This window comes from Roseovarius tolerans (assembly GCF_028885395.1).
In the GTDB taxonomy this organism is placed as follows: Bacteria; Pseudomonadota; Alphaproteobacteria; order Rhodobacterales; family Rhodobacteraceae; genus Roseovarius; species Roseovarius tolerans.
This window is the reverse complement of the sequence record NZ_CP118494.1, coordinates 898,570-1,009,193: the sequence shown is the minus strand read 5'-3', so window position 1 is coordinate 1,009,193 and position 110,624 is coordinate 898,570. Positions and strand designations below refer to the sequence as shown.

At 64.2% G+C, this 110,624-nt stretch carries 121 protein-coding genes and 2 tRNA genes (2 of these 123 only partly in view); 46 read left to right on the top strand and 77 right to left on the bottom strand.

Going from position 1 to position 110,624, the window contains the following annotated elements:
* Window positions 1-845, bottom strand: partial view of an N-formylglutamate amidohydrolase gene (locus tag PVU19_RS04990; RefSeq protein ID WP_050663378.1) — the 5' portion only. It extends 19 nt beyond the left edge of the window; the window shows 845 of its 864 coding nt (coding positions 1-845); it begins with the start codon at window positions 843-845; the stop codon falls past the left edge of the window.
* 146 nt (window positions 846-991) lie between these two features.
* On the opposite strand from PVU19_RS04990, the gene PVU19_RS04985 reads away from it, so the two are divergent.
* From PVU19_RS04985 to PVU19_RS04975, 3 genes are all read left to right on the top strand, one after another.
* Window positions 992-1,066: transfer RNA gene (locus PVU19_RS04985), tRNA-Val, on the top strand.
* A gap of 78 nt (window positions 1,067-1,144) precedes the next feature.
* Entirely contained in the window at window positions 1,145-1,270 is a 126-nt protein-coding gene (gene ykgO / locus PVU19_RS04980) for a type B 50S ribosomal protein L36 (RefSeq protein ID WP_050663377.1), read from the top strand.
* Between the two features lie 158 nt (window positions 1,271-1,428).
* On the top strand, window positions 1,429-2,673 hold the full coding sequence (locus PVU19_RS04975; protein ID WP_420833251.1) for an NAD(P)/FAD-dependent oxidoreductase: 1,245 nt from the start codon (window positions 1,429-1,431) through the stop codon (window positions 2,671-2,673).
* Window positions 2,674-2,741: 68 nt separating this feature from the next.
* On the opposite strand, the gene PVU19_RS04970 is transcribed toward PVU19_RS04975, so the two are convergent.
* The 8 genes from PVU19_RS04970 to PVU19_RS04935 form a co-directional block, all read right to left on the bottom strand.
* Window positions 2,742-3,962, bottom strand: coding sequence for a phenylacetate--CoA ligase family protein (locus PVU19_RS04970; RefSeq protein WP_050663376.1), 1,221 nt, complete (start codon window positions 3,960-3,962; stop codon window positions 2,742-2,744).
* Window positions 3,963-4,004: 42 nt separating this feature from the next.
* The gene (locus tag PVU19_RS04965) at window positions 4,005-4,829 is read right to left on the bottom strand and encodes an ABC transporter ATP-binding protein (protein WP_050663375.1); all 825 of its coding nucleotides are present in this window, start codon (window positions 4,827-4,829) and stop codon (window positions 4,005-4,007) included.
* Window positions 4,830-4,938: 109 nt separating this feature from the next.
* Window positions 4,939-6,225, bottom strand: coding sequence for an ABC transporter substrate-binding protein (locus PVU19_RS04960; protein ID WP_050663374.1), 1,287 nt, complete (start codon window positions 6,223-6,225; stop codon window positions 4,939-4,941).
* Window positions 6,226-6,302: 77 nt separating this feature from the next.
* A complete protein-coding gene (locus PVU19_RS04955) occupies window positions 6,303-7,379 on the bottom strand; it encodes a branched-chain amino acid ABC transporter permease (RefSeq protein ID WP_050663373.1) in 1,077 nt (358 codons plus the stop codon).
* 1 nt (window position 7,380) lies between these two features.
* Window positions 7,381-7,635 (bottom strand): hypothetical protein, encoded by a 255-nt coding sequence (locus PVU19_RS04950; RefSeq protein ID WP_050663372.1) that lies wholly within the window; start codon window positions 7,633-7,635, stop codon window positions 7,381-7,383.
* 84 nt (window positions 7,636-7,719) lie between these two features.
* Window positions 7,720-8,709, bottom strand: a complete 990-nt coding sequence (locus PVU19_RS04945; RefSeq protein WP_050663371.1) for a branched-chain amino acid ABC transporter permease — start codon at window positions 8,707-8,709, stop codon at window positions 7,720-7,722.
* An 83-nt stretch (window positions 8,710-8,792) separates the two neighbouring features.
* Complete coding sequence (locus PVU19_RS04940) at window positions 8,793-9,614, bottom strand: ABC transporter ATP-binding protein (RefSeq protein WP_050663370.1); 822 nt, start codon at window positions 9,612-9,614, stop codon at window positions 8,793-8,795.
* Window positions 9,611-11,554, bottom strand: coding sequence for an AMP-binding protein (locus PVU19_RS04935; protein WP_050663369.1), 1,944 nt, complete (start codon window positions 11,552-11,554; stop codon window positions 9,611-9,613). Before PVU19_RS04935 ends, PVU19_RS04940 begins: the two co-directional genes overlap by 4 nt.
* A gap of 229 nt (window positions 11,555-11,783) precedes the next feature.
* On the opposite strand from PVU19_RS04935, the gene PVU19_RS04930 reads away from it, so the two are divergent.
* Together PVU19_RS04930 and PVU19_RS04925 are read left to right on the top strand one after the other, a co-directional pair.
* A complete protein-coding gene (locus PVU19_RS04930; RefSeq protein WP_050663368.1) occupies window positions 11,784-13,691 on the top strand; it encodes a hybrid sensor histidine kinase/response regulator in 1,908 nt (635 codons plus the stop codon).
* The gene (locus tag PVU19_RS04925) at window positions 13,688-14,389 is read left to right on the top strand and encodes a response regulator transcription factor (protein WP_050663367.1); all 702 of its coding nucleotides are present in this window, start codon (window positions 13,688-13,690) and stop codon (window positions 14,387-14,389) included. Before PVU19_RS04930 ends, PVU19_RS04925 begins: the two co-directional genes overlap by 4 nt.
* Before the next feature lie 88 nt (window positions 14,390-14,477).
* On the opposite strand, the gene PVU19_RS04920 is transcribed toward PVU19_RS04925, so the two are convergent.
* A complete protein-coding gene (locus PVU19_RS04920) occupies window positions 14,478-15,674 on the bottom strand; it encodes a hydantoinase/carbamoylase family amidase (RefSeq protein ID WP_050663366.1) in 1,197 nt (398 codons plus the stop codon).
* A gap of 269 nt (window positions 15,675-15,943) precedes the next feature.
* Here PVU19_RS04920 and PVU19_RS04915 point away from each other — a divergent pair, with 269 nt between their 5' ends.
* Window positions 15,944-16,996, top strand: a complete 1,053-nt coding sequence (locus tag PVU19_RS04915; RefSeq protein ID WP_050663365.1) for a DMT family transporter — start codon at window positions 15,944-15,946, stop codon at window positions 16,994-16,996.
* 53 nt (window positions 16,997-17,049) lie between these two features.
* Here PVU19_RS04915 and PVU19_RS04910 read toward each other — a convergent pair.
* Window positions 17,050-17,124: transfer RNA gene (locus tag PVU19_RS04910), tRNA-Thr, on the bottom strand.
* Window positions 17,125-17,208: 84 nt separating this feature from the next.
* Between PVU19_RS04910 and PVU19_RS04905 the strand changes: the two genes are divergently transcribed.
* The 10 genes from PVU19_RS04905 (at window position 17,209) to PVU19_RS04860 (ending at window position 27,205) form a co-directional block, all read left to right on the top strand.
* Window positions 17,209-17,376, top strand: a complete 168-nt coding sequence (locus PVU19_RS04905) for a hypothetical protein (RefSeq protein WP_162838262.1) — start codon at window positions 17,209-17,211, stop codon at window positions 17,374-17,376.
* 5 nt (window positions 17,377-17,381) lie between these two features.
* Window positions 17,382-18,650: a UDP-N-acetylglucosamine 1-carboxyvinyltransferase gene (gene murA, locus PVU19_RS04900; protein WP_050663364.1), complete on the top strand. Its 1,269-nt coding sequence runs from the start codon at window positions 17,382-17,384 to the stop codon at window positions 18,648-18,650.
* The gene (locus PVU19_RS04895; protein WP_050663363.1) at window positions 18,647-19,117 is read left to right on the top strand and encodes a DUF2948 family protein; all 471 of its coding nucleotides are present in this window, start codon (window positions 18,647-18,649) and stop codon (window positions 19,115-19,117) included. The genes murA and PVU19_RS04895 overlap by 4 nt, the downstream gene beginning before the upstream one ends.
* A gap of 103 nt (window positions 19,118-19,220) precedes the next feature.
* On the top strand, window positions 19,221-20,522 hold the full coding sequence (gene hisD / locus PVU19_RS04890; protein WP_050663362.1) for a histidinol dehydrogenase: 1,302 nt from the start codon (window positions 19,221-19,223) through the stop codon (window positions 20,520-20,522).
* Between the two features lie 141 nt (window positions 20,523-20,663).
* Complete coding sequence (locus PVU19_RS04885) at window positions 20,664-21,710, top strand: rod shape-determining protein (protein WP_050663361.1); 1,047 nt, start codon at window positions 20,664-20,666, stop codon at window positions 21,708-21,710.
* Between the two features lie 33 nt (window positions 21,711-21,743).
* Window positions 21,744-22,661 (top strand): rod shape-determining protein MreC, encoded by a 918-nt coding sequence (gene mreC / locus PVU19_RS04880; RefSeq protein WP_050663360.1) that lies wholly within the window; start codon window positions 21,744-21,746, stop codon window positions 22,659-22,661.
* Window positions 22,654-23,193 (top strand): hypothetical protein, encoded by a 540-nt coding sequence (locus PVU19_RS04875; RefSeq protein WP_050663359.1) that lies wholly within the window; start codon window positions 22,654-22,656, stop codon window positions 23,191-23,193. The genes mreC and PVU19_RS04875 overlap by 8 nt, the downstream gene beginning before the upstream one ends.
* Entirely contained in the window at window positions 23,190-25,133 is a 1,944-nt protein-coding gene (mrdA, locus tag PVU19_RS04870) for a penicillin-binding protein 2 (protein WP_050663358.1), read from the top strand. Before PVU19_RS04875 ends, mrdA begins: the two co-directional genes overlap by 4 nt.
* Window positions 25,130-26,269 (top strand): rod shape-determining protein RodA, encoded by a 1,140-nt coding sequence (gene rodA / locus PVU19_RS04865; RefSeq protein WP_050663357.1) that lies wholly within the window; start codon window positions 25,130-25,132, stop codon window positions 26,267-26,269. The genes mrdA and rodA overlap by 4 nt, the downstream gene beginning before the upstream one ends.
* Window positions 26,270-26,272: 3 nt before the next feature.
* Window positions 26,273-27,205 (top strand): 2-hydroxyacid dehydrogenase, encoded by a 933-nt coding sequence (locus PVU19_RS04860; RefSeq protein WP_050663356.1) that lies wholly within the window; start codon window positions 26,273-26,275, stop codon window positions 27,203-27,205.
* 97 nt (window positions 27,206-27,302) lie between these two features.
* Here the strand turns inward: PVU19_RS04860 and PVU19_RS04855 are convergent, their stop codons facing one another.
* Genes PVU19_RS04855 through pncA form a run of 3 tightly spaced genes read right to left on the bottom strand, consistent with a single transcriptional unit; the run spans window position 27,303 to window position 29,261 of the window.
* The gene (locus PVU19_RS04855) at window positions 27,303-28,088 is read right to left on the bottom strand and encodes an SseB family protein (protein ID WP_050663355.1); all 786 of its coding nucleotides are present in this window, start codon (window positions 28,086-28,088) and stop codon (window positions 27,303-27,305) included.
* Entirely contained in the window at window positions 28,081-28,668 is a 588-nt protein-coding gene (locus PVU19_RS04850) for a uracil-DNA glycosylase family protein (RefSeq protein WP_050663354.1), read from the bottom strand. The genes PVU19_RS04855 and PVU19_RS04850 overlap by 8 nt, the downstream gene beginning before the upstream one ends.
* Window positions 28,665-29,261, bottom strand: a complete 597-nt coding sequence (gene pncA / locus PVU19_RS04845) for a bifunctional nicotinamidase/pyrazinamidase (protein WP_050663353.1) — start codon at window positions 29,259-29,261, stop codon at window positions 28,665-28,667. The genes PVU19_RS04850 and pncA overlap by 4 nt, the downstream gene beginning before the upstream one ends.
* A gap of 161 nt (window positions 29,262-29,422) precedes the next feature.
* On the opposite strand from pncA, the gene PVU19_RS04840 reads away from it, so the two are divergent.
* Both PVU19_RS04840 and trhO read left to right on the top strand, forming a co-directional pair.
* Complete coding sequence (locus PVU19_RS04840; protein ID WP_050663379.1) at window positions 29,423-29,809, top strand: hypothetical protein; 387 nt, start codon at window positions 29,423-29,425, stop codon at window positions 29,807-29,809.
* A 59-nt stretch (window positions 29,810-29,868) separates the two neighbouring features.
* On the top strand, window positions 29,869-30,783 hold the full coding sequence (trhO, locus tag PVU19_RS04835) for an oxygen-dependent tRNA uridine(34) hydroxylase TrhO (protein WP_050663352.1): 915 nt from the start codon (window positions 29,869-29,871) through the stop codon (window positions 30,781-30,783).
* A gap of 73 nt (window positions 30,784-30,856) precedes the next feature.
* Here trhO and PVU19_RS04830 read toward each other — a convergent pair whose 3' ends face one another.
* Entirely contained in the window at window positions 30,857-32,074 is a 1,218-nt protein-coding gene (locus PVU19_RS04830; RefSeq protein WP_050663351.1) for an MFS transporter, read from the bottom strand.
* A gap of 57 nt (window positions 32,075-32,131) precedes the next feature.
* On the bottom strand, window positions 32,132-32,386 hold the full coding sequence (locus PVU19_RS04825; protein WP_050663350.1) for a DUF167 domain-containing protein: 255 nt from the start codon (window positions 32,384-32,386) through the stop codon (window positions 32,132-32,134).
* Window positions 32,387-32,500: 114 nt separating this feature from the next.
* On the opposite strand from PVU19_RS04825, the gene PVU19_RS04820 reads away from it, so the two are divergent.
* Entirely contained in the window at window positions 32,501-33,079 is a 579-nt protein-coding gene (locus PVU19_RS04820) for a nitroreductase family protein (RefSeq protein ID WP_050663349.1), read from the top strand.
* Window positions 33,076-33,783 carry an EI24 domain-containing protein gene (locus tag PVU19_RS04815; protein ID WP_050663348.1) on the top strand — a complete coding sequence of 236 codons (708 nt, stop codon included), beginning with the start codon at window positions 33,076-33,078 and terminating at the stop codon, window positions 33,781-33,783. Before PVU19_RS04820 ends, PVU19_RS04815 begins: the two co-directional genes overlap by 4 nt.
* Here PVU19_RS04815 and PVU19_RS04810 read toward each other — a convergent pair.
* Entirely contained in the window at window positions 33,749-34,033 is a 285-nt protein-coding gene (locus PVU19_RS04810; protein ID WP_050663347.1) for a DUF1467 family protein, read from the bottom strand. The genes PVU19_RS04815 and PVU19_RS04810 overlap by 35 nt on opposite strands.
* Window positions 34,033-34,437 carry a methylmalonyl-CoA epimerase gene (mce, locus tag PVU19_RS04805; protein ID WP_050663346.1) on the bottom strand — a complete coding sequence of 135 codons (405 nt, stop codon included), beginning with the start codon at window positions 34,435-34,437 and terminating at the stop codon, window positions 34,033-34,035. The genes PVU19_RS04810 and mce overlap by 1 nt, the downstream gene beginning before the upstream one ends.
* A gap of 147 nt (window positions 34,438-34,584) precedes the next feature.
* Between mce and PVU19_RS04800 the strand changes: the two genes are divergently transcribed.
* Window positions 34,585-35,286 carry a response regulator gene (locus PVU19_RS04800; protein WP_050663345.1) on the top strand — a complete coding sequence of 234 codons (702 nt, stop codon included), beginning with the start codon at window positions 34,585-34,587 and terminating at the stop codon, window positions 35,284-35,286.
* Window positions 35,287-35,593: 307 nt separating this feature from the next.
* On the opposite strand, the gene PVU19_RS04795 is transcribed toward PVU19_RS04800, so the two are convergent.
* A complete protein-coding gene (locus PVU19_RS04795; RefSeq protein WP_050663301.1) occupies window positions 35,594-36,316 on the bottom strand; it encodes a GNAT family N-acetyltransferase in 723 nt (240 codons plus the stop codon).
* Between the two features lie 8 nt (window positions 36,317-36,324).
* Window positions 36,325-38,352 carry an aspartate--tRNA ligase gene (gene aspS / locus PVU19_RS04790; RefSeq protein WP_050663302.1) on the bottom strand — a complete coding sequence of 676 codons (2,028 nt, stop codon included), beginning with the start codon at window positions 38,350-38,352 and terminating at the stop codon, window positions 36,325-36,327.
* Between the two features lie 239 nt (window positions 38,353-38,591).
* On the opposite strand from aspS, the gene PVU19_RS04785 reads away from it, so the two are divergent.
* Window positions 38,592-39,821: an SAM-dependent methyltransferase gene (locus tag PVU19_RS04785; RefSeq protein ID WP_050663303.1), complete on the top strand. Its 1,230-nt coding sequence runs from the start codon at window positions 38,592-38,594 to the stop codon at window positions 39,819-39,821.
* Window position 39,822: 1 nt separating this feature from the next.
* Here PVU19_RS04785 and PVU19_RS04780 read toward each other — a convergent pair whose 3' ends face one another.
* Window positions 39,823-40,947, bottom strand: a complete 1,125-nt coding sequence (locus tag PVU19_RS04780) for an aminodeoxychorismate synthase component I (protein ID WP_050663304.1) — start codon at window positions 40,945-40,947, stop codon at window positions 39,823-39,825.
* A 162-nt stretch (window positions 40,948-41,109) separates the two neighbouring features.
* Between PVU19_RS04780 and PVU19_RS04775 the strand changes: the two genes are divergently transcribed.
* Entirely contained in the window at window positions 41,110-41,634 is a 525-nt protein-coding gene (locus PVU19_RS04775) for a hypothetical protein (RefSeq protein WP_050663305.1), read from the top strand.
* 110 nt (window positions 41,635-41,744) lie between these two features.
* Window positions 41,745-45,044, top strand: coding sequence for a carbamoyl-phosphate synthase large subunit (carB, locus tag PVU19_RS04770; RefSeq protein WP_050663306.1), 3,300 nt, complete (start codon window positions 41,745-41,747; stop codon window positions 45,042-45,044).
* Between the two features lie 532 nt (window positions 45,045-45,576).
* On the opposite strand, the gene PVU19_RS04765 is transcribed toward carB, so the two are convergent.
* The 13 genes from PVU19_RS04765 to rplO form a co-directional block, all read right to left on the bottom strand.
* A complete protein-coding gene (locus tag PVU19_RS04765; RefSeq protein ID WP_050663307.1) occupies window positions 45,577-47,259 on the bottom strand; it encodes an ABC transporter ATP-binding protein in 1,683 nt (560 codons plus the stop codon).
* Window positions 47,260-47,264: 5 nt separating this feature from the next.
* Window positions 47,265-48,503, bottom strand: a complete 1,239-nt coding sequence (locus tag PVU19_RS04760) for an ABC transporter permease (RefSeq protein WP_050663308.1) — start codon at window positions 48,501-48,503, stop codon at window positions 47,265-47,267.
* Between the two features lie 12 nt (window positions 48,504-48,515).
* Complete coding sequence (locus PVU19_RS04755) at window positions 48,516-49,472, bottom strand: ABC transporter permease (protein ID WP_050663309.1); 957 nt, start codon at window positions 49,470-49,472, stop codon at window positions 48,516-48,518.
* Window positions 49,473-49,676: 204 nt separating this feature from the next.
* Complete coding sequence (locus PVU19_RS04750; RefSeq protein WP_050663310.1) at window positions 49,677-51,287, bottom strand: ABC transporter substrate-binding protein; 1,611 nt, start codon at window positions 51,285-51,287, stop codon at window positions 49,677-49,679.
* Between the two features lie 213 nt (window positions 51,288-51,500).
* Window positions 51,501-52,811: a replication-associated recombination protein A gene (locus PVU19_RS04745; RefSeq protein WP_050663311.1), complete on the bottom strand. Its 1,311-nt coding sequence runs from the start codon at window positions 52,809-52,811 to the stop codon at window positions 51,501-51,503.
* Complete coding sequence (locus tag PVU19_RS04740; RefSeq protein ID WP_050663312.1) at window positions 52,808-53,053, bottom strand: hypothetical protein; 246 nt, start codon at window positions 53,051-53,053, stop codon at window positions 52,808-52,810. The genes PVU19_RS04745 and PVU19_RS04740 overlap by 4 nt, the downstream gene beginning before the upstream one ends.
* Before the next feature lie 163 nt (window positions 53,054-53,216).
* Window positions 53,217-53,636: a 50S ribosomal protein L17 gene (rplQ, locus tag PVU19_RS04735; RefSeq protein ID WP_050663313.1), complete on the bottom strand. Its 420-nt coding sequence runs from the start codon at window positions 53,634-53,636 to the stop codon at window positions 53,217-53,219.
* Between the two features lie 149 nt (window positions 53,637-53,785).
* A complete protein-coding gene (locus PVU19_RS04730) occupies window positions 53,786-54,802 on the bottom strand; it encodes a DNA-directed RNA polymerase subunit alpha (RefSeq protein WP_050663344.1) in 1,017 nt (338 codons plus the stop codon).
* A gap of 114 nt (window positions 54,803-54,916) precedes the next feature.
* Window positions 54,917-55,306, bottom strand: coding sequence for a 30S ribosomal protein S11 (gene rpsK, locus PVU19_RS04725; RefSeq protein WP_050663314.1), 390 nt, complete (start codon window positions 55,304-55,306; stop codon window positions 54,917-54,919).
* Between the two features lie 15 nt (window positions 55,307-55,321).
* On the bottom strand, window positions 55,322-55,690 hold the full coding sequence (rpsM, locus tag PVU19_RS04720) for a 30S ribosomal protein S13 (RefSeq protein ID WP_050663315.1): 369 nt from the start codon (window positions 55,688-55,690) through the stop codon (window positions 55,322-55,324).
* A 199-nt stretch (window positions 55,691-55,889) separates the two neighbouring features.
* Window positions 55,890-56,534 carry an adenylate kinase gene (locus tag PVU19_RS04715; RefSeq protein ID WP_050663316.1) on the bottom strand — a complete coding sequence of 215 codons (645 nt, stop codon included), beginning with the start codon at window positions 56,532-56,534 and terminating at the stop codon, window positions 55,890-55,892.
* Window positions 56,531-57,895 (bottom strand): preprotein translocase subunit SecY, encoded by a 1,365-nt coding sequence (gene secY / locus PVU19_RS04710; RefSeq protein WP_050663317.1) that lies wholly within the window; start codon window positions 57,893-57,895, stop codon window positions 56,531-56,533. Before secY ends, PVU19_RS04715 begins: the two co-directional genes overlap by 4 nt.
* A 112-nt stretch (window positions 57,896-58,007) precedes the next feature.
* On the bottom strand, window positions 58,008-58,481 hold the full coding sequence (rplO, locus tag PVU19_RS04705) for a 50S ribosomal protein L15 (RefSeq protein ID WP_050663318.1): 474 nt from the start codon (window positions 58,479-58,481) through the stop codon (window positions 58,008-58,010).
* A gap of 425 nt (window positions 58,482-58,906) precedes the next feature.
* Between rplO and PVU19_RS04700 the strand changes: the two genes are divergently transcribed.
* Window positions 58,907-59,626 (top strand): vWA domain-containing protein, encoded by a 720-nt coding sequence (locus PVU19_RS04700; RefSeq protein ID WP_050663319.1) that lies wholly within the window; start codon window positions 58,907-58,909, stop codon window positions 59,624-59,626.
* A gap of 19 nt (window positions 59,627-59,645) precedes the next feature.
* Here PVU19_RS04700 and PVU19_RS04695 read toward each other — a convergent pair whose 3' ends face one another.
* From PVU19_RS04695 to rplB, 19 genes are all read right to left on the bottom strand, one after another.
* Window positions 59,646-60,083, bottom strand: a complete 438-nt coding sequence (locus tag PVU19_RS04695) for a GFA family protein (protein ID WP_050663320.1) — start codon at window positions 60,081-60,083, stop codon at window positions 59,646-59,648.
* A gap of 216 nt (window positions 60,084-60,299) precedes the next feature.
* Window positions 60,300-60,488, bottom strand: coding sequence for a 50S ribosomal protein L30 (rpmD, locus tag PVU19_RS04690; RefSeq protein WP_050663321.1), 189 nt, complete (start codon window positions 60,486-60,488; stop codon window positions 60,300-60,302).
* 12 nt (window positions 60,489-60,500) lie between these two features.
* Complete coding sequence (rpsE, locus tag PVU19_RS04685; protein WP_050663322.1) at window positions 60,501-61,070, bottom strand: 30S ribosomal protein S5; 570 nt, start codon at window positions 61,068-61,070, stop codon at window positions 60,501-60,503.
* Between the two features lie 106 nt (window positions 61,071-61,176).
* The gene (rplR, locus tag PVU19_RS04680; protein ID WP_050663323.1) at window positions 61,177-61,536 is read right to left on the bottom strand and encodes a 50S ribosomal protein L18; all 360 of its coding nucleotides are present in this window, start codon (window positions 61,534-61,536) and stop codon (window positions 61,177-61,179) included.
* Between the two features lie 11 nt (window positions 61,537-61,547).
* Window positions 61,548-62,081 (bottom strand): 50S ribosomal protein L6, encoded by a 534-nt coding sequence (gene rplF, locus PVU19_RS04675; RefSeq protein ID WP_050663324.1) that lies wholly within the window; start codon window positions 62,079-62,081, stop codon window positions 61,548-61,550.
* 12 nt (window positions 62,082-62,093) lie between these two features.
* Window positions 62,094-62,486 (bottom strand): 30S ribosomal protein S8, encoded by a 393-nt coding sequence (rpsH, locus tag PVU19_RS04670; RefSeq protein ID WP_050663325.1) that lies wholly within the window; start codon window positions 62,484-62,486, stop codon window positions 62,094-62,096.
* A gap of 13 nt (window positions 62,487-62,499) precedes the next feature.
* On the bottom strand, window positions 62,500-62,805 hold the full coding sequence (gene rpsN, locus PVU19_RS04665) for a 30S ribosomal protein S14 (RefSeq protein WP_050663326.1): 306 nt from the start codon (window positions 62,803-62,805) through the stop codon (window positions 62,500-62,502).
* 19 nt (window positions 62,806-62,824) lie between these two features.
* On the bottom strand, window positions 62,825-63,388 hold the full coding sequence (rplE, locus tag PVU19_RS04660) for a 50S ribosomal protein L5 (RefSeq protein WP_050663327.1): 564 nt from the start codon (window positions 63,386-63,388) through the stop codon (window positions 62,825-62,827).
* Window positions 63,381-63,692, bottom strand: coding sequence for a 50S ribosomal protein L24 (gene rplX, locus PVU19_RS04655; RefSeq protein WP_050663328.1), 312 nt, complete (start codon window positions 63,690-63,692; stop codon window positions 63,381-63,383). Before rplX ends, rplE begins: the two co-directional genes overlap by 8 nt.
* A gap of 1 nt (window position 63,693) precedes the next feature.
* Window positions 63,694-64,062, bottom strand: a complete 369-nt coding sequence (gene rplN, locus PVU19_RS04650) for a 50S ribosomal protein L14 (protein ID WP_050663329.1) — start codon at window positions 64,060-64,062, stop codon at window positions 63,694-63,696.
* A 78-nt stretch (window positions 64,063-64,140) separates the two neighbouring features.
* Window positions 64,141-64,371 (bottom strand): 30S ribosomal protein S17, encoded by a 231-nt coding sequence (gene rpsQ, locus PVU19_RS04645; RefSeq protein ID WP_050663330.1) that lies wholly within the window; start codon window positions 64,369-64,371, stop codon window positions 64,141-64,143.
* A gap of 12 nt (window positions 64,372-64,383) precedes the next feature.
* A complete protein-coding gene (rpmC, locus tag PVU19_RS04640) occupies window positions 64,384-64,584 on the bottom strand; it encodes a 50S ribosomal protein L29 (RefSeq protein ID WP_050663331.1) in 201 nt (66 codons plus the stop codon).
* A gap of 261 nt (window positions 64,585-64,845) precedes the next feature.
* Window positions 64,846-65,052, bottom strand: a complete 207-nt coding sequence (locus PVU19_RS04635) for a cold-shock protein (RefSeq protein WP_050663332.1) — start codon at window positions 65,050-65,052, stop codon at window positions 64,846-64,848.
* Window positions 65,053-65,262: 210 nt separating this feature from the next.
* A complete protein-coding gene (locus PVU19_RS04630) occupies window positions 65,263-65,883 on the bottom strand; it encodes a 2OG-Fe(II) oxygenase family protein (RefSeq protein WP_050663333.1) in 621 nt (206 codons plus the stop codon).
* A gap of 226 nt (window positions 65,884-66,109) precedes the next feature.
* Window positions 66,110-66,523 carry a 50S ribosomal protein L16 gene (rplP, locus tag PVU19_RS04625; RefSeq protein WP_050663334.1) on the bottom strand — a complete coding sequence of 138 codons (414 nt, stop codon included), beginning with the start codon at window positions 66,521-66,523 and terminating at the stop codon, window positions 66,110-66,112.
* Between the two features lie 13 nt (window positions 66,524-66,536).
* Window positions 66,537-67,244 carry a 30S ribosomal protein S3 gene (gene rpsC / locus PVU19_RS04620; protein WP_050663335.1) on the bottom strand — a complete coding sequence of 236 codons (708 nt, stop codon included), beginning with the start codon at window positions 67,242-67,244 and terminating at the stop codon, window positions 66,537-66,539.
* Window positions 67,244-67,624 (bottom strand): 50S ribosomal protein L22, encoded by a 381-nt coding sequence (gene rplV, locus PVU19_RS04615; RefSeq protein WP_050663336.1) that lies wholly within the window; start codon window positions 67,622-67,624, stop codon window positions 67,244-67,246. Before rplV ends, rpsC begins: the two co-directional genes overlap by 1 nt.
* 3 nt (window positions 67,625-67,627) lie before the next feature.
* Window positions 67,628-67,906: a 30S ribosomal protein S19 gene (gene rpsS / locus PVU19_RS04610; protein WP_050663337.1), complete on the bottom strand. Its 279-nt coding sequence runs from the start codon at window positions 67,904-67,906 to the stop codon at window positions 67,628-67,630.
* 3 nt (window positions 67,907-67,909) lie between these two features.
* On the bottom strand, window positions 67,910-68,752 hold the full coding sequence (rplB, locus tag PVU19_RS04605) for a 50S ribosomal protein L2 (protein WP_050663338.1): 843 nt from the start codon (window positions 68,750-68,752) through the stop codon (window positions 67,910-67,912).
* 337 nt (window positions 68,753-69,089) lie between these two features.
* Between rplB and PVU19_RS04600 the strand changes: the two genes are divergently transcribed.
* On the top strand, window positions 69,090-69,437 hold the full coding sequence (locus PVU19_RS04600; RefSeq protein ID WP_050663339.1) for a phasin family protein: 348 nt from the start codon (window positions 69,090-69,092) through the stop codon (window positions 69,435-69,437).
* Window positions 69,438-69,488: 51 nt separating this feature from the next.
* On the opposite strand, the gene PVU19_RS04595 is transcribed toward PVU19_RS04600, so the two are convergent.
* From PVU19_RS04595 to rpsL, 9 genes are all read right to left on the bottom strand, one after another.
* Window positions 69,489-69,878 (bottom strand): hypothetical protein, encoded by a 390-nt coding sequence (locus tag PVU19_RS04595; protein ID WP_152911659.1) that lies wholly within the window; start codon window positions 69,876-69,878, stop codon window positions 69,489-69,491.
* A gap of 164 nt (window positions 69,879-70,042) precedes the next feature.
* A complete protein-coding gene (locus PVU19_RS04590) occupies window positions 70,043-70,339 on the bottom strand; it encodes a 50S ribosomal protein L23 (protein ID WP_050663341.1) in 297 nt (98 codons plus the stop codon).
* The gene (rplD, locus tag PVU19_RS04585) at window positions 70,336-70,953 is read right to left on the bottom strand and encodes a 50S ribosomal protein L4 (RefSeq protein ID WP_050663342.1); all 618 of its coding nucleotides are present in this window, start codon (window positions 70,951-70,953) and stop codon (window positions 70,336-70,338) included. Before rplD ends, PVU19_RS04590 begins: the two co-directional genes overlap by 4 nt.
* The gene (rplC, locus tag PVU19_RS04580) at window positions 70,950-71,792 is read right to left on the bottom strand and encodes a 50S ribosomal protein L3 (protein ID WP_050663343.1); all 843 of its coding nucleotides are present in this window, start codon (window positions 71,790-71,792) and stop codon (window positions 70,950-70,952) included. Before rplC ends, rplD begins: the two co-directional genes overlap by 4 nt.
* Before the next feature lie 12 nt (window positions 71,793-71,804).
* Window positions 71,805-72,113, bottom strand: a complete 309-nt coding sequence (gene rpsJ, locus PVU19_RS04575; RefSeq protein WP_037273464.1) for a 30S ribosomal protein S10 — start codon at window positions 72,111-72,113, stop codon at window positions 71,805-71,807.
* Window positions 72,114-72,218: 105 nt separating this feature from the next.
* Window positions 72,219-73,394, bottom strand: a complete 1,176-nt coding sequence (gene tuf / locus PVU19_RS04570) for an elongation factor Tu (RefSeq protein WP_274789771.1) — start codon at window positions 73,392-73,394, stop codon at window positions 72,219-72,221.
* 85 nt (window positions 73,395-73,479) lie between these two features.
* Window positions 73,480-75,603 (bottom strand): elongation factor G, encoded by a 2,124-nt coding sequence (gene fusA / locus PVU19_RS04565; protein ID WP_050664089.1) that lies wholly within the window; start codon window positions 75,601-75,603, stop codon window positions 73,480-73,482.
* A gap of 21 nt (window positions 75,604-75,624) precedes the next feature.
* Complete coding sequence (gene rpsG / locus PVU19_RS04560) at window positions 75,625-76,095, bottom strand: 30S ribosomal protein S7 (protein WP_050664088.1); 471 nt, start codon at window positions 76,093-76,095, stop codon at window positions 75,625-75,627.
* Between the two features lie 63 nt (window positions 76,096-76,158).
* The gene (rpsL, locus tag PVU19_RS04555; protein WP_008281863.1) at window positions 76,159-76,530 is read right to left on the bottom strand and encodes a 30S ribosomal protein S12; all 372 of its coding nucleotides are present in this window, start codon (window positions 76,528-76,530) and stop codon (window positions 76,159-76,161) included.
* 348 nt (window positions 76,531-76,878) lie between these two features.
* On the opposite strand from rpsL, the gene PVU19_RS04550 reads away from it, so the two are divergent.
* Window positions 76,879-77,697, top strand: coding sequence for a putative rhamnosyl transferase (locus tag PVU19_RS04550; RefSeq protein ID WP_050664087.1), 819 nt, complete (start codon window positions 76,879-76,881; stop codon window positions 77,695-77,697).
* Here PVU19_RS04550 and PVU19_RS04545 read toward each other — a convergent pair.
* The 3 genes from PVU19_RS04545 to PVU19_RS04535 form a co-directional block, all read right to left on the bottom strand.
* Window positions 77,636-78,556, bottom strand: a complete 921-nt coding sequence (locus PVU19_RS04545) for a DMT family transporter (protein WP_050664086.1) — start codon at window positions 78,554-78,556, stop codon at window positions 77,636-77,638. The genes PVU19_RS04550 and PVU19_RS04545 overlap by 62 nt on opposite strands.
* Before the next feature lie 78 nt (window positions 78,557-78,634).
* Window positions 78,635-79,414 (bottom strand): inositol monophosphatase family protein, encoded by a 780-nt coding sequence (locus tag PVU19_RS04540; RefSeq protein WP_050664085.1) that lies wholly within the window; start codon window positions 79,412-79,414, stop codon window positions 78,635-78,637.
* Window positions 79,401-80,747: a TldD/PmbA family protein gene (locus PVU19_RS04535; RefSeq protein WP_050664084.1), complete on the bottom strand. Its 1,347-nt coding sequence runs from the start codon at window positions 80,745-80,747 to the stop codon at window positions 79,401-79,403. The genes PVU19_RS04540 and PVU19_RS04535 overlap by 14 nt, the downstream gene beginning before the upstream one ends.
* A gap of 182 nt (window positions 80,748-80,929) precedes the next feature.
* Here PVU19_RS04535 and PVU19_RS04530 point away from each other — a divergent pair, with 182 nt between their 5' ends.
* Window positions 80,930-81,289, top strand: a complete 360-nt coding sequence (locus PVU19_RS04530; protein ID WP_050664083.1) for a hypothetical protein — start codon at window positions 80,930-80,932, stop codon at window positions 81,287-81,289.
* The gene (locus tag PVU19_RS04525) at window positions 81,219-82,130 is read left to right on the top strand and encodes a YbfB/YjiJ family MFS transporter (RefSeq protein ID WP_235575881.1); all 912 of its coding nucleotides are present in this window, start codon (window positions 81,219-81,221) and stop codon (window positions 82,128-82,130) included. The genes PVU19_RS04530 and PVU19_RS04525 overlap by 71 nt, the downstream gene beginning before the upstream one ends.
* Window positions 82,131-82,155: 25 nt before the next feature.
* On the opposite strand, the gene PVU19_RS04520 is transcribed toward PVU19_RS04525, so the two are convergent.
* Window positions 82,156-83,676, bottom strand: a complete 1,521-nt coding sequence (locus PVU19_RS04520) for a DUF2125 domain-containing protein (RefSeq protein ID WP_050664081.1) — start codon at window positions 83,674-83,676, stop codon at window positions 82,156-82,158.
* Window positions 83,677-83,814: 138 nt separating this feature from the next.
* On the opposite strand from PVU19_RS04520, the gene PVU19_RS04515 reads away from it, so the two are divergent.
* The 4 genes from PVU19_RS04515 (at window position 83,815) to PVU19_RS04500 (ending at window position 87,346) form a co-directional block, all read left to right on the top strand.
* Window positions 83,815-84,564: an SDR family oxidoreductase gene (locus PVU19_RS04515; protein WP_050664080.1), complete on the top strand. Its 750-nt coding sequence runs from the start codon at window positions 83,815-83,817 to the stop codon at window positions 84,562-84,564.
* Complete coding sequence (locus PVU19_RS04510) at window positions 84,561-85,178, top strand: enoyl-CoA hydratase/isomerase family protein (RefSeq protein ID WP_050664079.1); 618 nt, start codon at window positions 84,561-84,563, stop codon at window positions 85,176-85,178. Before PVU19_RS04515 ends, PVU19_RS04510 begins: the two co-directional genes overlap by 4 nt.
* Before the next feature lie 104 nt (window positions 85,179-85,282).
* Entirely contained in the window at window positions 85,283-86,683 is a 1,401-nt protein-coding gene (locus PVU19_RS04505; protein ID WP_050664078.1) for a selenium-binding protein SBP56-related protein, read from the top strand.
* Between the two features lie 81 nt (window positions 86,684-86,764).
* The gene (locus PVU19_RS04500) at window positions 86,765-87,346 is read left to right on the top strand and encodes a hypothetical protein (protein WP_420833268.1); all 582 of its coding nucleotides are present in this window, start codon (window positions 86,765-86,767) and stop codon (window positions 87,344-87,346) included.
* Between the two features lie 6 nt (window positions 87,347-87,352).
* Here the strand turns inward: PVU19_RS04500 and PVU19_RS04495 are convergent, their stop codons facing one another.
* On the bottom strand, window positions 87,353-87,649 hold the full coding sequence (locus PVU19_RS04495) for an HNH endonuclease family protein (RefSeq protein ID WP_082237915.1): 297 nt from the start codon (window positions 87,647-87,649) through the stop codon (window positions 87,353-87,355).
* Between the two features lie 71 nt (window positions 87,650-87,720).
* Here PVU19_RS04495 and PVU19_RS04490 point away from each other — a divergent pair, with 71 nt between their 5' ends.
* From PVU19_RS04490 to PVU19_RS04480, 3 genes are read left to right on the top strand one after another with little or no spacing between them, the layout of a single operon-like run.
* Entirely contained in the window at window positions 87,721-89,064 is a 1,344-nt protein-coding gene (locus PVU19_RS04490) for a mechanosensitive ion channel family protein (protein ID WP_050664075.1), read from the top strand.
* A complete protein-coding gene (locus PVU19_RS04485; RefSeq protein WP_050664074.1) occupies window positions 89,061-89,609 on the top strand; it encodes a hypothetical protein in 549 nt (182 codons plus the stop codon). The genes PVU19_RS04490 and PVU19_RS04485 overlap by 4 nt, the downstream gene beginning before the upstream one ends.
* On the top strand, window positions 89,606-90,781 hold the full coding sequence (locus PVU19_RS04480; RefSeq protein WP_050664073.1) for a TIGR03862 family flavoprotein: 1,176 nt from the start codon (window positions 89,606-89,608) through the stop codon (window positions 90,779-90,781). Before PVU19_RS04485 ends, PVU19_RS04480 begins: the two co-directional genes overlap by 4 nt.
* Here the strand turns inward: PVU19_RS04480 and PVU19_RS04475 are convergent.
* The 4 genes from PVU19_RS04475 to leuS form a co-directional block, all read right to left on the bottom strand.
* Entirely contained in the window at window positions 90,757-91,344 is a 588-nt protein-coding gene (locus tag PVU19_RS04475; RefSeq protein WP_050664072.1) for a glutathione S-transferase family protein, read from the bottom strand. The two genes, PVU19_RS04480 and PVU19_RS04475, sit on opposite strands and share 25 nt — an antisense overlap.
* 424 nt (window positions 91,345-91,768) lie before the next feature.
* Complete coding sequence (gene holA, locus PVU19_RS04470) at window positions 91,769-92,794, bottom strand: DNA polymerase III subunit delta (protein ID WP_050663867.1); 1,026 nt, start codon at window positions 92,792-92,794, stop codon at window positions 91,769-91,771.
* Window positions 92,791-93,282 (bottom strand): LPS assembly lipoprotein LptE, encoded by a 492-nt coding sequence (lptE, locus tag PVU19_RS04465; RefSeq protein ID WP_050663866.1) that lies wholly within the window; start codon window positions 93,280-93,282, stop codon window positions 92,791-92,793. The genes holA and lptE overlap by 4 nt, the downstream gene beginning before the upstream one ends.
* On the bottom strand, window positions 93,269-95,830 hold the full coding sequence (gene leuS / locus PVU19_RS04460) for a leucine--tRNA ligase (protein WP_050663865.1): 2,562 nt from the start codon (window positions 95,828-95,830) through the stop codon (window positions 93,269-93,271). Before leuS ends, lptE begins: the two co-directional genes overlap by 14 nt.
* Before the next feature lie 151 nt (window positions 95,831-95,981).
* Between leuS and PVU19_RS04455 the strand changes: the two genes are divergently transcribed.
* Window positions 95,982-97,226: a glycosyltransferase gene (locus PVU19_RS04455; protein WP_050663864.1), complete on the top strand. Its 1,245-nt coding sequence runs from the start codon at window positions 95,982-95,984 to the stop codon at window positions 97,224-97,226.
* Window positions 97,227-97,592: 366 nt separating this feature from the next.
* On the opposite strand, the gene PVU19_RS04450 is transcribed toward PVU19_RS04455, so the two are convergent.
* Window positions 97,593-98,027 (bottom strand): MerR family transcriptional regulator, encoded by a 435-nt coding sequence (locus tag PVU19_RS04450; RefSeq protein WP_050663870.1) that lies wholly within the window; start codon window positions 98,025-98,027, stop codon window positions 97,593-97,595.
* A 73-nt stretch (window positions 98,028-98,100) separates the two neighbouring features.
* On the opposite strand from PVU19_RS04450, the gene PVU19_RS04445 reads away from it, so the two are divergent.
* Entirely contained in the window at window positions 98,101-98,739 is a 639-nt protein-coding gene (locus PVU19_RS04445) for a cation efflux transmembrane domain-containing protein (RefSeq protein ID WP_050663863.1), read from the top strand.
* Here PVU19_RS04445 and PVU19_RS04440 read toward each other — a convergent pair.
* The gene (locus PVU19_RS04440) at window positions 98,721-99,200 is read right to left on the bottom strand and encodes a DUF3576 domain-containing protein (protein WP_200901876.1); all 480 of its coding nucleotides are present in this window, start codon (window positions 99,198-99,200) and stop codon (window positions 98,721-98,723) included. The two genes, PVU19_RS04445 and PVU19_RS04440, sit on opposite strands and share 19 nt — an antisense overlap.
* 138 nt (window positions 99,201-99,338) lie before the next feature.
* Here PVU19_RS04440 and PVU19_RS04435 point away from each other — a divergent pair, with 138 nt between their 5' ends.
* Window positions 99,339-99,992, top strand: a complete 654-nt coding sequence (locus PVU19_RS04435; RefSeq protein WP_050663861.1) for a YggS family pyridoxal phosphate-dependent enzyme — start codon at window positions 99,339-99,341, stop codon at window positions 99,990-99,992.
* 274 nt (window positions 99,993-100,266) lie between these two features.
* Here PVU19_RS04435 and PVU19_RS04430 read toward each other — a convergent pair whose 3' ends face one another.
* Window positions 100,267-100,761 carry a L,D-transpeptidase family protein gene (locus tag PVU19_RS04430; RefSeq protein WP_050663234.1) on the bottom strand — a complete coding sequence of 165 codons (495 nt, stop codon included), beginning with the start codon at window positions 100,759-100,761 and terminating at the stop codon, window positions 100,267-100,269.
* On the bottom strand, window positions 100,758-100,880 hold the full coding sequence (locus PVU19_RS04425; protein ID WP_274789889.1) for a hypothetical protein: 123 nt from the start codon (window positions 100,878-100,880) through the stop codon (window positions 100,758-100,760). Before PVU19_RS04425 ends, PVU19_RS04430 begins: the two co-directional genes overlap by 4 nt.
* A gap of 254 nt (window positions 100,881-101,134) precedes the next feature.
* On the opposite strand from PVU19_RS04425, the gene PVU19_RS04420 reads away from it, so the two are divergent.
* From PVU19_RS04420 to PVU19_RS04400, 5 genes are all read left to right on the top strand, one after another.
* Window positions 101,135-101,359, top strand: coding sequence for a DUF1127 domain-containing protein (locus PVU19_RS04420; protein ID WP_082237700.1), 225 nt, complete (start codon window positions 101,135-101,137; stop codon window positions 101,357-101,359).
* 275 nt (window positions 101,360-101,634) lie between these two features.
* Window positions 101,635-104,040 carry a ligase-associated DNA damage response DEXH box helicase gene (locus tag PVU19_RS04415; protein WP_050663236.1) on the top strand — a complete coding sequence of 802 codons (2,406 nt, stop codon included), beginning with the start codon at window positions 101,635-101,637 and terminating at the stop codon, window positions 104,038-104,040.
* A 59-nt stretch (window positions 104,041-104,099) separates the two neighbouring features.
* Window positions 104,100-104,777, top strand: coding sequence for a ligase-associated DNA damage response endonuclease PdeM (gene pdeM / locus PVU19_RS04410; RefSeq protein ID WP_050663237.1), 678 nt, complete (start codon window positions 104,100-104,102; stop codon window positions 104,775-104,777).
* Between the two features lie 81 nt (window positions 104,778-104,858).
* A complete protein-coding gene (locus PVU19_RS04405; RefSeq protein WP_050663238.1) occupies window positions 104,859-106,118 on the top strand; it encodes a glycerate kinase type-2 family protein in 1,260 nt (419 codons plus the stop codon).
* Window positions 106,119-106,218: 100 nt separating this feature from the next.
* Window positions 106,219-106,599 carry a hypothetical protein gene (locus tag PVU19_RS04400; RefSeq protein ID WP_050663239.1) on the top strand — a complete coding sequence of 127 codons (381 nt, stop codon included), beginning with the start codon at window positions 106,219-106,221 and terminating at the stop codon, window positions 106,597-106,599.
* An 18-nt stretch (window positions 106,600-106,617) separates the two neighbouring features.
* Here the strand turns inward: PVU19_RS04400 and PVU19_RS04395 are convergent, their stop codons facing one another.
* Entirely contained in the window at window positions 106,618-107,520 is a 903-nt protein-coding gene (locus PVU19_RS04395; RefSeq protein WP_050663240.1) for a DMT family transporter, read from the bottom strand.
* A 42-nt stretch (window positions 107,521-107,562) separates the two neighbouring features.
* Window positions 107,563-108,225, bottom strand: a complete 663-nt coding sequence (locus PVU19_RS04390; RefSeq protein ID WP_050663241.1) for a transglycosylase SLT domain-containing protein — start codon at window positions 108,223-108,225, stop codon at window positions 107,563-107,565.
* Between the two features lie 140 nt (window positions 108,226-108,365).
* On the opposite strand from PVU19_RS04390, the gene PVU19_RS04385 reads away from it, so the two are divergent.
* Window positions 108,366-109,649, top strand: coding sequence for a hypothetical protein (locus PVU19_RS04385; RefSeq protein ID WP_050663242.1), 1,284 nt, complete (start codon window positions 108,366-108,368; stop codon window positions 109,647-109,649).
* A gap of 70 nt (window positions 109,650-109,719) precedes the next feature.
* On the top strand, window positions 109,720-110,624 hold the 5' portion of the coding sequence (locus PVU19_RS04380) for a beta-keto acid cleavage family enzyme (RefSeq protein WP_050663243.1). It continues 7 nt past the right edge of the window; the window shows 905 of its 912 coding nt (coding positions 1-905); its start codon is at window positions 109,720-109,722; the stop codon falls past the right edge of the window.

The following is a 110,624-nucleotide window of genomic DNA, read 5'->3' as shown; positions in this document are numbered from 1 at the left end:
ACCGCATCCGAACGCCCGATATCCGCAATCTCGCGCACCACCTCGCGCATCAACCGCCGAAACGCCTCGAAATTCCCATTCGGCCGGATCAGCCGCTCGTTCATGTAGAGCGCCCGGTCGATCTCGATCTGCACCGCGTGCCGCCCCCGCGTGGGCCGGCCATAAGCCTGCGTGATATAGGCCCCGGCAAACGGCGTGTTGCGCGTCACGACCAGCCCGGCCCGCGTGAACACCTCCTCAATCCGGTCCACCACCACGCCATCGGCGGCAGCCCCGAACCGGTCGCCCAGAACGATCTCGGGACGGCGCACACCGCGCCGCGCGACCGCATCCATCGCCTCATGCGGCATCGAATGGCAATCCACCAGGATCGCCTCGCCGAACATCAGATGCGCCTGATCGAGCTGCCCCTGCAACGCCGTGTGATAGGGCTGCCAATAGGTCTCGATCCGGTGGCGCGCCTCGACCATGCTGAGCTTGCCGGAATAGATCGCCTGCCCGTTCGCCACGACCCGAGGGATCACCCCCAGCCCCGAGGCCACGCGCGGATTGTGCCCCTGTCGGCTCACCCCCTCGATCAGCGCCGGATCAAGCTCATCGGCGCTGCGGTTCAGATCGACATAGGCGCGTGGCGCCCCCGCCCGGATGAACGGCGCCCCCGCACGGGGCGCGCAATCAAACAGCTGATCGACAAACGCATCCTCCGACGAGCGCACCGAATGCTCGTTCAGGGCGGTGCGGCGCAGGAAGGTCCAAGGGTAATCGCGCCCGCTATGCGGCGAGGCGAACACCACCGACGTGGTGCGCCGCTCGGGATGGGTCAGGTGATAGGCGGCCTTCGGCATACGCGCTCCTCTTGAAAGTCATAATAGACCGAAAATGCGTATCTAAAAGCCCTTGATCCCCTCTCCGACTCCTTTTATAGACCAGCGAACCGGCGCGGGCTTCCGCGCCCCTATTTGTTGGGGCGCAAGGTCTGACTGGCATTCATGGGCGATTAGCTCAGCGGTAGAGCACTTCGTTGACATCGAAGGGGTCACAAGTTCGAACCTTGTATCGCCCACCATGAATTCACTGTTTCGCACCCCGCGAAACACCCGTAACCCAAGGCGCTGGCCCGCGCCACGACAGACAGGAGACGACCATGAAGGTTCGTAATTCGCTGCGTTCGCTCAAGAACCGGCACCGCGATTGCCGTGTCGTGCGCCGCAAAGGCCGCGTCTACGTCATCAACAAGTCGCAGCCCCGGTTCAAGGCCCGCCAGGGCTGAACCCGGCACCCGGTGCAACCGCACCCGGCAGAAATCGAAACCCCGCCCCCGACTTGGGCGGGGTTTTTCTTTGGCGCGCCCGCCACATGCCCTTGCCGCGCGCCACGCGCTGCGCTTAGGTGGCGACGATCCTGCGACACATGCATCAGAGGCCGCCCGTGAGCACGCCCCAGAACATCATCGTCATCGGTGCCGGCATCTGCGGCCTCAGCTCCGCCATCTGGCTGCGCCGCGCGGGCCACACGGTCACGCTCGTCGATCGCGAGTATCCCGGCGCGGGCGCGTCGCAGGGCAATGCCGGGCTCCTCGCGCAATGGGCCATCGTGCCGGTCAACACCCCCGATCTGATCCCCACCGCGATCAAGTATCTCAGCAACCCGCGCTCGCCGCTCTTCCTGCAATGGTCCTACCTGCCGCGCCTGCTGCCATGGCTGTGGCAATTCACCCGCAACGCCACCCCCGAGGGCACCCGCCGCATGGTCGAGGGGCTGATCCCCATCGTCGGCGACAGCGTCGATCAGCACCGCGCGCTGGTGCGCGGCACTCCGGCCGAAAAATGGCTCGCCACCAGCGATTTCGCCTATGCCTATCCCAGCCGCGCCGGTTTTGAGGCCGATAGCTACGGGTGGGAGATGAAGCGCGCCGCCGGGCATATCCCCGAGGTGATCGAGGGTGCTGCGGTAAGGGAGGTCGAACCGATGCTCGGCCCCGCCACCCAATGCCTCGCCCTGCTCAAGGACCACGGCCATATCCGCGACCCGCTCGCCTACATGGCCGACCTCGCCAGCGTCCTGCAATCCGAAGGCGGGCAGTACCGCCGCGCCGAGGTGCGCGACATCACCCTCACCGACGGGCGCATCACCGGCGTGGTCACGGATCAAGGCACGCTGCCCTGCGATACGGCTGTTCTTTCGGCCGGCATCTGGTCAAAACCGCTGATGCGCAAACTCGGGCTCAAGGTGCCGCTCGAGGCCGAACGCGGCTACCACCTGCATTTCAAAGCCCCCTCGCAGATGCCGCGCCACCCGCTGATGATCTCCAGCGGCAAATTCGCGGTCAACCCGATGGCGCACGGTCTGCGCTGCGCAGGCACCGTCGAATTGGGCGGCATCACCAAGGGGCCATCCCGCGCGCCGCTCGATCTCATCCGCCGCGTCTCGGCGCAGGTCTTCCCGGATCTCACCTATGACAGCGTCGAGGAATGGATGGGCTTTCGCCCCTCGACCCCGGACAGCCTGCCGCTGATCGGCGAAATCGGCGGCACAGGCGTACACGCCGCTTTTGGCCACCAGCATATCGGCCTGACAGCAGGGCCCAAGACCGGGCGGCTCATCGCCGACATGATCGCCGGACGCCGTCCCAATATCGACCTCGCCCCCTACGACGCCAACCGATTTTGTTGATCCTCGCGCGACGGCCCCGCGATCTTCAAAAGATCGCGGTCCGAAATCTTTTCAAGATTTCGGCACCCTCACTCGTAGCTGCGCAAATCCTCGATCACCTTGCCGTCATTGGGCAAGCTGCCCGGCGGCACCACCTCGATCCGCCCCTTGAGCTTGAGCACCTCGCTCACCGCCCCGGCATAGTGATCGGCCTCGCCGCCCGTGGCCTCGATCCGCACGGTCATCACATCCGCCTCGCCCTCGCGGCTGGCGATCACGCGGGCGCGCGAAATCGTATCGTGTCGCGCCACCAACGCCGCCACCTGTTCAGGGCGCACGAACATGCCCTTGATCTTGGTGGTCTGATCGGCGCGCCCCATCCAGCCCTTGATACGCATGTTGGTGCGCCCGCAGGGGCTTTCCCCCTCCATCACCGCGCTCAGATCGCCGGTGGCGAACCGGATCAGTGGATAATCGGGGTTGAGCGTGGTCACCACCACCTCGCCCACCTCGCCGGGGGCGACCGGATTGCCGGTGCCGGGGGTCACGATCTCGACGATCACGCCCTCGTCCACGATCATCCCCTCCTGCGCGGCGCTCTCATAGGCGATATTGCCCAGATCGGCGGTGGCATAGCATTGCAGGCATTGAATGCCGCGCTCCGCGTATTCCGCGCGCAAAGACGGGAAGAGCGCACCGCCCCCTACCGCCGCCTTGGTGATCTTCAGGGCCAGCGCCATCTCCTCGGCCTTGTCGAGAATGACCTTGAGGTAATCGGGCGTGCCCGCATAGGCGGTGACGCCGACGTCATGCGCGGCGCGCGCCTGCAACTCGGTCTGGCCCGTGCCTGCAGGCAGCACCGCCGCCCCCACCGCCCGCGCGCCGTTCTCGAAAATCATGCCCGCAGGCGTCAGATGGTAGCCAAAGCAGTTCTGCACGATATCGCCACGGCCCACACCACAGGCATGCAGGAACCGGCCGACGCGCCACCAGTCATGGCTCACCCCGCCCGGCTCGTAGATCGGGCCGGGGGATTGAAAAATATGGGCAAAGCCCGAGGCAGGCAGACCGGTCAGCCCGCCAAACGGGGCCGCCGCGCCCTGCGCCCGCCCCAGATCGGACTTGCGCAACACCGGCAGCGCCGAGAGCGCCGCCGCATCGGTGATACGCTGCGGCTCCACCCCGTCCAAAGCCCCGCCATAACCCGGCAAGCCTTGCGCCCGCGCGATCTGCGCGGGCAGGTCACGCGCCAGCGCCTCGGCGCGCTCGGCGGCGCTGCGGGTCTCTTGGGCGTCGAAATAGTCGGTCATGCCATCATCCTCTGGCGTAGGTCTCGGGAAACGCGAACGGGCTCACGCCAGCCAACGCTTGCGGCGGCGATAGCTGCGCACATCGCGAAAGCTCTTGCGCCCCTCGTCCGACATGCCGAGATAGAATTCCTTGACGTCGGGGTTCTCGCGCAGGTCCTTGGCGGGACCGTCCATCACCACCCGGCCCGACTCCAGAATATATCCGTAATGCGCAAACCGCAGCGCGACATTGGTGTTCTGTTCAGCGAGCAGAAAGGTATAGCCCTGCTGCTCGTTGAGCGATTTCACGATGCCGAAAATCTGCTCCACCAGCTGCGGGGCCAGCCCCATCGACGGCTCGTCCAGCAGAATCGTCTCGGGGCGGCTCATCAGCGCGCGCCCGATCGCCACCATCTGCTGCTCCCCGCCCGAGGTATAGCCCGCCTGTGACTTGCGGCGCTCCTTGAGGCGCGGAAAATAGTCGTAGACCATGTTCAGATCGGCATCGATCTCGCCCCGGCTCACGCCCCGCGTATAGGCCCCGGTCAGCAGATTCTCCTCGACGGTCAGATGCTCGAAGCAATGCCGCCCCTCCATCACCTGCACCACGCCCTTTTTCACCAGGTCAGAGGTCAGCAGATCCTGCACCCGCTCGCCGCGATAGTGGATCGTGCCCTTGGTCACCTCGCCGCGCTCGGATTTCAGCAGGTTCGAGATCGCCTTCAGCGTGGTGGTCTTGCCCGCCCCGTTGCCGCCCAGCAGCGCGGTGATCCCACCCTTCGGCACGCTCAGGCTCACGCCCTTGAGCACGAGGATCACGTGATTGTAGATCACCTCGATATTGTTGACCTCGAGAAGGGTCTCGTCACTCGGGCTTGCATCCAGCATCAAAGCTCTCCGTCGCAGACAGACAGGGACCGCCCCGTCTTCATCTTTCCAAAAATACTCAAGTGCCCCGGCCGCGGCATGCACCGCGACCGGGAGGAAATGATCCGGCTCAGCAGCCCGGCTCGATCCCGTTCTCCTCGGCAAACTGCGCCGAATCCTCGGCCACCAGCTTGCCGATGATCTCCTGATCCGACTGGTAATAGTCAGTGATCAGGGTGAACTCACCGGCTTCCGCATCCCACTGCGACACGGCACCAAAGCCGTTGCCACCGTGGTTCTCGCAGGACACCTTGAACTCGGGGCCGAAGTTCGGCAGGCCAAGGGCCGCCATCTTCTCTTCGGTCATCTCCAGGTTCTCCATGCCGTCACGCATCTGGGCTGCATTGATCGCGCTCACGCCGTGCATCTCCTGCGCGGTCTTCACGGCCTCGGCGGCCAGCATCGCGGCATACATGCCCCGGTTATAGAGCACCGAGCCCACCTGGTCGCCCGCACCCGCGGCCTTGCCGGTGTCCACGACATGCTCCTGAATATCCGCGTAAACCGGGTAATCGTCGCCGAGGTTGTGGAAGGTCAGCGCCTTGTAGCCATCGGCCCGATCACCCGCCGGTTTCACGTCATTCTCCGAGCCCGACCACCAGATGCCGATGAACTGATCCATCGGAAAACGGATGTTCACAGCCTCCTGAATCGCGACCTGGTTCATCACGCCCCAGCCCCACATGATCACGTTGTCGGGCTTCTCGCGACGGATTTGCAGCCATTGCGATTTCTGCTCCTGACCGGGATGGTCGACGGGCAGCAGCGTCAGCTCAAAGCCGTGCTTTTCGGCGAGGTTCTCCAGCGTGCGGATCGGCTCCTTGCCATAGGCGGAGTTGTGATAGACCAGCGCGATCTTGCGCCCCGATATATCGCCGCCATTCTCGTTCAGGATATGGGTGATCGCGTGGCTCGCCCCGTCCCAGTAGTTGGCCGGATAGTTGAACACCCACTTGAAGACCTCACCATTCTTGGCCGAGGTGCGCCCGTAGCCCATGGTATGAAGCGGGATGCCATCGGCGGTCGCCTTGGGGATCAGCTGATAGGTGATGCCCGTCGAAAGCGGCTGATAGACCAGCGCGCCGTCGCCCGCGTTCTTGGTGGCCTCGTAGCACTCCACGCCCTTCTCGGTGTTATAGCCGGTCTCGCACTCGACGAGGTTGATCATCTCGCCGCCGATACCGCCGTCGCGCTCGTTGAGCAGGGTAAAGTAATCCTGATACCCGTCCGAGAACGGGATACCGTTCGCGGCATAAGGCCCGGTGCGATAGCTCGTGTCGACGATGGTCAGCTCGGCCAGCGCCGGGCTTGCCGCCATCATGGCGACGGCCGCGGCCGTCATCAGTTTCTGTCTCATCGGTATTATCCTCCCTTGGTTTTTATCCGATGTCTCGTCTTGAACGCGGCCTCCCGCGCCCAATCCCAAAACCCCCCCTAGTGCGGGAAGGGCCAAAGTCTCAGTTTCTCCTTGGCCACGCGCCACAGTTGCGCCAGGCCATGCGGTTCCGCGATCAGGAAGATGATGATCAGCCCCCCCACGATCATGAACTCCAGATGCGCCGCGAGGTCCGTGGGCCAGCCAAGCCCCCCCACCAGCGTGTTCTTCAACAGCACCGGCAACAGCACCAGGAATGCCGCCCCGGCAAAGCTGCCGAAGATCGAGCCGAGCCCGCCGATGATCACCATGAAGAGGACAAGGAACGACTTGTTGATGCCGAACGCCTCGCCCACCTCGACGGCCCCGAGGTAGACCGCAAAGAACAGCGCCCCCGACAGCCCGACGAAAAAGCCCGAGACGGCAAAGGCCGACAGCTTGGCCTTCAGCGGGTTCACCCCGATGATCTCGGCGGCGATATCCATGTCGCGAATGGCCATCCATTTGCGCCCCGCCATGCCGCGCGTCAGGTTGCGCGCAATGATCGCCGAGGCGACGACGAAGACGAGGCAAAAGATATAGGCCGCCCAGGGCGCGGTCTCCGCCCCGGTGACCGGGACACCGAACACGGTCCGCTCAGGCGCGTTGATCTGCCCCGAGGCCGAGTAGTTGTAGAACCAGCCCACCCGGTTGAAGATCCACACCAGAAAGAACTGCGCCGCCAAGGTCGCCACGGCCAGGTAGAACCCCTTGATCCGCAAGCTTGGCAGACCAAAGAGCACGCAAACCCCCGCCGTGATCCCACCCGCAAGGATGACATGGAAAAAGATGCTGACCTCGGGAAACGCGACCATCAGCTTGTAGACCGCATAGGCCCCCACTGCCATGAACCCGCCGGTGCCGAGGCTGACCTGCCCGCAATAGCCCACAAGGATATTGAGCCCAATGGCGGCAATCGAATAGATCAGGAACGGCAGGAAGACCGCGTTCACCCAATAGTCATTGATGACGAAGGGCACCACGGCAAAGGCCAATACAAGAACCACATAATAGCGGTAGCGGTCAAACTTGATCGGAAAGGTCTGGCTGTCGTCGGTATAGGAGGTCTTGAAATCCCCTGCTTCACGGTAAAACATTTCAGAGCACCTCCCCATGAATCTCATCGTCGTCGCGCTTTTCCGCGCGGTTGGCGGGCTTGGCATAGCCCGTCGCCTCGGTGTGGCGCACCAGCCAGAAATAGGCCAGCATGCCCACCCCGCCGCCAAGCGCAGCCAGCACGGCGGCAATCACCATCTGCCCGCTCTGATCGGGCCCTGCGCTGAACGCCAGATACCCGAAGGACCAGAACCCGGCCCAGGCCACCACATTGGCAATCGCAATCAGCTTTTGCATCTCACCGCCTCCCGCATCGAAGGTAGGCCTGGGTGGGCGGGTGTCGTGGCGCGCAGCGACACGCGGTCGCCCGCACGGATCTTGTCAAACGCGCTCAATGATCTTCTCCCCAAACAGGCCCTGCGGCCGGAACACCAGAAAGACGAGCGCCAGCACATAGGCGAACCAGATTTCCGTGGCCCCGCCCAGATAGGGCGCACCAATCAGGAACTCGAACAGCTTTTCACCGACCCCGATGATCAACCCGCCGACAATCGCTCCGGGGATCGAGGTGAACCCGCCCAGCATCAGCACCGGCAACGCCTTGAGCGCGATCAGCGACAGCGAGAACTGCACGCCTGATTTGGTGCCCCACATGATGCCCGCGACCAGCGCCACGAAGCCTGCCAGCGACCAGACCATCACCCAGATGAACTTGAGCGAGATACCCACCGACAGCGCCGCCTGATGGTCGTCCGCCACCGCGCGCATCGCCCGGCCATGCTTGGAGAACTGCGCGAAGAGCACCAGCGCGATCACCAGCAGCGCCGCCACCAGCGTGGCCCAAAGATCGAGATTGTCGATGAAGAAGCCATAGCCGAAGATGTTGTAGGTCACCTCGTCGATGGCGCTGTTGATGCCCTGCGGCAGGCCGACATCCAGTTTCTTGATGTCAGAGCCCCACATCATGTCCCCGAACCCTTCGAGGAAATAGGCCAGACCAATCGTGGCCATGAAGAGGATGATAGGCTCCTGCCCGACAAGATGGCGAAAGATGAACTGATTGACCGCCCAGGCCAGCGCCACCATCACCACCATCGTCAGCAGGATCGCCCCCAGCGCCGGCACGTTCCATCCGAAATAATGCACATCGGTGCCGAAGACCGCATTGATCAGGTGACTGAACGGCACCTGCCCCTCCATGATCCCGACCAGCGTCAAGGCCGCGAAGAGCGCCAGCACGCCCTGCGCGAAATTGAAGATGCCCGAGGCCTTGAAGATCAGCACGAAGCCAAGTGCGACGAGCGCATAAAGCACCCCGGCCATGAGCCCGTTCAGGAACACTTCCATTCCCCAGATAAACTGCTCAGGCATGGCGCAAGCCTCCGTTTTTCGTGTTGTTGCGCGGCACCGACGCAATACCGACGCGATACCGACGTGTTACCGACGTGGAAAAATCAGTCATGCGCCACCCCCAGATAGGCGTCGATCACCGCCTGATTCTGACGCACCTCGTCGGGCGAGCCGTCGCCGATCTTCTTGCCGTAATCCATCACGACCACCCGGTCGCTGAGGTCCATGACCACGCCCATGTCATGCTCGATGAGGGCAATGGTGGTCCCGAATTCGTCATTCACATCAAGGATAAAGCGGCTCATGTCCTCCTTCTCCTCGACGTTCATCCCCGCCATCGGCTCATCCAGCAGCAGGATCGACGGCTCGGCGGCCAGCGCCCGCGCCAGCTCCACCCGCTTCTTGAGACCGTAAGGCAACCGCCCCACCGGGGTCTTGCGGATATGCTGGATCTCCAGAAAATCTATTATCTTTTCAACGACCTCACGGTTCTCGACCTCTTCGCGTTCGGCCTTCCCCTTCCAGATCGCCTGTGACAGCAGCCCCGCACTCATCTGCCGGATGCGACCCGTCATCACGTTGTCGAGCACCGTCATCCCCTCAAACAGCGCGATATTCTGAAAGGTCCGCGCGATGCCCTGCTGCGCCACTTCGTAGGGCTTCATCGTCGGACGCTTGGCCCCCTTGTACCAGACCTCACCCTCCTGCGGATGGTAAAAGCCGCTGATCACGTTGAGCATCGAGGATTTGCCAGCTCCGTTGGGCCCGATAATGGCCCGGATCTCGCCCTCGCGGATGTCGAAACTGATATCTTGGATCGCCACCACCCCACCGAAGCGAAGCGTGATGTTTCTCATTTCCATCACCACCGCACCGATCTTGCGACCGTCCTCAGTGGTGTATCCGTCAGGTGTCATATCGTTCATTCCGCCGCCACCTTTGCTGTCTCGACCGGCAACACTGCCGCATCGCGGATCTGGAGCGTCGCGCTGATGCTGCCCTTGCGGCCATCCTCATATGTGACCTCGGTCGTGGTATAAATCTCACTCGAGCCATCATAGAGCGCGCCCAGAAGATCCTCGAATTTCTCGGAAATCACGCCCCGGCGGACCTTGCGGGTGCGGGTCATCTCGCCGTCATCGGCATCGAGTTCCTTGTGCAGCACGAGGAAGCGGTGCACCTGGCAATGGCTCAGCATCGGATCATCGGCGAGGCTGCGATTGACCTCCTCCACATGGCTCTGGATCATGTCGAGCACACGCGGATTTCCGGCCAGTTCCTGATAGGAGGCATAGCCGATATTGTTGCGCTCCGCCCAGTTGCCGACCGCCGTCAGGTCGATATTTATGAAGGCGCTGCACTGTTCGCGCTGATGCCCGAACACCACGGCCTCAAGGATGTTGGGATAGAACTTGAGCTTGTTCTCGACGTATTTCGGCGCGAACATCTGCCCGTCCGCCATCTTGCCGACATCCTTGGCACGGTCGATGATCCGCAGGTGGCCAGAGCCGTCCTCGAAAAAGCCCGCATCGCCAGTGGCGACCCAACCCTCTGAATCCTTGGTCTTTTTGGTGCTTTCCTCGTTCTTGTAATAATACTCGAACGTTCCGGGCCCGCGATAGAACACTTCGCCGGTGTCGCTGATGCGGATCTCCACGCCCGGTGCGGGCACGCCCACGGTATCGGATCGAACCTCGCCATCGGGTTGCAGCGTGATGAACACCGATGCCTCGGTCTGGCCGTAAAGCTGCTTGAGATTGATACCGAGCGAGCGGTAGAAATCGAAGATTTCCGGCCCGATCGCCTCACCCGCCGTATAGCCGACCCGCACCCGGCCAAGCCCGAGCGTATCCTTGAGCGGGCCATAGATGAAGAGGTTGCCGAGCGCATATTTCAGCCGGTCCATCCCGCCCACGGGCTTGCCATCAAGGATCGCCGGGCCCACCCGGCGCGCATGCGCCATGAAGCGATCGAACAGCCATTTCTTGAGCTTTCCCGCATCCTCCATCCGGATCATCACGTTGGTCAGCTGGGTCTCGAACACGCGCGGTGGGGCAAAGTAATAGGTCGGCCCGATCTCGCGCAGGTCGGTCTGCATGGTCTCGGGGCTCTCGGGGCAGTTGACGCAGAAGCCGCACCAATAGGCCTGCCCGATGGAAAAGATGAAATCGCCGACCCAGGCCATCGGCAGATAGGCCAGCACCTCTTCGTCGCGGGTCAGCTTGTCGAACTCCGACGAGGATTTCGACGCCTCGATGATGTTGCGATTGCTCAGCACCACGCCTTTGGGCTTGCCGGTGGTGCCCGAGGTATAGAGCATCACGCAGACGCTGTCATAGGTCAGCTTTTCGCGCCGCGCCTTGAGGTCCTCGATCCATTCGTAATAGGCCGCGCGGCCCTGTTCCTGGATGTCGATATAGCGGTGCAGCTTGTGATGGTCGTATTTGCGCAGGCCCCGAGGGTCCACATAGATCATGTGCTCAAGCTGATGCAGCCCCTCCTGCACCTCGATCAGCTTGTCGACCTGCTCCTGATCCTGCACGATCGCAAAGCGCGCGCCGCAATGGTCCATCACATAGGCCATCTCATCGGCGGCGGCATCCTGATAGAGCGGCACGGGGATCGCCCCCACCGATTGCGCGGCAACCATGGACCAGTAGAAATGCGGCCGGTTGCGGCCGATGATGGCGATGAAATCACCCTCGTTCACGCCCAGATTCATAAGCCCGAGCGCAAGCGCCTCGATCTCTTTCTCGGCCTCGGCCCAGGTCCAGCATTGCCAGATGCCGTATTCCTTTTCGCGGTAGGCGGGTTTATCGCCAAACCGCGTGGCGTTACGTTGCAAGAGCGCCGGAACGGAATCCATCCCGTCCGTCGCCTGTGACGGCTGTGCCAAATTTTATCCTCCCAATTGTCCGATCAACGGACATCCGACCGCCTTGGGGCGATTCTCCTCTCCTCAAAGGGTGCGGGAAACACGCTCGCCGTCAACTTTTTCCTGAACATTTCGCAATCCTTACGAATTGTAACAGGCGCATATACAGCCTTTGCCACCGCCCCCTCCGGTGCTAGCCAAGGATCAGGAGGAAAGATGAATGAGCCCCAACCACGCCGATCGTGACGCCATGACCATGGCCGGGCTGAACCTCATTCAGCAGGCGCTCACCATCTATGACCGCGATCTGCGCCTCGCCGTCTGCAACCGGCGCTTTCAGGAAATGTTCGCCCTACCCGATTGGCTCGTGACGCCGGGGGCCGATTTCTCCGATACGATCCGCTATCTCGCGACACGCGGCGATTACGGCGATGTGGGCGATGTGGACGCTTTCGTCGCCACCCGGGTCGAGATCGCCCGCGCCTTCGAGCCGCATTACATGGAACGGACCCGCGCCAATGGCCGCACGATCAGCGTCGAGGGCACGCCTCTGCCGCAGGGCGGGTGGGTCACGGTCTATACCGACATCACCCGCACCAAGCGACAGGAGGCGCTGCTGCGCGCCCGTTCCGAGGAATTGTCGGATCAGTTGCTCAGCTATTCCGAGGATCTCTCGGCGGCCAACCGAGAGCTTGAGGCAACGATCACCGCACTGGAAGAAGCCAAGCGCCAGATTTCCGAGGCCGAGGCCCGCACCCGTCTGACCGCCGAGATGATGCCCGCACATATCGCGCATGTCGGCCCCGATCACCGCTATACCTATTCCAACCGGCGCTTGACCTCGGTGATGCCCGGCTCGCGCGCTGATCTGATCGGGGTTCATGCGGCCGAGGTACTTGGGCCGCAGCCTTGGTCTGTGATCGGCCCGGAACTGGACAAGGCCTATGCCGGGCAGGCGTCGGTCTTCGAGTTCACCCATGAGCCAAGCTCGCGCCGCATCCGCGTGGCGCTCACCCCTGATCATTCCAGCGGCGGCGTTTATATCCTGTCGATGGACATCACCGAGGAAAGCCAGACCCGCGCCGCCTTGCAACAGACCCGGCGCCGCGAGATGGCCGCACAACTGACCAGTGGATTGGCGCATGACTTCTCGAATCTGCTGACGATCATATTGGGCATGCAGTCGCGGCTTGGCCGGATGGGCCTGCCGGAAGAGGCGCGCACGCTGATTGACGCCACTCTTGCCGCAGCCCGGCGCGGGGGCGGGCTGCTCAACCGGATCGCCGACATGACCGGCCCGCGCGAGCATGAACCCGTGCCGACCGATCTCGCGGCCTTTCTGAGCGATCTGGAAACACTGGCCCGCTCGGCCCTGCCCTCGGGCGTGACCCTGCGGATCACGCGCGAAGATACCGAGAACCGCTACCTGCTCGATGCGGGCATGTTGCAGGATTCACTGCTCAATCTCATCCTGAACGCACGTGATGCCTGTGGCGGCGGCGGCGAAATCACCCTCACCGCCCGCGCGCTGCAGGAAATATGGCTTGAATTCGTGCTCGACGATACCGGCCCCGGCTTCAGCCCCGAGGCGATCCGCCACGCGCTCGATCCGTTCTTCACCACCAAGGGCGGCGAGGGCTCGGGGCTGGGCCTGTCGATGGTCTATGACATGACCAAGCTGGCGGGCGGGCGCATCATCCTCGGCAATACCGACACCGGCGGGCGCGTGGCCCTGCGCCTGCCGTTGCGCCCGGCGGGTGACGCACGCCCCCCCGGCCTCGTGCTGCTGGTCGAGGACAGCCCCGATCTGCGCAGCGCCCTGCGCGATATGCTGCGCGGCGCGGGCCATAGCGTGATCGAGGCGACCAGCGTGGAAGAGGCGACAACGCTGATCGCCGACCTGCCCGAGATATCCGCCGTGCTGTCGGATATCGTGCTGGAAGGCGACCGCACCGGGCTCGATCTGGCCTCGGTGGTGCGCGGGTCCGATTGCCCGCTGGTGCTGATGACATCCCTGCCGCCGGACGATCCGCTGCACCGCGCCGCCGCCGGGCGCGTGCCGGTGCTGCGCAAACCGTTCACCGCAGCCCAGCTTGACGCCGCCCTGAATGCCGGAGACCGACCATGACCGTACCGCTGGTGACCATCCTCGACGACGAACCGGCGATCCGCACGATGCTGGCCGACGCGCTGACCGAGGCGGGATTTCGCACCATGGCCTTTGGCCGCGCCACCGAATTCGAGGCCGCGCTGCGGCAGGCCAATCCCGATGTCTGCCTCGTCGATCTCTCGCTGCCCGACCGCGACGGGCTGACCCTCGTGCATCGCCTCGCACTCGAACAGGGTGCCACGGTGATCATCATCTCAGGCCGCGCGCAGGTGCAGGACCGAGTGACCGGTCTGGAACTGGGCGCCGACGACTATATCATAAAGCCGTTCGACCCGGCGGAAGTGGTGGCCCGCATCCGCGCCCGCCTGCGTCGCGGCACACCCGCCCCCCAGACCGGCGAGGTGGCGCGCTTCAACGGCTGGACCGCGCATTTCGACCGTTATGTCCTGGAGGATGAGAGCGGCGCGGAAACCCCATTTTCCCACGCCGAGGGCGAGGTGCTGCGTCTCTTTCTCGAACGCCCCAAGCGGTTGATTTCCCGGCATGCGATGCAGGAGGCGCTTGGCGGGGCGGCGGGCGAAAGCTTTGACCGCGCCATGGACGTACGCATCTCGCGCCTGCGCACCAAGCTGCGCGAAGACCCCAAGAACCCCCGCCTCATCAAGACGATCTACGGCGCGGGCTATATCTTTCTGGGGGATGTCGGGTGGGGGTGACGTGCTTCCGTCATCCTCGGGCCTGACCCGAGGATCTCACGGCCAGTAGATCGTCCGGTCAAGCCGGACGATGACGCGGTCTAAATCATCATAGACGCGCCGCCGCCCCCGCCAGCACCTCCAGCCCGGCCACCAGATCGGCCTCGGCGGTGTCCTCGGCAAAGGCGTGGCTGATCCCGTCGATCGAGGGCACAAACAGCATCGCCGCAGGCATCAGCCGCGACACATTGGTCGCATCGTGCAGCGCGCCCGACTGCATCTGCCGCCAGCCGCCCGGCACCACGGCCTCGGCACTGTCGCAAAGCGCCGCACGCAAACTCCCATCCATCGGCACCGGCTCCAGCCCCAGCATATCGCCGAAACTCAGGCCAAGGCCCATGTCTTGCGCCACCTCTGCGGCGGTATCGCGGATGATCTCCTCCATCCGGCGCAGACGGTCTGCGTCGCCGTCGCGCCATTGCATCGAAAACACCGCCTGCCCCGGCACGATCGAATGCGCGTCGGGATGCAGCCGCACATGGCCGATGGTCCAGACCGTCTGCGGCGTGACCACGTTACGGAACCGCTCATTGATCAGACTGTTGAACCGCGACACGCCCTGAAAGGCGTCGCGCCGCAGGTGCATCGGCGTGGTGCCCGCGTGGTTCTGCTGGCCCTCCAGCGTGATCCGCATGTCGCGGATGCCAACGATATCGGTCACGACCCCGACCGCCTCGCCCGCCTGTTCCAGCCACGGGCCCTGCTCGATATGCATTTCCAGAAAGCCGGTGAAGCGCGCAGGATCAATGAAATCGCCCGCCAGATGCGCCATGCCCGCGCGCGCCTCGGCGAAACTCACGCCCTCGCGGTCGGTCTGCCGGTCGGCGTCCTCAAGGCTCAGGTTGCCGGACCAGATCGCGCTGCCAGTAGTGACGCCAAAGCGCCCCTCCTCGTCCTGGAACGACACCACCGAAATCGGCGGCCCGCCCGCCTCGACGCTGGCACGCGCAATCTCCAGCCCCGCGATGACGCCAAGCGCCCCGTCGAGCCATCCACCCTCGGGTTGGCTGTCGCTGTGACTGCCGATCAGCAGCGATTTGCCCTCGGCCAGCCCGAAGAGACTGCCCACCGGATCGAACTGCGAGGTCAGCCCCGCCGCCCGCATCTCATCGGCCAGCCATTCGCGCGCGGCGATATCGGGCGCGCTGAAGGCCGGGCGCACCACGCCCTTGCCCACCCCCGCCGCGCCGAACTCGCGCAGCCGGTGAAGATCGGCCAGAAATCTCTCAGGGTTCACGGTGATCATCGCTGTCCTCTTGCATTGCTTCATGCAGGGTACAGGCCTGCGCGTCAGGGGCAATGGGCCAATTCACTCCAAAAGCCCCCTAGTCCCGGCGTCAAGGTGCAGCCGCGTCGGCGCGCTTTCGATGGACATATCCCGGTTTTTCCGTAGCATCTGTCGGAACTGCCAGCCCACCCGAGGAAATGTGATGGGCTTTGTGCGACGCGACACTTGTTATTCAGCGGCACGGGGCAAAGTTTTTCTCAAAGCATTTACAAGAAAGGGATCGGACCATGAGCAACGTCGAGACGACACCGCGTCCGGAAATGTCCAAGACCATGCTGGGGGCCGGGCTGGTTTGGCTGGCGGTGCTTGTCTATGCGTCGTCGAATTCCATCGTCTCCTTGCTGGCGGATATCGGCAGGCAACACCCCATCATGGGCCGCAACGCCGTGACCTTGTGCAATCTGCTATTTCTAGGGTCCCTGATATCGCTTATTCCAATGGTGTTCATGTTCTACAAGGACTGGACCCTCGACAATCTTGGCAAGCTGACACGCCGGGACTGGAGCATCCTGTCTCTGTCCGCGCTTCTGTCGTCAGCCGTGACGCCCGCGCTGTTCTTTATCGCTCTCGATTATACGACCGTGACCAACGTCGTGCTGATCGGTCGGATCGAACCGCCGCTCTTTTTGCTCACCGCATTCCTTCTGCTTGGCGAAAAGCTCGATCCCTGGGCGTTCTCGGCGGGTTTGATCGCGCTGATCGGTGCACTCGTGATGCTTCTCATGAACGACGGCGGCGCCCGCTTCTCGTTTGGAAAAGGCGAGATCGCCACCGTCTTCGCCACATTGTCTTTTATCGCCTCGACCATCGTCAGCCGGGTCGGACTTAAAGGCATACCGCTTGGAATATTCTCGATCTACCGAACGGTCCTGGGCACGATCATCTACTATTTCCTCGCCATCTATCTTTACGGAGCGCTGCACTTTCAGGACATTTTCTCTGCAATCGTCTGGAAATGGGTATGGGTCTACGCGGTCATCGTCATCATCGTTGGGCAGTTTGCCTGGACGCTCGGCCTGAAATACGCCCGAGCTGGGGATATCTCTCTTGCGACATCCTTTTCCCCTCTGGCCGCGCTCGTGATCGCGATGCTGCTGCTTGGCGAGTCTCCCGGCGCGGGACTGATCCCGGGCGGGCTGATCATTCTTTTCGGCATTGGCATCGGTCAGTTTGGCCGCATCCGCCACCAACGCGCAGAGCAGCGCGCGATCAAGGCCCGAGATATGGCACTCGACGACGCGCTCGAACACGAGGGACGGGTCAACTTCAAGGGCGCCTGAGACCTCGTACCGATCAAGGGCCACACCCAGGCGTTTAAGTTTCGGGACGTAAATGGTGCTGCTGGGGAGGATTGAACTCCCGACCTCACCCTTACCAAGGGTGCGCTCTACCACTGAGCTACAGCAGCACGTGGCGCGCTGATTAGACGCTAATGCCCCCTCGCGCAAGGGGTAACTGGACGGTTTTTGATGGCTCCTGTAAGACGGGCGGCATGAACAAGAAAACCACACCGGACAAGCCCGCGAAAAATGACCAGAGCCGCGAGGACAGGCTCAAATCGGCGTTGAAGGCCAATCTCGCGCGGCGTAAGGCGCAGATGCGCGCACGCGGTGCGGATGAGGCAGGCAAGCCGGAAACCGGTGACAAGGACAAAGGGTAGAGCAGATGGATTCGATCGTCGTCACGGGCAATGGCCCTCTCAAGGGGCAGATCCCGATTGCGGGGGCCAAGAACGCCTGCCTCACGCTGATGCCCGCAACACTGCTCAGCGAAGAGCCGCTGACCCTGACCAACGCGCCGCGCCTGTCGGACATCAAGACGATGAGCACGCTCCTGCAATCGCTCGGGGCCGAGGTCACGCAGATGCAGGGCGGCAAGGTGCTGGCGCTGTCGTCGCACGCGCTCGACAATCACGTGGCCGATTATGACATCGTGCGCAAGATGCGCGCCTCGATCCTCGTCCTTGGCCCGATGCTGGCGCGCGACGGGCATGCAGTCGTGTCGCTGCCCGGCGGCTGTGCCATCGGCGCGCGGCCCGTCGATCTGCACCTCAAGGCGCTGGAGGCCATGGGCGCGGAACTCGACCTGCGCGAGGGCTATGTGCATGCCAAGGCCCCCGGCGGCCTCAGGGGCGGCACCTTCGAGTTTCCCATCGTCTCGGTCGGCGCCACGGAAAACGCGCTGATGGCGGCGACGCTGGCCAAGGGCACGACCGTGCTGAAGAACGCCGCTCGCGAACCCGAGATCGTGGATCTGGCACACTGCCTGCGCCGCATGGGCGCACAGATTGAGGGCGAGGGCACATCGACAATCACCATTCAGGGCGTCGACCGTCTGGGCGGAGCGACGCATCCCGTGGTACCTGACCGGATCGAACTGGGCACCTACATGCTGGCCCCGGCGATCTGTGGTGGCGAGGTCGAATGCCTCGGCGGGCGGATCGACCTTGTGCAGGCGTTCTGCGAGCGGCTCGATGCCGCCGGTGTCTCGGTGGAGGAAACCGAACACGGCCTCAAGGTCAGCCGTCAGAATGGCCGCGTGCGGGCCGTTGACGTGATCACCGAACCCTTCCCCGGCTTTCCCACCGACCTGCAGGCGCAGATGATGGCGCTGATGTGCACCGCCGAAGGCACCTCGGTGCTTGAAGAGCGGATTTTCGAGAACCGCTTCATGCATGCGCCGGAACTGATGCGCATGGGGGCGCGGATCGACGTGCAGGGCGGCACCGCGACCGTCACCGGCGTCGAACACCTCAAGGGCGCGCCGGTGATGGCCACGGATCTGCGCGCCAGCGTGTCGCTGATCCTCGCAGGGCTGGCAGCCGAGGGCGAGACGGTGGTCAACCGGGTCTATCATCTCGATCGCGGGTATGAGAGCGTCGAGGAGAAACTCGGCAATGTCGGTGCGAAGATCGAAAGGATCAGCGGCCAATGACCGAAGACGCCAAATTCGAAGACGGGCGCGAGACCCCGCTCAATCTGGGTGCGTTCGATGTCGATGATCTGCAGGTGATCTCCAGCCTCGCGCAGGATGCGGTCTTTCCGATCACCGAAATGACCTGGCGACCGGGCGCGCGGCGCTTCGGCCTGCTGCTCAACCGCTTTCGCTGGGAAGATCAGGGTCGCGAGCGCCACGCGCCCGAACGGGTGCAATCGGTGCTGGTCGTCGAGAACGTGCTGCGCGTCGCCAGCCAAGGCATCGACCGGGGTGATCCCGACACGATCCTGTCGCTGATGTCGGTCAGCTTCGAGCCGACCGGCGACGGCACCGGCCATCTGCTGCTGACACTTGCAGGCGATGGCGCGATCCGGCTCGAGATCGAGGCGCTCGAGGTCACGCTCAAGGATGTCACGCGCCCCTATCGCGCGCCTTCGGGAAAGGTGCCCCGCCACGACGCCTGATACCTGTGGCAGGCGACGGTATTTGAGTATTCTCGCCAAGAAGAAACCCGGGACTTGAGACACAGCCCCCCGCCCGCTATCTGCCTTGTCGAAAGGACCTGCCATGCCGATCACGCTCGACGCCACCACCGCTGATTTCGAGGCGCAGTTCACGGCGCTGCTGAGCGCCAAGCGCGAGGACAGCCCAGACGTAGACGACACCGTCGCCGCGATCATCAAGGATGTGCGCGCACGGGGCGATGCCGCCGTGATCGAACTTACTGCGAGGTTCGACCGGCTGGAGCTGACGCCGGAAACCTTGCGCTTTTCCCCCGAAGAGGTGGCGGCCCTGGTCGCGCAGGTGCCGCAGGCGGAGCGCGAGGCATTGGAGCTCGCCGCCGCCCGCATCCGGGATTACCACGAACGGCAACTGCCCGAGGATGCAAGCTGGACCGAGGAAAGCGGAGCCGTGCTTGGCTGGCGCTGGACGCCCGTGGGCGCGGCGGGGCTTTATGTGCCCGGCGGCCTCGCCTCCTACCCGTCCTCGGTGCTAATGAACGCGATCCCGGCCAAGGTGGCAGGGGTGGAGCGGCTGGCCATCGTGGTGCCGACACCGGATGGCAAGGCCAATCCGCTGGTGCTGCTGGCCGCGCAGATCGCGGGGGTGGACGAAATCTATCGCATCGGCGGCGCGCAAGCGGTGGCGGCGCTTGCCTATGGCACCGAGAGCATCGCCCCGGTGGACAAGATCACCGGGCCGGGCAACGCCTTTGTGGCGGCGGCCAAGCGGAGGGTGTTCGGTAAGGTGGGCATCGACATGATCGCAGGCCCCTCCGAGATCCTGGTGATCGCTGACAAGGGGCAGAACCCAGACTGGATCGCGCTCGATATGCTGAGCCAGGCCGAACATGACGAGAGCGCGCAGGCGATCCTGATCACGAATGATGCGGGGCTGGCGCGCGATGTGGAGGCGGCCATCGAACGCCACCTGCAAACGCTTGAACGGCGCGCTATCGCGGGCGCAAGCTGGCGCGATTATGGCGCGATCATCACCGTGCCCGATCTCGATACCGCCGCCGCGCTCAGCAACCGCATCGCGCCAGAGCATCTGGAGCTTTGCGTAAGCGACCCGGGCGCGCTGAGCCAGCAAATCACCCATGCCGGGGCGATCTTTCTCGGGGCCTGGACGCCCGAGGCCATCGGCGATTACGTGGGCGGGCCCAACCACGTCCTGCCCACCGCCCGCTCGGCGCGGTTCTCGTCGGGCCTGTCGGTGATGGATTTCCTCAAACGCACCACGCTGGCCAAGATGACACCCGTAGCCCTGCGCGCCATCGGCCCCGCCGCCGAGACCCTGGCCCGCTCCGAGAGCCTTGAGGCGCACGGATTGTCGGTGCGCGCACGGCTTGATCATCTCAACGGGTGAGACCGGATGTGGCGGTTTGGTGCTTACAGGATTGAAACAGCCCCTTTCGCCCGTGCAGGCCGCCAACTATAAGGAAATCCGGCCCCCGACCGCCCGAGTCGCGGGGCAAATCTTCATTGGGGCGACAGGACAGTTACGTAAATGGCAATCTTCGACAGAATTCCCAGTCTCTTTTCATCGGACATGGCGATCGACCTGGGAACGGCGAATACGCTGGTCTATGTCAAGGGGCGCGGCATCGTCCTGTCGGAACCCTCGGTGGTGGCCTACCACATCAAGGACGGTGTCAAGAAGGTGCTTGCCGTCGGCGAGGATGCCAAGCTGATGCTGGGCCGCACACCCGGAAGCATCGAGGCCATCCGCCCGATGCGCGAGGGTGTGATCGCCGATTTCGACACCGCCGAGGCGATGATCAAGCATTTCATCCGCAAGGTGCACAAGCGTTCGACCTTCTCCAAGCCCAAGATCATCGTCTGCGTGCCCCACGGCGCGACCCCGGTCGAGAAACGCGCGATTCGCCAGTCGGTGCTGTCCGCCGGTGCCCGCCGCGCGGGCCTGATCGCCGAACCGATTGCGGCGGCGATCGGCGCGGGCATGCCGATCACCGATCCCACCGGCAACATGGTCGTCGATATCGGCGGCGGCACCACCGAGGTGGCGGTGCTGTCGCTTGGTGATATCGTCTATGCCCGCTCGGTCCGGGTGGGCGGTGACCGGATGGACGAGGCGATCATCAGCTATCTGCGGCGTCAGCAGAACCTGCTGGTCGGCGAGGCCACGGCAGAACGGATCAAGACCTCGATCGGCACCGCGCGGATGCCCGATGACGGGCGCGGCACCTCCATTCAGGTGCGCGGGCGCGACTTGCTAAACGGTGTGCCGAAAGAAACCGAAATCAGCCAGGCACAGGTGGCCGAGGCGCTGGCTGAGCCGGTGCAGCAGATCTGCGAGGCGGTGATGACCGCACTCGAGGCGACGCCGCCCGACCTTGCGGCCGATATCGTCGACCGGGGCGTGATGCTGACGGGTGGCGGCGCGCTGTTGGGCGATCTCGATCTGGCGCTACGCGAACAGACCGGGCTGGCAGTGTCCATCGCCGATGACAGCCTAAACTGCGTGGCCCTCGGAACGGGCAAGGCGCTCGAATTCGAGAAACAACTGCGCCACGCGATTGACTACGACAGTTAACCCGCCCACCTTTTAGAGCAAAAGGGGGATCCCGTGGCCAAGGATCGCGGACAGAGCGAAGACTATAGCGGCCCGCTCAAGCGTCTGCTTCTGGGCGTCCTTCTGCTGTGCCTGCTCGGTCTGTTCCTGCTCTGGCGCATCGACAGCCCGCGCGTGGAGCGTTTCCGCGCGCAGGTGGTCGACCGGGTCGTGCCCTCCTTCGACTGGGCGATGGCCCCGGTGACGGGCGCGGTAAACATCCTGAGAGACTTCCAGAGCTATCAGCGCATGTATCAGCAAAATCAGGACCTGCGCCGCGAATTGCAGCAGATGAAGGCGTGGAAAGAGGCGGCGCTCCAGCTGGAACAGGAAAACGCCCGCCTGCTCGATCTCAACAACGTGCAGCTTGATCCGCGCCTGACCTATGTCACCGGCGTGGTGATGGCCGATAGCGGCTCTCCGTTCCGTCAATCGGTGCTGATCAACGTCGGATCCCGCGACGGGATCATGGATGGCTGGGCGGCGATGGACGGGCTGGGCCTTGTCGGGCGCATCTCGGGCGTGGGGCGCAATACCGCGCGGGTGATCCTGCTCACCGATACATCGAGCCGCATTCCCGTGACGCTGCAGCCGTCGGGGCAGCGCGCCCTCATCATCGGCGACAATTCCATAACGCCATTGGTGGATTTCATCGAAACGCCCGATCAGGTACGCCCCGGCGACCGGGTGCTGACCTCGGGCGATGGCGGGGTCTTTCCCGCCGGTCTGCTGGTCGGCCAACTGGCCGAAGATCCGGGCGGGCGCATGCGGGTGCGCATCGCCGCCGATTACGAGCGGCTGGAATTCCTGCGCGTGCTGCGCAGCTATGCAACCGAGGACATCGACACGCCCGGCGACCTCATTTCCCCCTCGTCCCTGCCCGACGCGCAGCCCCTTGATCCCGCAATCGCGGCGGAGGCCAGCAATGGCTGATACGGTGCTGCCCCGGGTCTGGATGATGCGCGCGCTCTATCTTGGGCTCAGCTGGGTCTTGGTATTCGTGCATCTGCTGCCGCTCGACACGATGCCGCCGGGCTGGGCCGGGCCTAACATCTTTCTCGCGCTGACCTTTGCCTGGGCCGTGCGACGCCCCGACTACGTGCCGGTGCTGCTGGTGGCCCTCGTGGCATTGGGGACGGATCTGCTGCTGCAACGCCCTCCGGGGCTCTGGGCCGCGATCACCGTGCTGGGGCTCGAGACGCTGCGCAACCGCGCGTCTTCGCTGCGCGATCTGACCTTTGCCGCCGAATGGGCCGCTGTCAGCAGCACACTTGTCGTGATGACGCTAGCCTACCGGTTCATTCTCACGATCCTGATGGTCGATCAGGCCCCTCTGGGCCTCAGCCTGATGCAACTGGTTGCGACGCTTCTGGTCTACCCTCTGGTGGCACTGCTGTCGCATGCGCTCTTCGGTGTACGCAAACGTGCGCCGGGAGACCTCGACACAGCGGCGGGCCGCGCATGAGACGGCCGACGCGTGATACCGCCGAAAGCCAGCGTCGCATCACGCGGCGCGGGCTGGTCATTGGCGGGCTGCAGGCCGGGGTGATGACCGCCCTTGCGCTGCGCATGCGGCACCTGCAACTGGAACAGGCCGATCAGTTCCGGCTGCTGGCCGATGAAAACCGGATCAACATCCAGCTCTTGCCGCCCGCGCGCGGACGTGTCTTTGACCGCAATGGCCAGATCATCGCCGAGAATATTCCCAGCTACAGGATCACCATGATCCGCGAACAGGCGGGCGACGTGGACGCGGTGATCGCACGGCTTGCCCGCCTCGTGGAACTGGACCCGGGCGAGTTGGAAAAGGCGCGGCGCGATCTGCGTGACCTGCGCGGCGACACGCCCGTGACCGTGGCCGACCGGGTCACCTGGGAGGCGATCAGCCGGGTCGCCGTCAACGCCCCGGCGCTGCCCGGCGTCATGCCCGAGGTCGGCCTCTCGCGGCGCTACCCGCTGCGCGACGATTACGCCCATGTGGTGGGCTATGTCGGCGCGGTCAGCGACAAGGATCTCGAACGGATCGAGGCCCCCGAGGCCCTGTTGCGCCTGCCACGCTTCCAGATCGGCAAGATCGGACTCGAGGCGCGGCGCGAGGACCTGCTGCGCGGCACCGCAGGCAGCCGCCGCGTCGAGGTAAACGCCGCCGGGCGCATCATGCGGGAACTGGACCGCCAGGAAGGCCAGCCCGGGGCCGATATCCAGATCACCCTCGACAACGAGTTGCAGGGCTATACCCATGCCCGGCTCAAGGGCGAGAGCGCAGCGGCGGTGGTGATCGACTGCGAGAGCGGCGACGTGCTGGTCAGCGCGTCATCGCCCAGCTACGATCCCAACCTCTTCGTGCGCGGCATTTCCGTCGCCAATTACCGCGCGCTGCTGGAAAACCCTTACCGCCCTCTGCCGAACAAGGCGGTGCAGGGGATTTATCCGCCCGGTTCCACCTTCAAGATGGTCACCGCGCTCGCGGCATTGGAAGATGGGCAGATCGACATAAACGAGACGGTCTACTGCCCCGGCCACAAGGAAATCAGCGGGCGCCGCTTTCACTGCTGGAAACGCGGCGGGCATGGCAATGTCGATTTCCACCGCTCGCTGCGCGAAAGCTGCGACGTCTACTATTACGAACTGGCCCTGCGCACCGGGATCGAGAAGATTTCCGCGATGGCCGAACGCCTCGGGCTTGGGGAACAGTTCGATCTGCCGATGACCTCGGTGGCGCAGGGGCTTGTTCCGACACGGCAATGGAAGCTGGCCAATCGCGGTCAGCCCTGGGTGGTCGGCGATAGCATCAACGCCTCGATCGGCCAGGGCTTCGTGCTGGCCTCGCCGATGCAACTGGCGGTTATGACGGCGCGGCTGGCCACCTCGCGGCAGATCACGCCCCGACTGGTGAAATCCATCGACGGGGTCGAACAGCCCTCGGGCCGTGGCGAGGATCTGGACCTCAACGAGAACAACCTGCGCGAGGTGCGGCGCGCCATGTACGCGGTAAGCAACAGCAATCGCGGCACCGCCTATCGCAGCCGCATCGTCGAGGATGCGATGCGCATGGCGGGCAAGACCGGCACCAGCCAGGTGCGCAACATCTCCTCGGGCGAGCGGGCGACCGGCGTGCTCAACAACAACGCGCTGCCGCGAACGCAGCGCGACCACGCCCTTTTCGTGGATTATGCCCCTTATGACGCGCCGAAATATGCCGTGGCGGTGATTGTCGAACATGGCGGCGGCGGTTCGACGGCGGCGGCACCCATTGCCCGCGACATCACGCTGCAGGCCCTCTACGGCGGCGATCCACCACTCGAGGCCTATCCAACGGCCGACCGCCCCCGCATCCGCACGCAGCAAGAAGAACTGCGCCAGCAACGCCTGCGCCCCGGGGCCGGTGAGAAAGATCGCGCATGAGCTATCTCGAACATACGGTCAAGACCACGCCAAGCGGGCCACGCAAAATCCTCTATCTGAACTGGCCCCTCGTGATCCTTCTGATGGCCGTGGCCTCGGTCGGCTTTCTGATGCTCTACTCGGTCGCGGGCGGCTCGCTCTCGACCTGGGCGGAACCACAGATGAAACGCTTTGCCCTTGGGCTGGTTGCAATGCTCATCGTGGCGATGGTGCCGATCTGGTTCTGGCGCAACGTCTCGCTGGTGGCCTACCTGGTCTCGCTCGCGCTGCTGATCGCGGTGGCGCTGGTCGGGGTCGAGGGCAAGGGCGCGCAACGCTGGCTTGATCTTGGCGTGATGCGGCTGCAACCCTCGGAACTGATGAAGATCACGCTGGTTATGGTGCTGGCGGCCTATTACGACTGGCTTCCCATGTCGCGCGTCTCGCGGCCGATCTGGATACTGATCCCGGTGACGCTGATCCTCACACCGGTGGCGCTGGTGCTGCGTCAACCCGACCTCGGCACCTCGATCCTGCTGCTGGCGGCAGGCGGGGTGATGATGTTCGTCGCAGGCGTGCACTGGGCCTATTTCGTGACCGTGGTCCTCGCCGCGGTCGGGTTGATCTTCACCGTCTTTCAAAGCCGGGGAACCGACTGGCAAATGCTGGAAAATTACCAGTTCCGCCGCATCGACACCTTCCTCAACCCCGAGACCGACCCGCTTGGCGCGGGCTATCACATCACCCAATCCAAGATCGCTCTCGGCTCCGGCGGCTGGACTGGGCGCGGCTTCATGCAGGGCACCCAATCGCGGCTCAATTTTCTGCCCGAGAAGCACACCGATTTCATCTTCGTCACCCTGGCCGAGGAATTCGGCTTTATCGGCGGCGTGTCGATCCTCGGACTTTATGCGCTGATCCTGATCTTCTGCATCTCGGCGGCGCTGGCCAATCGCGACCGGTTTTCCTCGCTGCTGATCCTTGGTATGGCGATGACGTTCTTTTTGTTCTTCGCGGTCAACATGGCGATGGTGACAGGGCTGATGCCAGTGGTCGGCGTGCCGCTCCCGCTGGTCAGCTATGGCGGTTCCGCCATGCTGGTCCTGATGATCGGCTTCGGCTTGATCCAGAGCGCGAACATCCACAGACCAAGGTGACCCATGCCCGTCAACATTCTCTTTGCCGCCCGCGCCGATCAATGGCGCATCTATCAAGCACCGCTGACCAAGGCGCTGTTGGAGCAGGGGGTCGATGCGACCCTGTCCACCGACCTTGCACCCGAGGACGTGGATTACATCATCTATGCCCCAGACAGCGCCGTGCAGGATTTCACCCCCTACACCCGCGCCAAGGCGGTGCTCAATCTATGGGCCGGGGTCGAGAACATCGTCGGCAATCCGACATTGCGCATTCCCCTCGCGCGGATGGTGGATCACGGGCTGACGCAAGGCATGGTGGAATGGGTCACGGGCCACGTGCTGCGGCATCACCTGGGCATGGACCGGCACATCCTCGGGCAGGACGGCGAATGGCGCGCGGACGCCCCGCCGCTGGCCAGCGACCGGCGCGTGACAGTGCTGGGTCTGGGCGCTTTGGGCGAGGCCTGCGCGCGGATGCTGGTGCGCCTCGGCTTTCCCGTCACCGGCTGGAGCCGCAGACCCAAGGACATCCCCGGTGTCAGCTGCCTGTCGGGCGATGCGGGGCTGCAGGCGGCGCTCAAGGCCGCCGATATCCTCGTGCTGCTGCTGCCGCTGACAGATGAGACCGAGAACCTGCTGAATGCCGAAACCCTCGCGCTCTTGCCCCAAGGCGCGGTGATCGTGAACCCCGGGCGCGGTCCGCTCATCGACGATGACGCGCTCCTCGTCGCGCTGGACCGGGGCCATGTCGCCCATGCCACGCTCGATGTCTTCCGGGTCGAGCCGCTGCCCGCTGAGCACCCCTTCTGGGCGCATCCGAACGTCACGGTCACACCCCATATCGCCTCGGAAACCCGCTCCGAAACTGCGGCGCAGGTGATTGCCGAGAACGTCCGCCGCGGCGAAACCGGCGAGCCGTTCCTGCATCTCGTGGACCGCGAAAACGGCTACTGACGCGCGGCCCCTCTTCCCCGTCATCCTCGGGCTTGACCCGAGGATCTCCACGATTCCGCAAGCACCCGCCTGCGCGGGGACGCCCCGCATGGCTCAGCTACCGCAGCAGTGGCGGCTTATCCGGGTCAGAACCGGGTGCCGCACGTGGCTCCGCCACGGGCGGTTCCGGCAGGTCAAACCGCAACCCGCAGCGTGCCAGTCGCGCCGCCACGGGGTCGGCGGCGTCAAAGAACGCCACGTCGAGCGCCGCCGCCTCCAGACCCGAAAAGACCAGCACCTCCGACACCGCCCGCGCCAATGCGCCTTGCGCCTCGGGCACGGCCCCGACAAAGCCCAGCATATGCCCGCGCGCGCCGCTCTCATAGGTCACGCCCACCAGATAGGCCATGCGGGCCTGCCCCGTCATGCTCGCCAGCCGCGCGTCGAGCGCGGTCAGCACCGCCTCGGGTAACCCCTTGGGCGCGCTGAACTCCTGCGCCCGTGCCTCGATCTCCGAGGGCCCCTCCGACAGCGTCGCGGCCAGCCAGTCGACCGCCTCAGGCGGCAGCAGGATCGCCGACGGCGCCACGTCGAGATTGAGACCCAGCCCCACACCCTGCCCCGCCAGCATCGCCGCAATGCTGCGCCCGCTCAGCGCGGCATAGGGCACCGGGCGACCCGCGAAAAGCGCAAGCCGATCCTCTCGATCGAACACGAGGACAAAGGAATTTTCCGGCAATTCAAACACTTCCGGATCGAGCACCTCACCCTCCGGCTCGGATTTCAGCAGCAGATAAAGCTCGCTCGCCGCCAGTGTCTCGTAGAACCGCAGGCGTGCACCCGCATCCTCGGGTGCCGCCTCCATCGCGGTATGGGTTTCATCGAGACGGGTCGCGTCAGTCATGGATAACCTTCTGAACTTGCGCACGTAATTCGGGCAGCACCTCGTCCTCGAACCACGGATTTTTCTTCAGCCAAGCGGTATTGCGCCACGACGGATGCGGCAAGGCAAAAAGCCGCGGTGCATGGTCGCGCCAGGCCTTCACGGTTTCGGTCACGCCGGTCTTGACGCCGAGGTGATACTTCTGTGCATAACCGCCCACGACCACGGTAAGTTCCACCTTGTCGAGCTCCTGCATCACACGGTCATGCCAGGTGCGGCCACAGATGCGTGGCGGTGGCAGGTCCGATCCCTTGGCGTCATAGCCCGGAAAACAGAACGCCATCGGCACGATGGCCACGCGCGATGTGTCGTAGAACTCGTTAGCACTCAGCCCCAGCCACTCACGCAGCCGATCACCGGATGGATCGTCAAACGGCTTGCCCGATTGGTGCACCCGCATCCCAGGCGCCTGCCCCGCGATCAGCATCCGCGCAGAGGGCCGGAACCACACCACCGGGCGAGGTTCGTGCTCGGTATGGGTGGCGGCGAACCGCTCGGCACAAAGCCGACAGGCGCGGATATCAGAGGCTAGGTCGCTCACGCAAAGACCACCCCTGCCTCCCGCATACCTTTTAGCGCCGCGTCGAGCGAGCCGTCGAGGTCGATGCCGCGCACCAGATCCTGCCGCACCGTCACCCGGTAGCCCAGCTTGGCCGCATCCACCGCCGAGAAATTCACGCAGAAATCGGTGGCCAGCCCCACCATGGTCAGATTGTCGATGCCGCGCGTCTGCAGATAGCCGTGCAGCCCGGTCGGCGTCGCGTGGTCATTCTCGAAGAACGCCGAATAACTGTCGATCGCCGGGTTATAGCCCTTGCGGATGATCAGGTCGGCCCGGTCGGTATCCAGCCCCTCATGAAACGCCGCTCCCTGACTGCCCTGAACGCAATGATCAGGCCAGAGCACCTGCGGACCGTAGGGCATATCCACCATATCAAAGGGGGCCTTGCCGTCATGCGACGAGGCAAAAGACGAATGCCCCGCCGGGTGCCAGTCTTGCGTCAGAATCACCGCCGGAAACTGCGCCATCAGCGCGTTGATGCCGGGCACGATGCTGTCGCCTTCGGGCACGGCAAGCGCGCCGCCGGGGCAGAAATCGTTTTGCATGTCGATCACGATCAGGGCGGTTGTCATGCGCGGGTCTCCTTTGCCCCATAGGGGTAGGTGCGCGACAGGCTTGCGTCAATGGCAGGCCGTTTTCAAAAGCGATGCCGCCGTTGCCTGATCCGCCGCCCCATGGCACTCTGCCAAAACGCCGATTTTCAACAGATACTTAATAAGGGAGAAATTTGATGATGAGGATCGTATCTCTCTGCCTGACGGCCTGCATGTTGGCGGTGCCCGCCGCCGCACAGCAGTTCATGGGCGAATATTACACCAGCATCCAAGCCGAGGACATGCGCAATTCCCGCGGCCAGCCGCTACGCGATTTCTGCGCCATCGTGCAGCAGGATCGGGCGAATTATCACCGCTTCGGTATCCGTCACGACGGCGATCAGGGCGATCCTTTTTTCACCACACCCGAGATGCGGGCACGCATTGTCGGGTCCTGCTACCTTATGTCCGGATCGGAATATGTGGCAGAGTGGGTGCTCACCGGCAGGCCCAGATATATCTGGGTACGGATTTTCGGAGTGAATGGGGTGCCGACAACCTTGTGGGTCTCCGAAGGCGCAGGATAGGCGCGATCAGGGGGTCTGCCCTCTTGCGGGACGGGCGCAGGGGGCGTAAATCGCGCGCCATGTACAGGATCGCCGCACTCTACCATTTCACCCGGTTTGACGACCCCGCCGCCCTTCAGGGCCCGCTTCAGGCGCTCTGCGAAGCCGAGCGCATCAGCGGCTCGCTGCTGCTGGCGCGCGAGGGGATCAACGGCACGATTGCCGGGCCGGAGGCGGGTATCGCAAGGGTTCTGGCACATATCCGCGCCCTGCCCGGCTGCGCGGATCTCGACTGGAAGGAGAGCCAGAGCGCGGCACAGCCGTTTCGCCGGATGAAGGTGCGGCTCAAGAAAGAGATCGTCACCATGGGCCAGCCCGATGTCGATCCGCGCGCCAAGGTGGGGCATTATGTCGAGCCTTCTGAGTGGAATGCCCTGATCCAGAGCCCCGATGTCGCGGTGATCGACACCCGCAACGATTACGAGGTGGCAATCGGCACGTTTGAGGGCGCGGTCGACCCCGAAACCGCCACCTTCCGCGATTTTCCCGCGTGGTGGGAAGAAAACAAGCACCGCTTCCACAACAAGCGGATCGCCATGTTCTGCACCGGCGGCATCCGTTGCGAAAAATCCACCAATTACCTGCTGGGCCAAGGGGTGGAGGATGTCTATCACCTCAAGGGCGGCATCCTGAAATACCTCGAAGAGGTGCCCGAGGATCAAAGCGCCTGGCAGGGCGAGTGCTTCGTGTTCGATGGCCGCGTCTCGGTGGGCCACGGGTTGCGGACAGGGCCGCACCGTCTCTGCCACGCCTGCCGCCGCCCGATCCTGCCCGAGGACATGGGCCGCCCAGACTATGAAGAGGGCGTCGCCTGCCACCTCTGCGCGCATGAAACCTCGGACGCGGACAAGGCGCGGTTTCGCGAGCGCCAGAAACAGATGGCATTGGCCGAGGCACGCGGTGAACGGCATATCAAGATTGTTCACGAAGAGTGACCGGATTTGAGTATTTGGACCATAAAGAAACCGGATCGGCTTCTTTATGGCATAAATACTCACTTAGCGACGCTCAGGCCGGGACCGCGCTCCGGGGTCTGGTGCGCAGCAGGATCAGCACCATGATCCCGATATTGAGGCCGTTCCACGCGATGCCGTTCAGAAAGGCCATGTGATAGCTGCCGGTCACGTCATAGATCCAGCCCGACATCCAGCCGCCAAGCGCCATGCCGACGATGGTGGTCATCAGCACAAAGCCGACGCGGCGCCCGGCCTCGGCGCTTGGCATGTATTCGCGCACGATCACCGCATAGCTGGGCACGATGCCACCCTGCGCGAGGCCAAAGACGAGGCTCACGATATAGAGCGAGGTGAGCCCGTCCGACGGCAGGTAGAGCATCAGCGCCAGCCCTTGCAGCGCCGAGCCGATGAGCAGCGTGCGCACCCCGCCCAACCGGTCCGCCAGCAGTCCCGATACCAGCCGCGAGCCCACCCCGCCCAGAAGCATCAGCGACAGCATCTGCGAGCCGACAGCGGGGCCGTAACCCAGATCGACGCAGTAGCTGACGATATGCACCTGCGGCATCGACATCGCCACGCAGCAGCCCACCCCCGCAATCCCCAGCAGGATCGCGAGCATGCGCGGCGAGAGCCCCGTCGTGCCCGCGCGCGCTGCAGACAGGCTGTCGGCATGGGCGCGGGCCGCCAGCGGCACGCGGCGGCGCAGGAAGAGCGCCAGAGGGATCACCGTCGCCAGCGTCACCACGGCGAGCACCAGATAGACCGCGCGCCAGCCCTGCCCGGCAAGAATCCCCGCCAGGATTACCGGCCAGATCGCGCCCGAGAGGTAGTTGCCGCTTGCCGTGATCGCCACTGCGATGCCGCGTCGTTTCAGGAACCACAACGAGATATCGGCGATGAGCGGCCCGAAACTGGCCGCCGTGCCGAAGCCGATCAGCAGTTGCAGCCCCGAGAGCACCAGCACCGACGGGCTGAGCGACGCCGCGCCCGTCGCCGCCGCAATCAGCAGCGCCGCGCCGATCAGCGCCGTGGTCACCCCGAACCGGTCCACCACCCGTCCGATCGCCATGTTGCCGAAGGCAAAGCCCACCATGGTCAGCGTATAGGGCAAGGAGGCCGCCGCGCGATCTACTCCGAATTCGGCCTGAATTGCGGGCATCACCACGATGATCGACCACATGCCGACATTGCCCACCATCGCGATGGCCAATGAGATGGCGAGCCGTGTCCAGGAATAGCGGCTGTCGAGCAGGGCGATATCGGCGTTCATGGCGGCGACGTTAGGCGCGCCCGCGCCGACTTGCCAGTGCCAAAAACGTGAGCCGCATCAGTCCACCTGAAAGACCTTGTCGCGCGCGCTGTGGCCCCGGATCAGACGCAGCCGCGTTTTCGCAATTCCAAGCGCCTTGGCCAGCAGTTTCTGCACGGCCGCGTTGGCTTTGCCATCCTCGGGTGCAGTGGTGACGTAGACCCGCAACGTATCGCCCTCGGCCAGGATACGGTCGCGCGAAGCCTTCGGTGTCACGCGGATGGAAATCTGCGTGCCGGGACGGACGAGATGGCTGAGGTCGGGATGGGCCATGTGCACCCGATAGCGCCTCGCATCCCGGGACCCAAGCGGTTTTCGCCGGGTTTGGTCTTGACCCCGGACGCGCGCTTGCCGACATGTGGGGCGAACTGATCCGAAAGGCCGCCCATGCCCACGCCCAACCCTGCCGCGCTCGACTTTCTGCAAACCCGCCGGTCCCGGCCCGCCAAGACGCTTGGCCTGCCGGTGCCGGATCGGGCCGCGCTGCGCCCGCTCTTGCAGGCCGCCCTGCGGGTCCCCGATCACGGCAAGCTGGAGCCGTGGCGCATGATCGTACTGGAACGCGCCGCACTCCTGCGCCTTGCGGGTCTGGTGCCCGAGGTGGGCGCGCGCATCGGCAAGTCATCCGAGGATATCGCCAAGGCGCAGGCGCAGTTTTCCGATGCGCATCTCGCCGCCGCCGTGATCGAAAGCCCGAAGGCCTCGGAGAAGATCCCTCCGCTCGAGCAGACCTATTCGGCGGGCTGCGTCTGCCTTGGGCTGCTCAACGCGGCACTCGCTGCGGGCTGGGGCGCGAACTGGCTCAGCGGATGGGCAAGCCATGACCGGGGCTTCGCCACCACGGCGCTCGGGCTCGCCCCGCATGAGCGGATCGCGGGGTTTGTCCATATCGGCACCGAGACGAGCGCCCCCCCCGAACGCCCACGCCCCGATCTTGACGCGGTCACCCAGTGGATGCCGGAATGATCTTTGCCAGCTTCTTCAAGGCCATGGGCCAGATCGGGGATCCGCGTTTCCGCAAGGTTCTGTTGCTTGGCGTGGGGCTGACGCTGGCGCTCTTGATCGTCGCCTATTCCGGGGTGTTGTGGCTGGTGCAATCCGCCGTCGGCGACAGCACCACGCTGCCGCTAATCGGCGAGGTCACATGGCTGGGCGATCTGCTGGGCGGCGCGTCGCTGTTGCTGATGATCGTCTTGTCGGTGTTTCTGATGGTGCCGGTCGCCTCGGCGATCACCTCCATGTTTCTCGACGTGGTGGCGCAGGCCGTGGAGGATCGGCACTATCCGTCTCTGCCGCCCGCCGTGAACATCCCCTTCGGCGAGGCATTGCGCGACACGATCAACTTTCTGGGCGTGATCGTCGGGGCCAATACGCTGGCGCTCATCCTCTACGCAATCTTCACGCCGTTTGCGCCGTTCATCTTCTGGGCGCTCAATGGCTATCTCTTGGGCATGGAATATTTCACGCTGGTGGCGATCCGCCGGGTCGGGCGGGTCAAGGCCAAGGCCCTGCGCCGCCGCCACAAGATGACGATCTGGCTGGCAGGGGTGCTGATGGCGCTGCCGCTATCGGTGCCGATCGTCAACCTGCTGATCCCGATCATGGGGGCGGCCACCTTCACCCATATCTACCACGCTATTCAGGCGCGGAGCCCGGGCCCAGCCGGTTGAACATGTCGATATCCTCGAGCGTGATCACGCCCGAAATGATCGTGCCGCCGATGATGATCCACAACACGACCGCGATGCCGGTGGTGATCCAGGCCTTTTTCTTCAGGTGATGATGCTCGGGCGAACCGGCATGGGTACCGGGCACGACCTTGCCCAGATCGCCCTGCGTCTGGATGCGGATCGGCAGCACGATGAAGAAGGTCATGAACCAGATCACCGCAAGCAGCACGAGAGCCGAGGTGATACCCATCAGACCTGCTCCAGTTCCACGAGGCAGCCGTTGAAATCCTTGGGATGCAGGAACAGCACCGGCTTGCCATGCGCGCCGATCTTGGGATCGCCGCTGCCAAGGACCCGCGCACCGGTTTCCTTGAGATGGTCCCGCGCCGCGATGATGTCATCGACCTCGTAGCAGACATGGTGAATGCCGCCCGAAGGGTTCTTTTCCAGAAAGCCGTTGATCGGGCTGTCGTCACCCAGAGGGTAAAGCAATTCGATCTTGGTGTTGGGCAGTTCGATGAACACGACCGTGACACCATGATCGGGCTCGTCCTGCGGCGCGCCGACCTTGGCGCCAAGCGCGGCGCGATACTGGTTGGCGGCAGCGGTGAGGTCCGGCACGGCGATGGCCACGTGATTGAGGCGTCCGATCATGGCATGATCCTTTCGTCTGGTCTGCGGCTGTTATGGGGATGTTGGCCGCACCTGACAAGCGACAGAGAGACGCAAGCCGCGCATTAACTTCGTGTTCACCTAACGCGGGCCATGCTGAGAAAAGTCAAAGCAGGAAGGACCAGCCCGATGAGTGACCTTGACAGCCTCGCACCGCTACGTGCCCCCAGTCATCAACGCCCGCTACTGGGCATGACCGTTCTTGCCGTCGAGGACAGCCGCTATGCCTCCGAGGCGCTGCGCCTGATGTGCCTGCGCAGTGGCGCGCGCATCCGGCGGGCCGATTGCCTCGGCTCGGCGCGGCGGCACCTGTCGGTTTACCGTCCCTCGGTGGTGATCGTCGATCCGGGGCTGCCGGACGGATCGGGGATTGACCTGATCGTGGAGATGGCGCGCGCAGCGCCCCGCGTCGGCGTGATCCTTGCCAGCAGCGGCGATCCCGGCACCCGCGCGGCGGCGATGGCTGCCGGGGCCGACGGGTTTCTCGACAAGCCGACGCTGAGCCTTGGGCGGTTCCAGCAGGAGATGCTGCGCCACCTGCCCCGCGACCGCTGCCCTGCGGGGCCCTATGCGCTGAGCGAAGAGGTGATCACGCCCGATCCGCTGGCCTATCGCGACGATCTGGAGCATGTGCGCAGCCTGCTGGAGGACATGCCCGACCCGGCCACCCACGCCTATGTCACGCAGTTTCTGCTGGGTGTGGCGCGGGCGGCGGGGGATGACGTGCTGGCAGACGCGGCGGCAGGCCTGAGCGGGTTTGGGTCAGAGGCCGGGATCGCCCGCGTCCTGTCCCTGATCGAGACACGGCTGGCGGCACGGGTCGCGCTCTGAGCAGGGGGATTGCAATTTCGGAGGTATTGGCCTGGAGCGGACATAGCGCCCCGCTAGAAGGTGCCGCGTGATCGCAGGGCCGGGGACTGGCGATGTGACGGTCGTGGCGGGTACTTTATGCCAGCCAAGTCATTCTAAACTCAACACGTTGTGCGCCATTCCAAATCGCCAGGCCGCGGGACGGCCCGGCGATCGCGCGGCACCTTCGGTGCGTATCGCGCGGTTGGCGCTTATTGCATCAACAGACCATCCCACTCCACCAATATGTCACCCAAGCCGCGCGTTCTCACCGGCAAACTCAGCCTCGTCAGCCGCCGTTCTGAACCGGGTCCGAGGTCACGCGCACCAACCGTGTCAAAGCGCCGAGACGCTCTCTCTGCCGACCCTCCGCATCGAAATTCGCCGGCCCCAACCAGAAGCCGAACGCCTCTTTCAGCGCGGGCCACTCGGTGTCAATGGTGGCGAACCATGCGGTGTCGCGGTTGCGTCCCTTGACCACCGTGGCTTGCCGAAACGTGCCCTCGTAGCTCAACCCCAACCGCTGCGCCGCGCGGCGCGAGGGCATGTTGAGCGCGTCGCATTTCCACTCAAACCGGCGATAGCCCGCGCCAAAGGCCCAATCCATCATCAGATAGAACGCCTCGGTCGCGGCGCGGGTGCGCTGCAAGGCGGGCGCAAGGTTGATATGGCCCGCCTCGATGCTTCCCGCATCCGGTTTGATGCGCAGATAGCTGGCCACGCCACCGACCTGCCCGGCATCGAGATCGGTGATCGCATAGAACAGCGGATCAGTCCCCGCCGCCGCCTCGCGCGCCCAACGGTGATATTGCGAGGCCGAGGAAAACGGCCCGTAGGGCATGTAATCCCAAAGCGAGGCATCGCCACTCATCGCGCGGTGCAGGTCGCCCGCATGCCGATCCGCATCGAGCTGGTCGAGCCGTGCATAGCGCCCGACCAGCGGCGTGCCATCCGGGGCGGGCGGGGGCCGCCAATCCACCAGTTTGGGACCGAGGGGGCGGCTCTGATCCATCAGCGCGGTCAGTCCTGCGGAATGACGCGCAGGCCCAGTTCCATCAGCTGATCGCTGGTCGGATCCGAGGGGGCGTTCATCATCAGGTCTTCGGCGCGCTGGTTCATCGGGAACATGATCACCTCGCGGATGTTCGAGGTGCCCGCCAGCAGCATCACGATCCGGTCGATCCCCGCCGCACAGCCGCCATGCGGCGGCGCGCCGAATTGGAACGCGTTGACCATGCCGCCAAACCGCTTGCGCACCTCGTCGGCGCCATAGCCCGCCAGCTCGAACGCCTTGAACATGATCTCGGGCTTGTGGTTCCGAATGGCCCCCGAGACCAGTTCATAGCCGTTGCAGGCAAGGTCATACTGATAGCCCAGCACCTCCAGCGGATCACCGTCGAGCGCGGCGCGCCCACCCTGCGGCATCGAGAACGGGTTATGGCTGAAATCGACCTTGCCGGTTTCCTCATCCGCCTCGTACATCGGGAAATCGACGATCCAGGCAAAGGCAAAGCGGTTCTTCTCGGTTAGGCTCAACTCCTCGCCGATCACGTCGCGCGCCTTGCCCGCCACCCGCTCGAACGCCTGCGGCTTGCCGCCGAGGAAAAACGCCGCATCGCCCACGCCAAGCCCAAGCTGCTGACGGATCGCCTCGGTCCGCTCGGGGCCGATATTCTTGGCCAAGGGGCCTGCGGCTTCGAACGGACCGAAATAGGCATTGTGGAGGAGGACAGCCCTCCTGAGGTTTCCTTTACTTACAGCGTCTCTGAACCGCTCAATCGCAGCCTCTTCTACCTCAGCATACTTCTCGAATTCCTGTTGCTCGGCATCCAGCGAGGCCAGAAGCGGAGAAAGCAACTCTACTGGAGGTTCCCCTTCATACCTCTGAAACAGATCATCAAGAAGTTCTCCGATTTTCATCCCTCTTTCAGCAGATTCTCTCATTCTAAGCTTTTGACTTTCTCGCTCCCGCCAGAAGATATACCCCATGCCCGGCAGCCCTTCTTTCTGGGCAAAGGCGTTCATCCGGTCGCAGAACTTGCGGCTGCCGCCCGTCGGGGCGGGAATGGCGCGGATCTGCGTGCCGTCCTGCTCCAGCAGTTTGGCGAAGATGGCGAACCCACTGCCCCGGAAATGCTCGGACACGTCCTGCATCTTGATCGGGTTGCGCAGGTCGGGCTTGTCGGTGCCATACCAGAGGGCGGCGTCGCGATAGCTGATCTGCGGCCAGACCTTGTCGACCGTGGCCCCCTCGCCGAACTCCTCAAACACGCCCTGAATGACCGGCTGGATCGTGTCGAACACGTCCTGCTGCTCGACAAAGCTCATCTCGAGGTCAAGCTGGTAGAAGTCGGTGGGCGAGCGGTCGGCGCGCGGGTCTTCATCGCGAAAGCACGGTGCGATCTGGAAATACTTGTCAAAGCCCGAGACCATGATCAGCTGCTTGAATTGCTGCGGGGCCTGCGGCAGGGCGTAGAACTTGCCGGGATGCAAACGCGAGGGCACCAGAAAGTCGCGCGCGCCCTCAGGCGAGGAGGCGGTGATGATCGGCGTCTGGAATTCGCGAAAACCCTGATCCCACATCCGGCGGCGCATCGCGGCCACCACGTCCGAGCGCAGGGTCATGTTGTGCTGCATCGCCTCGCGGCGCAGGTCGAGGTAGCGGTAGCGCAGGCGCGTCTCCTCGGGATATTCCTGCTCGCCAAAGACCTGCAACGGCAATTCGGCGGCGGCCCCCAGAATTTCCATGTCGCGGATGAATACCTCGATCTCGCCGGTGGGGATTCTGGGGTTCACCAGACCTTCGTCGCGCGCCTTCACCTCGCCGTCGATTCGGATGCAGAACTCGCTGCGCAGCTTTTCCACCTCGGCGAAGACCGGGCTGTCGGGGTCACACAGCACCTGCGTCACGCCGTAGTGATCGCGCAGGTCGATGAACAGAACCCCACCGTGATCGCGGATGCGATGCACCCAGCCTGCCAGGCGCACGGTCTCGCCCACGTCTGTTTTCGTCAAATCTGCGCAGGAATGGCTGCGATAGCTGTGCATGATATCCTCTCCGAGCCCGGTCGCGGGCCTGTCTCTTGGGTCCGGGCCGATACACCTTGGCGGGGCGGCAAAGTCAAGGGCGGGCCGGGGCACTGCCGGGCAAAACCGTTTACAGAACAGGGGAATTGCGCAAAAATACCCGTCACACGAGCAGGCTGGCCCGGAAACCGGGTGCAGGGACAGGTTTGGTACGCCGTAAGGATGCGCCGCAGGACGGGCGCAAGAAAACGAGGTGTAGCATGTGGACCAAGGCTCTGGACGGGTTGCTGACCCATCTTTTCAAGCGTGGACGACTGCGCGTCACCTACCCCGACGGGCAGACCCGCGCCTATGGCCCCGGCGACGGCCCCGAGGCGGCGGTGACGCTGCATGATGCAACGCTGCCGCGCCAGATCGTGATCTCGCCCGAAATGGCCATCGGCGAGGGGTATATGGACGGCACCGTCACGTTTGACGGCGATGACGTCTACGGTTTTCTCAGCCTCGCGATCATGAATATCGCCGCACAGGGCCAGCCGTGGTTCCGCCGCCCGCTGGAGGGGATGCGGCGTCTTACAAGACGACTGGACCAGTTCAACCCGGTGACGCGCTCGCGCAGCAACGTGGCGCATCACTATGACCTGTCGGGCGAGCTCTACGATCTCTTTCTCGACGACGATCGGCAGTATTCCTGCGCCTATTTCGCGCGCCCCGACATGACGCTGGAAGAGGCGCAGGCCGCCAAGAAGGCGCATATCGCCCGCAAATTGCTGATAAAGCCGGGGATGCGCGTGCTCGATATCGGCTGTGGCTGGGGCGGCATGGGCCTCACGCTGGCGCGCGATTTCGGGGCAGACGTGACCGGCGTCACCCTGTCGCGCGAACAGCATGCGATGGCCAAGGCCCGCGCCGAAAAGGCGGGGCTTTCGGACAAGGCGCGGTTCGAGTTGATGGATTACCGCGACGTGGCCGGGCAGTTCGACAGGATCGTCTCGGTGGGCATGTTCGAACATGTGGGCGTGCCGCATTACGATGAATATTTCGCCAGCGTGCATCGTTTGCTCAGGCCCGACGGCATCGCGCTGATCCACACCATCGGGCGGGCCGGGCCGCCCGGTGCGACAAGCCCATGGATCACCAAGTACATCTTCCCGGGCGGCTATTGTCCCGCCATGTCCGAGGCCACAGCGGCCATCGAGCATCATCATCTGGTGACCACCGATGTCGAGGTCTGGCGGCTGCACTACGCCGAGACGCTGCGCGAATGGCGCAGGCGGTTCGAGGCCAATATCGACCGGGTGCGCGCGCTCTACGACGATCGGTTCTGCCGGATGTGGCGCTATTACCTGATCGCCAGCGAACTCACGTTCCGGCTCAACAATCAGGTGGTGTTCCAGTTCCAGATGAGCCCCAAGCAGGACGCGGTGCCGCTGACGCGGGACTATCTCTATCCCGGCGATAGCGACGATCTGCGCCACGCGGCGGAATAGATCAGGCCGGGACCGGCATCAGCGCGCGGGTAAAGCGCGCCTTCCACAGCGCCTCTTCATATTCGCCCTCGGCGGTGCTGTCATAGACCACGCCCCCGCCGACGTTGAGCGTGGCCTGCCCCTGCTCCAGCAGCAGCGTGCGAATGGCGACGTTGAATTCCGCGCGCCCGTCAGGCGCGGCCCAGCCGATGGAGCCGCAATAGATCTCGCGCGCGGCGCCTTCGAGATCGGCGAGGATCTGCATCGCCCGCAGCTTCGGCGCACCGGTGATCGACCCGCATGGGAAAAGCGCGCGCAGGATGTCCGAGAGCCGCATATCAGGTGCCAGATCGGCGGCGATGAGCGAGGTCATCTGGTGCACCGTCTCATAGCTTTCGACGCTGAAGAGTTCCGGCACGCACACAGAGCCGGGCACGCTCACCCGGCTGATATCATTGCGCAAAAGGTCCACGATCATCAGGTTCTCGGCGCGGTTCTTTTCATCCGATTGCAGGAAGAACCGGCGTCGCGCATCCTCCATCGCGTCGTTGCTGCGCGGCTGCGTGCCCTTCATCGGCCGGGTCTCGATCCCGCCCGCGGCATCGGTGCGAAAGAACAGTTCCGGCGAGCGCGACAGGATCGCGGGCAGCCCCTCGGCCTCGATCAAAGCGCCATAGCGCACCGGTTGGATCTGGCTCAACGCGGCATAGAGCGCCTGCGGCGTCCCCGTCGCCCGCATCCGGATCGGAAAGGTCAGGTTCGCCTGATAGATATCGCCCGCACAGATATAGTCATGCACGGTCTGGAACGCCTGTGCGTAGCGGCGCGCGTCCCAATCGGGGCGCATCTCGCTTAGCTGCGCAGGGCCGGGGCGTATGGGGGCCGCGTCAAGCGGGGCCTCGAACACGCCGAATTGCAAAAGTGGCAGGCGGCGGTGCGCGGGCAAGGTCGCGGCAAGGCGCGGCTCGAACGCATGGCCCAATTCGTAGCTGGCAAACCCCGCGAGCCATTGGCCCATTGCGCGCGCGTCGTCCATCGCGGCCAGGGCGGCAGGCACCTCGTCCGGCTCATGCGCCACGATCAGCTGTGCGGCCTGCGCGAACTGGCAGGCCTCCCCGGTCGGTCCATGATCGTAACGAATCTGCACGTTGCATCCTCTTGCACAGGTGCTGCGGTATTTAGGCCGCGCGGCACCGAATGACACCCACAAAAGCGCCGCTTTGATCCGGTTTTGCGCAACGCGCCGCGCTTGACACAAAGCATTGCAGGCGCGACGCTCAGACCCAAGCGCGATTTCAGGACCGGATTGATGAGACTTCTTTTGCAGGGCGGCATTCTGGGCCTCTGCCTCTGCGCCGGGATGGCCGGGGCCGGGCAGGTCTCGATCGGGTTCGAGGGACCGGGCGAAGGGCCTGCACCGCAAGAAATGCAAGAGGACGGCTACCGCATCGTCACGCGCAACGCGATGATCTCGACCGCGGAAAAGTCAGGCGACGGCACCGATGGCCCAACCGAGATCGAGGGGGCCATGGGGCAACGCAGCGGCATCGCGATCCTGCGGGACGCACCCTTCACCTTCGTCTCGCTCGACTGGCAGTCCGAGCGCGGCGCGCCCGAAGTGCGGGTCGAGGGCTATCTCGGCGATCTTCTGGTGGCGGGCGACCGCTTTGTCGCCGCCCCCGCGCAGCCGGGGTTCACGCGCTTTGAGGCAGGCGCGCTCAGCGGGCAGGTGATCGACCGGCTGATCCTTTATCCGCAGCGCGACGGCGCGGGCATGGGCGCACTCGACCGGGTCATTCTGGAGGACGCGCCGGAGATGCCCGAAACCTCCTGATCCCGCACCGGGTTTGCCCCTTGCACACGAGCGGATCATGGATATAACCCCACCAATTTGCGCGCGCGCCCCACTGGCCCGCGCGGTCATTCAGCTGCCCGAGGACCGATATGCCGAAAAGAACCGATATCTCATCCATCATGATCATCGGAGCGGGGCCCATCATCATCGGACAGGCCTGCGAATTCGACTATTCCGGCGCACAGGCGTGCAAGGCCCTGCGCGAAGAAGGCTACCGCGTCATCCTTGTAAACTCGAACCCCGCGACGATCATGACCGACCCCGGCCTCGCCGACGCCACCTATATCGAGCCGATCACCCCCGAGACCGTGGCCAAGATCATCGAGAAGGAGCGCCCCGACGCATTGCTGCCGACGATGGGCGGGCAGACCGGCCTCAACACCGCGCTCGCCGTGGCCGATATGGGCGTGCTGGAGAAATTCGGTGTGGAACTGATCGGCGCGAACCGGCAAGCTATTGAAATGGCAGAAGATCGCAAGCTCTTCCGCGAGGCGATGGATCGCCTGGGCATCGAGAACCCCAAGGCCACCATCGCCAACAACATGGATGAATGCATGGCGGCGATCGACTATGTCGGCCTGCCCGCGATCATCCGCCCGGCCTATACGTTGGGCGGCACCGGCGGCGGCGTCGCCTATAACCGCGACGACTATATCCACTACTGCAAATCCGGCCTCGACGCTTCGCCGGTCAGCCAGATCCTGATCGACGAGAGCCTCTTGGGCTGGAAGGAATTCGAGATGGAGGTGGTCCGCGACCGTGCGGATAACGCAATCATCGTCTGCTCCATCGAAAACGTCGACCCGATGGGCGTGCACACGGGCGATTCGATCACCGTGGCCCCTGCCCTCACGCTGACCGACAAGGAATACCAGATCATGCGCAACGGCTCGATTGCCGTGCTGCGCGAGATCGGGGTCGAGACCGGCGGCTCCAACGTGCAATGGGCCATCAACCCCGAAGACGGGCGCATGGTTGTGATCGAGATGAACCCGCGCGTGTCGCGCTCCTCGGCGCTGGCCTCCAAGGCCACGGGCTTTCCGATTGCCAAGATCGCGGCCAAGCTGGCCGTGGGTTACACGCTCGATGAGCTGGACAATGACATCACCAAGGTCACGCCCGCCTCTTTCGAGCCGACCATCGACTATGTCGTGACCAAGATCCCGCGCTTTGCCTTCGAGAAATTCCCCGGCTCGAAGCCGCATCTGACCACCGCGATGAAATCGGTGGGCGAGGCGATGGCGATTGGCCGGACGATCCACGAGAGCCTGCAAAAGGCGCTCGCTTCTATGGAGACGGGCCTGTCGGGCTTCGACGAGGTGGAAATCGAGGGTGCGCCGGACAAGGCCGCGATCACCCGCGCGCTCTCGGTCGCCACCCCCGACCGGATGCGCACCATCGCGCAGGCGATGCGCCACGGCCTCAGCGATGACGAGATCAACGCCGCGACGGCGTTTGATCCGTGGTTCCTCGCCCGCATCCGGGAGATCGTCGAGGCCGAAGCACAAATTCGCCGCGACGGCCTGCCGATGACCGAGGACGGCCTGCGCCATCTCAAGATGATGGGCTTTACCGATGCCCGCCTCGCCACGCTGACCGGTCGCGATGAAGAACAAGTGCGCCGCGCCCGCGTCAATCTCGGCGTGCACGCGGTCTTCAAGCGGATCGACACCTGCGCCGCCGAATTCGAGGCGCAGACGCCCTACATGTATTCCACCTACGAGGCCCCGATGATGGGCGAGGTGGAATGCGAGGCGCGCCCCTCTGACGCGAAAAAGGTCGTCATCCTGGGCGGCGGACCGAACCGGATCGGTCAGGGGATCGAGTTCGATTACTGCTGCTGTCACGCCTGTTTCGCGCTCAGCGATGCGGGCTACGAGACGATCATGATCAACTGCAACCCCGAGACGGTCAGCACCGATTACGACACCTCGGATCGGCTCTACTTCGAGCCGCTGACATTCGAGCATGTGATGGAAATCCTGCGCGTCGAGCAGGAGAACGGTACGCTGCACGGGGTGATCGTGCAATTCGGCGGGCAGACGCCGCTCAAGCTGGCGCGCGGGCTGGAGGCCGAGGGCATCCCGATCCTCGGGACCACCCCCGACGCCATCGATCTGGCCGAGGACCGCGAGCGGTTTCAGGAGCTGGTGGTCAAGCTGGGCCTCAAGCAACCCAAGAACGGCATCGCCTCGACGGACGCGCAGGCGCTCGCCATTGCCGAGAGCATCGGCTTTCCGCTGGTCATCCGACCGTCCTACGTGCTGGGCGGCCGCGCGATGGAGATCGTGCGCGACATGGCCCATCTGGAACGCTACATCGCCGAGGCGGTTGTGGTGTCGGGCAAGAGCCCCGTCTTGCTCGACAGCTATCTGTCGGGGGCCATCGAATGCGACGTCGATGCGCTCTGCGACGGCGAGAACGTGCATGTCGCCGGCATCATGCAGCACATCGAGGAGGCCGGCGTGCATTCGGGCGATAGCGCCTGCTCGCTGCCGCCCTATTCACTCTCCGCCGCCACCATCGCCGAGATCAAGACACAGACCGAGGCGCTCGCTCGCGCACTCAATGTCGTCGGGCTTATGAACGTGCAATTCGCGGTCAAGGGCGAGGATATCTACCTGATCGAGGTCAACCCGCGTGCCAGCCGCACTGTGCCTTTTGTGGCCAAGGCCACCGATAGCGCCATCGCCTCCATCGCCGCACGGCTGATGGCGGGCGAGACGATGGCGTCCTTCCCCTATCGCGGCCCCTACCCGCGCGACACCAAGCCCGGCAGCCTGCCAATGGCCGACCAGATGACGCTGGCCGATCCCGACATGCCGTGGTTCTCGGTCAAGGAGGCGGTGCTGCCGTTTGCCCGCTTCCCCGGTGTCGATACGATCCTCGGCCCTGAAATGCGCTCCACCGGCGAGGTGATGGGCTGGGACGTGTCCTTCCCGCGTGCCTTCCTCAAGGCGCAGATGGGGGCGGGTGTGGACCTGCCCGAGGGGGGCCGCGTGTTCGTCTCGATCAAGGACAGCGACAAGACCCCGCAGCTTGTGGAAACCGCGCAGGTGCTCACGGATCTGGGCTTTACCCTTGTCGCGACACGCGGCACTGCGGCGTTCCTGACCGAGGCGGGATTGGCCTGCGAGGTGGTCAACAAGGTCTATGAGGGCCGACCCAATATCGTCGACCTGCTCAAGGATGGTGAGATCGCACTTGTGATGAACACCACCGAGGGCGTGCAGGCGGTCGAGGACAGCCGCGAGATCCGCTCGGTCGCGCTCTATGACAAGATCCCCTATTTCACCACCGTGGCCGGATCGCACGCGGCGGCATTGGCGATCAAGGCACGGCAGGAGGGCGAGTTGTCGGTGATGCCATTGCAGGGCAATTCCGCCTGACCGATTGGGCGGCGGGCCTTTGGCCTGGATCAGACCGCTCGGTCTCGGGTCGCCGCCGTTTTCTTCAAAAGAAAACGTACAAGAAAACTTCAAGTTTTCTTGTACGGAATTTTTCGAAAATTCTGTTCGGAAAATATCAGGCTCAGGCCAATTGCGACGTCGCTTTCAGACCACGCACCTTCGCATTCGCTCGATATGTCGAAAACGCCCATGTGGGTTGTCGAAAATGCATGGATTCTCGGCGCTTTTATCATTGCGCCGCCACAATTATCGCTTATGTGCGCCTTGTGAGCGGCGCGCCGTTCGCATCTGAAACCCCGAGGCAGGAGGCAAGCCCATGACACGCGACGAACTGAACCGCGAACTGCGTATGCACTCGGCCTCCTGGCAGGCCGTGGTGATCGTCTATGGCGCGATCATCGGCACTTTCGTGCTGTCGGCCATGGCGGTTCTCTAAGCACCCCAGACAACGCAGAGTCCGACATGAAAAACGGCGGAGGCTTCCCCCCGCCGTTTTGGTGTTCGTCCAAGGTCAGGTGACCTTGGCGTCTTTCGGGTCGATCTTGGCCGATGCCGCATCGCCCACATTATCGACGCCGCGCTCTTCCAGAAGAGTGGTCAGCCAGTCGGGATCCATCTCGGGCACCGAACTGAGCAACAGATCGGTATAGGGATGGTGCGGCGGCGTGAACATCTCGTCCTTGGGCCCCTGCTCCACCACCTTGCCATGCTGCATCACCACCACCTCGTCAGCGATGGACCGCACCGTCGCAAGGTCATGGGTGATGAACATATAGGCGAGGTTCAGCTCGTTCTGGAGCCGGTCAAGCAGCCGCAGAATCCCTTCGGCCACAAGCTGATCGAGTGCCGATGTCACCTCGTCACACACGATGAAGGTCGGCTCGGCGGCGAGGGCGCGGGCGATACCGATGCGCTGTTTCTGCCCACCTGAAAGCTCTGCCGGGTAACGGTTGTAATACTGCGCCGGTTCAAGCTCGATCAGGTCGAGCAGCTCGTCGATCCGGTTCTTGAGCGCGACACCCTTGAGCCCGGAATAGAACGCCGCCGGACGGCCGATGATCTCGGAGATCCGCACCTTGGGATTGAGCGCGGTGTCGGCCATCTGGTAGATCATCTGGCACTGGCGCAACTGGTCCTTGGTGCGGTTGCGGTAATCGGGCGGGAACGGCTCGCCCTTGAACAGCACCTCGCCCTTGGACGGCGGCAGCAGGCCCGTGATCACCCGCGCCGTGGTGGATTTGCCCGAGCCGGATTCGCCCACCACCGCGACGGTCATGCCGGGGTAGATGTCGAAGCTCACATCATCGAGCACCTTCTCGCCACCGGTATAGGACGCGTCCACGTTCTTGACCGAGATGAGCGGCGGCGAGCCGTCATCGGGCCGATGGCGCTGCGGGCTCTTGAAGCCACGCACGGCCCAGAGGGATTTGGTGTAATCCTCTTTCGGGTTCTCGAGCATCTCGCGGGTCGATGCCTCCTCGACCTCTTCGCCCTTGAGCAGCACCTTGATAGTATCGGCCATCTGCGCCACGACTGCGAGGTCATGGGTGATGTAGATCGCCGCGGTGTTGAACTCATCCACGATGTCTCTGATGGCAGAGAGAACCTCGATCTGCGTCGTCACGTCCAGCGCCGTCGTCGGCTCGTCAAAGATGATCAGGTCGGGACGGCAGGACATCGCCATCGCGGTCATCGCGCGCTGCAGCTGCCCGCCCGAGACTTGGTGCGGATAGCGAAATCCGATTTCCTGCGGATTCGGCAGCCGGAGCTTTTCGTAAAGCTCCATCGCGTCCTCCTGCGCCTCCATCCGTTTCTTGAGCCGGTACTGGAGCGGCGCCTCGGTGTGCTGATCAATGATCTTGTGCGCCGGGTTGAAGGACGCCGCCGCCGATTGCGCAACATAGGCGATGCGCGAGCCGCGCAGCATGCGCCGGTCGGCCTCGGTGGCGGTTGTCAGTTCCATCCCGTCGAACTCGATCGAGCTGTCGACAATGCGGGTGCCGTCGCGAGCATAGCCCATGCAGGCCGCGCCGATGGTGGATTTGCCCGCACCCGATTCGCCGATCAGCCCCATCACCTCGCCCCGGTGCAGGGTCAGGTCGATACCCTTGATGATATCGACCCAGGTCTCATCCGAATAGCCCTGGATCTTCAGGTCACGGATTTTCAGCAATACGTCTTTTTTCTTGATCATGACGATTACACCTTCAGTCCAGAGGAGCGGTAGAGCATCCAGTCCACCACGAAGTTGACCGCGACGGTCAGAAGCGCGATGGCCGCCGCAGGAATGAGCGGGGTGATCTCACCGAACGAAACCAGCGTCGCGTTCTCGCGCACCATCGAGCCCCAATCCGCCGTCGGCGGCTGAATGCCGAGGCCGAGGAACGACAGGCCCGCGATCAGCAGGAACACGAAGCAGAATTCCAGCCCGAATTCCGCCACCAGAGGTGCTGTCGAGTTGGGCAGGATTTCCCGGCGGATCAGATACCATGTCTTTTCACCGCGCAGCTTGGCCGCTTCGATATAGTCCATCACCACGACATTGCCCGCGACCGCCCGTGTCAGGCGGAAGACGCGCGGGCTGTAGATCACCGCGACCACCAGCACGAGAATGATCTCGGACGGGTTGAAGATGATCAGCATGAACCCGGCAAAGGCCACCGATACCCCGACCAGCGCCGCCAGCCCGATGGCCCAGCCGATGATGTTGTTCTCGAACACCGCCGTCACGACCAGCAGTCCGGTCACCATCATGAACCCGGTCAGCAACCAGAAACTCGTCGTGTCATTTGCCAACTCGCCCCCAAAGATCGACAGCATCAAGAGCGCAAAGATCAGCGACGGGATCGACATGATCACGTCCGAGGTGCGGGCGATAAGCTGATCGAACCAGCCGCCATTGACAGCCGCCAGCAGACCCGCAAGCGCGCCCAGAAGGAAGGCAAGCACCGTCCCGGCAAGCGCCAGGGCCACGGTATTGCGCGCGCCGTAGATGATGCGGCTGAACATGTCGCGGCCCAGCTGATCCGCCCCCAGCAGCATCGTCTCATCCGCCGGCGCAAAGGCCGAGGAGATGATCTCGGCCTCGCCGAAGGGCGCGATCACCGGCGCGAAAATGCCCGCGATCGCATAGGTGAAGATCACGAACATCCCGAAGGCCGCCGTCAGCGGTGCCGTGCGCAACTCCTTGGCCATGTTGGTCGAGGCGATGACGATCAGGAACTCGCGGAAGGCGTAGGAGACCATCGCCGCCAGCGCCAGAAGCCCCGCCGCGATCGCCACGCTGCGCAACGCGCCCGGCCCGCCGACAATCCCGAGAATGAACGACACCAGGGTCAGCGAGAAGATCAGCAGGAACGCCGACCGCTTGTTGAAGTAAGCCGCAAGGCAGGACGCGCCGAGTAGCAGAGTATAGTAGATAATGACGAAAACACTCATGTCTCTGCCCCCTTATTTCGGATGCCGCAGGCGCGGATTTGTCAGGATCGCGCCCACATCGGCTGCCAGATTGAGCAGGATGAAGGTCGCCGCGAAGATCAGGCAGCAGGCCTGAACCACCGGGAAGTCGCGTTTGCTGACCGCGTCCACGAGGGCCTGTCCGATACCGGGGTAGACGAACACCACCTCCACCAGCACCACGCCGGTGATGAGATAGGCAAGGTTCAGCGCTACCACGTTGATGATCGGGGCCCAGGCATTGGGCAGGGCGTGTTTGACAATCACCTTCCAGGGCGGCGTGCCCTTGAGCCGCGCCATCTCGATATAGGGCGAGGCCAGAAGGTTGATGATCGCCGCGCGCGTCATCCGCATCATGTGGGCAGTCACCACCAGCACCAGCGTCAGCGCGGGCAGGAAGGTGCGATAGAGCAGATCGCCGAAATCCATGTCAGAACTCAGGCTGGCAATCGCCGGGAACATGCTCGTCTTGACCGCCAGATAGAGGATCAGGATATAGCCCAGAAAGAATTCGGGGCTGGAGATCGAGGTGAGCGTCGCCACGTTGGCCACCCGGTCGAAGATCGAGTTGCGCAGCAGGGCAACGATGATCCCCAGAACGATCGAGATCGGCACCGCGATGGCGGCCGCGTAGGTCGCCAGAAACAGCGTGTTGGCAAAACGTTCGCTGATCGTCTGCGACACGCTTGTGCCGGTTACGATGGAATTGCCGAAATCGAGCATCACCGCACCCGACAACCAGTCGAGGTAGCGCACGATGGCCGGTTGATCGAGGCCCATCTCCTTGCGTAATGCGGCCAGGTTTTCGGGCGTCGCGCCCTGCCCCAGCACCGCCTCGGCGATGTCACCGGGCAAAAGCTCGACCATGAAAAATATGATGACGGATATGACCAATAGGATGATCAGTCCGAGACCGAGCCGTTTCGCAACGAGCCCTAGGATGTCCCCCATCTTTCCCTCCTGCTGTTTCTGCCTGCCGCCTTGTTCCGGCGGGCCGTTTTCGGCTCAGGCGCACAGTGTTCTGTGTCTGCGGTCGCGCTTTGTTTTTTGGTATTTGCGAGTGCGACCGAATTGGCGAAACCGGAGGCGGGACAGACCCGCCACCGGCAGTGAAAGACCCGGCCCCCTTTTCGGGGACCGGGCCGGATCAGGGCGTTATGTCGAGAACCACCAACGGCTCGCGGCGCGGGCACCGTCACAGCTCCAGCTGGCCGCGACATCCTCGCCACGCTCCACACCCTTGCCACGGGCATAGACCCAGTTGTTGAAGAACGGGATGATCGTGCCGCCATCGTCGCGCATCAGCACGCACATCTCGCGATACATCTCGGCGCGCAGGCTGTCGTCCAGCTCACCCTTGGCCTGAAGCAGCAGCTCGTTGAAGCGTTCGTTCTGCCAGCGGCTCTCATTCCAGGCTGCGTCGTCCTTGTAGGCCAGCGTGAACATCACGTCCGGCGTCGGGCGCGCGCCCCAGGAGACTGCCGAGAACGGCTTTTTCAGCCAGACATCGGAATAGTAGCCATCATTCGGCTCGCGCACGACATTGATGTTGATACCAGCCGCCTTGGCCTGTTCGGCATAAAGGACGCACATGTCGACCGCACCGGTATAAACGCTGTCGGCCACCGACATGTTGACCGAAAGCCCCTCTTGCCCGGCCTTCTTGAGCAGCGATTTCGCCTGATCCGGATCGTATTCGCGCTGCGGGATATCCTCGGGCCAATAGGGCTGCACCGGCGAAAGGTGGAAATCGTTGCCCTTGGTGGCCGCCCCGAACGAGATCTTCTCGATGATCTCGTCGCGGTTCATCGCGAGTTTCAGCGCGTTGCGCACGTTCACATCATCGAACGGTGCCGTGTCGCAATGCATCGGCATGGTGATCGCGCCACCCGACGGGATGTTGTCGACCTTGATGTCGGGATTACGCTCCAGCAGCGCAAGCGTCTTGAGCTCGATCAGCGAGACGCAGTTCACATCGCCGGTGACAAGCGCGGTCTGACGCGCATTCGGGTCGTTCAGGATCAGCATCTCGACCTTGTCGAAATAGGCCCCCTCGCCGTGCCAGCCATCGTGACGGCTGAGCGCCCACTGAATGCCGAATTCACCCGACTCGATCTTGTAGGGGCCGCAGCCGTCACCGGATTTCCAGTCAATCGTCCCGTCGCCATTCGACGGGCAGATCGCAAAGTGATAGTCGGTCATCAGCCAGGGCAGGTCGGCATTGCCGCGCGCCAGCGAGATGACAACGGCATTCTCGCCATCCGCCTTGATGTCGGTCACATCCGTCAACAGCGCCTTGGCCGCCGAGGTGGACGCGTCGCCACGATGGTGGTTGAGGCTGTCGATCACATCCTGCGCCGTCACCGGCTTGCCGCTGTGGAACGACGCATCGGGATTGAGCTCGAACGTCCATTCCTTGGCGTCCGGTGTCGCCTCCCAGCTTGTCGCCACATCCGGGCCGAGCGAATTGTCGGGCTCAATCAGCGTCAGATAGCTGCGATGCGTGTGCGCCAGAAAGATCATCTGCCGCGTCACATAGGTGCCCGGGTCATGCGTGTCAGAGCTGTTGCCGTCATGCACACCCCAGCGGAACGTGCCGCCCCGGCTTGGCTGTGCGGCGGCCGATGTGCCCCAGAGGCCGGTCGCGGCAGAGGCAGTCATGCCCGCAGCGGCGGCAAAATGCATGAACGACCGGCGCGAGATATCGCCGGAGCGCGCGGCACTTGCCAGTCTGTCCATAAGGACCTTGTCGGTTTTCTTTGTCATGAGACTTCCCTGTTTTGTTGTTGATCTGTCATTGGAGAGGCCCCTGTCATGGCCCTCTCCGAAAGCTTCCTTTGCTGACCCATGGTCAGGATGCTCAAATACGACATATTGAAAACAAAACACGAAATCCTCCGGCTTTCCAGACTCTATTCCGGAAAACGCCGAAGTTTTAAAGGTCAGTCATCCTGAGGTTTTTTCCGGCAGGACGCCATTTCACCCGCCGCGCCGCTCACGCAGACGTGAAAAATAGTCGAGTCGTTTTTTGAGTTCGCGCTCGAATCCACGCTCCACTGGCTGGTAGAGAACCGGGCGTTTCATCGTCTCGGGAAAGTAGTTCTGCCCCGAAAACGCATCCTCGGCATCGTGGTCATAGGCATAGCCCGCGCCATAGCCCTCATCGCGCATGAGCTTGGTCGGCGCGTTCAGGATGTGCTTGGGCGGCGGTTCGCTGCCGCTCTTCTTGGCCTCGCGCATGGCGGCCTTGTAGGCGGCATAGCCCGCGTTCGATTTCGGCGCGAGCGCGAGATACGTCACCGCCTGCGCCAGCGCCAACTCGCCCTCGGGACTGCCGAGGCGTTCATAGAGTTCCCAGGCATGCAGACAGACGGTCTGTGCCTGCGGGTCGGCAAGGCCGATATCCTCCACCGCCATCCGGGTGATGCGGCGCGCCAGGTAACGCGGGTCCTCGCCGCCCTCCAGCATCCGCGCCAGCCAGTAAAGTGCGGCATCGGGGTCGGACCCGCGCACCGATTTGTGCAGCGCCGAGATGAGGTTGTAATGCTCATCGCCCGACTTGTCGTATTTCGCCGCCCGCTTCATCAGCCGCGCGGCCAGCGCGTCGCGCCCCAGCTTGCCCTCCGTGCTCCACGCCGCCACCTGCTCGATCAGATTGAGCAGCGCACGCCCGTCGCCATCGGCCATTTCCAGCAGGCCCTCGCGCGCCGGACCGTCAAGTGGCAGGGTACGGCCCAGATCCTTCTCGGCCCGCTGCGCCAGACGCTCGAGATCCGCGAGATCGAGCCGCATCAGCACCAACACCTGCGACCGGCTGAGCAACGCCGCGTTCAACTCAAACGACGGGTTTTCGGTCGTGGCCCCCACAAGAAGGATCGTGCCATCCTCCATATGCGGCAGGAACCCGTCCTGCTGCGCCTTGTTGAACCGGTGAATCTCATCGACGAATAGCAGCGTGCCCTGCCCGTTCGCGCGTCGATGCTTGGCCTCCTCAAAGACCTTGCGCAACTCCGGCACGCCGGTGAAGATCGCGCTGATCTGCACGAAATGCAGATCGGTCTCATCCGCCAGAAGCCGCGCGATGGTGGTCTTGCCCACCCCGGGCGGCCCCCAAAAAATCAGCGAGGTCAGGCTGCCCGAGGCCAGCATCACGCCAAGCGGTGCGTCAGGCCCCAGCACCTGATCCTGCCCGATCACCTCCGACAGGGCGCGGGGGCGCAGCCGGTCCGCCAGCGGGCGCGGCGCCCCCTTGGGTGCAGGCGTGTCGCCGGTATCAAAGAGATCGCTCATAGCCGCAGCCGCAGCGCCATGCGCCGCCCGTTGCGCATCACCTCGATGCTCAGCGTGAGCGTGGTCCAAACGCCATAGGGGCCGGGGCCTTCCACAAGCACCATCTCTGGCAGGGCGGCGCGGTCGCTCGTCCGGGTCGGGTTGTGCGACAGCACTTCGGGCGCGGCGATCATCGGCACGCGCATCTCGGCGGGAAGCGGGGCCGCGACCAGGATCAATATGAGCGACAGGATGCGGATCAACGGCGGCCTCCCTCGGTTCGGCGGATCGCCCGAGATATGCGCGGCGCGGCAGAGCAATGCAAGCCCGCTGCGTTTCTTCTTGGTCCAAATACTCTAATCCCACAAACGCAAAACCCCCGCCGGTGAGGGCGGGGGTCAGGGCCGGGCCAATAACTGGCGTGGCTTATTCTTCTGCGGCCTCTTCGGCGGCAACACGGGCGCGGTCTGCGGCACCCTTGGCATCGACGTCGCGATCGACGAACTCGATGATCGCCATCGGCGCCATGTCACCATAGCGGAACCCGGCCTTGAGCACGCGCACATAGCCACCCTGACGGTCCTTGTAGCGGGGTCCCAGCACGTCGAAGAGCTTGGCAACGTGGATGTCCTGCTTGAGCTGGGCCGCGGCCTGACGGCGCGCGTGCAGATCACCGCGCTTGCCGAGCGTGACCATCTTTTCGATGATCCGGCGCAGTTCCTTGGCCTTGGGCAGGGTGGTCTTGATCTGCTCATGTTCGATGAGCGAGCCGGCCATGTTCGCCCACAGCGCCTTGCGGTGCTCGTGGGTGCGGTTCAGGCGGCGGTATCCTCTGGCGTGACGCATTTTCTATCTCCTAAGCGTTTTTGCTTTGTCTGGCGGTCTGATGCGTGTCAGCCGCTCTCCTTGGGGCGGGATTGCCCGGGTCGTCGGGGAGCACCGATTTCTTGAAAAGAAATCGGAACGGAACCTTTTGAAGGTTCCGTCCCCTTATCTCAAAAGGCGTCCTCGAACTTCTTGGCGAGGTCCTCGATATCGTCCGGCGGCCAGTCCTCGACATCCATGCCGAGATGCAGGCCCATGCCCGAGAGCACTTCCTTGATCTCGTTGAGCGACTTGCGGCCGAAGTTCGGGGTGCGCAGCATCTCGGCTTCGGTCTTCTTGATCAGATCGCCGATATAGACGATGTTGTCGTTCTTGAGACAGTTGGCCGAGCGCACGCTCAGTTCCAGTTCGTCGACTTTCTTGAGCAGGAGCGGGTTGAATTCCAGCCCGTCATCCTCGGCCTCGCGGCCCGCCGATTCCGGCTCGTCGAAGTTGACGAAGATCGACAGCTGATCCTGAAGGATGCGCGCGGCGAAGGCCACGGCGTCATCGGGGGTGATCGAGCCGTCGGTCTCGATCTTCATGGTCAGCTTGTCATAATCCAGCACCTGGCCCTCACGGGTCGGTTGCACATCATAGCTGACGCGGGTGATCGGCGAATAGATCGCGTCGATCGGGATCAGGCCGATGGGTGCATCCTCGGGCTTGTTCTTGTCCGCCGAGACATAGCCCTTGCCGGTGTTGACCGTCAGTTCCATGTAAAGGTCCGCACCTTCGTCGAGATGGCAGATCACGTGGTCCTTGTTCAGAACCTCGATGCCCGCGCTGTCGGAAATGTCGGCAGCGGTGACGGCCCCGGGGCCCTTGGCATTGATCGACAGACGCTTGGGCCCTTCGACTTCCATGCGCACGGCGACGCCCTTGAGGTTGAGGACGATATCGGTCACATCCTCGCGCACGCCCGGCACCGAGGAGAACTCGTGCAGCACGTTGTCGATCTGCACGGCGGTTATGGCCGCACCCTGCAGCGACGACAAAAGCACGCGGCGCAGCGCGTTGCCAAGCGTCAGACCAAAGCCGCGCTCCAGCGGTTCGGCGACCAGAACCGCCTGACGCAGCGGGTCATTGCCCGGTTTCACGTCAAGCTGTGTCGGCTTGATCAGTTCAGCCCAATTCTTGTGGATCATGCGTCCCTCCATTCCTGTTCTGTCCTCATGTCCAAAGGTCCAGAACGCCCGAGGATGTAAAATGACGAAAAGGGGACCGCACCCTTGCGCGGCCCCGCTTTGATAGATGTCGGATCAGACCCGGCGGCGTTTCGGTGGGCGGCAGCCGTTATGGGCCATCGGCGTCACGTCACGGATCGACGTGATGTTGAAGCCGACAGCCGCCAGCGCGCGCAGCGCCGATTCGCGGCCCGAGCCCGGCCCCTGAACCTCGACCTCGAGCGAGCGCATGCCATGTTCCTGCGCCTTTTTGCCTGCATCTTCTGCGGCCATCTGCGCGGCATAGGGCGTGGATTTGCGCGAGCCCTTGAAGCCCATGGTCCCGGCAGAGGACCACGCAATCGCGTTGCCCTGCACGTCGGAGATCAGGATCTTGGTGTTGTTGAAGGAAGAGTTCACATGAGCAACGCCGGTGGCGATGTTCTTGGAGACCTTCTTCTTGGTGCGTTTGGTATCGCGTGCCATCTGGTCAGCCCTCCCTTATTTCTTCTTGCCGGCAATGGCCTTTGCGGGGCCTTTGCGGGTGCGTGCGTTGGTATGGGTGCGCTGACCGCGAACCGGCAGATTGCGGCGGTGACGCAGGCCACGGTAGCAACCCAGATCCATCAGGCGCTTAACGTTCATCTGCGTCTCACGACGCAGGTCGCCTTCGACGGTGTAATTCGCGTCGATGTGCTCGCGCAGGGCCAGGGCTTCGGCATCCGAAAGCTCGTTGACGCGACGCGACACGTCGATGTTCACGGCTTCGCAGATGGCCTTGGCCGAAGAGTGGCCGATTCCGGTGATGTAGGTGAGGGCGATCGGGACCCGTTTGGAGGTCGGGATATTAACGCCGGCGATACGTGCCAAGTGTCTTTTCCTTTTTCGTTGCGGTTCCGTAGCTCCAGAACCTTTTTTCACAACGTAAGCCCGAGGCGGTTTTCGCTCCGGGCCGCAGCTGAATTCGGATTGTCGATTCGAGGCCGGGGGCGACCCGGCGAGAATCAATCTCGCGTTCGAGATAGGGCTGGTTATGGGGAAATTAAGGGGGCGTCAAGCCCCCGTTCCGTCATTTGTCAAGTGCCGCCGCAATCGCCGCCTTGACATCGTCGATCTCGCCCAGTCCGTCCACCGAGGCAAGCTGCCCGTTGGCATAGTAATAGCCCAGCAGCGGCGAGGTTTTCTTGTAATATTCCATCAGCCGGTTGCGCAGGCTGTCCTCGTTATCGTCGGCGCGGCGCTTAATGTCGGTGCTGCCGCATTTGGCGCATTTGCCGTCCGCAGGCCAGGGCTTGGTGATGTCGTTATAGACCTCGCCGCAGCCGCCGCAGGTCGAGCGCGCGGTGATCCGTTCGACCAGCGCCTCGTCATCGACACGCAACTCAACCACCGCATCGAGCGTCTCATCCTGCTCTTCCAGAAGATCGGCCAGCGCATCGGCCTGTGCCAGCGTGCGCGGAAACCCGTCGAAGATGAACCCGCCCTGCTTGTCGCCTTGCAGCTTCTCGCGGATCAGGCCAATCACGATATCGTCGGTGACCAGATCGCCACGCGCCATCACGTCGGCCACGATGCGGCCCATCTCCGAGCCGCTGTCCTTGGCCTCGCGCAGCATGTCACCGGTCGAAAGCTGGATCATGTCGCGGCTCTCGACGAGGTGATGCGCCTGCGTGCCCTTGCCCGCGCCCGGCGGCCCCAGAAGAATGATGTTCATCGACGTGCCCCTCCCTTGCGACGGCCTTTCTTGCGACCTTTGCCGCTCAGCTGCGATTTCTCGATCAGCCCTTCGTATTGATGTGCGAGCAGGTGGCTTTGCACTTGCTGGATCGTGTCCATCGTCACCGACACCACGATCAGCACCGATGTGCCGCCAAAGTAGAACGGAATGGCAAACTGGTTGCGCAGCACCTCCGGCAGAAGACAGACCGCCGTCAGATAGATCGAGCCCAGCACGAGGATACGGTTGACCACGTATTCGATATATTCCTCGGTCCGCTTGCCCGGGCGCACGCCGGGAATGAACCCGTTCTGGTTCTTCAGATTCTCGGCCACGTCATCGGGCTTGAAGGCCACGTTGAACGTGTAGAAATAGGTGAAGAAGATGATCATGGCGGCGAAGAACAGCAGGTAGAGCGGCTGACCGGGTCCGAAATAGGCCATGATCGTGGACATGATCGGATTGGTCTGATTGCCCGAAAACGTGCCGATGGTCGCGGGCAGCAACAGCAGTGACGAGGCAAAGATCGCCGGGATCACGCCCGCCGGGTTGACCTTGACCGGCAGATGCGACGAGCCGCCGTCATAGACCTTCATCCCCACCTGGCGTTTCGGATACTGGATATGGATCTTGCGCAGAGAGCGCTCCATGAACACCACGAAGGCGATCACCGCGACCACCATGAGCATCACGCCCACGATCACCGCCGGGCTGATCGCGCCCGAGCGACCAGAGGCAAAGAACTGTGCGAGGGCTGCGGGAATCTCGGCGATGATGCCGACAAAGATGATCAGCGAGATGCCGTTGCCGACGCCGCGCGCGGTGATCTGCTCACCCAGCCACATCAGGAACATCGTGCCGCCGACCAGCGTGATCATGCAGCTTGCGATGAAGAAAAGGCCGGGATTGGTGACCATGTCGCCCGATTGCAGGCTGACCGCGAGGCCGTAGCTTTGCAGTGTCGCCAGCCCCACCGTGCCGTAACGCGTGTACTGGTTGATCTTCTTGCGGCCCTGCTCGCCCTCTTTCTTGAGCTGCTCCAACTGCGGCACCATCGCGGTCAGAAGCTGCACAATGATCGACGCCGAGATATAGGGCATGATGCCGAGCGCAAAGATACCCATCCGGCCAAGCGCGCCGCCGGTGAACATCGAAAGCATACCGCCGATCGTCGCCTGCGCGCCGTCCATGAATTCGCGGAGCGCCGCACCGTCGATGCCCGGCACCGGGATGAAGGTGCCAAGCCGATAGACGATCAAAAGCCCCAGCGTGAAGAGGATGCGCTTGCGCAACTCGGTGGCCTTGCCAAGCGCGGACCAGCTTGTGTTGGCCGCCATTTGCTCTGCTGCAGATACCATTCGCGGGTCTCTTTCATATGACAACGCCGCCTAGGGCTGTTTTCCAGCTCAGGCGGCGTCAAAAGGAAAACTCGAGGACTATGTAAGCGGGCGCAGGCCCGCTCACAACCTCTTATTCAGCGGCCTGCGCTGTTGTGACCGAGAGTTTGCCCCCGGCCTTCTCGACCGCGTCGATGGCCGACTTGGAGGCACCGGTCACGGCGATGTCGAGTTTCGCGGTCACCTCGCCCTTGGCCAGAACACGCACACCGTCGAGCTTGCGCCGCACGAGGCCCGATGCCACGAGCACGTCCTCGGTGATCTGGGCAGACCCGTCGATCTTGCCCGCCTCGATGAATTTCTGAATCAGGCCGAGGTTCACCACAGCAAAGGATTTGCGGTTCGGCTTGTTGAAGCCGCGCTTGGGCAGACGCTGATAGAGCGGCATCTGGCCGCCCTCGTAGCCCTTGATGGCCACACCCGAGCGGGATTTCTGACCCTTGATACCACGGCCACCCATCTTGCCCATGCCGGAACCGGGGCCGCGGCCGATGCGTTTCTTGCGCTTGGTTGCGCCGTCGTTGTCACGAAGTTCGTGCAGTTTCATTGTCGCTATCTCCTTGCCGGATGCGGCCCCCAGCGACGGGAGCGGCCGAACGCGGCTTGCGTGAAAGGTTGAGTCGGGCCCTCGGGCCACCGTGGGCGTATAGACCCGGCCCGCCCCGGGATCAAGGGCCGAGTTGTGGGCCAGCGTCGCGGTGCTGCAAGCGGGGCATGGCAAAAATCCACACCGTCATCGTCCGGCCTGACCGGACGATCTCCCCCGTGTCGTGCCACAAACCCCGTCATCGTCCGGCTCGACCGGACGATCTCCACCACATCGCGCTACAAACCCCGTCATCGTCCGGCTCGACCGGACGATCTCTCGGGCAACAGATCCTCGGGTCAAGCCCGAGGATGACAGTTCACAAATTGCATGTATGGACAACCGCCCCGCCTGCGCTAGGCTGACCTAGTCACCTCGGAGACCCCATGCGCGCCCTGCCCCTCACCCTCGCCCTCGCCCTCGCCACCCTGCCCGGCCCCGCGCCACAGGCGGCCACGGGCTGCGCGCGCGATGCGATGCTGGTCTTCGACGGATCGGGCTCGATGGACGAGGTGGGCCATGACGCAACCGCCCCCACCCGGATCATCGACGCCCGCCGCGCGGTGCGCGAAGCGATGCCCGACATCGCCCCCTATCGCCGCGTCGGTCTGCTGACCTACGGCCCCGGCGGGGCGCATGCCTGTTCGGGGATCAACCTGCGCTTTGCCCCGCGTGCCGATGCGGGCGCTGCGGTGGTGGCCGGGATCGACACCCTCTCGCCCGGCGGCCTGACCCCGCTCGCCGCCTCGGTCAGAGCGGCGGTCGAGGTTCTGGGAGAGGACGGTATCGTCGTCCTGGTCACCGATGGCAACGAGACCTGCGGCGGCACGCCCTGCGCGCTGAGCGCGCATCTGGCCGAAACAGCGCCGGGGCTCACAGTGCATGTCATCGGCTTTCGCGTGGTCTATGACCCGTTCTCATGGAACAGCCCCGAGGCGGGTGACTATGACGGCCAGACCGTGGCCAAATGCCTCGCCGATGCGACCGGCGGGCTGTTCGTCTCGACCGAAACGGTGGACGAGTTGTCAGACGCGCTCCGCGTCACGCTGGGATGTCTGGTGGTGGGCGAAGCGCCCCGGCGGATCACCCCGCGCTTGCCGATCTGATCCGCCGGGGCAGCAGTGCTTAAGACGGCGCAGGCCACTCGAAATCGGGGCGCAGCGCCTCGTAGACCGGGCGGCCGTCGCTTGGCTTCGGCACGCCGCTCGCCGGGTCATAGAAGGCGTGATACGGGGCCGGGGCGATCTGATCATCATAGCCCATCAGGTTGGGCACGATGACGCGGATGCGGCTCTGCTTGTCGTCGAGCATTATCGGCGCACCGCAATCCGCGCAGATGCACAGCTCCAGCGGACCATCGGGATTGTTGGCATTGAACGGCTGGCGCTTCAGACCGGCCTCGTTGTCCACCGCCACATCGCCATGCTTGAAGAACACGACATGGGTGGTGTCCTGCCCGGTGACGCCCTTGCAGACGGAACAATGACAGGTGTGATTGTCGATCGGGTCGTGATCGGCATGCGTGTGGATATGAGCGCAGCCGCCGGAATATTTATGTGACATGGGGTCCTCCCTCAAGGAATGCGCGCCCGGGGGCAGACCGCCGACCAGGCGCAAGGGAAGAATACCACGGCCCCCCGCCCGGATGGCAGAGAGACAAAAGACTCGCGTGATAGTGTAACGAAAATCGCCCCGATCATCTCTGACCGGGGCGTTGTCTTGGGGCATATCGGAAACTTCAAAAGTTTCCGGACCGTTTTCTTTTCAAGAAAACGCCGCTCAGCCCTTTTCCTCAACGATCTCGACCATGTGCGAGACCTTGGCGATCATGCCGCGGACGGCGGGCGTGTCTTCCAGCTCGCGCGTCTTGTGCATCTTGTTGAGGCCCAGTCCGATTAGGGTCTGGCGCTGCTTTTCGGGGCGGCGGATCGGCGAGCCGATCTGCTTGACGACGATGGTTTTTGCCATGTTCCGGTCTCCTTACGCTTCTGCCGCATCGGCAGCAGCCGGCGCTTCGTCACCCCGTTTCAGGATGTCGGCGACCTTCTTGCCACGGCGCTGTGCGACCATGCGCGGGCTGGTCTCTTTCTGGAGACCGTTCAGCGTGGCGCGGATCATGTTATAGGGGTTCTGCGACCCGTTCGACTTGGCAACCACGTCCTGAACGCCCAGCATCTCGAACACGGCGCGCATCGGACCACCGGCGATGATGCCGGTACCCTGCGGGGCGGTGCGCATCACGACCTTACCGGCACCGTGGCGACCTTCCATGTCGTGGTGCAGGGTGCGGCCCTCGCGCAGCGGCACGCGGATCATCGCGCGCTTGGCAGCTTCGGTGGCCTTACGGATCGCCTCGGGGACCTCCTTGGCCTTGCCCTTGCCAAAGCCGACACGGCCCTTTTGATCGCCAACAACGACCAGAGCGGCAAAGCCGAAGCGCTTGCCCCCTTTTACGGTTTTCGATACGCGGTTGATCGCAACCAGGCGATCGGCGAATTCAGGGGTTTCGTCGCGGTCACGTCCGCGCCCCCGGTTGTCATCTCTTGCCATTCTCGGCGTCCTTTCGATGCGGCACCGCGTGGTGCCTGATATTGTTCAATCCAGGTGAGCCAAAGCTCCCGGATCATCGAGGCGGCCCCGAAGGGCCGCCTGCGCTTTAGATTTTCAGACCGGCGTCACGCGCGGCATCGGCCACGGCCTTGACCCGACCGTGGAACAGGAACCCGCCCCGGTCGAAATAGGCCTCGGTGACGCCCGCCTTCTTGGCGCGTTCGGCAATCGTGGCCCCGATCTTGGTGGCGGCCTCGAGGTTGCACTTGCCCACCAGCCCCAGATCCTTTTCGAGGGTCGAGGCGGCGGCGAGCGTCACACCGTTGACGTCGTCGATCAGCTGCACGCTGATGTTCTTGTTGGAGCGGTGAACGCTCAGGCGCGGACGCCCTGCATTGACCTTGCGGAGTTTGTTCCGAACGCGCAGGCGGCGTTTGAGGAACAGTTTTCTTTTGCTGTATGCCATAGCTCGCGTCCTTACTTCTTCTTGCCTTCCTTCTGGAAGATGTACTCGTCCTTGTAGCGGATCCCTTTGCCCTTGTAGGGCTCGGGCCGCCGCCAGTCGCGGATATTCGCCGCAACCTGACCGACGAGCTGCTTGTCCGTGCCTTCGACCACCAGTTCGGTGGGCTTGGGCGCGGTGACAGTCACACCTTCCGGAACAGCGAAGTCGACGTCATGGCTGAGACCGAGGTTCAGCTTGAGGACGTTGCCCGCCATCTGCGCGCGATAACCGACGCCGCGGATTTCCAGCTCTTTCTTGAAGGTTTCATTGGCCCCGTGCACCAGGTTGGAGATGACCGTGCGGGTCATGCCCCATTGCTGGCGGGCGCGCTTGGATTTGCCACGCGGCGTGACGGTGATCAGGCCATCCTCGATGGTGATGGTCACATCGTCGGTCGCCGTGAAGGATTTGGTTGCCTTCGGGCCCTTCACTTCGATGGTCTGGCCCGACAGCGTCGCGGTGACACCATTGGGCAGAGCCACGGGTTGTTTTCCGATACGAGACATGTCCGGGTCTCCTTAGAATACCGTGCAGAGCACTTCGCCGCCAACATTGGCTGCGCGCGCGGCTGCATCCGACATCACACCCTTGGGGGTGGAGACAATCGACACACCGAGGCCCTGACGGATCTGCGGAATGTCCTTGACGCCCATATAGACGCGACGACCGGGCTTGGAGACCCGCTTCATTTCGCGAATGACAGGGGTGCCCTCGAAATACTTCAGGCTGATTTCGATCGCCGGGTGACCGTTTTCGCCCGTGATCTGTTCATAGCCGCGGATGTAACCCTCTGCCGCCAGAACGTCGAGCACGCGCACGCGCATCTTCGAGGCCGGGGTCAGAACCGTGGACTTGCCACGCATCTGGCTGTTGCGGATACGGGTGAGCATATCGCCGATAGGATCGTTCATATCTCTGCCCTCCTCACCAGCTCGATTTCACAACGCCAGGCAACTGCCCGGCAGAGCCCAGATCGCGCAGCGCGATACGGGAAATCTTGAGTTTGCGGTAATACGCATGCGGACGACCGGTCAGCTGGCAACGGTTGTGCAGCCGGGTCGCCGAGCTGTTGCGCGGCAATTGTGCCAGCTTCAGGGAAGCGCGGAACCGCTCTTCCATCGGCTTGCTTTCGTCACTGATGATCTCTTTCAGCGCGGCACGTTTCTTGGCGAAACGCTCCACCAGCTTCTGGCGCTTCTTCTCGCGCTCGATCATTGCTTTCTTAGCCATAAATCTATCCTCCCCCGGCTCAGCTGTTGAAGGGCATGTTGAACAGCTTCAACAGCGCCTTGGCTTCAGCGTCGGTCTTCGCCGTGGTTGTGATGATGATGTCCATACCCCACACTTCGTCGACCTTGTCGAAGTTGATTTCGGGGAAAACGATATGTTCCTTGAGGCCCATGGCGTAGTTGCCACGCCCATCGAACGATTTGCCCGGCACGCCGCGGAAGTCGCGGATACGGGGCATGGCGATGGTGATCAGGCGATCGAGGAAATCATACATGCGGTCGCCGCGCAGCGTGACCTTGGTCCCAAGCGGCATATCCTCGCGAACGCGGAACCCGGCGATCGAGTTGCGGGCCTTGGTGACGACGGCGCGCTGACCGGCGATCAGGCTCAGGTCTTCTTGAGCGGATTTCGCCTTCTTGGAGTCGCGCACGGCCTCGGCGCCGCAGCCGATGTTCAGGACGATCTTGTCCAGACGCGGGATTTGCATGTCGTTGGTATAGCCGAACTCTTCCTTCAGAGCAGGCTTGATCACCTCACGGAACTGCGTGCGCAGACGCGGGGTATAGGTTGCTGTATCAAGCATCGATCACGTCCCCCGTGGTCTTGGCAAAACGCACCTTCTTGTCGCCTTCGATCTTGAAGCCGACGCGGGTCGGTTTGCCGTTCTTGTCGACAATCGCCAGGTTGCTCAGGTCGATGGGCATCGCCTTGGGCAGGCGGCCCCCCTGGCTTGTCTGGCTCTGACGGGTATGGCGGATCGCCATGTTGACGCCCTCGACCACGGCCTTGCCGGATTTCGGATCAACGCTGGTGATCGTGCCTTTCTGGCCCTTGTCCTTGCCGGCCAGAACGATCACGCTGTCGCCTTTTTTCAGTTTGGCAGCCATCTTACAGCACCTCCGGGGCGAGCGAGATGATTTTCATGAAGTTCTTGGAGCGCAATTCGCGCACGACCGGCCCGAAAATACGGGTGCCGACAGGCTCGCCCGCATTGTTCAGGATGACGGCGGCGTTGCGGTCGAACTTGATGGCGGTGCCGTCTTCGCGACGGACCTCCTTGGCGGTGCGCACGACGACGGCCTTGCGGACGTCGCCCTTCTTCACGCGACCGCGCGGGATGGCTTCCTTGACCGAGACGACGATGATGTCGCCCACGGATGCGTATTTACGCTTGGAACCACCCAGAACCTTGATGCACTGAACTCGGCGTGCGCCGGAGTTGTCAGCAACATCCAGATTGGTCTGCATCTGGATCATTTGGTTTCTCCCGACCTATGGGGGGCGATGCAATGCCTGGTCCCCAGGGTTTCGACAATGCCGAAAGGCGCTGTTGGCTTACGCCTCCAGCACCTCCCAACGTTTCGTTTTCGACTTCGGCGCGCATTCGATGATCCGAACGGCATCGCCGACCTTGTAGGTGTTGTTCTCGTCGTGAGCCCGGTACTTCTTGGACTTACGGATGGTCTTCTGCATCACCGGATGCTTGAAGCGGCGCTCGACCGATACGGTGACGGTTTGGGCGTTGGCGTCAGAGGTCACGACACCTTGAAGAATACGTTTGGGCATCTCAGGGGCTCCTTACTCTGCGGCCGCTTGGGCTTTTTCGTTCAGAATGGTCTTGACGCGCGCCGCATCGCGACGGGCCTTGCGCATCTGAGCGGGGTTCTCAAGCTGGCCGGTGGCCGCCTGAAAGCGCAGGTTGAACTGCTGCTTCTTCAGGGTGGTGAGTTCCTCCCGGAGCTGGTCCGGGGTCTTGTCACGCAGTTCCTTGGCGTTCATCGCCTTTTCCTTTCTCAAAACACCGGACGGCCCCTGACGGTTGGTTCAGGGTCACCCGAAACCCGGTGGATGAATTGCAAAACACGCGAATCCCCGGGCAGGCCCAAGGGTCGCGGATTGGCGCTCTATAAGGGAGGTGGCCGCATAGGGCAAGAGGGAGTTTGGGAAATCCTCCGACCGACCCGCACCGCGCCTCCACGCCATGCAACGAGAAACGGCCCCGGGTTCCCCCGAGGCCGTCCCAAAGTCAGATCAGATCGCTTATGCGAGCTGCAGGTTCGACGCGCTCTCGCGGCCGTCACGGCCGGATTCGATGTCGAAGGTCACTTTCTGGTCATCGGCCAGGCCGGTGAGGCCGGCGCGCTCAACGGCGCTGATGTGGACGAAAACGTCCTTGCCGCCATTGTCGGGCGCGATAAAGCCGAAGCCTTTAGTGGAATTGAACCATTTTACGGTGCCATTGGCCATGGGTAGTCTCCTGATGTTGTGCTGCCCGCTTGAGTGCGGCAGCCGCGGCGTGGTCGGTCTGGATCGAGAAACTGACCGCCGGTTTAGAGGAGACAGGTATCGAAAAAGAATAACGTTAGCAGCGTCCATATGCGCGCGAACGGGCGATTTTGCAAGAGGCAAGTTCAAATTACCGATTTTTCCGGGGCTTATAAGCCCCACACGGCGGTATCAGGCCCAGGAATAATTGAAGCTGACGCTGATCCGGTCCTCTTCGGACATGTTCAGCGGCACCTCGTGGCGCAGCCATGATTCCCACAAGAGCACATCGCCCACCTGCGGCTTGGCATAAACGAAGGTCTGCAACTCCTCGCGCGCGCCCTTGCGGCGCGGCGGCGCGGCCATCATCCGCGCCGAGCGCGGGTCTTCCAGCTTGAGCGCGCTGGCATCCTCCGGCATGGCCACATAGGTCGTGCCGGAAAGCACCGAATGCGGGTGGATGTGGCTGCCATGGCTGCCGCCCTCGGGCAGGATGTTGATCCAGATATCCTCGAGCTTGAGCGCGCGCCCGTCCAGATCGAACTCCAGATCCTCGGCAAACGCCGCCACATGCGCATCCAGCGCCGTGACCAGATCGGCGAAGATCGGAAACCGCCACGGCAGATCGGTCAGCGAGGCATAGGAGGTGTAGCCGGGATAGCCTTCGGTCTCGCACCAGTCCTGCCCCGCCTCGTCATCCTCGGCGATGGAATAGCACGACGCCTCCAGCTCTTTGGCGTCAATGGCAGGGCCGTGCTCGCTCAGGGCGGCACGGTAGAGGCGGGTCACGAAGAGAGAACGGATCTGGGACATGCCCCGTTCCTAGCGCAGCCTCACGCCCGAGGCGAGAGGCAAATTCACCGCGCAAGCCGCTTGCACGCGGCTTGGCCAAGCGCCTTGCAAGGCGCGTCTCACGCGGTTTGAAAACCGCGTCACAAGCACGTTGCAACGGGCTTGCCGCCCGCCCAAACGACAGCCCCCCGCACGATCGCTCGCACGGGGGGCCAATGTCAAAGGATGGGGGTTCACCCCACCGGCCTTACCAGTCCTCGCGGACCACGACCCGGGTCTTGACCGGCAGCTTCATCGCGGCGAGGCGCAGGGCCTCCAACGCGACCGCTTCGCCGACGCCGTCGATCTCGAACATCACGCGGCCGGGCTTGACCTTGCAGACCCACCGGTCCACCGAGCCTTTACCCTTACCCATGCGAACCTCGATCGGCTTGGCGGTCACCGGGGTGTCCGGGAAGATCCGGATCCAGACCCGGCCCTGACGTTTCATATGACGCGTCATGGCACGGCGTGCCGCCTCGATCTGGCGTGCGGTGACACGCTCGGGCTGTGTGGCCTTGAGACCGAAAGACCCGAAGTTCAGATCAGAGCCGCCCTTGGCTTCGCCCTTGATCCGGCCTTTGTGCATCTTGCGGAATTTTGTACGCTTTGGTTGAAGCATCTGTCATTCCTCCTTAACGGCGGCCGCCGGCGCCACGGGGCGCGGGACCATCCTGGAGTTCCTGGGCCTTGCGATCACGCGCACCGGGATCGTGCTCCATGATCTCACCCTTGAAGATCCAGACCTTGATGCCGATGATGCCATAGGCTGTGGTCGCCTCGATATTGGCATAGTCGATATCGGCGCGCAGGGTATGCAGGGGCACACGGCCCTCGCGATACCATTCGGTCCGGGCGATTTCGGCGCCACCAAGACGACCTGCGACGTTGACCCGGATACCCAGGGCCCCCATGCGCATCGCGTTCTGCACGGCGCGCTTCATCGCACGACGGAACGACACACGACGCTCAAGCTGCTGCGCGATGCTGTCACCCACAAGGGCGGCATCGAGCTCGGGCTTGCGCACCTCGACGATATTGAGGTGCAGTTCGCTGTCGGTGATCTTGGCCAGCTTCTTGCGCAGCGTCTCGATATCCGCGCCCTTCTTGCCAATAATCACGCCGGGACGGGCGGTGTGGATCGTGACGCGGCACTTCTTGTGCGGACGCTCGATGATCACACGGCTGATGCCGGCTTGCTTGCACTCTTTGTTGATGAACTCGCGGATCGCGAGATCCTCGAGCAGAAGATCACCGTAGTCCTTGGTGTCGGCATACCAGCGGCTGTCCCAGGTGCGGTTCACCTGCAGGCGCATGCCAATCGGATTGACTTTGTTACCCATTAGGCTTGCTCCTCAATTTCACGCACCTTGATCGTCAGTTCCGAGAACGGCTTTTTCAGCGCCCCGAACCGGCCACGCGCCCGCGGACGGCCACGCTTCATCACAAGGTTCTTGCCGACATAAGCCTCGGCCACGACCAGCTCGTCCACGTCGAGATTGTGGTTGTTCTCGGCATTGGCGATCGCCGATTGCAGGCACTTCTTGACGTCCTCTGCGATCCGCTTGTTCGAGAAGGTCAGATCGGTCAGCGCCCGGTCCACCTTCTTGCCACGGATCATCGCGGCGACGAGGTTGAGTTTCTGCGGGCTCGTGCGCAGCATGCGCAGCTTGGCCATCGCCTCATTATCCGCCACGCGGCGGGGATTCTTATCCTTGCCCATGGCTTATTTCCTCTTCGCTTTCTTGTCCGCCGCATGCCCGTAATAGGTGCGGGTCGGCGAGTATTCACCGAATTTCTGACCGATCATGTCTTCGCTCACATTCACCGGAATGTGCTTGTGGCCATTGTAGACGCCGAACGTGAGACCCACGAATTGCGGCAGGATCGTCGAGCGGCGCGACCAGATCTTGATGACTTCCTTACGCCCCGACTCGCGCGCTGCCTCGGCCTTTTTCAAGACATAGGCATCGACGAAGGGGCCTTTCCATACAGAACGTGCCATGTGTTAGCGGCCCTTCTTCTTGGCGTGACGCGAGCGCAGGATAAGAGCCTGCGACGCCTTGTTCTTGTTGCGGGTGCGCGCGCCCTTGGTGGGCTTGCCCCAGGGCGTGACCGGGTGACGACCACCCGAAGTCCGGCCCTCACCACCACCATGGGGGTGGTCGATCGGGTTCATCACGACACCACGCACCGACGGGCGGATGCCCTTGTGGCGCATGCGGCCCGCTTTACCGTAATTCTGGTTCGAGTTGTCGGGGTTGCTGACCGCACCGATGGTGGCCATGCATTCCTGACGCACGAGACGCAGCTCGCCCGAGCTCAGGCGGATCTGCGCGTGCCCGCCATCGCGGCCGACGAATTGCGCATAGGTGCCAGCGGCGCGTGCGATCTGCCCGCCCTTGCCGGCCTTGAGCTCGATGTTGTGAATGATCGTGCCGATCGGCATGCCCGAGAACGGCATCGCATTGCCCGGCTTGATATCGGCCTTGGCCGAGGCGACGACCTTGTCGCCGATCGCCAGACGCTGCGGCGCCAGGATATAGGCCTGCTCGCCATCTTCATATCTGATCAGCGCGATGAACGCGGTGCGGTTCGGGTCATATTCGATCCGTTCCACGACTGCCGAGATGTCGAGTTTGGTACGCTTGAAATCGACGATGCGGTAGAGGCGTTTCGCCCCGCCGCCCTTGCGACGCATCGTGATCCGTCCGGTATTGTTCCGGCCGCCATGCTTGGTCAAACCCTCAGTGAGGGATTTGACCGGACGTCCTTTCCACAGCTCCGAACGGTCGATCAGCACCAGCCCGCGCTGGCCCGGCGTCGTCGGCTTATACGACTTGAGTGCCATGCTTTCTGTCTTCCGTTTAGCAAACGCGTGCCCGAAGGCCCGCTATGTAAGATGGGTTTCAATCCCACCGTGGTTATAGGCCCCCGAAGGTGCCCGGCTCTTCGTTGCCCTTGCGAACAACAGCGAAGCCCCGGACGAATCCGGGGCCTTGCGGATGGGCTCTGATAGGGGAGTGTCCGTGCCCGGTCAAGGGGGTGAGCACAGAATCGCGCCATTAGACACAGATCAAGGTCTGCGTGGCACGACCGGTTTAAAATGGAACCCTAGAATAGCATATCGGCAATGACACGCGCCGCCCACACGCGCGCGCACCCGATCCGGAAAAGGGAGAGCAACCATGACCAAATCCGCAAAGAAAACGACCGCCAAGCCAGACACCACGGCCCTCACCTCCGCCATGGCCGCCGGCAATCCCGCCGCCCGGATGTGGCTCGACATCATGGCCGAAAGCACCCGCTTCGTCTCCGAGCGCCTGCAGAACGATCTTGAGACCCAAAGGGCCATGCTGCGCTGCCAGAGTCCGGCCGATCTGGTACAGGTGCAGTCGGAGTTCTTCCGCAAGGCAATGGAGCAATACGGTTCGGAGGCGCAGCGTCTCTATGAGATCATGACCGAGGCCACGGGCGACGCGGTCAAGGACACCAAGACCGGCTCCAAGCGGGGGTATGACGATATTCCCGTGTGACGTCTGATCGAGATCCGCGCGGTGATCCGGCAGGGCTTGCAGGCGGACCCATCAGAACAGCCCTTTCAGGACTTGATACCCGATCAGAATAACCGCCCACAGCCCGAGGGCTGTCAGGATTGACGCTAGACCGAACAACATATGACGAAGAAGAAACGCTGTCGGGATCAGGCTGAGTGAATGGGGTGTCCAAGGCCTATAACTCTTTTCGGTCACAAAGAACCAGTGACCTGCCCCGTACATACACCGGATGAGTTTTGCGCGGGACGGGGGGGCACCGGTGCGTTTCGTGTAATACTCGATGAACTCGTCTTTGTAATTGAACACCGGGAAAACAAAGGCGAGCAAAAACCCGGAAACCCAGGTTGATACCCATGCGACAGCGAGAAATCCGAGAATGAACTGAAAAACCGACCACATGCCGACAACCTCGTCTTTCAACCCTGCCCCGTTCAAGCCTAAACGGCCTTTCTCGTCTGAACAAGACGTGCCAACCGAAGCGTGAGCAACACCCCAAGCGCACCACCACAACACACGAAAAACCCCGGCCACCTTGCGGCAGCCGGGGGTTTAATTCCGTAGGATGGGGTTTCACCCCACTTTGCTTACAGACCCGTGGTCACGTCGATCGTGTTGCCTTCGACCAGCGTCACATAGGCTTTCTTGACGTCGTTCCGGCGGCCCATCTGGCCGCGAAAGCGCTTTTGCTTGCCCTTGGTAATCGTGGTGTTGACGGCCTTCACCTTCACCCCAAAGAGCGCCTCGACGGCCTCCTTGATCTGCGGCTTGTTGGCGTCGATCGCCACCTCGAAGACAACCGCCCCGTTCTCGGAGGCCATGGTCGCCTTTTCGGTGATCACCGGCTTGCGGATCACATCGTAATGTTCAGGTTTCGCGCTCATTTCAACCGAGCCTCCAGTGCTTCGACACCCGCCTTGGTCAGCACGAGCGTGTCGCGCTTGAGGATGTCATAGACGTTTGCGCCCATCGACGGCAGCACATCGAGACCCTCGATATTGGCCGCGGCACGGGCGAACTCTGCATTCACCTCGGCCCCGTCGATGATCAGTGCACGCTTCCAGCCCATGTCCTTGACCAGCTTGGCCAGGGTCTTGGTCTTGCCGTCGCTCTCGGTGTTCTCGATCACCACCAGCTCACCCGCCTTGACCTTCGCCGAGAGCGCATGCTTGAGACCGAGCTGACGCACCTTCTTGGGCAGGTCATGCGCGTGGCTGCGCGGGGTCGGGCCCTTGTAGATACCACCCTTGCGGAAGATCGGCGCGTTGCGGTCGCCGTGGCGTGCGCCACCGGTGCCCTTCTGGCGATAGATCTTCTTGGTGGAATAGCTGGTTTCCGACCGGGTCTTGACCTTGTGCGTGCCAGCCTGCGCCTTGTTGCGCTGCCAGCGGACGACGCGGTGCAGGATGTCCGCGCGCGGTTCCAGGCCGAAGATGTCTTCGCCCAGATCGACCGAGCCGGCCTTGCCGCCGTCCAGTTTGATCACGTCGAGTTTCATTCTTCGCTGTCCTTCTTCTCGGCCTCGATTTCAGCCTCGGCCTCTTTCAGCGCGGCTTCCTCTGCGGCGGCCTGCTCTTCGGCGAGGCGCTTGGCTTCTTCTTCGGCCTCGGCGGCAGCGGCGGCGGCGGCTTCTTCAGCGGCCTTCGCGGCCTCTTCAGCGGCCGATTTCAGCGCGGCGGGCAGAATGGCGTTCTCGGGGAACGGCTTTTTCACCGCATCCTTGATCGTCACCCAGCCACCTTTCGATCCGGGAACGGCGCCCTTGATCATGATCAGGCCACGGTCTGCATCGGTGCGAACGACCTGCAGGTTCTGCGTGGTGACGCGCGCAGCGCCCATGTGACCGGCCATCTTCTTGCCTTTGAAGACCTTGCCGGGATCCTGACACTGACCCGTCGAGCCGTGCGAGCGGTGGCTGATCGACACACCGTGGCTGGCCCGCAGACCGCCAAAGTTGTGGCGCTTCATCGCACCGGCAAAACCCTTACCGATCGAGGTGCCCGAGACGTCCACGAACTGACCTTCGAAGTAATGGTCAGCGGTGATTTCCTCGCCCACATTGATCAGGTTCTCAGGCGCCACGCGGAATTCCGCGACCTTGCGCTTGGGCTCCACCTTGGCCACGGCGAAATGCCCGCGCATGGCCTGCGTCGTGCGCTTGGCCTTTGCGGTGCCTGCACCGAGTTGCACGGCCGAGTAGCCGTCTTTCTCAGGGGTGCGCTGTGCCACCACCTGAAGTTTGTCCAATTGAAGAACGGTCACAGGAACCTGCTTGCCGTCTTCCATGAAAAGCCGGGTCATGCCGACTTTTTTCGCGATCACACCAGAGCGCAACATGTCTTGCCCTCCTTAAACCGAAATCTGCACGTCCACGCCAGCGGCGAGGTCGAGCTTCATCAGCGCGTCCACCGTCTGCGGCGTGGGGTCGACGATGTCGAGAAGACGCTTATGCGTCCGGATCTCGAACTGGTCGCGGGATTTCTTGTTCACGTGGGGGCCACGCAGAACGGTGAATTTTTCAATCTTGTTCGGCAGCGGAATCGGCCCGCGCACCTGGGCACCGGTCCGTTTGGCGGTGTTGACGATTTCCTGCGTGCTGGCATCCAGCACACGGTAGTCAAACGCCTTGAGCCGAATGCGAATGTTCTGGCTTTGCATTGGTCTAGCCTTTCGCGGCATTGGAGTTGATAGGAGGAAGGCCGGACCACCCGGCCTCCCTCGTCGAACCCTGCCCCGGAGCCATGCCCCGGGGCCTGATGGTTGTTACTCGATGATCTTCGCGACGACGCCGGCGCCGACGGTGCGGCCGCCTTCGCGGATGGCGAAGCGCAGGCCGTCTTCCATGGCGATCGGGGCGATCAGCTCGACCTCGAACTTGAGGTTGTCGCCGGGCATCACCATCTCCGTGCCCTCGGGCAGGTTCACCGTGCCGGTCACATCCGTGGTGCGGAAGTAGAACTGCGGGCGGTAGTTGGCGAAGAACGGCGTGTGACGGCCACCCTCTTCCTTGGTCAGGATATAGGCTTCGGCCTCGAACTTGGTGTGCGGCTTGACCGAACCGGGCTTGCACAGCACCTGGCCACGCTCCACGCCCTCACGGTCGATGCCGCGCAGCAGTGCGCCGATATTGTCGCCCGCCTCGCCACGATCCAAGAGCTTTCGGAACATCTCGACACCGGTGCAGGTCGTCTTGCGGGTGTCCTTGATGCCGACGATCTCGAGCTCGTCACCGACGTTCACGACGCCACGCTCGACCCGGCCGGTCACAACCGTGCCACGGCCGGAAATCGAGAACACGTCCTCGATCGGCATCAGGAAGGGCAGGTCCACGGCGCGCGCCGGCGTCGGGATATACTCGTCCACAGCCGCCATCAGCTCCTTGATCGAGTTCTCGCCGATCTCCGGATCGGTGCCGTTCATCGCCGCCAGCGCCGACCCCTTGACGATCGGAATGTCGTCGCCGGGATAGTCGTAGGAGGTCAGCAACTCGCGGATCTCCATCTCCACCAGCTCCAGCAGCTCCTCGTCATCGACCTGATCGACCTTGTTCATGTAGACGACCATGAACGGAATGCCGACCTGGCGACCCAGCAGGATGTGCTCGCGGGTCTGCGGCATCGGGCCGTCGGCGGCGTTCACCACCAGGATCGCGCCGTCCATCTGCGCGGCACCGGTGATCATGTTCTTGACATAGTCGGCGTGGCCGGGGCAGTCGACATGCGCGTAGTGACGCGTGTCGGTCTCGTATTCCACATGCGCGGTCGAGATCGTGATCCCGCGGGCCTTCTCCTCGGGCGCGCCGTCGATCTGGTCATAGGCCCGGAAATCCCCGAAATACTTCGTGATCGCCGCCGTCAGCGTCGTCTTGCCGTGGTCCACATGCCCGATCGTGCCGATGTTCACATGCGGTTTCGAACGGTCAAACTTTTCCTTTGCCATGGTCGTGGCTCCTTTTTTCGTTGCGGATGGTGGGTTTGCACCCACCCTACGGTTTGGGTAGGGCGGGGGTCTCCCCGCCACCCGGTTATGCGTATTTCGACTGGATCTCTTCCGAGATGTTCTGCGGCACGGGATCGTAATGCGAGAACTGCATCGTGAACTGCGCGCGGCCCGAGGACATCGAGCGCAGCGTGTTGATGTAGCCGAACATGTTCGCCAGCGGCACGTTCGCATTGATCGCGATGGCGTTGCCGCGCGGCTCCTGACCCGAGACCTGACCGCGCCGCGACGTGAGATCGCCGATGACGTTGCCGGTATATTCCTCAGGCGTCACCACCTCGACCTTCATGATCGGCTCGAGCAGCTTGGCCCCCGCCTTGCGCAGACCTTCGCGCATGCACATCCGGCCCGCAATCTCGAACGCCATCACCGACGAGTCAACGTCGTGGAACTTACCGTCGATCAGCGCCACCTTGAAGTCGATCACCGGGAACCCGGCGAGCGGGCCGCTATCCATGACTGAGCGGATGCCCTTCTCGACGCCCGGGATGTATTCCTTGGGCACCGAGCCACCGACGATACGGCTCTCGAAGCTGAAGCCTTCGCCCGCCTCGGTCGGCGAGATGATCATCTTGACCTCGGCGAACTGACCCGAACCACCCGACTGTTTCTTGTGGGTGTAGGTATGCTCGACCTCGTGACCGATGGTCTCGCGATAGGCGACCTGGGGCGCGCCGATATTGGCGTCGACCTTGAATTCGCGCTTGAGACGATCCACCAGGATATCGAGGTGAAGTTCGCCCATGCCCTTCATGATGGTCTGACCGCTCTCCATGTCGGTTTCGACGCGGAACGACGGGTCTTCGGCGGCAAGCCGCGCCAGACCGGCGGACATCTTTTCCTGGTCACCCTTGGTCTTGGGCTCGACCGCGATCTCGATCACCGGATCGGGGAAGGTCATGGTTTCCAGAACGACCTGCGCCTTGGGATCACACAGCGTGTCCCCGGTGGTGGTGTCCTTGAGACCGGCAAGCGCGATGATATCGCCGGCGAATGCCTCGTCGATCTCTTCGCGGTTGTTGGAGTGCATCATCATCATCCGGCCGATGCGCTCTTTCTTGCCCTTGGTCGAGTTCTGGACTGTGTCACCCTTGTTGATCACGCCCGAATAGATGCGCGTGAAGGTGAGCGAGCCCACGAACGGGTCGTTCATGATCTTGAACGCGAGGCCAGAGAACGGCATCGTGTCATCCGCACGGCGCGGAATGTCGCGGGTTTCCGTCTCGTCATCGGGGCTGAAGCCCATGTAATCGACCACGTCGAGCGGGCTCGGCAGGAAATCGACCACGGCGTTGAGCAACGGCTGCACGCCCTTGTTCTTGAACGCCGAGCCACCCAGAACCGGCACGAAGCTGAGCGACAGCGTGCCCTTGCGAATCAGGCTGCGCAGGGTGGGGATGTCGGGCTCGTTGCCTTCAAGGTATTCCATCATCGCGTCGTCGTCCATTTCGACGGCGTTCTCGATGAGCTTGGCGCGCCACTCGTCGGCGGTGTCCTTAAGCTCGTCACGGATCGGCTGACGGGTCCAGGACGCGCCCAGATCCTCACCTTTCCAGGTCCACTCTTCCATGGTCACCAGATCGATGATGCCCTCGAGCTCGGTCTCGGCCCCGATCGGCAGCGCAACAGGCACGGCCCGCGCGCCGGTGCGATCCTCGATCATCTTGACGCAGTTGTAGAAATCGGCGCCGATCTTGTCCATCTTGTTGACGAAGACGATACGCGGAACCTTGTAGCGGTCGGCCTGACGCCAGACGGTTTCGGTCTGCGGCTCGACCCCGGCATTGGCATCCAGCACGCAGATCGCGCCGTCGAGCACGGCAAGCGAGCGCTCGACCTCGATGGTAAAGTCGACGTGGCCGGGCGTGTCGATGATGTTCATCCGGAACTTGGTGTCGTCGGTCCCCTCCTTGGTGGGGTCCTCCTGCCACTGCCAGAACGTCGTCGTCGCAGCCGAGGTGATCGTGATCCCGCGTTCCTGCTCCTGCTCCATCCAGTCCATGGTGGCCGCACCGTCGTGCACCTCACCGATGTTGTGGGATTTGCCGGTATAGAACAGGATCCGTTCCGAGCAGGTGGTCTTGCCTGCATCGATATGGGCCATGATGCCGAAGTTGCGATAGCGTTCGAGCGGATAGTCGCGTGCCATGATTCAGATGCCTCTAAAGGTTTACCAGCGGTAATGGCTGAACGCTTTGTTCGCGTCTGCCATCTTGTGGGTGTCTTCGCGCTTTTTCACGGCCGAGCCGCGGCTCTGGACAGCGTCGACCAGCTCACCGGCAAGGCGCTCTTCCATGGTGTTCTCGTTACGGGCGCGCGACGCGTTGATCAGCCAGCGGATCGCAAGGGCTTCGCGGCGCTCGGGGCGAACCTCGACGGGCACCTGGTAGGTGGCACCGCCGACACGGCGCGAGCGCACCTCGACCGACGGCTTGATGTTGTCGAGCGCCTCGTGGAACACTTCCACCGGTGCGCGCTTGATCTTGGTCTCGACGCGCTCCAGCGCGTTGTAGACGATCTTCTCTGCGGCGGACTTCTTGCCGTCCACCATCAGGTTGTTCATGAACTTGGTCAAAACCCGGTCGCCATACTTGGCGTCGGGCAGAATTTCGCGTTTTTCAGCGGCGTGACGACGGGACATCTGATATTCCTCTTGTTCCTCTGCGGGCGAGGCCCCGGGCCGATGCCGGGACGCCCGAAATCCTTATTTCGGACGCTTGGCGCCGTATTTCGAGCGGCGCTGTTTGCGATCCTTGACGCCCTGCGTGTCGAGCACGCCGCGCAGGATGTGATAACGCACGCCGGGAAGGTCTTTCACACGGCCGCCACGGATCAGGACAACCGAGTGTTCCTGAAGGTTGTGGCTTTCACCGGGAATGTAGCTGATCACCTCGAAGCCATTGGTCAGGCGCACCTTGGCAACCTTCCGCATGGCCGAGTTCGGCTTCTTCGGCGTCGTGGTGTAGACGCGCGTGCAAACGCCACGTTTCTGCGGGCAGCCCTGCAGGTGCTGTGACTTGGTGGTTCTGACTTTCGGCTGCCGCGGCTTGCGGATCAGCTGTTGGATCGTTGGCATTCCGGTTTTTTCCCCGTCTCTCAACACATGTGTCTGCACGAGGTGACCCGTGCGGTTAATCAAAAGCACACTGCGCGTCCGCAATACGCAAAAACCGCAATCGCACCCCATATTTCGGGTCCGACGCGGTGGGTTTCCAGAGGATCGGGGCATCACGCCCGGATCTTGACCACTTCAGTTCTGATACAGGCGGTGGGGCGGCCCCCTTTGCCTCGGATGGGGCGCGTATAGGGGGAGTCGCGGAGGTTGTCAACAGGCCCGCCCGGTGCTTGCGCAATGGCTTTGCGAATGCGATGTATCGCACAGGCGAAACGCTGCCAACCCACCCTGTCCGGAGTGTCCGACATCATGCGCGTCATCGGAATTTGCCGGTTCTCCTATCCCGCGCAGGGCGGGTTCAAGCGGATGCATGACAGCATCGAGGCGCGCGAGGCCTATCTCTACGATCCCGCGCGCATGGAGTTGCGTTTCCGGCATTTCGAATGCCTCACCCTGCCCTCCATCGCCGCCCAACAGAACCCCGATTTCACCTTTCTCATCGTTGTTGGCGAAAGCCTGCCAAAACCCTATCGCGACCGCCTTCACGACCTGACCGCCGCCGTGCCGCAGATCAGAATCGTCGCACAGCCCCCAATGCGCCACCGCAGCGCCATGCAGCTTGCCATCAAGGAGGAGCTGGGCGAGGACGAAACGGAATCCATCCAGTTCCGGCTTGACGATGACGACGCCGTCGCCGTCGGCTTCACCCGCAGCCTGCGCTGGTCCGCCAAGGCCAGCCGCACCATGCGCAAGAAGTGGCGCACCGTGGCGTTCGAATACAATCGCGGCTACTCGGTCGGCCTCTCGGATCAGGGCATCAGTGCAGAAGAGGTCCAGTCCCCGTTCTGGGCCTGCGGTCTCGCTGTTCTATTTCGCCCCGGCGATCCGCGCACGGTGATGAATTACGGCCATCACAAGCTGCACCTCGAAATGCCGATGATCTCCAACCCGACTCCGAAGATGTATCTGCGCTCCAAGCATGACGACAACGACTCAGGCGCCAATTTCGAACCGCGCAGCCTGCAGCCCCTCACCGACAAGGAGCGCGCCTTCTTCAAGGCGCAGTTCAACGTGGACGAGGACCAAGTGAAAGCTGTCTTTTCTGCGCCGCCCGTGCCCGTCGGCTGACCTGCGCCTCGCGGTAGAGCGTGAACAGCCCCGAGGCCACGACAATCGCCGCCCCAATCAGCGTGACGGTCTGCGGCCAGTCACCGAACACCACCCACCCCAGGATCAGCGCCCAGATCAGGCTGGTATACCGAAACGGCGCGACAAAGCCGATCTCGCCCACCCGCATCACCATGATCGAAAAGAGATACCCGCCGATGATCATCACCGCAGCACCCCCGATCAGCAGCATGGCGCGCCCATCCACGGCGGCCCACTCCCCGGTCAGGCTCGCCAGGCCAAAGAACACCATGATGAAAAACGACGTGATCAGCGTCACCAGCATCGACGGCACATCGCGCGACAGCTTGCGCGTCGCCAGATCGCGCAGCGTGACAAAGGCGACCGCCGCCAGCCCGTAAACCGAATAGACATTGAACCCCTCGGTGCCGGGCCGCACGATCAGCATCACACCGATGAACCCCGCTAGGATCGCCGACATCCGTTTCCAGCCCACCGGTTCGCGGAAAAACAGCGCCGCGGCCAGCGTTATCGTCAGCGGCAGCGCCTGCATGATCGCGCTGATATTGGCAATCGGCATGTTAAAGAGAGCCGAGACAAAGAAATAGGCGGAGCCGATCTCGCCCACCATGCGCCAGAATACCGGCCCCCAATCCTCTCGCGGCAGGCGCTTCGTCAGCGCCCCCATCCGCCAGGCGATCACCGCCACCAGCATCGTCGTCACCACCCCGCGCAGGAACATCACCTGAAACAGCGGCACCTGCCCCGACAGGCCCTTGATCATCGCATCGTTTATGGTGAACGCCGCCATCGACCCCATCATCAGGAGCGCGCCGGTCAGGTTGTCGGAACGGGGCATGGTCTGCCTGTTTTTTGATCACAAGTCCCGCGCATTAGACGCGGATCGCGCCCGGGTGCAAGGGGGGATCAGAGCGCGTCAGTCTGCCAGTGCCGCGTGCAGCGCGCCGTGCAGCGCCGGATTTGCCGCCAGCACCCCGTCAAGACGCGGCACCGGATTGTTGAACCGCAGCGCCGCCGAGCGCCGGTCGGATGTCACCGCCCCCGCCTCGCGCAGGATCAGATCGCCCGCCGCGATATCCCATTCCCAGGTCGGGCGCAGCGTCATCATCGCGTCATAGCGCCCCTCCGCCACAAGGCTCAGGCGATAGGCCAATGACGGGCGAAAGCCGCGCGTCACTTCCGGCGCGCGCCCCTCGCGCCAGACCTCGGGGGCAAAGGCGGGCGTGGCCGCGAGCAGCGACGCGCCGCCCAGATCGGCCCGCGTCGTGGCCCGGATCGGCATGTCGTTCAGCGTCGCGCCCAACCCCGCGCCTGCCGCGTATAGCTTGTCGCGCATCGGCAGATAGACCGCCGCCGCCGTCACCACGCCACGCTCGGCCACGGCGATGGAATGCGCCCAGATATCATTGCCCTCGATGAAACTGCGCGTCCCGTCGATGGGATCGACGATGAACACCCGCTCGGCGCTCAGCCGCGCGGCATCGTCCTCGGTCTCCTCCGACAGCCAGCCGTAATCGGGCCGCGCGTCGCACAGGATCTGTTTGAGGGCGGCATCGACCGCCAGATCGGCCTCGGTCACCGGCCCCGCCCCGCCCGGCTTGTCGCGGATATCGAGCGGCGCGCCGATATAGCGCGTCGCGATCTCGGCGGCCTCCTGCGCGGCCTCGATCAGCAGGGAAAGATCACTCGCCGGCAAGCGTCAGCCCCTCGACCAGAAGCGACGGCACCACCCGGCTCAGATGCGAGCGCGCGTCATTGGCAGGGATCACGCTGCGCAGCATCTCGGGCAGGCTGCCCGCGATGGTGCATTCATTGACCGGATAGGCGATCTCGCCATTCTCGATCCAGAACCCGGCAGCGCCCCGCGAATAATCGCCCGTATTGGGGTTGATCGTCGCCCCGATCATCGACGTCACCATGAGGCCCGTGCCCATCTCGCGGATCAGGTCGGCACGGCTCTGGCTGCCTTGCGTCAGCGACACGTTCCACGTCGCGGGCGACGGCGGCGCGGATGTCCCGCGCGACGCATTGCCGGTGGAGCGCATCCCCAGCTTGCGCGCATTCGCCAGATCGAGCGTCCAGCCCATCAGGCGGCCATTCTCGACAATCGCACGCGGGGCGGTCGGCAGACCCTCGGCATCAAACGGGCGCGATCCGGTGACGCGCGGGCGGTGCGGATCCTCCAGCAGCGACAGCGCGTCGGGCAGCACCTGCTCACCCAGCCGGTTCATCAGCCAGGACGAGCCCCGCGCCACCGACGCGCCACTTGCCGCCACCAGCAGATGCCCGATCAGCGAGGACGCGACCCGCTCATCGAACAGCACCGGATAGGCCCCGGTGCGCGGGCGGCGCGCATTCAACCGCTCGACCGTGCGCTCCCCCGCGATCCGCCCGATCTCCTCGGCCCCGCGCAGATCGCTGGCAAAGACGCGGCTGTCGGCGTCGTAATCGCGCTCCATCCCCGACCCGGTGCCGCCGATGGCCACGCAGGACAGACCCGTATCGGTGCGCGCATAGCCGCCCGAAAACCCGTTGCTCGCCGCGATATGCGCGGCATTGTGCGAATAGGCCGCGCTCGCCGATTGCACCTGGCTCACGCCCGCCACGCGCAGCGCCGCCGCCTCGGCCTCCTGCGCCATCTGCATCAGCGCATCGGGCGCGGGCTCCGCCGCCGGGTCGCACAGTTCCAGCCCCGCCAGATCCCAATCGCGGGCAAGCTGCGCAGGTTCGGCCAGCCCGGCATAGGGATCCTCGGGGGCCTCGCGCGCCATCGCCACCGCACGGGTCGCCAGCGCCTCGATCGTCTCGGGCCTCGTGTCCGAGGCCGAGACATTGGCCTGCCGCCCGCCAATCAGCACGCGCAGCCCGATATCGGTGCCCTCGGCCCTTTCCGCCTGCTCCAGCGTGCCGCCGCGCATATCGACGATCACCGACTGCCCCCGGATCGCGATGGCATCAGCCGACTGCGCCCCGGCTTTCAGCGCGGCACCGATCAGGGCATGGGACAGATCATCAAGCGATTGGGGCATGGGCGTCTCCTGAATGCCGCACTCAGGTAGACCGGCCCGGCCCATGGTGCAAGGCCATGCCACGTGAAAAGCCGCACCGTTCCCGGCCCTTGCAGATATTTCGACCGGGCCACACATCAGGGGCGTCCCCGGCGGGGCGCGCGGGGACAGAGCCCACCACGCGCAACAAGGGGCCGCCTGCCATGACCTATTTCCAGAGCCTCTCCGCCGCCGGTTTCGCCGCAACCGCCATCAGCTTCGGCCCCGGTCGCATGGGCTTTGGCCTGTTCGTGCCCGAATTCAAGGAGGCATTCGCGATGTCCGACACCACCGTCGGGCTCGTCTCGGGCCTCGGGTTCCTCGGCTTCTTCGTGGCACTCCTGCTCGCGCAGGCGATGCTCGGGCGCGCGGGCCCGCGCGCGCCGGTGACCCTAGGCCTTTGGCCTTTTCGCCGCCGCGACCGGCACCACCTTGGTCGCCCTCGCCCAAGCCGTGCCCACGCTGGCACTCGGCGTCTTTCTGGCGGGGTCGAGCGCGGGCTTTGCCTGGACGCCCTTCAATGACGCCGTGCACCGCACAATCCGCGATATCGACCGGCCCACGGCCCTGACCGAGATCAGCACCGGCACCAGCCTCGGGGTGGCCCTTGCCGGGCTCGCCGCCCTCGGGCTGATCGCCACAGACCTCTCGTGGCGGGCCTGCTGGGCGGGCTTTGCCCTGGCCAGCCTGATCGCCCTCGCCGCCAACTGGGCAGCCCTGCGCGAAGTGGAGCCGGGCGGCGCGCCCCGGCCCCGCACCGCATGGGACGAGTTGTGCCACATCACGGCCCTGCCGCTCTTTGCCGTGGCCTTCGTCTATGGCACCACCTCGGCGATCTACATTTCCTTTGCCGCCGACCACCTCCGCGCCGCAGGCGGCACCCTCGGCCTGCCCGCCTCGGCCACACCCGGACTGGTCTTCGTGATCTACGGGCTTTGCGGTCTGGCCGGGCTCGCCACGGCACGCATCAACGCCGCCATCGGCCTGGCCACCCTCCTGCGCCTCCTGATGGTGGCGGGCGCAGGCTCGCTCGCGCTGGTGGCGCTGATCCCCGGCACATGGGCCGGGCTGGTCCTGTCGGCGGGGCTGCAAGGGCTGCACGTGATGATGGTCAGTGCGGTGCTGGCGTCATGGTCGGAACGGCTCTTCCCGGCGCTGCCGTCGCTCAGCTTCACCGCCGCGCTGCTCGCCACCGCAGGCGGCAGCATGATCGGCCCCGCCCTCGCAGGCGTCGCCGCCGATACGTTCAGCACGAAGGCGATGTTTCTGGCGTCAGCGGCCCTGCCGGGCGCATTGACGCTGGTCTTGCAGCCGCCGCGCATCCGCGAACGCGCGGCGATGCTGGAGGATCTGGATCCGGCCTGAAAACCGGCCTGACCCCGCGCGCCGCTTACTTGATCCGCTGTCCGTTGGCCAGAACCTGCCCGTCCTCAGTCACTTCGATCTTGGACACCAGCTCATCCTCGCCCGGGCCGGACCGCGCGAACAGCCCCATCATCATCCGCACGCCCGTGGCCTGATCCTGCGGCACGAGGCCCATGGCGATCAGCTTGTCCAACAGGCCATTGCCACCCACGAGGCGCAGATCGACCTCGCCTTCCGGCGCCGGTGCGCCGCCAAAGCTCTCGGTGTCAGTCTGATCAAACGTAAACGCCCCCTCGCCGGTCAGCGTCGCCCCCGCCAAATCAAGCGTCAGGTCGTGCAGGGTCAGGCTCTCGACCTCACCCGGCGCGGACTCGCTGCTTTCGATGTTCGCCATCTGCTCGGGGTCGAACAGATCGACGAACAGCCGCCCCTTGCCGGACAGGTCCAGCTTCAGCGTCGCCGGATCACGCGGCAACTGCGCGCCGGGATCGAACAGCGACCACAGCTGATCCGGCATGGTGAACTCGGCCAGTTCCATCCCAACCGCATAATCCTGCATGGTCTCGCTCTCGATCACCGGCATCGCGATATCGAACCCCATCCGCGCCATGCTCAGATCGACCGGGAACGGCATGTCGCTGGAACTGATCGCGATCGTCACACCCTCGCCCGCGCCGCCATAGCGCAGACCATCCGGGCCGATGGAACTCGTTATCGTGCCCCGATCGGAACCGTTGGCCCCCTCCAGCACATCGCCATCATCCTCGAACCGGTAGACGGTGCTGCCGGTCTGATATTCCATACGGCTATCGAACCGGAACCCGTCACGCAACGCGGCGGACATGTCATTGGTGTCAAAGCTCTCGGGGATCGCCCCGGTCCCGGCAAACGTCGCATTCGCCAGCGAGCCGGAAAACACCAGCGTGCCGCCCTCGGTCGGATCGGTGAAATCCAGATCATAGGTCACCGGGCCCGCCGTCATGTTCTGTTGCACCGCACGCGTCGTCTCGCCAAGCGCGGTCCGGCTCGTGCCGTTGAGATTCTCCATGCGGATCTGCGCGGCGCGAATCTCCGGCGTCTCCTCCCCGGCCCGAAGGTCGGTCAGCGCCATGGTCACCGCATCGGCGTCATAGGTGTATTCCATCGCCTCGGTCGTGCCCGAGACGATCATCTCCAGCGCTTCATGCGTCATCTCCAGCGTCATCGTGACCTGCTGCGCCTCGTCATCCGAGGCGGCAATCGCGATCGGCAGGGTCTCGGGCAGCACCACCGACACGGTGCCGTCGCCGTTCTCGACAAACTCGACCTGCTCCATCCGCATCGACACCGCACCCTCGGCCTCGGGCAGGGCCATCTCCATCGCCAGATCGCGGATCATCAGCGTGTCACCGGACCGGCTCTCGTCAGCGGTGATCCGATAGCCGAACTCCTCCAGATAGGTCGTCCAGTCCTGCCAGACCTGATCGGCGGTCAGATCGGCCAGCGCAGCGGTGCCAGTGACACCGAAGAGAACGGCCGACGCGGCCAGCGGGCGGAGATAAGACATGCAAGGCACCTTTTTCAAATACGGGTTGCCGATAACTTCGGGCCTCGGGCGCGCGGGGTCAAGGGAGGATGTCACTGGAACTCCGCCCGCCGCACGGCTATGCAAGGCTCCGTATCACAGGGCCAAAGGGGGCAAGCCATGACCATGCAAGGCAAATGCGTTCTCATCACCGGCGCGAGCAAGGGCATCGGCGCCGCCGCTGCGCGAGTTTTCGCCGAGGCGGGGGCCAATGTCGCCCTGGTCGCGCGCAATCGCGACGCGATCGCCGATCTCGCGGGCGAAATCGGGCCCAGCGCCATCGCCATCCCCTGCGACGTCAGCCGCTACTGGGAAGTCGAGGCCGCAGTCGAGGCCTGCCACACCGCCTTCGGCCAGCTTGACGTGCTGATCAACAACGCAGGCGTGGTCGAGCCCATCGCGGGGCTGGCCGACGTCGACCCCGGCGCATGGGCCCATGCCATCGACATCAACCTCAAGGGCGTCTTCAACGGCATGCACGCCGCCCTGCCCGGCATGATAGAGCGCCGCTCCGGCACCATCCTCACCGTCAGTTCCGGCGCGGCGCATAATCCGCTGGAAGGCTGGAGCGCCTATTGCACCTCCAAGGCGGGGGCAGCGATGCTCACCCGTTGCGCCGATCACGAGGCACGCGCTGCGGGCCTGCGCGTCATGGGCCTCTCGCCCGGCACCGTCGCCACCGACATGCAGCGCGAGATCAAGGCCAGCGGCGTCAACCCGGTGAGCGCGCTCGACTGGTCCGACCACATCCCCGCCGACTGGCCCGCCAAGGCGCTCTTGTGTATGTGCAGCCCCGAGGCCGATGAGTTCGTGGGCCAGGAAATATCCCTGCGCGACGAGGATATCCGCCGCCGGATCGGCCTCATATGATCCGGCTCGACAAGGACGGCGGCCTCTGGATCGCCACGCTCGACCGCCCCGACAAGGCCAACGCCCTGACCGAGGCGATGCTGTCGGAGCTTGCCGGTATCGCCGAGGCCGCCGCATCCGAGGCGCAGGTTTTCACCCTCACCGGCGCGGGCAAGGTGTTCTCTGCCGGGGCCGATCTCGAGGCCGCCCGGGCAGGCCTCGCCACCAGCCCGGTCTGGGAACGTCTCTCAACCGCCATCGCCGCCTTTCCCGGCCTCAGCATCGCCGCGCTCAACGGCACGGTGGCGGGCGGCGCGATGGGAATGGTGCTGGCCTGCGACATCCGCATCGCCGCGCCGGGGTCCAAGGCGTTCTACCCGGTGATGAAACTGGGTTTTCTGCCCCAGCCCAGCGACCCCGCGCGCCTGACCGCATTGATCGGCCCGGCCCGCGCCCGGATGATCCTCATGGCAGGGCAAAAGATCGACACCGAAACCGCCCTCGCCTGGGGCCTCTTCGACCACATCACCCCGGACACCGAGACCGTGCTCGACACCGCCCGCGCACTCGCCGCCGACGCGCTCGCCGCCGACCCCGCCCATGTCGCGGGGATCAAGGCCCTCTGCCGCCCCTGACCCGCGCCCCGTCTTGCAAAAGATTTGCCGCATCACGCATTCCGTGACAGGGTAAACTGCGCCTGTTGCGGAGGGCAGGCGCGTAGTTCAGGGAGGACAACCAGATGACCTTGCGGCCCGATCCGACATTTCACGCCACCCCCAAACTCGCGATGGAGGCGCCGGCGGAAACGCTCGCCTTCACCCTGATGCTCAGCCCCGACGGCAGCCAGCCCGACGGCCTCGCCGTTGTGGACGTGGACCCCAAGTCCAAGACCTACGGGCAGATCGTCCATAGCCTGTTCATGCCCAACACCGGCGACGAGTTTCACCATTTCGGCTGGAACGCCTGTTCCTCGGCCCTTTCGCCCCTCACCGGCCACGCATTCCTCGAACGCCGCTACCTGATCATTCCCGGCATCCGCTCCAGCCGCATCTACATCATCGACGTCAAGGAACCGCTCAAGGCGAAGATCCACAAGATCATCGAACCCGAAGAGGTCTTTGCCAAGACCGGCTATTCGCGACCCCACACCATCCATTGCGGCCCCGAGGGCATCTATGTCTCCACCCTTGGCGGCGGCGGCAAGGACGGCACCGACGGCCCGCCGGGCATGTTCATCATGGATTGCGAAACCTTCGAGATCCTCGGCCGCTACGAGATGGACCGCGGCGTGCAGGACAAGCAATACGATTTCTGGTGGAATCTACCGCGCAACTACATGGTCAGTTCCGAATGGGGCCTGCCGCCGCAATACGAAAACGGCATCGTCCCCGAGGACCTGCTCAGCAACAAATACGGCCACTCCATCCATTTCTGGGACCTGCGCGCGCGCAAGAACGTGCAGACCATCGACTTTGGCGAAAATCACCAGATGGCGCTGGAAATCCGGCCCGCCCATGATCCGGCCAAGCAATACGGCTTCTGCGGCGTGGTCGTCGATACCACCAATCTCGAAGGCTCGATCTGGACATGGTGGCGCAAGGACGACGGCACCTTCGACGCAAAGAAAACCGTCACCATCCCGCCACATCCCGCCGCCGCCGATGACCTGCCCGAATTGCTCAAGGGGTTCGAGGCGGTGCCGCCGCTGGTCACCGATATCGACCTCAGCCTTGACGACAAATACCTCTATGTCGCCTGCTGGGGCACCGGCGAGATGCACCAATACGATGTCTCCGACCCGATGAACCCCACGCTTGCGGGCAAGGTCGAACTGGGCGGCATCGTCGCTGACACCAAACACCCCACCGGCCGCGATTTCGCCTATGGCCCGCAGATGGTGGAAATCAGCCGCGACGGCAAACGCGTCTACTGGACCAACTCGCTCTATTCCTCGTGGGACGATCAGTTCTACCCCGAGGACGAGGGCGGGCAGATGGTGATGGCCCATGTCGGCGAAGACGGCGGGCTGACGCTCGACCCGGATTTCTATGTGGACTTCCCCAAGGGCTACCGCGCCCACCAGATCCGGCTCGAAGGCGGCGACTGTTCCACCGACAGTTTCTGCTACCCCTCCGTCTAAGGCGTGGCGGATCTCAATAGCACGGCGGCCCTGTGGTGGGCCGTCGTTGCCTCGGGCATCTATCACGGGGTCAATCCCGGCATGGGCTGGCCGCTCGCGGTCTCCGCCGCGCTGATGGAGCGCAAGCGCAGCAGCCTGTGGATGGCATTGCTGGCGCTGGCGGGCGGGCACCTGCTGGCCATGGCCGCGATCCTATTCCCGTTCTCGGCGCTCATGGCCCTCGCGGCATGGCAGCGCGAAATCCAGATCGGCGCGGCCTGCCTCGTGATCGGCCTCGGCCTCTACCTGTTGATCAATCGCAGGCACCCCCGGTTTCTCGCCCGGGTGCCACCCTCACGGCTGGCGCTCTGGTCGTTTCTCGCGGCAATGGCGCATGGCGCGGGGCTGATGCTGGTGCCGATCTATCTCGGCATCTGCGGCACGGTCGACACCGACACTGGCCACGCCGCCGCCGACACGCTGATCGGCGGCAACGTCACCATCGCCGCCGCCGTGGCGCTGCTGCACACAGCCGCGATGATGCTCTCGGGCGGCGCGCTCGCCTTCGGCGTCTATCGCTGGCTCGGCCTCAAGTTCCTGTCGAAAAGCTGGTTCAACCTCGATCTGGTCTGGGCGCTCAGCCTGATCCTCGTGGGCGGCCTCTCGCTCTGGCACGTGCTCTGACGCCCCTCACCGCTTGCGCCTCGGCCCCGGCGTTCTCGAATGAAACTCCGGCGGGCGCCGCCCCACCCATGCGATGAACTTCGCCAGCCTCGGATGCGCCCGTAACGCCTCGACCGTATTAAACTCCCGCGCCAATTCCGCTTCCGTCAGCGTCGCGTGGATCTCGTTGTGACAGATTTGGTGCAGCCGCACGACGGGGCCACCCTTGCCGCCCTTCAGCTTGGGCACAAGGTGATGCAGGCTCTGCCTAGTGCCGGGCGGAATGGGCCGCAGGCAGAGCGGGCAAATCGGCGCGTCGGTCAGTTTGTCTTGATCCTATCCCAGAGTGCGGGCAAGAGACTGGCACAAAGGGTCAAGATGACAAGGGGTGTGTGATGGAGGGGCAACCGGAGATCTTGCAGACGGCCATCGGCTACGGCCTGCAAGGCTGGGACATGGCCAAGGTCTGGCTGCTCAGCCCGGCGGCATGGTCGCAATTCGCGATTCTGGTGGTGGCCTGGCTGCTGGCCGTGCTCATAACCGGACGCATACGCCCCGCGCTCACCCGCCTGCTGACCCCCGCCGCTGGCCAAGACGGGCCGATCGCCTCGGCGCGGCGCTTCGTGCTGATGTTCCTGCCGCTCCTGATGCCGCTTCTGGCCTATGGCCTCACCGGCATCGGCGAGAGCGTGACCCGCTCTATCTTCGGCTCAGGCGACGTGATCGCCTTCGGCAAGCGGCTCTTCATGGTCCTCGCCGCCCGCGTTCTGGTGCGCGAAATCGTCACCGACCCGTTCCTCAAGGTGCTCGGTCGCCTCGTTCTCATGCCCGTCGCGCTGCTCTACCTCTTCGATCTTCTGGGGCTCGCCAACGACCGGCTCGCCGCCATCTCGGTCGATCTCGGCAATATCAGCTTCTCGGCGCTGTCCCTCATCCGCGGCGCGGTCTCGGCCGCGCTCTTGTTCTGGCTTGGCCGCTGGTCCAACAGCCAATCCGAAGACTTCATCCGCCGTCAGGAAGATCTGCGCCCCGCCACCCGCGAACTTGCGATGAAGGCCAGCCAGATCGCCATTTTCGGCGCGGCCTTCCTGCTCCTGATGTCGATCATGGGCATCGACCTTACCGCCATCGCCGTTCTCGGCGGCGCGCTCGGCGTCGGCATCGGCCTCGGGCTGCAACAGATCGCCGCCAATTTCGTCTCCGGCGTGATCCTGCTGCTGGAGGGGCAGACCACCGTGGGCGACTATGTCGTGCTCGATGACGGCTCCGAGGGCACCATTGTCAAGATGACCGCCCGCGCCGCGATCCTCGAGACCCCCGATGGCCGCTGGATCGTGGTCCCGAACGAGGATTTCATCACCTCCCGCGTCATAAACCTCTCCGACGCCGGCTCGCAACGCCGCTACGAGGCCGATTTCTCGGTCAGCTACGACACCGATATCAACCGCATCCCCGCCCTGATCGAACCCGCCGTTGCCGCGCTCGATTTCGTCCTCACCGAAGGCGCACGCGCCCCCGAATGCGAGCTCAAGGCCTTCGCCGACAGCGGCGTGGACTTCTCGGTCGAATATTGGGTCGAGGGGATCGAGGACGTCACCGGAAAATACCAGTCCGACGTGCTCTTCGCGATCTGGAACGCGCTCAAGGCCGAGGGCATTGAAATCCCCTTCCCGCAGCGCGTGCTGCATCATGTCGGGCTCAACAGCCAACCGCTCGTCGAGGCCGGAGACGCTGCATGACCCCGGACCCCTTCACCGCCTACCCGGCGCGCGGATGGCTTCGTTCCAGTGCCGGTATCGCGTTCATGCTCGGGGGGCTCCTGGCCACATTCGCGGTCTTCATGACCACGCAGGAGATCGACTTTTTCGATCTGCGCTTCGTCTCGATCCTGTTCCTGATCGCCCCTCCGGTCCTGCTGGTCTCGGGCGCGTTGCTCTGGCGCATGTCCAACTGGACCGACTGGGTCTTGCGCATCGACGAGACCGGCCTCACCTTTCGCAGCGCGACCTCCCGGGGTCGCCTCCTTGCGCCAGAACACATGCCGTGGCACGCGTTCGCACGGGCCGAGTTTTCCTCCGCGCCCAAGACCATCGAAATGATACAACTCAGCGATATGGACGGAAACCGGCATAAACTGAACATATCGAACTTGACCTTCAGCCGTCCCCGCATCGTCGCCGCTTTGGAAGACTGGCTTAACAGCGCGCGCGTGCCCTACACCAAACGCGGCTGGGACGTCGTCCTGCTTGATCGTGTCGTGATCGAACGGGTCGCGCAGGCATGACCGACGCGCTCGTCATCGGGGCCGGGCCCGCAGGTCTCATGGCCGCGCGCGAACTCGCCCGCGCCGGTCTGCGCGTGACGCTGGCCGAGGCCAAACCCTCGGTCGCACGCAAATTCCTGATGGCCGGAAAATCCGGGCTCAACCTCACCAAATCCGAACCCTTCGAAGACTTCCTGCACGCCTACGGTGACAGCGCCGACGCCCTGCGCCCGATGCTCACCGCCTTCGGGCCGGACGCGGTGCAGGACTGGGCGCGTGCGCACGGCCAAACGCTCTTCACCGGCTCCACCGGCCGGGTCTTTCCAAAGGTGATGAAGGCCTCGCCACTCCTGCGCAGCATGCTGGCCGAATTGCGCGGCCTCGGTGCCCAGACCCGCACCCGCTGGCACTGGACCGGCTGGGATGGCTCGGCGGTCCTCTTCGACACCCCCGACGGGCCACAGCGCCTCACCCCCACCGTCACCGTACTGGCCTGCGGCGGCGCAAGCTGGGCGCGGCTCGGCTCGGATGGCGCATGGAGCGCGCATCTCGCCCCCGAGACGCTCACCCCCTTCCGCCCCGCCAACATGGGCTTTCTCGTGGACTGGTCGCCGCATATGACCCCGCATTTCGGCAAACCCGTCAAAGGCGTCGAACTCCACGCAGGCCCAACCCGCTCACGTGGCGAGTTCGTCCTCTCCGCCACCGGGCTCGAGGGCGGCGGTCTCTACGAGATCAGCGCCACCCTGCGCGACGGCGCGCCCCTCACGCTCGACCTCGCGCCCGACCTCTCAACCGAGCAAATCGCCCAACGGCTGGCCAACACCCGCCCCCGCGACAGCCTGAAAAACCGCCTCCGCAAAGCGCTCAACCTCGACCCGGTGAAATGCGCACTGGTGATGGAGTTCGCCCGCACCGCCCCGGACCTGCCCGCCACGCTCAAGGCGCTGCCCGTCCCCCTCCTCGGCCCCCGCCCGATCGACGAGGCCATATCCACCGCAGGCGGCCTACGCTTCAACGCCCTGACCGACGGCCTGATGCTGCACACCCGCCCCGGCACCTTCGCCGCCGGTGAAATGCTCGATTGGGAGGCCCCCACCGGCGGCTACCTGCTGACCGCCTGCCTCGCCACGGGGGTCTGGGCCGGTCGCCACGCAGCCGCCTACGCTCAGGGCAGCGCCGCCGCCCGCTGAAACGCGGGCCGCGCCATCATCGCATCAAGATACGCCGCAAGCCGCGCGGGCGGGTCCGGAAAACCCGCCTTGCCCGCCCACATCAGGCAATGCGCCAGCAGGATATCGGCGATGGTCATGGTCTCTCCCTGCAGGAACGGACCCTTGAGAACCGCCTCCAACCCGTTGACATTGCGCTCATATTCCCACTTGAGCGACTCCTTGACCGCAGGCACCCGGTGCTCCTCCGGCAGCACGAAGGAATGCCGCGCCGCCGTCCACAGCACCGCATCGACCTCGTCAAGGATCTGATGCGTCAGCGCATCCTGACGCGCACGGGCGGGGGTGCCCGCAGGATGGGTCATCTGGCCATGCTTGTCGGCCAGATAGGTCATGATCGCACTGGAATCGGTCAGCACCTGATCGCCCTCCCGCAACGCCGGGATCTTGCCCGACGGGTTCACCGCCAGCGCCTCGGCCGAGCGCGGGGCGACGGGCAGGTGATTGTACTCCAACCCCATTTCCTCAAGCAGCCAGAGCACACGAAAGGCCCGGCTGGCCCGCGATCCGATAACGTCATACATGGAACGGTCCCCGTTCGGTTGGTGTCGCGGCAGCATTGCGCAAAGAGCAGGCGAAGGCAACGGCGGCAGGACGGGTCATGTAGGCCTGTGAAGGTTTGGTCGTGATTGGCCTGAAGCACTCATAGCACCCCGCCAAAAGGTGCCGCGTGATCGCAGGGCCGGGGACTGGCGAAGCAACGGTCGTGGTGGGTACTTTATCCCAGCCAAGTCATTCTAACCTCAACACGTTGCGCACCCTATCAAATCGCCAGGCCGCGGGACGGCCCGGCGATCGCGCGGCACCTTCGGTGCGTTTCGCGCGGGAGGCGCTTTTGTCGGGTTTAGGCCGCACCTTACCCCGTTCCATGGTGTGCTTTGAACCGACGCCGTAAACCCGAACCCACACCGGTGGCACCGCGTAGGGTGGGTTTCCAACCCACACCTGTCACCTAGCCGCCAGCATCGCCAACCGGATAAGCGCCCGTTCCATCAGCGCCATCTCGGGGGCCCGCTGCGCCGCCGAGCGCAGTTGCAGGTCGGTGTCGGTGAGGATCGTCAGCCCCTGTTGCAGCTTCTCCGCTCCCCAGCCCTGCGCCTGCCGCAGCATCCGGTCGCGGCGCGGGCCAAAGATCGGCGGGCGCATCCGGGCGATGCCCTGCGCCGCCCCACCGGGATCAGACGCAGCGGTGTAGAGCGCCCTGAAATGCCGGGTCGCCCCGATGCACAGTCCCACCGGCTGCACCCCCTGCGCCTTCAACCGCCGCAGCACCGGGCCGATCTCGCCCGAGCGTCCCTCGGCCACGATATTGAGGATATCGTCGAGATCCGCCTCGGTCGAGGCGGGCGCGCAGGCGACGATATCCTCCGAAGACAAAGGGCCATCCTCGCCCAGCTTGTAGAGCGCCAGCTTCTCCATCGTCTGACGAAAATCACCGGGGTCGAGATCGCGGGCAAGCGCCGTGAGGTCATTCATCACCGGGCCGGGAATATCCCGCAGACCGGCCTCTCCCAACACCCGCTCAATCTCCTCTCGCGAGGGCGGTTCGTCATAAATTCCAACGGCATAGGCATTGGGATGGGCCTCGAACGCCTTGCGGATCTTCGAGGTCGCCTTGAGCTGCCCGGCAGTGACGATGATCTGCGCATCGCCCTCCTGCCAGTCACTCAGCGCGGCCAAAATCGCGTCGGCGGCGGTGTCATTGGCGTCCTCGACAAAGGCCGCACGGGGCCCCGGAAAGAACCCCTGCGCCTTGACCGCATCCATCAGACGCGCGGCATCCTTGCGCAGATCCCCGCCCGCCATCCGGGCAAGGCGCATTTCCTCTTCGGCGTCGGGGCCAAGCAGCGCCGCGATCACCTGCTGCCGCTTGAGCGCCACGCGCATCGCGTCGGCACCATAGATCAACAGCCCCGTGCGATGCGCCTCGGGCTTGGCGAAATAGCGGGCCGCATCGCGCGCACTCAGCTTCATCGCGCCGCGTCGGGCACAGTCGCCACCAGACGGGTCACAAGCTGATCGGCGAGGATGGTCATCAGCCGCACCTCGGCATCGCGCTCGGCGGCTTGCGTCGCCACAGGCGTGCCGGTGGCCGAAAACGCGGTGAAGCTGTCGACCGATCCAGTAGTCACGGTCAGGCCCGTCTCCCGGTCGACCAGCGCATATTCGACGCGCCCCAGCATGTTGAACCTTGATGCGACGTTGCTGCGATCAATGGAAATCGCCTTGGTCGAAAGGCTGATCGCGGGGCGCAACTCGTAGCGCGCCGCGGTTGCCCGGCCCAGACGACCCTCAAGCTCACGGGTCAGCAGGTAACCCGCCCGCGTCTCCGGCTCGCTCACCTCGACCTGCCCGATCAGCGCAGCCCCGGCGCCCCCCGGCGCATAGGCGGGCGCAAAGCCGCAGCCCGCCAGCAGGGCCAGCCCCGTGCCGAGCAGCAGGCGGCGGCTATACGACGACATTAACGATCCGTCCCGGCACCACGATCACCTTCTTGGGTTGCCCCCCATTCAGGGCCTTTTGCACAGCTTCATGCGCGAGCGCGGCTTTTTCAACCTCGGATTTCTCCATGTCGGCGGGCAGCGACAGCTCACCCCGGCGTTTGCCGTTGATCTGAATGGGCAGGATCACCGTCTCGTCGATCAGCATGGCGGGGTCCGCCTCGGGCCAAGGGGCGGTCGCAACCAGCCCCGCGCCGCCCAGCATCGCCCAGACATCCTCGGCCAGATGCGGCGTCATCGGCGACATCAGCTGCGCCAGCGTGCGCGCGGCGGTGGATTTGGCCGCCTGCCCCGCCTTCGATTTGGCCAGCGTGTTGGTGAAGGCGTAAAGCCGCGCGATGGCGGCGTTGAAGCCGAAACTGTCCACCCCCTTGGTCACCTCGTCGATGGTCTTGTGCATCTCGCGCAACAGCGCCTCGTCGGCTTGCGCATCGGCCTCGCCGGGGGTCTGCGCGATCTCCGAGGCGATGCGCCAGACGCGGGCAAGGTGGCGATGCGCGGCCTCGGCACCCGAGGCGGTCCATTCCACGTCGCGCTCGGGCGGGCTGTCGCTCAGGACGAACCAGCGCGCGGTATCGGCCCCGTATTCCGCAATGATGGTCGAGGGATCGACCACGTTCTTCTTGGATTTCGACATCTTGGCGGAGGGGATCACCTCCACCGGCGAGCCATCGGCAAGCCGCCCCTCGGTTACCTCTTCGGGCAGGTGATAGACCGGGCGGCCCTTGGCATCCCGCGTCTGGTAAATCTCATGCGTCACCATCCCTTGCGTGAAGAGCGCATCGAACGGCTCGATCGCCTTTTCGGGCAGATGCCCGCAAATCTTCATCGCCCGAGCAAAGAACCGCGAATACAAGAGATGCAGGATCGCGTGCTCGATGCCACCGATATACTGGTCCACGTTCATCCAGTACTCGGCCTCGGCCATGTCCGTGGGCGTCTCGGCACGGGGCGCGGTGAAGCGGGCGTAATACCACGACGAATCCACGAAAGTGTCCATCGTGTCGGTCTCGCGCCGCGCAGGCGCACCACAGGCCGGGCAGGCACAGTCACGCCACGTGGGATGCCGGTCGAGCGGGTTGCCGGGGATGCCGAAATCAATCGGCGTGCCGCCCTCGTCATAGGGCAGTTGCACCGGCAGGTTCTCTTTCTTCTCGGGCACCACGCCACAGGCATCGCAATGCACCACAGGGATCGGACAACCCCAATAGCGTTGACGGCTCAAACCCCAATCGCGCAGCCGGAACTTGGTGACACCCTGCCCCACGCCATTCTGCTCGCAGAACTCAATCACCGCCTCGACACCCGCCTCGCCGGTCTGCTCTTCGGCGCCCGCCACCAGCCGCGTGTAGCGCACCCGCTCGGATTTGAGCGGCACGTAAGGCGCGGCTTCGATGTCGTGCTCCGCGTCAAGCGGCAGGAAGGTGTCGAGGATCGGCAGGTCATACTTGCGCGCGAAATCATGGTCGCGCTGATCGTGGCCGGGGCAGCCGAAAATCGCGCCGGTGCCGTAATCCATCAGGATGAAATTGGCGATATAGACCGGCAATTCCCACGACGTGTCGAACGGATGGCGGCAGGTCAGGCCGGTATCAAAGCCCAGCTTCTCGGCCTTCTCGATGGCCTCGGCGGTGGTGCCGCCCTTGCGCGCCTCGGCGCAGAACGCCGCCACATCGGCGCGCTCACGCTCCAACTGACGCGCCAGCGGGTGATCGGGCGAGATGCCAATGAAGGACGCCCCCATCAGCGTGTCGGGCCGGGTGGTATAGACCTCGACCCGGTCATGCCCGTCGGGGCCGTCATTGAGGCCAAAGGCGAATTGCAGCCCGCGCGACTTGCCGATCCAGTTCTCCTGCATGGTCCGCACCTTGGCGGGCCAATCGTCGAGGCCGTCCAAGGCCTCCAGCAACTCCTCGGAAAAATCCGAGATGCGGAAGAACCATTGCGTCAACTCGCGCCGCTCCACCTCGGCGCCCGAACGCCAGCCCTTGCCGTCGATCACCTGCTCATTGGCCAGCACGGTCATGTCCACCGGGTCCCAGTTCACCACGGCGTTCTTGCGGTAAACCAGCCCTTTTTCGAGGAAATCCAGAAACAGCGCCTGCTGCTGACCGTAATAATCGGGGCGGCAGGTTGCGATTTCGCGCGACCAGTCGATCGAAAGCCCCAGAGGCTTCATCTGTTCCCGCATTTCCTTGATGTTGTCTTCGGTCCAGTCGTTGGGATGCCCCCCCGACGCCATCGCGGCATTCTCGGCGGGCATGCCGAACGCGTCCCAGCCCATCGGGTGCAGAACGTTATGCCCCGTCGACAGCTTGTAGCGCGCCACAACGTCGCCCATCGTGTAATTGCGCACATGGCCCATATGGATGCGCCCAGACGGATAGGGGAACATCTCCAGCACGTAATATTTCGGTCTGGCCTCATCCCGGCGGGCGCGAAAGATATCCGCATCCTGCCACGCCTGTTGCCATTTCGCTTCGATTTCCGCCGGTGCATAGCGCGACATGGGCCGGGCCTCTCTTGCTCTGTCAGTTGTTGGATGGGGTGATAGGCGCTTGTGTGGGGCGGGTCCAGACTCCGGCTGCAAAAATGCGGGGCTTTGCGGGGCTGGCCCGGCACGACTATAAGCACTTGAGGGGCACCAGACAGGCATATCCGTGAAAATCCTTTTCATCCATCAGAACTTCCCCGGCCAGTACAAGCACCTTGCCCCGCTTCTGGCCCGGCAGGGGCATCACTGCGTGGCGCTGACGCTGCGGGTCAAGGAGGCGACGACCTGGCAAGGGGTGCGCGTGGTCCCCTACACCCTGCCCAAGCGCGAGGGGCAAAAGTTGCACCCCTGGCTGGTCGATCTCGATACCAAGGTGACGCGCGGCGAGGCATGCTATCACGCCGCGCGGCAGCTGCGCGACAAGGGCTATGTGCCCGATCTCATCCTTGCGCATCCCGGCTGGGGCGAATCGCTGTTCCTGCGCGATGTCTGGCCCGAGGCGCGCATGGGGCTCTATTGCGAACTCTATCACCTCGCGGGCTGGCCGCATCTGAATTTCGATCCGGAATTCGCCAGCAAGACCCCCGAGACCGAGGCCCTGCGCATCCGTATGAAGAACCTCAACAACCACCTGCATTTCGATCAGGGCCATGCCGGGATCAGCCCGACCCGATTTCAGGCCGATACCTTTCCGCAGCCCTTCCGCGACCGCATCACCGTCAGCCATGACGGCATCGACACGCTCACCGCCTGCCCGCAGCCCGATGTCCGGCTTGAGGTGGAAGGCGCAGGCACGCTCAGCCGCGACGACGAGGTGATCACCTTCGTCAACCGCAACCTCGAGCCCTATCGCGGCTATCACATCTTCATGCGCGCGCTGCCGCACCTCCTGCGCGAGCGACCCCGCGCCCACGTGCTGATCGTCGGCGGCGACGAGGTGAGCTACGGTGCCCGCCCGCCCAAGGGACAGACCTGGAAACAGATCTTCATCGACGAGGTGCGCGGGCAGATACCCGACACCGACTGGGCGCGCGTGCATTTTCTGGGGCGCATCCCCTATGACCGCTTTCTGCGGCTGTTGCAGCTGAGCCGCGTGCATGTCTACCTCACCTATCCCTTCGTGCTCAGCTGGTCGCTGATGGAGGCGATGAGCTGCGGCGCCGCCATCGTGGCGGGCGATACCGAGCCGGTGCGCGAGGTCATCACCGAGGATGAGACCGGGCGGCTGGTGGATTTCTTCGACGGCGCGGCACTGGTGGGCGAGGTCTGCGCGCTGCTGGACGACGCGGCCGCGCGGCGACGTCTGGGGGCGGCGGCCCGCGAGTTGATCCGCGAACGCTATGATCTGCAAACCACCTGTCTGCCGCGTCAGGTGGCCTGGGTGCATGAGTTGGCGGCAGGCGACATGTAAGGCGGTCGCCCGTCACGGCCTTTGCAGCACCTGCGTCCGGGGGCTGTGGTCGAGGGGAGGATTTGGCCTGTTCCGGACATAGCGCCTCGCCAAGAGGTGCCGCGTGATCGCAGGGCCGGGGACTGGCGATGCAACCGTTGTTGCCCGCACTTTATGCCAGCCAAATCATTGTAACCTCGCCACTTTGCGCGCCACTCCAAATCGCCAGGCCTCGGGACGGCCCGGCGATCGCGCGGCACCTTCGGTGCGATTCGCGCGGGGGGCGGCAACGGCAGCAACAGGCCAACCACGCCCCATCAGCCACGGTCATGTTCCGCTAAAAACCCCCTCACCACCACACCAATCCATCCCCGCAAGGGTGGCATTTCACCCATCCATCGGCGCGTGATCGTGGTCGCACAACTCGTGATCGGCGAGCGACGCCAGCACGTAGCATTCGCGCGAGACGCCCGTACCCGTGCAGCCCGCCGTGATCCGCTCCAGCTCTGTCTCAAGCGCGCGCAACCGGCCAATCTTCTGACGAACGGCCTCGAGCTGATCCTGCGCGATCCGCGTCGCGGTCTCGCAGCCGCGATCCGGGTGCTCCTGCAACTCGATCAGCGACGAGATCGCCCCGAGCGAGAATCCCAGATCGCGGGCATGGCGGATGAAGCGCAGCCGCTCCAGCTCCGCTTGCGCATAGCGCCGCTGATTGCCCGCACTGCGCAACGGCGCATCAAGCAGCCCGCGCGCCTCGTAATAGCGGATGGTGGGCACCTTGACCCCGGTCCGCCGCGCAAGATCGCCAATCGAGAAAAACATCATGCCTCCCCTTGAAGCTCTAGTCGCTAGAGAGATTACATGTCCCTCAGGCAAGATGCAAAGGAGGCCGGGAATGGCGGGATGTTGTGACCACGATGTGCGGTTCGAGGGCGTGTCGGACGCCTATAAACGGCGGCTCTGGCTGGTCATCGCAATCAACGCGGCGATGTTCGCGGTCGAGATGAGCGCCGGTCAGGCCGCACAATCCCAGGCACTCAAGGCCGATGCGCTCGATTTTCTGGGCGATGCGCTGACCTATGGCCTGTCGCTGGCGGTGATCGGCATGTCGCTTCGGGTGCGCGCAACGGCGGCGCTGGTCAAGGGGATGAGCCTGATGGCAATGGGGCTCTGGGTTCTGGGCACCACGCTCTACCGCGTGCTCTATACGGGCGTGCCCGAGGCCGAGATCATGGGGCTGATCGGGTTTCTGGCGCTTGGCGCCAATCTGGCGAGCGTGCTCTTGCTGATGGCCTACAAGGATGGTGATGCCAATGTGCGCTCGGTCTGGCTGTGTTCGCGCAATGACGCCATCGGCAACGTGGCCGTGATGCTGGCGGCCCTCGGGGTCTGGGGAACGGCGTCGGGCTGGCCCGACCTGATCGTGGCCGGGCTGATGGCCGCGCTCTTCGTCAACTCATCGGTGCAGATCATCCGGCAATCCTTGCAAGAGCGGCGTGCTGCCGCTCTTGGAGATCAGAACCGGGCGGCCTGAATGCGCAACTGCCGCGCACGGTTGAGAATGGCATCCTCGACCGCACGTTCTGTGGCCGCATCGACCGGCCCGCGGCGCGATTGCAGCGCCACGTTCAGCGCGCGCGCATCAAGCGCCGGATCGCTGATCAGGATCGTCGCGCGATACGCCTGACCGCCGCCCGGAGGCGTGCCATAGCCCGTGCTGATCACGCCGGTAAAGGGATCAGCAGCCTCGACCGGCAGGAAGTCGAGCACCTGCAGCGAGGCGGTCCACAAGAAGCGGTTGACCTTGGTAGTGTCCTTGGCGCCGCGGAACGCATCGAGAATCGAGCCTTGCTCGGCGGAGGGCCTGGCCTCGCGGCCACTTTTCACGCTCGTTGCATCAGGGTCTAGCTTGGCGTTCTGAAACGCGCTGCAGCCGCCCAGAATTGCAAGGGCTGCGGCCGCTGCAGCGGCCAATGTGATACGCGAATGGGTCATGGCACCGTCCGAGATTGTTTCCACCCCTACTATCCAAGCGTGGCGGCATGGGCAAGCCGTTTGCGCCGATCCGCACACTTGTGCGCGGGGGGCGCACTGTGGCATGCACTGCGCACGTCATCCGCCGGGAGGGTTATCATGGGGCTGCAAGAGATCGAGGCGCGGCTGCGAAACGCCGCCGACGACGCCGGGCGCGCGCCCGAAAGCGTGGACCTGATCGCCGTCTCCAAGGTCCAGCCCAATGAACGGGTCGAGGCGGTGCTGCGCGACGGCCATCGGATCTTCGGTGAGAACCGGGTGCAGGAGGCGGCGGGCAAATGGCCGGACTTTCGCGAGCAGTTCGAGGGAATCAGCCTGCATCTGATCGGGCCCTTGCAGACCAACAAGGCGCGACAGGCGATGGACCTCTTTCAGGCGATCCACACAGTCGACCGCCCGAAGCTGGCCAACACACTGGCACGTCTCGCGCAGGAGATCGGAGCATGCCCTGACCTTTTCATTCAGGTCAACACCGGCGAAGAGCCGCAGAAGGCGGGCATCCTGCCTGCCGATACGGATGCATTCGTGGCCGAATGCCGCACGCTCGACCTGCCCCTGCGCGGGTTGATGTGCATTCCCCCCGTCGACGAAGAGCCAAGCCTGCATTTCGCCCTGTTGGCCAAGATGGCAGCGCGCAACGGGCTCGCGGGGCTGTCGATGGGCATGAGCGGCGATTTCGAGCAGGCGATCGCGCTTGGCGCGACGCATGTGCGCGTCGGCTCGGCCATCTTCGGAGAACGCGATTACGGGTAGCGCGCCGTTATCGGCAAGAAGGCATGGGGACCATTTTGGCCTGGTGCTGCCGTTGCCGTGAGACGCGCGAAACGCACCGAAGGTGCCGCGCGATCGCCGGGCCGTCCCGCGGCCTGGCGATTTGATAGGGCGCGAAACGTGTTGAGTTTAGGATGACTTGGCTGGGATAAAGTGCGGGCATCAGCCGTTGCTTCGCCAGTCCCCGGCCCTGCGATCACGCGGCACCTTCTGGCGGGGTGCTATGTCCGCATCAAGCCACCCCTCTACCCCGTACTCACCTCACAATCAGCCGTGTCTCATAGCGGATCGCCGCCGCGATCCGACGCAGGTGACCGGGCCGCAGCCCGATGCACCCCGCCGTCGGATACCCCGGCCTGCGCCAGCGATGGATAAAGATGCATGATCCGCGCCCACGCTCGGCCTTTGGCCAGTTCCAGTCGGTCACGATCACCAGATCATAGAGCGGATCGGCCCGGCGCAACGCCTCGTGGCTATGCCCATAAGGCGCGCGCACCATGAGGTTGTAATCCTCGTCCCCGGGATCGTCCGACCACAGATCGCCCGGGCGGATCGGCAGCGCCCAATCGGCGGGCCGCGCCATGCGGTCGGGACGGTAGAGCATCCCGACGATGCGATGCGCACCGCGCGGCGTAGCCCCGTCCCCCTCGCGCTTGTCCATGGCAAGACCGCCACGCCCGATCGTGCAGGGATAGCACCGCCCCTGAAACCGCAAACCGACGCGCGTAAGCACCATGTCATGCGGGCTCATGCGATATTCCCAGATACTGATTCTCTCACCAGCGGCGCACCGACCGCCCCGACCGGGTTGCCGACATCGGCACAGCGCATCCCGACCATTCGCCGTCTTTCACTTTCGCGCGTGTTCATTCTGCACACTCCTTCAGCGCACCTGCCCGCAAAGGGGGCAACCTCTCACTCATCGGCACCATTCATCCCCGAATTGACCAAAAAATCCAGAGATTGCCTAACCTTACGTCACCTTTTTCATATGCATTTGCTGCATAGCAGCATTGCTTATCCGGGGTATTGTGCAGATGCAGAAACGAGTTATTTTGAACTCAACAAAGGCGAAACGAACCGGGTCGCCTGATCAAACGAATACGTCCGCAAGGATACGAACGATGTCAACCACGATCCACATGCGCCGCTCGGCTCTGCACATTCTCGGCGAAGACCTGAGTACTGCAGTTTATGCTGCGGTGCAGCGGCTTGCCGATTACCGCATGTATCGACGCACGCTGCGCGAACTTCAAGACCTGACCGCGCGCGATTTGTTCGATCTGGGCATGCATCGCAGCGAAATCAAGCGCGTCGCCCACGACGCGGTCTACGGCCATCGGTCGTAACAACAGAATCGGATGCATCTCTCCTCCTCCCTGATGCATCTGCTACGGTAACGGGCTTCTCTCCTCCTCCCTGAAGCTCGGGACCGGACATAGGGATCACCTGATCCCGAAAGTTTGCGAAAGGCCCCCCTCCTCCTCCCTGGGGCCGGACGTACAGGAAACGGCGGCACCTCTCCTCCTCCCTGGTGTCGCCGTTTTTTGTTGTCTGAAGAGAACTTGCGCCCCACCTGCCCTGTCGCTTTGCTTTGCCCGCCCGCGCGCCTAGATTGCCCGGCATGTCCAACCTGCCCGCCCCCCTCGATCATTGGTTCGCCGCCCGCGGCTGGCAGTTGCACCCGCATCAGGCCGAAATGCTGGCGCGGGCGCAGGACCCCGCAACGCTGCTCATCGCGCCCACCGGCGGCGGCAAGACGCTGGCAGGCTTCCTGCCGACACTGGCCGATCTGGCGCAGGGCGACCACGCCGGGCTGCACACGCTCTATATCTCGCCATTAAAGGCGCTGGCGGCGGATATCCGGCGCAATCTCACGCGCCCGGTCGAGGAAATGGGCCTCGCCATCCGCATCGAGGACCGCACCGGCGATACCTCATCGCATGCCAAGCGTCGCCAACGCGCCGACCCGCCGCATATCCTGCTCACCACCCCCGAAAGCCTTGCGCTCCTGACCTCCTATGAGGACGCGCCGCGCATCTTTGCCGGGCTGAAACGCGTGGTGGTGGACGAAGTGCACGCCCTCGCCGAATCAAAGCGCGGCGATCAGCTGATGCTGGCGCTCTCAAGGCTGCAGGCGCTTTGCCCCGAGATGCGGCGTGTCGGCCTGTCGGCCACGGTCGAGGACCCGCCCGCCTTGGCCCGCTTCATGGCGCACCGCGACCATCCCTGCGACATCCTGCACGCCGATCCCGGTCCCGACCCCGATATCGCCATGCTGGAAACGGCCGAGGCGCCGCCGTGGTCCGGCGGCGGGGCCGCCTATGCAATCCCAGCCGTGCTCGATCAGGTGCGCCGCCACAAGACCACGCTGATTTTCCACAACACCCGCGCGCAGGCCGAGATCTTCTTTCACAACCTCTGGCTCGCCAACGAGGACGCGCTGCCTATCGGCATCCATCACGGCAGCCTTGACCGGGTGCAGCGCGAGCGGGTCGAGGGCGCGATGGTGCGCGGCGAGTTGCGCGCCGTGGTCTGCACCGGCAGCCTTGACCTGGGGCTCGACTGGGGCGATGTCGATCTGGTCATTCAGGTCGGCGCTCCGAAGAACGTCAAACGCCTCGTGCAGCGGATCGGACGGGCCAATCACCGCTATAACGCCCCCTCCAAGGCGCTTCTGGTGCCCGCCAACCGGTTCGAGGTGGTGGAATGCCTCGCCGCTTTGCAGGCCGTCAAGGATCGCGATTTGGATGGTGAGGGGCGCGGACCGGGCCCGCGTGACGTGCTCTGCCAACATATCCTCATCCGCGCCTGCGCCGGACCGTTCCACGCGGATGATCTATATGCCGAGGTCGCCTCTGCCGGGGCCTATGCCACGCTCACCCGCGATGAATTCGACGCCTGTCTGGAATTCTGCGCGACAGGCGGCTATGCGCTCAGGGCCTATGACCAATGGCAACGGCTGAAACAGCGCCCCGATGGCCTCTGGCAGCTGCGCGACCCGCGCAGCCCGCGCCTCATCCGGATGAATATCGGCACGATTCAGGACACCGACACCCTCAAGGTGCGGATGCGCCGGGCACGCGGCGGCAAGCCCCTGGGCGAGATCGAGGAAGGCTTTGCCGCCACCCTCAGCCCCGGCGACACCTTCCTGATCGGCGGGCAGATCGTGCGATTCGAATCCCTGCGCGAGATGGTCGTCGAAGTCAGCCGCGATCCCGGGCGCACGCCGAAAATCGCCACCTTCATGGGCACCAAATTCGCCACCTCGACGCAACTCTCCGAACGCATTCTCGCGATCCTCAATCAACCCGACTGGCCCGACCTGCCCGCCCATATCCGCGACTGGCTGGAGTTGCAGCGCAGCCTGTCGGACATGCCCCAGGCGGGCCGCCTCCTGATCGAGAGCTTTCCGCACGAGGGGCGCGAGCATGTCTGCATCTACGGCTTTGCCGGGCGCAACGCGATGCAGACGCTGGGCCTGCTGGTCACCAAGCGGATGGAGGAAGAGGGGCTTGCCCCCCTGGGCTTCGTCTCGACCGATTACGCGACGCTGATCTGGGGGCTGGAGCCGCTGACCGATGCCGCCCCGATCTTCGCACGCGACGCCCTGCGCGACGGGCTTGAAAGCTGGCTGATGGGCAACGCGGTGATGAAACGCACCTTCCGCGCCTCGGCCACAATTGCGGGCCTCATTCAGCGCAACAGCCCGCAGGCGCGCAAGAACGGGCGGCAAACCACGATGTCGTCCGATATCCTCTATGACACGCTGGTCAAATACGACCCCGAGCACCTGCTGCTGGACATCACGCAGGCCGAGGCGATGCGCGGGCTGGTCGATTTCGGCCGCATCGAGGAAATGCTGGACCGCATCAATGGCCGCATCACCCTGCGCCGCCTCACGCGCGTGAGCCCGCTTGCCGCCCCGCTCTTCCTCGAGGCCGGGCGCACCCCCGTCGAAGGCGCGGCACAAGAGCGGCTTCTGGCCGAGGAAAGCGCGCGGCTGATGCAGGCGGCAGGGCTGGCATAGGTTGATCCGGCGCGATGACCGGCCTTGCCATTCCCCACGGCACAGGCCACCAATGCAGCATGGACGGTTACAGTTTTACCCTTGCGGGCGCTGCGCTTACGGCCCTGCCTTCGGGCGCGCTCTATTGGGAGGCGCGCAACCTGCTCTGCGTGTCGGACCTGCATCTTGGCAAATCCGAACGCCGCGCGCGATTGGGCGAACCGCCCCTGCCCCCCTACGAGACGCGCGACACGCTGACCCGGCTTGAGGCCGATATGCGCCGCACCGGCGCGGCCACGGTGATTTGCCTGGGCGACAGTTTCGACGATGCCGCCGCGGCCCACGCCCTGCCCGACGCCGAAAAGCTCTGGATCGCCAAGTTGCAGGCCGGGCGTCGATGGGTCTGGATCGAGGGCAATCACGATCCCGGCCCGGTGGATCTGGGCGGCGCGCATATGGCCGAATTGCCCAGTCCCCCGCTGGTCTTTCGCCACATCGCCCGGGCCCGGCAATCGGGCGAGATCTCGGGCCATTACCACCCCAAGGCACGGCTTGCCCTGCGCGGCCGCAGCCTCAGCCGCCCGGCCTTCCTGATCGACAGCGACCGGGTGATTCTGCCCGCCTACGGCACCTATACCGGCGGGCTCTGGAGCGATGACGCGGCCTTTACCGGGCTGATGCGCGACGAGGCGCTCGCGGTGCTCACCGGCCCGATGCTGCACGCGGTGCCGATGCCACGCCGTTCGGCGGGCCGCTGACACCCGCCCCACATCCGGTTGCACGGAACCGGGCCGCTGCCTAATGTGCGTCCGACCGCATCCCCCCAAAGGACCACGCCGATGACCGATCCCCTGCCCCTCCTGCGCGCGATGTTCGAGCGCGCCGTGGCCGTGGCCGACCCGATGCAAAGCCTCGCCGCGCATCTACCACCCCGCCCCGACGGGCGGCTGGTGGTGATCGGCGCGGGCAAGGCCAGCGCGCGCATGGCCGAGGCGGTCGAGGCCGTCTACGGCCCCTGCGAAGGGCTGGTGATCACGCGCTACGGCTACGGCCGGCCCTGCACCGGCATCGAGATCGTCGAGGCTGCGCACCCGGTGCCCGACACCGCAGGCCTGCAGGCGACCGCGCGGATGCTCGATCTGGTGGCGGGTTTGGGCGAGGCCGACATGGTACTGGCGCTCATTTCCGGCGGTGCCTCGTCGCTGCTGGTGCAGCCCGCAGGCACGATGACCCTGACCGAGAAACAGGCCGTCAACGCCGCCCTGCTGGCCTCGGGCGCGCCCATCGGCAAGATGAACCTTCTGCGCAAGCATCTCAGCCGCGTGAAAGGCGGGCAGCTGGCCGCCGCCGCCTATCCGGCCCGGATGCTGGCGCTGATGATCTCAGACGTGCCCGGCGATGACCCCGCGATGATCGGCTCCGGCCCCACCGTGGGCGAGGCCTCGACACCCGAAGACGCGCGGGCCATCGTGGCGGCCTATGGCATCGACCTGCCCGCCTCCGCGCAGGCGGTGCTGGACGCGAAAACCGGCGTGATCGCCCCGGGTGATGCGCGCCTGTCAAAGGTCGAGAACGTGATCTACGCCGCCCCTGCCCAATCGCTCCAGGCCGCCGCCGAAATCGCCCGCGCCGAAGGCATCGAGGTCCGCAGCCTCGGCGACGCGCTGGAAGGCGAAGCCCGCGAGGTGGCGCGCGACCACGCCGCCGAAGCGCGTGCCGTTCAGGCCACGCTCAAACCGAGTTCGGCCCCCGTGCTGCTGCTTTCGGGGGGGGAATTGACGGTGACCCGGCGCGGCGATGGCGTGGGCGGACCCAATGCCGAATACGCGCTCGCACTGGCGCTTGCCTTGGATGGCGCACCGGGCATTCACGCCATCGCCTGCGATACCGACGGCGTCGACGGCGCGGCCGAGGTGGCCGGTGCCGTAATCCACCCGGGCACGCTCGCCCGCGCCGCGAAATGCGGCACCGACCCGCAGCACGCCCTTGACCGCAACGACGCGCACAACTTCTTTGCGGCGCTTGACGATCAGGTTGTTCCCGGCCCGACCCTGACCAATGTGAACGATTTTCGCGCCATCCTGATCGCGCCCGCCTGACGCGAGGTTACCCCGCCAAAACAAGAACAGACCGAGAATGGAGTCGCAATCACAACGGCAATTTGCAATAGTGAGGACCACTTTGGAAGGGAGTTCTCTTATGAGACGCCGTATCCTGATCGTCTCCGTGATGTCCTTGCTGGCGTTCGCAACCATGCCCGCGACAGCCGACATCGTCCGGCTGACCGTCCCGGAGATCAAGACACTTCTGGCAGGCAACACGATCACTGGCACATGGTCGGGCACCAGCTACCGCCAGTATTTCAACACCGACGGCACCACCGTCTATGTCCCGCGAAATGGCCGGGTCGAAAACGGTCAATGGCGGTTGAACACCGAAACCGATGACTACGAAAGCTGGTGGCGCAGCACCGGCTGGACACCCTACGCCATGGTCCGCACCGAAGCGGGCGAGTACGCTTGGGTCAATGGCGACCAGCTGGAGCCGTTCACCGTGCAAGCCGGACGCCAGATCGAGTGACCGGCCACCCGCCACGCGTCACCGCAACAGCACCACCGCAATCACCGACAGCGTGATCAACGCGATCCCCCAGCCTTCGCGCCGGGTGATCCGCTCGCCGAAGAACAGCACCGAGGCGAAGAGCGAAAAGATCACCTCGACCTGCCCCACGACGAACACCATCGCCGCGTTTTCCAACGTGAAGGCGGTGAACCAGCACAGGCTTCCGGCCATCCCGGTCAGCCCCATCCAGACGGCTGTGCGCCGCGCCGCGATCACGCGCCCCACCTGCCCCGGCTCGCGCCACATCAGCCACAGCGTCAGCGCCACCGCCTGCATCATCGTGACCACCGCCAGTGACAGCCCGGCGCGCAACACCGGATCGGCGCTCGCAATCTCCAGCGTCGCACCGCGATAACCCACCGCCGAAACCGCAAAGAACGCCCCCGACGCCAGCCCCAAAAACGCCGCGCGATTGGCGAAACGCCGCCACCACCGCCCCTCCAGAACCGGCGTGTCCGACAGGATCAACACGCCCACAAGGCCCAGCATGATCGCCCCCACCCCCCAGACGGTGATGCGGTCGCCAAGCACCACAAGCCCCACGAGCGCGGTCTGCACCACCTCGGTTTTCTTGAAGGTGATGCCCACGGCGAAATTGCGCTCGGAAAACAGCGCAACGACGCACCATGTGGCAAGGATCTGCGACAGACCGCCCACCACGGCATAGACCCAGAACAGCGGCGTGTAGCCGGGCCAGACCGCCCCCGAAACCCACAGATACCCGACCGCCAGCGTCACCACGAAGGGCGCGGAATAGAAAAACCGCGCCAGCGTCGCGCCCCCGGCGCTCAGCGCCCCCATGCTGAGATGCTTTTGCAGCATGAACCGCAGCGTCTGAAACGCCGCCGCCGCAACCGAGAGGATGATCCAGAGGTCCATGCCCTCTCATGCAACGGATCGCGCGCCTTGACCAGCGCTGCGCTACTCGGTCACCCGCGCGACTTGGTCCGGCCGTGGCCGCGGGCGCACCGCCGACAGCGGCTTGCAATAGCTTTGCCCGCGCAGCCACCGTTTCATGTCCTCGCGCTTGGCGCGGCTGTGCAACGGCCCCCAATCGGCAGCGACCCCGCGCATGCCCTCCGAGACGACCCCGTCGCGCGGCACGGTAAACGCCATGATCCTGATCGCGCAGGACAGGTTGTCGGGGCCATGCCGCAGCCCCGCACCGTCGCCCGCACGACAGCCATAGCCGCGCGCCGTGGCAGGAAGGATCTGCAACAGCCCGTGCCACCGCCCGCCACCGCCGACAGCCCGCGCATTATATGTGCTTTCATGCTTGGCAAGCGCCGACAGGAAGCCGACCCAAAAGGCGCGCCGCCCCCGCTCTGCCGCCTGCGGATAGGCCGGGCACCACTCCGCGATATCACGCGGCACCCGCTCGACCAGCACCGCCCCATGCGCCTTGAGCGCCGACAGCGCACTGCGCGTCCAAAGCGCCCCTTGCGGCTGATGCTCCCACCGGGTGCGCGGAATATTGCCGTCACGCGCGGCCTGCGGCGGCGGCACAACCACGGCTTGCGCCACCTCCGACAGGGCAAGGGAAGGCCAGAACACCAGACAAAAAAGGGCCAGAACGCGTTTCATCGGCAGAGTTTGCCGCAGGAGGCGGGGTTTGGCAATCTTATCCGTCCCGTTGCGCAATTCCCCTCCATCACCCAAGGGCTGCCCTCTTTTGGCCGAAATGCCGCGTCAGTCTGATCCGGATCAAAGCTGCCGGAGACACCATGACATTCGACCCGCTCGCCCCACCGGAACCCCTTTCCGACAGCGCCCGACCGGCCCGCACCGGCCTCGCCCGGCTGCTGGACGGTCTGACCGGCCTGTTAGGGCGCAAGCCGGAGCTGGACATCGACAGTCTGACCAAGCGTATCCTGCTGCCCGCGCTCCCCGTCACCGACGAGGAAATGGCCCGCGCCACGCATCAGGACAAAGGTCAGAAATTCGCCCGTCAGGAACAGTGGGAAGACCTGGCAGAGATCATCGAATACGCCGATTCCGCCCGATTGCGCACGCCCGGCGGCGAGGCGGCAACCGGGCTTCTGGCCTACGGCGCACGCGCCGATGTGGTCAGCGCCGCCGAAGACGCGCTGCATGACGGCGCAGAGCCCGACGGCGACGGCATCGACGCGCTCGAAGAGATTCGCGCCGACCTGCCGGACAGTTACCCGATGGCGCTCGTGCTCGCGCTCGCCCATGTGGACATCGGCCTCGCCTGGCGCGCAACAGCGACCGACCTGACCGCAACCAGGCATGAAGCGCGTTTTCTGGAGCATTTCAAACGGGCCGAGGATCTGCTCGCCCCCTTCGACGGGCCCGACCTCGACGCGCCGTCACTCGCGGCTGCGCAATGCGCGCTTCTGGCGGCACGTCCCACGCCACGCCTGCGCGTGGCCGATGATTACGCCACGCTGATCGACCTGGACCCCGACACGCCGCGCCACATGCGCGCCCTTGGCGAGGCGCTCTTGCCGACCCGCTACGGCGATTACGAAAGCCTCGATCTCGAGGCACGGCGCACCGCGTCGCGCACGCAGGATGTCTGGGGGACCGGCGGCTATACTTGGGTCTATCTCGACGCGCTCGCCCGTGACCCCGGCGCGCTCGCCCGGCTCGAGGCCGAGTTTTTCATCGACGGTCTGCGCGACATCGTGGCCCGGCGGCACAATCAGCACGTGATCAATCAGCTGGCTGCGTTCTGCGGGCTGATCATGGCGCCGAAAATCGGCACATCCCGCCTCCCCGCCGCACAAGAGGCGACCCGCGCCCGCATCCATGGCTGTCTCGACTGGCTGCTGGAAAACCACCTGCAGGAACTGCACCCGCTGATCTGGTCGCAAACCCTGCTCAGCCCGGGCCTGACCCCGGCCTTGCCCTCGCGCCGCGCCCTTGTCGCACGCGGGCGGCAGGCAGCCTTGCGGGTGATCGCCGAACGCTTCGCCGAAGAGATCGCCGACGGCACCTCGATCGCCTTTTCCAGTGCGGGCATGTATCGGCTACCCGCCCTCTGATCGCCTTGCCCGCCCCGGTGAAACATGCATTGATCGGCCCGACAAACGGCCGATCAAGCAGGGGACACCAATGCCACTCACCATGAACCGCGAGGTTTTCATCACCTGCGCCGTCACCGGCTCGGGCGCCACCCAGGACCGCAGCCCGCATGTCCCCCGCTCGCCGCAGCAGATCGCCGACAGCGCCATCGCAGCAGCACAGGCGGGGGCGGCCATCGTGCATTGCCATGTGCGCGCCCCCGATACCGGCGCGCCGTCGCGCGACCCCGCGCTCTTTCGTGAACTGACCGATCGCATCCGCGACAGCGCCACCGACGTGGTCCTGAACCTCACCGCCGGGATGGGCGGCGACATCACCTTCGGCGGCGTCGAACGCCCGCTGCCACCCAATGACGCCGGCACCGACATGGCCGGCGCTACCGAGCGCGTCGCCCATATCGCCGACTGTCGGCCCGAGATCTGCACTCTCGATTGCGGCACCATGAACTTCGCCGAATCCGATTACGTGATGACCAACACGCCCGGCATGTTGCAGGCCATGGGCCGGATGATGACCGATCTCGGCGTCAAGCCCGAGATCGAGGCGTTTGACACCGGCCACCTGTGGTATGCCAAGCAGCTTGTCGCCGATGGCGTGCTCGCCCCCGATGCGCTGGTGCAGCTGTGCATGGGGGTGCCCTGGGGCGCGCCCGACGACATGGGCACCTTCATGGCGATGGTCAACAACGTGCCCGACACATGGACCTTTTCCGCCTTTGGCCTCGGGCGTCACCAGATGCCCTACGTCGCCGCCTCGGTTCTCGCGGGCGGCCATGTGCGCGTGGGCCTTGAGGATAACCTGATGCTCGACCGCGGCGTGCCCGCCACCAATGCGCAGCTTGTCGAACGCGCCGCCCGGATCATCGAAAACCTCGGTGCCCGGGTCCTCGGCCCGGATGAGGTGCGCGCACGCCTCAACCTTACCAAGCAGGCCCC

Coding starts and splice junctions, on each gene's coding strand:
- ykgO (WP_050663377.1), top strand. CDS start 1,145: ATGAAGGTTCGTAATTCGCTGCGTTCGCTCAAGAACCGGCACCGCGAT.
- PVU19_RS04970 (WP_050663376.1), bottom strand. CDS start 3,962: ATGACCGACTATTTCGACGCCCAAGAGACCCGCAGCGCCGCCGAGCGC.
- PVU19_RS04965 (WP_050663375.1), bottom strand. CDS start 4,829: ATGCTGGATGCAAGCCCGAGTGACGAGACCCTTCTCGAGGTCAACAAT.
- PVU19_RS04960 (WP_050663374.1), bottom strand. CDS start 6,225: ATGAGACAGAAACTGATGACGGCCGCGGCCGTCGCCATGATGGCGGCA.
- PVU19_RS04955 (WP_050663373.1), bottom strand. CDS start 7,379: ATGTTTTACCGTGAAGCAGGGGATTTCAAGACCTCCTATACCGACGAC.
- PVU19_RS04950 (WP_050663372.1), bottom strand. CDS start 7,635: ATGCAAAAGCTGATTGCGATTGCCAATGTGGTGGCCTGGGCCGGGTTC.
- PVU19_RS04945 (WP_050663371.1), bottom strand. CDS start 8,709: ATGCCTGAGCAGTTTATCTGGGGAATGGAAGTGTTCCTGAACGGGCTC.
- PVU19_RS04940 (WP_050663370.1), bottom strand. CDS start 9,614: ATGAACGATATGACACCTGACGGATACACCACTGAGGACGGTCGCAAG.
- PVU19_RS04935 (WP_050663369.1), bottom strand. CDS start 11,554: ATGGATTCCGTTCCGGCGCTCTTGCAACGTAACGCCACGCGGTTTGGC.
- PVU19_RS04930 (WP_050663368.1), top strand. CDS start 11,784: ATGAGCCCCAACCACGCCGATCGTGACGCCATGACCATGGCCGGGCTG.
- PVU19_RS04925 (WP_050663367.1), top strand. CDS start 13,688: ATGACCGTACCGCTGGTGACCATCCTCGACGACGAACCGGCGATCCGC.
- PVU19_RS04920 (WP_050663366.1), bottom strand. CDS start 15,674: ATGATCACCGTGAACCCTGAGAGATTTCTGGCCGATCTTCACCGGCTG.
- PVU19_RS04915 (WP_050663365.1), top strand. CDS start 15,944: ATGAGCAACGTCGAGACGACACCGCGTCCGGAAATGTCCAAGACCATG.
- PVU19_RS04905 (WP_162838262.1), top strand. CDS start 17,209: ATGAACAAGAAAACCACACCGGACAAGCCCGCGAAAAATGACCAGAGC.
- murA (WP_050663364.1), top strand. CDS start 17,382: ATGGATTCGATCGTCGTCACGGGCAATGGCCCTCTCAAGGGGCAGATC.
- PVU19_RS04895 (WP_050663363.1), top strand. CDS start 18,647: ATGACCGAAGACGCCAAATTCGAAGACGGGCGCGAGACCCCGCTCAAT.
- hisD (WP_050663362.1), top strand. CDS start 19,221: ATGCCGATCACGCTCGACGCCACCACCGCTGATTTCGAGGCGCAGTTC.
- PVU19_RS04885 (WP_050663361.1), top strand. CDS start 20,664: ATGGCAATCTTCGACAGAATTCCCAGTCTCTTTTCATCGGACATGGCG.
- PVU19_RS04875 (WP_050663359.1), top strand. CDS start 22,654: ATGGCTGATACGGTGCTGCCCCGGGTCTGGATGATGCGCGCGCTCTAT.
- mrdA (WP_050663358.1), top strand. CDS start 23,190: ATGAGACGGCCGACGCGTGATACCGCCGAAAGCCAGCGTCGCATCACG.
- rodA (WP_050663357.1), top strand. CDS start 25,130: ATGAGCTATCTCGAACATACGGTCAAGACCACGCCAAGCGGGCCACGC.
- PVU19_RS04860 (WP_050663356.1), top strand. CDS start 26,273: ATGCCCGTCAACATTCTCTTTGCCGCCCGCGCCGATCAATGGCGCATC.
- PVU19_RS04855 (WP_050663355.1), bottom strand. CDS start 28,088: ATGACTGACGCGACCCGTCTCGATGAAACCCATACCGCGATGGAGGCG.
- pncA (WP_050663353.1), bottom strand. CDS start 29,261: ATGACAACCGCCCTGATCGTGATCGACATGCAAAACGATTTCTGCCCC.
- PVU19_RS04840 (WP_050663379.1), top strand. CDS start 29,423: ATGAGGATCGTATCTCTCTGCCTGACGGCCTGCATGTTGGCGGTGCCC.
- trhO (WP_050663352.1), top strand. CDS start 29,869: ATGTACAGGATCGCCGCACTCTACCATTTCACCCGGTTTGACGACCCC.
- PVU19_RS04830 (WP_050663351.1), bottom strand. CDS start 32,074: ATGAACGCCGATATCGCCCTGCTCGACAGCCGCTATTCCTGGACACGG.
- PVU19_RS04825 (WP_050663350.1), bottom strand. CDS start 32,386: ATGGCCCATCCCGACCTCAGCCATCTCGTCCGTCCCGGCACGCAGATT.
- PVU19_RS04820 (WP_050663349.1), top strand. CDS start 32,501: ATGCCCACGCCCAACCCTGCCGCGCTCGACTTTCTGCAAACCCGCCGG.
- PVU19_RS04815 (WP_050663348.1), top strand. CDS start 33,076: ATGATCTTTGCCAGCTTCTTCAAGGCCATGGGCCAGATCGGGGATCCG.
- PVU19_RS04810 (WP_050663347.1), bottom strand. CDS start 34,033: ATGGGTATCACCTCGGCTCTCGTGCTGCTTGCGGTGATCTGGTTCATG.
- mce (WP_050663346.1), bottom strand. CDS start 34,437: ATGATCGGACGCCTCAATCACGTGGCCATCGCCGTGCCGGACCTCACC.
- PVU19_RS04800 (WP_050663345.1), top strand. CDS start 34,585: ATGAGTGACCTTGACAGCCTCGCACCGCTACGTGCCCCCAGTCATCAA.
- PVU19_RS04795 (WP_050663301.1), bottom strand. CDS start 36,316: ATGGATCAGAGCCGCCCCCTCGGTCCCAAACTGGTGGATTGGCGGCCC.
- aspS (WP_050663302.1), bottom strand. CDS start 38,352: ATGCACAGCTATCGCAGCCATTCCTGCGCAGATTTGACGAAAACAGAC.
- PVU19_RS04785 (WP_050663303.1), top strand. CDS start 38,592: ATGTGGACCAAGGCTCTGGACGGGTTGCTGACCCATCTTTTCAAGCGT.
- PVU19_RS04775 (WP_050663305.1), top strand. CDS start 41,110: ATGAGACTTCTTTTGCAGGGCGGCATTCTGGGCCTCTGCCTCTGCGCC.
- carB (WP_050663306.1), top strand. CDS start 41,745: ATGCCGAAAAGAACCGATATCTCATCCATCATGATCATCGGAGCGGGG.
- PVU19_RS04765 (WP_050663307.1), bottom strand. CDS start 47,259: ATGATCAAGAAAAAAGACGTATTGCTGAAAATCCGTGACCTGAAGATC.
- PVU19_RS04760 (WP_050663308.1), bottom strand. CDS start 48,503: ATGAGTGTTTTCGTCATTATCTACTATACTCTGCTACTCGGCGCGTCC.
- PVU19_RS04755 (WP_050663309.1), bottom strand. CDS start 49,472: ATGGGGGACATCCTAGGGCTCGTTGCGAAACGGCTCGGTCTCGGACTG.
- PVU19_RS04750 (WP_050663310.1), bottom strand. CDS start 51,287: ATGACAAAGAAAACCGACAAGGTCCTTATGGACAGACTGGCAAGTGCC.
- PVU19_RS04745 (WP_050663311.1), bottom strand. CDS start 52,811: ATGAGCGATCTCTTTGATACCGGCGACACGCCTGCACCCAAGGGGGCG.
- rplQ (WP_050663313.1), bottom strand. CDS start 53,636: ATGCGTCACGCCAGAGGATACCGCCGCCTGAACCGCACCCACGAGCAC.
- PVU19_RS04730 (WP_050663344.1), bottom strand. CDS start 54,802: ATGATCCACAAGAATTGGGCTGAACTGATCAAGCCGACACAGCTTGAC.
- rpsK (WP_050663314.1), bottom strand. CDS start 55,306: ATGGCACGCGATACCAAACGCACCAAGAAGAAGGTCTCCAAGAACATC.
- PVU19_RS04715 (WP_050663316.1), bottom strand. CDS start 56,534: ATGAACATCATTCTTCTGGGGCCGCCGGGCGCGGGCAAGGGCACGCAG.
- secY (WP_050663317.1), bottom strand. CDS start 57,895: ATGGTATCTGCAGCAGAGCAAATGGCGGCCAACACAAGCTGGTCCGCG.
- rplO (WP_050663318.1), bottom strand. CDS start 58,481: ATGAAACTGCACGAACTTCGTGACAACGACGGCGCAACCAAGCGCAAG.
- PVU19_RS04700 (WP_050663319.1), top strand. CDS start 58,907: ATGCGCGCCCTGCCCCTCACCCTCGCCCTCGCCCTCGCCACCCTGCCC.
- PVU19_RS04695 (WP_050663320.1), bottom strand. CDS start 60,083: ATGTCACATAAATATTCCGGCGGCTGCGCTCATATCCACACGCATGCC.
- rpmD (WP_050663321.1), bottom strand. CDS start 60,488: ATGGCAAAAACCATCGTCGTCAAGCAGATCGGCTCGCCGATCCGCCGC.
- rpsE (WP_050663322.1), bottom strand. CDS start 61,070: ATGGCAAGAGATGACAACCGGGGGCGCGGACGTGACCGCGACGAAACC.
- rplR (WP_050663323.1), bottom strand. CDS start 61,536: ATGGCATACAGCAAAAGAAAACTGTTCCTCAAACGCCGCCTGCGCGTT.
- rplF (WP_050663324.1), bottom strand. CDS start 62,081: ATGTCTCGTATCGGAAAACAACCCGTGGCTCTGCCCAATGGTGTCACC.
- rpsH (WP_050663325.1), bottom strand. CDS start 62,486: ATGAACGATCCTATCGGCGATATGCTCACCCGTATCCGCAACAGCCAG.
- rpsN (WP_050663326.1), bottom strand. CDS start 62,805: ATGGCTAAGAAAGCAATGATCGAGCGCGAGAAGAAGCGCCAGAAGCTG.
- rplE (WP_050663327.1), bottom strand. CDS start 63,388: ATGCTTGATACAGCAACCTATACCCCGCGTCTGCGCACGCAGTTCCGT.
- rplX (WP_050663328.1), bottom strand. CDS start 63,692: ATGGCTGCCAAACTGAAAAAAGGCGACAGCGTGATCGTTCTGGCCGGC.
- rplN (WP_050663329.1), bottom strand. CDS start 64,062: ATGATCCAGATGCAGACCAATCTGGATGTTGCTGACAACTCCGGCGCA.
- rpsQ (WP_050663330.1), bottom strand. CDS start 64,371: ATGCCCAAACGTATTCTTCAAGGTGTCGTGACCTCTGACGCCAACGCC.
- rpmC (WP_050663331.1), bottom strand. CDS start 64,584: ATGAACGCCAAGGAACTGCGTGACAAGACCCCGGACCAGCTCCGGGAG.
- PVU19_RS04635 (WP_050663332.1), bottom strand. CDS start 65,052: ATGGCCAATGGCACCGTAAAATGGTTCAATTCCACTAAAGGCTTCGGC.
- PVU19_RS04630 (WP_050663333.1), bottom strand. CDS start 65,883: ATGTCCCAGATCCGTTCTCTCTTCGTGACCCGCCTCTACCGTGCCGCC.
- rplP (WP_050663334.1), bottom strand. CDS start 66,523: ATGCTTCAACCAAAGCGTACAAAATTCCGCAAGATGCACAAAGGCCGG.
- rpsC (WP_050663335.1), bottom strand. CDS start 67,244: ATGGGTAACAAAGTCAATCCGATTGGCATGCGCCTGCAGGTGAACCGC.
- rplV (WP_050663336.1), bottom strand. CDS start 67,624: ATGGGCAAGGATAAGAATCCCCGCCGCGTGGCGGATAATGAGGCGATG.
- rpsS (WP_050663337.1), bottom strand. CDS start 67,906: ATGGCACGTTCTGTATGGAAAGGCCCCTTCGTCGATGCCTATGTCTTG.
- rplB (WP_050663338.1), bottom strand. CDS start 68,752: ATGGCACTCAAGTCGTATAAGCCGACGACGCCGGGCCAGCGCGGGCTG.
- PVU19_RS04600 (WP_050663339.1), top strand. CDS start 69,090: ATGACCAAATCCGCAAAGAAAACGACCGCCAAGCCAGACACCACGGCC.
- PVU19_RS04590 (WP_050663341.1), bottom strand. CDS start 70,339: ATGAGCGCGAAACCTGAACATTACGATGTGATCCGCAAGCCGGTGATC.
- rplD (WP_050663342.1), bottom strand. CDS start 70,953: ATGAAACTCGACGTGATCAAACTGGACGGCGGCAAGGCCGGCTCGGTC.
- rplC (WP_050663343.1), bottom strand. CDS start 71,792: ATGTTGCGCTCTGGTGTGATCGCGAAAAAAGTCGGCATGACCCGGCTT.
- rpsJ (WP_037273464.1), bottom strand. CDS start 72,113: ATGCAAAGCCAGAACATTCGCATTCGGCTCAAGGCGTTTGACTACCGT.
- tuf (WP_274789771.1), bottom strand. CDS start 73,394: ATGGCAAAGGAAAAGTTTGACCGTTCGAAACCGCATGTGAACATCGGC.
- fusA (WP_050664089.1), bottom strand. CDS start 75,603: ATGGCACGCGACTATCCGCTCGAACGCTATCGCAACTTCGGCATCATG.
- rpsG (WP_050664088.1), bottom strand. CDS start 76,095: ATGTCCCGTCGTCACGCCGCTGAAAAACGCGAAATTCTGCCCGACGCC.
- rpsL (WP_008281863.1), bottom strand. CDS start 76,530: ATGCCAACGATCCAACAGCTGATCCGCAAGCCGCGGCAGCCGAAAGTC.
- PVU19_RS04550 (WP_050664087.1), top strand. CDS start 76,879: ATGCGCGTCATCGGAATTTGCCGGTTCTCCTATCCCGCGCAGGGCGGG.
- PVU19_RS04545 (WP_050664086.1), bottom strand. CDS start 78,556: ATGCCCCGTTCCGACAACCTGACCGGCGCGCTCCTGATGATGGGGTCG.
- PVU19_RS04535 (WP_050664084.1), bottom strand. CDS start 80,747: ATGCCCCAATCGCTTGATGATCTGTCCCATGCCCTGATCGGTGCCGCG.
- PVU19_RS04530 (WP_050664083.1), top strand. CDS start 80,930: ATGACCTATTTCCAGAGCCTCTCCGCCGCCGGTTTCGCCGCAACCGCC.
- PVU19_RS04520 (WP_050664081.1), bottom strand. CDS start 83,676: ATGTCTTATCTCCGCCCGCTGGCCGCGTCGGCCGTTCTCTTCGGTGTC.
- PVU19_RS04515 (WP_050664080.1), top strand. CDS start 83,815: ATGACCATGCAAGGCAAATGCGTTCTCATCACCGGCGCGAGCAAGGGC.
- PVU19_RS04510 (WP_050664079.1), top strand. CDS start 84,561: ATGATCCGGCTCGACAAGGACGGCGGCCTCTGGATCGCCACGCTCGAC.
- PVU19_RS04505 (WP_050664078.1), top strand. CDS start 85,283: ATGACCTTGCGGCCCGATCCGACATTTCACGCCACCCCCAAACTCGCG.
- PVU19_RS04500 (WP_420833268.1), top strand. CDS start 86,765: ATGGGCTGGCCGCTCGCGGTCTCCGCCGCGCTGATGGAGCGCAAGCGC.
- PVU19_RS04490 (WP_050664075.1), top strand. CDS start 87,721: ATGGAGGGGCAACCGGAGATCTTGCAGACGGCCATCGGCTACGGCCTG.
- PVU19_RS04485 (WP_050664074.1), top strand. CDS start 89,061: ATGACCCCGGACCCCTTCACCGCCTACCCGGCGCGCGGATGGCTTCGT.
- PVU19_RS04480 (WP_050664073.1), top strand. CDS start 89,606: ATGACCGACGCGCTCGTCATCGGGGCCGGGCCCGCAGGTCTCATGGCC.
- PVU19_RS04475 (WP_050664072.1), bottom strand. CDS start 91,344: ATGTATGACGTTATCGGATCGCGGGCCAGCCGGGCCTTTCGTGTGCTC.
- holA (WP_050663867.1), bottom strand. CDS start 92,794: ATGAAGCTGAGTGCGCGCGATGCGGCCCGCTATTTCGCCAAGCCCGAG.
- lptE (WP_050663866.1), bottom strand. CDS start 93,282: ATGTCGTCGTATAGCCGCCGCCTGCTGCTCGGCACGGGGCTGGCCCTG.
- leuS (WP_050663865.1), bottom strand. CDS start 95,830: ATGTCGCGCTATGCACCGGCGGAAATCGAAGCGAAATGGCAACAGGCG.
- PVU19_RS04450 (WP_050663870.1), bottom strand. CDS start 98,027: ATGTTTTTCTCGATTGGCGATCTTGCGCGGCGGACCGGGGTCAAGGTG.
- PVU19_RS04445 (WP_050663863.1), top strand. CDS start 98,101: ATGGCGGGATGTTGTGACCACGATGTGCGGTTCGAGGGCGTGTCGGAC.
- PVU19_RS04440 (WP_200901876.1), bottom strand. CDS start 99,200: ATGACCCATTCGCGTATCACATTGGCCGCTGCAGCGGCCGCAGCCCTT.
- PVU19_RS04435 (WP_050663861.1), top strand. CDS start 99,339: ATGGGGCTGCAAGAGATCGAGGCGCGGCTGCGAAACGCCGCCGACGAC.
- PVU19_RS04430 (WP_050663234.1), bottom strand. CDS start 100,761: ATGAGCCCGCATGACATGGTGCTTACGCGCGTCGGTTTGCGGTTTCAG.
- PVU19_RS04425 (WP_274789889.1), bottom strand. CDS start 100,880: ATGAACACGCGCGAAAGTGAAAGACGGCGAATGGTCGGGATGCGCTGT.
- PVU19_RS04420 (WP_082237700.1), top strand. CDS start 101,135: ATGTCAACCACGATCCACATGCGCCGCTCGGCTCTGCACATTCTCGGC.
- PVU19_RS04415 (WP_050663236.1), top strand. CDS start 101,635: ATGTCCAACCTGCCCGCCCCCCTCGATCATTGGTTCGCCGCCCGCGGC.
- pdeM (WP_050663237.1), top strand. CDS start 104,100: ATGGACGGTTACAGTTTTACCCTTGCGGGCGCTGCGCTTACGGCCCTG.
- PVU19_RS04405 (WP_050663238.1), top strand. CDS start 104,859: ATGACCGATCCCCTGCCCCTCCTGCGCGCGATGTTCGAGCGCGCCGTG.
- PVU19_RS04400 (WP_050663239.1), top strand. CDS start 106,219: ATGAGACGCCGTATCCTGATCGTCTCCGTGATGTCCTTGCTGGCGTTC.
- PVU19_RS04395 (WP_050663240.1), bottom strand. CDS start 107,520: ATGGACCTCTGGATCATCCTCTCGGTTGCGGCGGCGGCGTTTCAGACG.
- PVU19_RS04390 (WP_050663241.1), bottom strand. CDS start 108,225: ATGAAACGCGTTCTGGCCCTTTTTTGTCTGGTGTTCTGGCCTTCCCTT.
- PVU19_RS04385 (WP_050663242.1), top strand. CDS start 108,366: ATGACATTCGACCCGCTCGCCCCACCGGAACCCCTTTCCGACAGCGCC.